Source organism: Psychrobacillus sp. OK032 (assembly GCF_900111345.1).
In the GTDB taxonomy this organism is placed as follows: Bacteria; Bacillota; Bacilli; order Bacillales_A; family Planococcaceae; genus Psychrobacillus.
This window is the reverse complement of sequence record NZ_FOGY01000001.1, coordinates 346,027-461,369: the sequence shown is the minus strand read 5'-3', so window position 1 is coordinate 461,369 and position 115,343 is coordinate 346,027. Positions and strand designations below refer to the sequence as shown.

104 protein-coding genes and 1 other annotated feature (2 of these 105 only partly in view) are annotated in these 115,343 nt (G+C 36.6%); of the genes, 80 read left to right on the top strand and 24 right to left on the bottom strand.

Going from position 1 to position 115,343, the window contains the following annotated elements; all coding sequences use genetic code 11:
* The 8 genes from cccB to BMZ04_RS02190 form a co-directional block, all read left to right on the top strand.
* Positions 1 to 58, top strand: the 3' end of a protein-coding gene (gene cccB, locus BMZ04_RS02225; RefSeq protein WP_093264649.1) for a cytochrome c551. 296 nt of this gene lie to the left of the window's left edge; 58 of the gene's 354 nt are visible here — the last part of the coding sequence; the start codon falls outside the window, past its left edge; the stop codon is at positions 56 to 58.
* A gap of 1,202 nt (positions 59 to 1,260) precedes the next feature.
* Positions 1,261 to 1,947, top strand: coding sequence for a cell division ATP-binding protein FtsE (ftsE, locus tag BMZ04_RS02220; protein WP_093264646.1), 687 nt, complete (start codon positions 1,261 to 1,263; stop codon positions 1,945 to 1,947).
* Complete coding sequence (gene ftsX / locus BMZ04_RS02215; protein WP_093264643.1) at positions 1,937 to 2,824, top strand: permease-like cell division protein FtsX; 888 nt, start codon at positions 1,937 to 1,939, stop codon at positions 2,822 to 2,824. The genes ftsE and ftsX overlap by 11 nt, the downstream gene beginning before the upstream one ends.
* A 39-nt stretch (positions 2,825 to 2,863) precedes the next feature.
* The gene (locus BMZ04_RS02210; protein ID WP_093264641.1) at positions 2,864 to 4,171 is read left to right on the top strand and encodes a murein hydrolase activator EnvC family protein; all 1,308 of its coding nucleotides are present in this window, start codon (positions 2,864 to 2,866) and stop codon (positions 4,169 to 4,171) included.
* A gap of 132 nt (positions 4,172 to 4,303) precedes the next feature.
* Positions 4,304 to 4,882 carry a redoxin domain-containing protein gene (locus BMZ04_RS02205; RefSeq protein ID WP_093264638.1) on the top strand — a complete coding sequence of 193 codons (579 nt, stop codon included), beginning with the start codon at positions 4,304 to 4,306 and terminating at the stop codon, positions 4,880 to 4,882.
* Positions 4,883 to 4,958: 76 nt separating this feature from the next.
* Complete coding sequence (locus BMZ04_RS02200; RefSeq protein ID WP_093264634.1) at positions 4,959 to 6,377, top strand: S41 family peptidase; 1,419 nt, start codon at positions 4,959 to 4,961, stop codon at positions 6,375 to 6,377.
* Positions 6,378 to 6,459: 82 nt separating this feature from the next.
* Positions 6,460 to 7,629 (top strand): PDZ domain-containing protein, encoded by a 1,170-nt coding sequence (locus BMZ04_RS02195; RefSeq protein WP_093264630.1) that lies wholly within the window; start codon positions 6,460 to 6,462, stop codon positions 7,627 to 7,629.
* A gap of 8 nt (positions 7,630 to 7,637) precedes the next feature.
* Positions 7,638 to 7,892: a CsbA family protein gene (locus BMZ04_RS02190; RefSeq protein ID WP_093264625.1), complete on the top strand. Its 255-nt coding sequence runs from the start codon at positions 7,638 to 7,640 to the stop codon at positions 7,890 to 7,892.
* A gap of 739 nt (positions 7,893 to 8,631) precedes the next feature.
* On the opposite strand, the gene BMZ04_RS02185 is transcribed toward BMZ04_RS02190, so the two are convergent.
* Together BMZ04_RS02185 and BMZ04_RS02180 are read right to left on the bottom strand one after the other, a co-directional pair.
* Entirely contained in the window at positions 8,632 to 8,940 is a 309-nt protein-coding gene (locus BMZ04_RS02185) for an AzlD domain-containing protein (protein WP_093264620.1), read from the bottom strand.
* 4 nt (positions 8,941 to 8,944) lie between these two features.
* A complete protein-coding gene (locus BMZ04_RS02180) occupies positions 8,945 to 9,667 on the bottom strand; it encodes an AzlC family ABC transporter permease (protein ID WP_255367756.1) in 723 nt (240 codons plus the stop codon).
* Between the two features lie 112 nt (positions 9,668 to 9,779).
* On the opposite strand from BMZ04_RS02180, the gene BMZ04_RS02175 reads away from it, so the two are divergent.
* The 11 genes from BMZ04_RS02175 (at position 9,780) to BMZ04_RS02130 (ending at position 25,029) form a co-directional block, all read left to right on the top strand.
* Positions 9,780 to 10,415 carry a TVP38/TMEM64 family protein gene (locus BMZ04_RS02175; protein WP_093264615.1) on the top strand — a complete coding sequence of 212 codons (636 nt, stop codon included), beginning with the start codon at positions 9,780 to 9,782 and terminating at the stop codon, positions 10,413 to 10,415.
* A 2-nt stretch (positions 10,416 to 10,417) separates the two neighbouring features.
* On the top strand, positions 10,418 to 10,969 hold the full coding sequence (gene lepB, locus BMZ04_RS02170) for a signal peptidase I (protein WP_093264610.1): 552 nt from the start codon (positions 10,418 to 10,420) through the stop codon (positions 10,967 to 10,969).
* A gap of 111 nt (positions 10,970 to 11,080) precedes the next feature.
* On the top strand, positions 11,081 to 14,575 hold the full coding sequence (gene addB, locus BMZ04_RS02165; RefSeq protein WP_093264606.1) for a helicase-exonuclease AddAB subunit AddB: 3,495 nt from the start codon (positions 11,081 to 11,083) through the stop codon (positions 14,573 to 14,575).
* Positions 14,562 to 18,269 carry a helicase-exonuclease AddAB subunit AddA gene (gene addA, locus BMZ04_RS02160; RefSeq protein ID WP_093264602.1) on the top strand — a complete coding sequence of 1,236 codons (3,708 nt, stop codon included), beginning with the start codon at positions 14,562 to 14,564 and terminating at the stop codon, positions 18,267 to 18,269. The genes addB and addA overlap by 14 nt, the downstream gene beginning before the upstream one ends.
* Before the next feature lie 12 nt (positions 18,270 to 18,281).
* On the top strand, positions 18,282 to 19,478 hold the full coding sequence (locus BMZ04_RS02155) for a DUF418 domain-containing protein (protein ID WP_093264597.1): 1,197 nt from the start codon (positions 18,282 to 18,284) through the stop codon (positions 19,476 to 19,478).
* 46 nt (positions 19,479 to 19,524) lie between these two features.
* A complete protein-coding gene (locus BMZ04_RS02150) occupies positions 19,525 to 20,421 on the top strand; it encodes a fumarylacetoacetate hydrolase family protein (RefSeq protein ID WP_093264593.1) in 897 nt (298 codons plus the stop codon).
* A gap of 55 nt (positions 20,422 to 20,476) precedes the next feature.
* Positions 20,477 to 20,839: a YisL family protein gene (locus BMZ04_RS02145; RefSeq protein WP_093264588.1), complete on the top strand. Its 363-nt coding sequence runs from the start codon at positions 20,477 to 20,479 to the stop codon at positions 20,837 to 20,839.
* A 7-nt stretch (positions 20,840 to 20,846) separates the two neighbouring features.
* The gene (locus tag BMZ04_RS22175; protein WP_177184283.1) at positions 20,847 to 21,002 is read left to right on the top strand and encodes a hypothetical protein; all 156 of its coding nucleotides are present in this window, start codon (positions 20,847 to 20,849) and stop codon (positions 21,000 to 21,002) included.
* A 1,063-nt stretch (positions 21,003 to 22,065) separates the two neighbouring features.
* The gene (locus BMZ04_RS02140) at positions 22,066 to 23,499 is read left to right on the top strand and encodes an alpha-amylase family glycosyl hydrolase (RefSeq protein ID WP_093264583.1); all 1,434 of its coding nucleotides are present in this window, start codon (positions 22,066 to 22,068) and stop codon (positions 23,497 to 23,499) included.
* A gap of 129 nt (positions 23,500 to 23,628) precedes the next feature.
* A complete protein-coding gene (locus BMZ04_RS02135; RefSeq protein WP_093264577.1) occupies positions 23,629 to 24,120 on the top strand; it encodes an RNA polymerase sigma factor in 492 nt (163 codons plus the stop codon).
* Positions 24,121 to 25,029, top strand: a complete 909-nt coding sequence (locus tag BMZ04_RS02130) for a sigma factor regulator N-terminal domain-containing protein (protein ID WP_093264573.1) — start codon at positions 24,121 to 24,123, stop codon at positions 25,027 to 25,029. It begins immediately after the preceding gene.
* A gap of 113 nt (positions 25,030 to 25,142) precedes the next feature.
* Here the strand turns inward: BMZ04_RS02130 and BMZ04_RS02125 are convergent, their stop codons facing one another.
* Together BMZ04_RS02125 and BMZ04_RS02120 are read right to left on the bottom strand one after the other, a co-directional pair.
* Positions 25,143 to 25,994: a DegV family protein gene (locus BMZ04_RS02125; RefSeq protein ID WP_093264569.1), complete on the bottom strand. Its 852-nt coding sequence runs from the start codon at positions 25,992 to 25,994 to the stop codon at positions 25,143 to 25,145.
* Between the two features lie 11 nt (positions 25,995 to 26,005).
* Positions 26,006 to 26,827 carry a Cof-type HAD-IIB family hydrolase gene (locus BMZ04_RS02120; RefSeq protein ID WP_093264564.1) on the bottom strand — a complete coding sequence of 274 codons (822 nt, stop codon included), beginning with the start codon at positions 26,825 to 26,827 and terminating at the stop codon, positions 26,006 to 26,008.
* Positions 26,828 to 26,964: 137 nt separating this feature from the next.
* Between BMZ04_RS02120 and BMZ04_RS02115 the strand changes: the two genes are divergently transcribed.
* Positions 26,965 to 27,723, top strand: a complete 759-nt coding sequence (locus BMZ04_RS02115) for a prolyl oligopeptidase family serine peptidase (RefSeq protein WP_093264560.1) — start codon at positions 26,965 to 26,967, stop codon at positions 27,721 to 27,723.
* A gap of 48 nt (positions 27,724 to 27,771) precedes the next feature.
* Positions 27,772 to 28,080, top strand: coding sequence for a metal-sulfur cluster assembly factor (locus tag BMZ04_RS02110; protein ID WP_093264556.1), 309 nt, complete (start codon positions 27,772 to 27,774; stop codon positions 28,078 to 28,080).
* A gap of 124 nt (positions 28,081 to 28,204) precedes the next feature.
* On the opposite strand, the gene BMZ04_RS02105 is transcribed toward BMZ04_RS02110, so the two are convergent.
* On the bottom strand, positions 28,205 to 28,900 hold the full coding sequence (locus tag BMZ04_RS02105; RefSeq protein ID WP_093264553.1) for a Crp/Fnr family transcriptional regulator: 696 nt from the start codon (positions 28,898 to 28,900) through the stop codon (positions 28,205 to 28,207).
* 154 nt (positions 28,901 to 29,054) lie between these two features.
* Between BMZ04_RS02105 and BMZ04_RS02100 the strand changes: the two genes are divergently transcribed.
* On the top strand, positions 29,055 to 31,181 hold the full coding sequence (locus tag BMZ04_RS02100) for an ATP-dependent Clp protease ATP-binding subunit (protein ID WP_093264550.1): 2,127 nt from the start codon (positions 29,055 to 29,057) through the stop codon (positions 31,179 to 31,181).
* 351 nt (positions 31,182 to 31,532) lie between these two features.
* Here the strand turns inward: BMZ04_RS02100 and BMZ04_RS02095 are convergent, their stop codons facing one another.
* Entirely contained in the window at positions 31,533 to 31,721 is a 189-nt protein-coding gene (locus BMZ04_RS02095) for a YjzD family protein (protein ID WP_093264544.1), read from the bottom strand.
* A 166-nt stretch (positions 31,722 to 31,887) separates the two neighbouring features.
* Here BMZ04_RS02095 and BMZ04_RS02090 point away from each other — a divergent pair, with 166 nt between their 5' ends.
* The 7 genes from BMZ04_RS02090 (at position 31,888) to BMZ04_RS02060 (ending at position 40,277) form a co-directional block, all read left to right on the top strand.
* Positions 31,888 to 32,823, top strand: a complete 936-nt coding sequence (locus BMZ04_RS02090) for a beta-ketoacyl-ACP synthase III (RefSeq protein ID WP_093264539.1) — start codon at positions 31,888 to 31,890, stop codon at positions 32,821 to 32,823.
* 30 nt (positions 32,824 to 32,853) lie between these two features.
* Complete coding sequence (gene fabF, locus BMZ04_RS02085; protein WP_093264534.1) at positions 32,854 to 34,089, top strand: beta-ketoacyl-ACP synthase II; 1,236 nt, start codon at positions 32,854 to 32,856, stop codon at positions 34,087 to 34,089.
* 402 nt (positions 34,090 to 34,491) lie between these two features.
* Entirely contained in the window at positions 34,492 to 35,505 is a 1,014-nt protein-coding gene (locus BMZ04_RS02080) for an ABC transporter ATP-binding protein (protein ID WP_093264528.1), read from the top strand.
* Positions 35,502 to 36,449: an ABC transporter ATP-binding protein gene (locus BMZ04_RS02075; protein ID WP_093264525.1), complete on the top strand. Its 948-nt coding sequence runs from the start codon at positions 35,502 to 35,504 to the stop codon at positions 36,447 to 36,449. The genes BMZ04_RS02080 and BMZ04_RS02075 overlap by 4 nt, the downstream gene beginning before the upstream one ends.
* Before the next feature lies 1 nt (position 36,450).
* Positions 36,451 to 37,413, top strand: coding sequence for an oligopeptide ABC transporter permease (gene opp4B, locus BMZ04_RS02070; protein WP_093264521.1), 963 nt, complete (start codon positions 36,451 to 36,453; stop codon positions 37,411 to 37,413).
* A gap of 32 nt (positions 37,414 to 37,445) precedes the next feature.
* The gene (locus BMZ04_RS02065) at positions 37,446 to 38,351 is read left to right on the top strand and encodes an ABC transporter permease (RefSeq protein WP_093264516.1); all 906 of its coding nucleotides are present in this window, start codon (positions 37,446 to 37,448) and stop codon (positions 38,349 to 38,351) included.
* A 69-nt stretch (positions 38,352 to 38,420) separates the two neighbouring features.
* Positions 38,421 to 40,277: an oligopeptide ABC transporter substrate-binding protein gene (locus BMZ04_RS02060; RefSeq protein ID WP_093264511.1), complete on the top strand. Its 1,857-nt coding sequence runs from the start codon at positions 38,421 to 38,423 to the stop codon at positions 40,275 to 40,277.
* 245 nt (positions 40,278 to 40,522) lie between these two features.
* Here the strand turns inward: BMZ04_RS02060 and trpS are convergent, their stop codons facing one another.
* The gene (gene trpS / locus BMZ04_RS02055) at positions 40,523 to 41,509 is read right to left on the bottom strand and encodes a tryptophan--tRNA ligase (protein ID WP_093264506.1); all 987 of its coding nucleotides are present in this window, start codon (positions 41,507 to 41,509) and stop codon (positions 40,523 to 40,525) included.
* 160 nt (positions 41,510 to 41,669) lie between these two features.
* Positions 41,670 to 41,884, bottom strand: a binding site (T-box leader).
* A gap of 40 nt (positions 41,885 to 41,924) precedes the next feature.
* On the bottom strand, positions 41,925 to 42,269 hold the full coding sequence (locus BMZ04_RS02050; RefSeq protein WP_093264502.1) for a DUF3899 domain-containing protein: 345 nt from the start codon (positions 42,267 to 42,269) through the stop codon (positions 41,925 to 41,927).
* Between the two features lie 236 nt (positions 42,270 to 42,505).
* Between BMZ04_RS02050 and BMZ04_RS02045 the strand changes: the two genes are divergently transcribed.
* From BMZ04_RS02045 to pepF, 10 genes are all read left to right on the top strand, one after another.
* Positions 42,506 to 44,212, top strand: a complete 1,707-nt coding sequence (locus BMZ04_RS02045; protein WP_093264499.1) for a peptide ABC transporter substrate-binding protein — start codon at positions 42,506 to 42,508, stop codon at positions 44,210 to 44,212.
* A 198-nt stretch (positions 44,213 to 44,410) separates the two neighbouring features.
* Complete coding sequence (gene opp3b / locus BMZ04_RS02040; RefSeq protein WP_093264495.1) at positions 44,411 to 45,343, top strand: oligopeptide ABC transporter permease; 933 nt, start codon at positions 44,411 to 44,413, stop codon at positions 45,341 to 45,343.
* Positions 45,343 to 46,362: an oligopeptide ABC transporter permease gene (gene opp3C, locus BMZ04_RS02035; protein ID WP_093264490.1), complete on the top strand. Its 1,020-nt coding sequence runs from the start codon at positions 45,343 to 45,345 to the stop codon at positions 46,360 to 46,362. The genes opp3b and opp3C overlap by 1 nt, the downstream gene beginning before the upstream one ends.
* A gap of 14 nt (positions 46,363 to 46,376) precedes the next feature.
* Complete coding sequence (locus BMZ04_RS02030) at positions 46,377 to 47,441, top strand: ABC transporter ATP-binding protein (RefSeq protein ID WP_093264485.1); 1,065 nt, start codon at positions 46,377 to 46,379, stop codon at positions 47,439 to 47,441.
* Positions 47,441 to 48,379, top strand: coding sequence for an ABC transporter ATP-binding protein (locus BMZ04_RS02025; protein ID WP_093264480.1), 939 nt, complete (start codon positions 47,441 to 47,443; stop codon positions 48,377 to 48,379). Before BMZ04_RS02030 ends, BMZ04_RS02025 begins: the two co-directional genes overlap by 1 nt.
* Before the next feature lie 925 nt (positions 48,380 to 49,304).
* The gene (locus BMZ04_RS02020) at positions 49,305 to 50,513 is read left to right on the top strand and encodes a putative glycoside hydrolase (RefSeq protein ID WP_093264477.1); all 1,209 of its coding nucleotides are present in this window, start codon (positions 49,305 to 49,307) and stop codon (positions 50,511 to 50,513) included.
* A 385-nt stretch (positions 50,514 to 50,898) separates the two neighbouring features.
* Positions 50,899 to 51,294: a transcriptional regulator SpxA gene (gene spxA, locus BMZ04_RS02015; protein WP_170206452.1), complete on the top strand. Its 396-nt coding sequence runs from the start codon at positions 50,899 to 50,901 to the stop codon at positions 51,292 to 51,294.
* Positions 51,295 to 51,512: 218 nt separating this feature from the next.
* Positions 51,513 to 52,178, top strand: coding sequence for an adaptor protein MecA (mecA, locus tag BMZ04_RS02010; protein WP_093264467.1), 666 nt, complete (start codon positions 51,513 to 51,515; stop codon positions 52,176 to 52,178).
* A gap of 67 nt (positions 52,179 to 52,245) precedes the next feature.
* Positions 52,246 to 53,415, top strand: coding sequence for a competence protein CoiA (locus BMZ04_RS02005; RefSeq protein ID WP_093264462.1), 1,170 nt, complete (start codon positions 52,246 to 52,248; stop codon positions 53,413 to 53,415).
* Between the two features lie 49 nt (positions 53,416 to 53,464).
* Positions 53,465 to 55,285, top strand: a complete 1,821-nt coding sequence (gene pepF, locus BMZ04_RS02000; RefSeq protein ID WP_255367755.1) for an oligoendopeptidase F — start codon at positions 53,465 to 53,467, stop codon at positions 55,283 to 55,285.
* A 405-nt stretch (positions 55,286 to 55,690) separates the two neighbouring features.
* On the opposite strand, the gene BMZ04_RS01995 is transcribed toward pepF, so the two are convergent.
* The 4 genes from BMZ04_RS01995 to BMZ04_RS01980 form a co-directional block, all read right to left on the bottom strand.
* A complete protein-coding gene (locus BMZ04_RS01995; protein WP_255367754.1) occupies positions 55,691 to 56,512 on the bottom strand; it encodes a ClpXP adapter SpxH family protein in 822 nt (273 codons plus the stop codon).
* On the bottom strand, positions 56,512 to 56,907 hold the full coding sequence (locus BMZ04_RS01990) for a globin domain-containing protein (protein ID WP_093264458.1): 396 nt from the start codon (positions 56,905 to 56,907) through the stop codon (positions 56,512 to 56,514). The genes BMZ04_RS01995 and BMZ04_RS01990 overlap by 1 nt, the downstream gene beginning before the upstream one ends.
* Before the next feature lie 112 nt (positions 56,908 to 57,019).
* The gene (locus BMZ04_RS01985; RefSeq protein ID WP_093264455.1) at positions 57,020 to 57,670 is read right to left on the bottom strand and encodes a lytic transglycosylase domain-containing protein; all 651 of its coding nucleotides are present in this window, start codon (positions 57,668 to 57,670) and stop codon (positions 57,020 to 57,022) included.
* Positions 57,671 to 57,682: 12 nt separating this feature from the next.
* Positions 57,683 to 58,258 carry a CYTH domain-containing protein gene (locus BMZ04_RS01980; protein WP_177184282.1) on the bottom strand — a complete coding sequence of 192 codons (576 nt, stop codon included), beginning with the start codon at positions 58,256 to 58,258 and terminating at the stop codon, positions 57,683 to 57,685.
* A 99-nt stretch (positions 58,259 to 58,357) separates the two neighbouring features.
* On the opposite strand from BMZ04_RS01980, the gene BMZ04_RS01975 reads away from it, so the two are divergent.
* From BMZ04_RS01975 to BMZ04_RS01950, 6 genes are all read left to right on the top strand, one after another.
* A complete protein-coding gene (locus BMZ04_RS01975; protein WP_093264447.1) occupies positions 58,358 to 58,741 on the top strand; it encodes a UPF0738 family protein in 384 nt (127 codons plus the stop codon).
* 19 nt (positions 58,742 to 58,760) lie between these two features.
* The gene (locus BMZ04_RS01970; RefSeq protein ID WP_093264443.1) at positions 58,761 to 59,441 is read left to right on the top strand and encodes a GTP diphosphokinase; all 681 of its coding nucleotides are present in this window, start codon (positions 58,761 to 58,763) and stop codon (positions 59,439 to 59,441) included.
* Entirely contained in the window at positions 59,438 to 60,244 is an 807-nt protein-coding gene (locus BMZ04_RS01965; protein WP_093264439.1) for an NAD kinase, read from the top strand. The genes BMZ04_RS01970 and BMZ04_RS01965 overlap by 4 nt, the downstream gene beginning before the upstream one ends.
* Complete coding sequence (locus BMZ04_RS01960; RefSeq protein ID WP_093264434.1) at positions 60,241 to 61,155, top strand: RluA family pseudouridine synthase; 915 nt, start codon at positions 60,241 to 60,243, stop codon at positions 61,153 to 61,155. Before BMZ04_RS01965 ends, BMZ04_RS01960 begins: the two co-directional genes overlap by 4 nt.
* A 317-nt stretch (positions 61,156 to 61,472) precedes the next feature.
* Positions 61,473 to 62,825, top strand: coding sequence for a magnesium transporter (mgtE, locus tag BMZ04_RS01955; RefSeq protein ID WP_093265450.1), 1,353 nt, complete (start codon positions 61,473 to 61,475; stop codon positions 62,823 to 62,825).
* Between the two features lie 56 nt (positions 62,826 to 62,881).
* Complete coding sequence (locus BMZ04_RS01950) at positions 62,882 to 63,301, top strand: hypothetical protein (RefSeq protein WP_093264429.1); 420 nt, start codon at positions 62,882 to 62,884, stop codon at positions 63,299 to 63,301.
* 469 nt (positions 63,302 to 63,770) lie between these two features.
* Here the strand turns inward: BMZ04_RS01950 and BMZ04_RS01945 are convergent, their stop codons facing one another.
* Positions 63,771 to 64,292 (bottom strand): CotY/CotZ family spore coat protein, encoded by a 522-nt coding sequence (locus BMZ04_RS01945; protein ID WP_093264425.1) that lies wholly within the window; start codon positions 64,290 to 64,292, stop codon positions 63,771 to 63,773.
* Positions 64,293 to 64,424: 132 nt separating this feature from the next.
* Between BMZ04_RS01945 and BMZ04_RS01940 the strand changes: the two genes are divergently transcribed.
* The 11 genes from BMZ04_RS01940 to BMZ04_RS01890 all read left to right on the top strand — a co-directional run bounded on the left by BMZ04_RS01940 (position 64,425) and on the right by BMZ04_RS01890 (position 72,273).
* On the top strand, positions 64,425 to 64,817 hold the full coding sequence (locus tag BMZ04_RS01940) for a YhcN/YlaJ family sporulation lipoprotein (RefSeq protein WP_093264421.1): 393 nt from the start codon (positions 64,425 to 64,427) through the stop codon (positions 64,815 to 64,817).
* Positions 64,817 to 65,272 carry a stage V sporulation protein AC gene (gene spoVAC, locus BMZ04_RS01935; protein ID WP_093264411.1) on the top strand — a complete coding sequence of 152 codons (456 nt, stop codon included), beginning with the start codon at positions 64,817 to 64,819 and terminating at the stop codon, positions 65,270 to 65,272. Before BMZ04_RS01940 ends, spoVAC begins: the two co-directional genes overlap by 1 nt.
* Entirely contained in the window at positions 65,266 to 66,273 is a 1,008-nt protein-coding gene (locus BMZ04_RS01930; RefSeq protein WP_093264405.1) for a beta-ketoacyl-[acyl-carrier-protein] synthase family protein, read from the top strand. Before spoVAC ends, BMZ04_RS01930 begins: the two co-directional genes overlap by 7 nt.
* Position 66,274: 1 nt before the next feature.
* The gene (spoVAE, locus tag BMZ04_RS01925; protein ID WP_093264398.1) at positions 66,275 to 66,640 is read left to right on the top strand and encodes a stage V sporulation protein AE; all 366 of its coding nucleotides are present in this window, start codon (positions 66,275 to 66,277) and stop codon (positions 66,638 to 66,640) included.
* Positions 66,641 to 66,707: 67 nt separating this feature from the next.
* Positions 66,708 to 66,848 carry a YjcZ family sporulation protein gene (locus BMZ04_RS01920; protein ID WP_093264393.1) on the top strand — a complete coding sequence of 47 codons (141 nt, stop codon included), beginning with the start codon at positions 66,708 to 66,710 and terminating at the stop codon, positions 66,846 to 66,848.
* A gap of 36 nt (positions 66,849 to 66,884) precedes the next feature.
* Entirely contained in the window at positions 66,885 to 67,130 is a 246-nt protein-coding gene (locus BMZ04_RS01915) for a stage VI sporulation protein F (RefSeq protein WP_093264390.1), read from the top strand.
* 155 nt (positions 67,131 to 67,285) lie between these two features.
* Positions 67,286 to 67,597 (top strand): hypothetical protein, encoded by a 312-nt coding sequence (locus BMZ04_RS01910; RefSeq protein ID WP_093264384.1) that lies wholly within the window; start codon positions 67,286 to 67,288, stop codon positions 67,595 to 67,597.
* A 189-nt stretch (positions 67,598 to 67,786) separates the two neighbouring features.
* Positions 67,787 to 68,308: a hypothetical protein gene (locus BMZ04_RS01905; protein WP_177184281.1), complete on the top strand. Its 522-nt coding sequence runs from the start codon at positions 67,787 to 67,789 to the stop codon at positions 68,306 to 68,308.
* 69 nt (positions 68,309 to 68,377) lie between these two features.
* On the top strand, positions 68,378 to 69,994 hold the full coding sequence (locus tag BMZ04_RS01900; protein WP_093264381.1) for a ring-infected erythrocyte surface antigen domain-containing protein: 1,617 nt from the start codon (positions 68,378 to 68,380) through the stop codon (positions 69,992 to 69,994).
* Positions 69,995 to 70,056: 62 nt separating this feature from the next.
* Positions 70,057 to 70,734 (top strand): hypothetical protein, encoded by a 678-nt coding sequence (locus BMZ04_RS01895; protein WP_093264377.1) that lies wholly within the window; start codon positions 70,057 to 70,059, stop codon positions 70,732 to 70,734.
* 180 nt (positions 70,735 to 70,914) lie between these two features.
* Complete coding sequence (locus tag BMZ04_RS01890; protein ID WP_093264373.1) at positions 70,915 to 72,273, top strand: arsenic transporter; 1,359 nt, start codon at positions 70,915 to 70,917, stop codon at positions 72,271 to 72,273.
* Positions 72,274 to 73,171: 898 nt separating this feature from the next.
* On the opposite strand, the gene BMZ04_RS01885 is transcribed toward BMZ04_RS01890, so the two are convergent.
* Genes BMZ04_RS01885 through BMZ04_RS01875 form a run of 3 tightly spaced genes read right to left on the bottom strand, consistent with a single transcriptional unit; the run spans position 73,172 to position 74,900 of the window.
* On the bottom strand, positions 73,172 to 73,600 hold the full coding sequence (locus BMZ04_RS01885) for a GNAT family N-acetyltransferase (protein WP_093264368.1): 429 nt from the start codon (positions 73,598 to 73,600) through the stop codon (positions 73,172 to 73,174).
* Positions 73,601 to 73,603: 3 nt separating this feature from the next.
* On the bottom strand, positions 73,604 to 74,119 hold the full coding sequence (locus tag BMZ04_RS01880; protein WP_093264364.1) for a YjcG family protein: 516 nt from the start codon (positions 74,117 to 74,119) through the stop codon (positions 73,604 to 73,606).
* A 58-nt stretch (positions 74,120 to 74,177) separates the two neighbouring features.
* Entirely contained in the window at positions 74,178 to 74,900 is a 723-nt protein-coding gene (locus BMZ04_RS01875; protein WP_093264360.1) for an alpha/beta hydrolase, read from the bottom strand.
* A 159-nt stretch (positions 74,901 to 75,059) separates the two neighbouring features.
* On the opposite strand from BMZ04_RS01875, the gene BMZ04_RS01870 reads away from it, so the two are divergent.
* Positions 75,060 to 75,644 (top strand): phosphatidylglycerophosphatase A family protein, encoded by a 585-nt coding sequence (locus BMZ04_RS01870; RefSeq protein ID WP_093264356.1) that lies wholly within the window; start codon positions 75,060 to 75,062, stop codon positions 75,642 to 75,644.
* Positions 75,645 to 75,746: 102 nt separating this feature from the next.
* On the opposite strand, the gene BMZ04_RS01865 is transcribed toward BMZ04_RS01870, so the two are convergent.
* Together BMZ04_RS01865 and BMZ04_RS22170 are read right to left on the bottom strand one after the other, a co-directional pair.
* On the bottom strand, positions 75,747 to 76,457 hold the full coding sequence (locus tag BMZ04_RS01865; RefSeq protein ID WP_093264352.1) for a thermonuclease family protein: 711 nt from the start codon (positions 76,455 to 76,457) through the stop codon (positions 75,747 to 75,749).
* Positions 76,458 to 76,562: 105 nt separating this feature from the next.
* Complete coding sequence (locus BMZ04_RS22170; protein ID WP_177184280.1) at positions 76,563 to 76,706, bottom strand: hypothetical protein; 144 nt, start codon at positions 76,704 to 76,706, stop codon at positions 76,563 to 76,565.
* A gap of 309 nt (positions 76,707 to 77,015) precedes the next feature.
* Here BMZ04_RS22170 and BMZ04_RS01860 point away from each other — a divergent pair, with 309 nt between their 5' ends.
* The 6 genes from BMZ04_RS01860 (at position 77,016) to BMZ04_RS01835 (ending at position 88,558) form a co-directional block, all read left to right on the top strand.
* The gene (locus BMZ04_RS01860; RefSeq protein WP_093264349.1) at positions 77,016 to 78,404 is read left to right on the top strand and encodes an aldehyde dehydrogenase; all 1,389 of its coding nucleotides are present in this window, start codon (positions 77,016 to 77,018) and stop codon (positions 78,402 to 78,404) included.
* A 114-nt stretch (positions 78,405 to 78,518) separates the two neighbouring features.
* Positions 78,519 to 79,568: a M42 family metallopeptidase gene (locus tag BMZ04_RS01855; RefSeq protein WP_093264344.1), complete on the top strand. Its 1,050-nt coding sequence runs from the start codon at positions 78,519 to 78,521 to the stop codon at positions 79,566 to 79,568.
* A 595-nt stretch (positions 79,569 to 80,163) separates the two neighbouring features.
* Complete coding sequence (locus BMZ04_RS01850) at positions 80,164 to 81,738, top strand: peptide chain release factor 3 (protein WP_093264334.1); 1,575 nt, start codon at positions 80,164 to 80,166, stop codon at positions 81,736 to 81,738.
* A 1,293-nt stretch (positions 81,739 to 83,031) separates the two neighbouring features.
* On the top strand, positions 83,032 to 86,097 hold the full coding sequence (locus BMZ04_RS01845) for an efflux RND transporter permease subunit (protein ID WP_093264328.1): 3,066 nt from the start codon (positions 83,032 to 83,034) through the stop codon (positions 86,095 to 86,097).
* 224 nt (positions 86,098 to 86,321) lie between these two features.
* Positions 86,322 to 87,113 (top strand): TerC family protein, encoded by a 792-nt coding sequence (locus BMZ04_RS01840; protein WP_093264323.1) that lies wholly within the window; start codon positions 86,322 to 86,324, stop codon positions 87,111 to 87,113.
* A 92-nt stretch (positions 87,114 to 87,205) separates the two neighbouring features.
* The gene (locus BMZ04_RS01835) at positions 87,206 to 88,558 is read left to right on the top strand and encodes a TrkH family potassium uptake protein (protein ID WP_093264319.1); all 1,353 of its coding nucleotides are present in this window, start codon (positions 87,206 to 87,208) and stop codon (positions 88,556 to 88,558) included.
* A gap of 247 nt (positions 88,559 to 88,805) precedes the next feature.
* Here the strand turns inward: BMZ04_RS01835 and BMZ04_RS01830 are convergent, their stop codons facing one another.
* Complete coding sequence (locus BMZ04_RS01830; RefSeq protein ID WP_093264314.1) at positions 88,806 to 90,557, bottom strand: B12-binding domain-containing radical SAM protein; 1,752 nt, start codon at positions 90,555 to 90,557, stop codon at positions 88,806 to 88,808.
* Positions 90,558 to 90,757: 200 nt separating this feature from the next.
* Between BMZ04_RS01830 and BMZ04_RS01825 the strand changes: the two genes are divergently transcribed.
* On the top strand, positions 90,758 to 91,807 hold the full coding sequence (locus BMZ04_RS01825; RefSeq protein ID WP_177184279.1) for an ATP-binding protein: 1,050 nt from the start codon (positions 90,758 to 90,760) through the stop codon (positions 91,805 to 91,807).
* 76 nt (positions 91,808 to 91,883) lie between these two features.
* Positions 91,884 to 92,327 carry a MarR family winged helix-turn-helix transcriptional regulator gene (locus BMZ04_RS01820; RefSeq protein WP_093264305.1) on the top strand — a complete coding sequence of 148 codons (444 nt, stop codon included), beginning with the start codon at positions 91,884 to 91,886 and terminating at the stop codon, positions 92,325 to 92,327.
* A 35-nt stretch (positions 92,328 to 92,362) separates the two neighbouring features.
* Here BMZ04_RS01820 and BMZ04_RS01815 read toward each other — a convergent pair whose 3' ends face one another.
* From BMZ04_RS01815 to BMZ04_RS01805, 3 genes are all read right to left on the bottom strand, one after another.
* Positions 92,363 to 93,004 carry a hypothetical protein gene (locus tag BMZ04_RS01815; RefSeq protein WP_093264301.1) on the bottom strand — a complete coding sequence of 214 codons (642 nt, stop codon included), beginning with the start codon at positions 93,002 to 93,004 and terminating at the stop codon, positions 92,363 to 92,365.
* A gap of 54 nt (positions 93,005 to 93,058) precedes the next feature.
* Positions 93,059 to 93,670, bottom strand: a complete 612-nt coding sequence (locus BMZ04_RS01810; protein ID WP_255367753.1) for a CPBP family intramembrane glutamic endopeptidase — start codon at positions 93,668 to 93,670, stop codon at positions 93,059 to 93,061.
* Positions 93,671 to 93,738: 68 nt separating this feature from the next.
* Positions 93,739 to 93,927, bottom strand: coding sequence for a YkvS family protein (locus BMZ04_RS01805; protein WP_093264291.1), 189 nt, complete (start codon positions 93,925 to 93,927; stop codon positions 93,739 to 93,741).
* Positions 93,928 to 94,023: 96 nt separating this feature from the next.
* On the opposite strand from BMZ04_RS01805, the gene BMZ04_RS01800 reads away from it, so the two are divergent.
* The 4 genes from BMZ04_RS01800 to BMZ04_RS01785 all read left to right on the top strand — a co-directional run bounded on the left by BMZ04_RS01800 (position 94,024) and on the right by BMZ04_RS01785 (position 96,651).
* Entirely contained in the window at positions 94,024 to 94,242 is a 219-nt protein-coding gene (locus BMZ04_RS01800) for a hypothetical protein (protein ID WP_369802612.1), read from the top strand.
* 67 nt (positions 94,243 to 94,309) lie between these two features.
* Positions 94,310 to 94,465: an aspartyl-phosphate phosphatase Spo0E family protein gene (locus BMZ04_RS01795; RefSeq protein ID WP_093264281.1), complete on the top strand. Its 156-nt coding sequence runs from the start codon at positions 94,310 to 94,312 to the stop codon at positions 94,463 to 94,465.
* A gap of 241 nt (positions 94,466 to 94,706) precedes the next feature.
* The gene (locus tag BMZ04_RS01790) at positions 94,707 to 95,576 is read left to right on the top strand and encodes an NAD(P)-dependent oxidoreductase (protein WP_093264278.1); all 870 of its coding nucleotides are present in this window, start codon (positions 94,707 to 94,709) and stop codon (positions 95,574 to 95,576) included.
* 169 nt (positions 95,577 to 95,745) lie between these two features.
* Positions 95,746 to 96,651, top strand: a complete 906-nt coding sequence (locus BMZ04_RS01785; RefSeq protein WP_093264273.1) for a chemotaxis protein — start codon at positions 95,746 to 95,748, stop codon at positions 96,649 to 96,651.
* A gap of 84 nt (positions 96,652 to 96,735) precedes the next feature.
* Here the strand turns inward: BMZ04_RS01785 and BMZ04_RS01780 are convergent, their stop codons facing one another.
* A complete protein-coding gene (locus tag BMZ04_RS01780; RefSeq protein ID WP_093264269.1) occupies positions 96,736 to 97,203 on the bottom strand; it encodes a YkyB family protein in 468 nt (155 codons plus the stop codon).
* 457 nt (positions 97,204 to 97,660) lie between these two features.
* Between BMZ04_RS01780 and BMZ04_RS01775 the strand changes: the two genes are divergently transcribed.
* The 11 genes from BMZ04_RS01775 (at position 97,661) to BMZ04_RS01720 (ending at position 114,391) form a co-directional block, all read left to right on the top strand.
* A complete protein-coding gene (locus BMZ04_RS01775; protein ID WP_093264266.1) occupies positions 97,661 to 99,715 on the top strand; it encodes a GGDEF domain-containing phosphodiesterase in 2,055 nt (684 codons plus the stop codon).
* A 1,369-nt stretch (positions 99,716 to 101,084) separates the two neighbouring features.
* Positions 101,085 to 101,537 carry a cyclic-di-AMP-binding protein CbpB gene (gene cbpB, locus BMZ04_RS01770; RefSeq protein ID WP_093264262.1) on the top strand — a complete coding sequence of 151 codons (453 nt, stop codon included), beginning with the start codon at positions 101,085 to 101,087 and terminating at the stop codon, positions 101,535 to 101,537.
* Positions 101,538 to 101,637: 100 nt separating this feature from the next.
* Complete coding sequence (locus BMZ04_RS01765; RefSeq protein WP_093264258.1) at positions 101,638 to 102,513, top strand: LysR family transcriptional regulator; 876 nt, start codon at positions 101,638 to 101,640, stop codon at positions 102,511 to 102,513.
* A gap of 49 nt (positions 102,514 to 102,562) precedes the next feature.
* Positions 102,563 to 104,968 carry a hypothetical protein gene (locus tag BMZ04_RS01760; RefSeq protein ID WP_093264254.1) on the top strand — a complete coding sequence of 802 codons (2,406 nt, stop codon included), beginning with the start codon at positions 102,563 to 102,565 and terminating at the stop codon, positions 104,966 to 104,968.
* Entirely contained in the window at positions 104,965 to 105,894 is a 930-nt protein-coding gene (locus tag BMZ04_RS01755; protein WP_093264250.1) for an ABC transporter ATP-binding protein, read from the top strand. The genes BMZ04_RS01760 and BMZ04_RS01755 overlap by 4 nt, the downstream gene beginning before the upstream one ends.
* Position 105,895: 1 nt before the next feature.
* Complete coding sequence (locus BMZ04_RS01750; RefSeq protein WP_093264246.1) at positions 105,896 to 106,738, top strand: ABC transporter permease; 843 nt, start codon at positions 105,896 to 105,898, stop codon at positions 106,736 to 106,738.
* Between the two features lie 13 nt (positions 106,739 to 106,751).
* A complete protein-coding gene (locus BMZ04_RS21915; protein WP_143128255.1) occupies positions 106,752 to 108,161 on the top strand; it encodes a DUF4175 domain-containing protein in 1,410 nt (469 codons plus the stop codon).
* A gap of 12 nt (positions 108,162 to 108,173) precedes the next feature.
* Positions 108,174 to 109,166, top strand: coding sequence for an AAA family ATPase (locus BMZ04_RS01735; RefSeq protein WP_093264234.1), 993 nt, complete (start codon positions 108,174 to 108,176; stop codon positions 109,164 to 109,166).
* Positions 109,163 to 110,038, top strand: a complete 876-nt coding sequence (locus BMZ04_RS01730; RefSeq protein WP_093264231.1) for a DUF58 domain-containing protein — start codon at positions 109,163 to 109,165, stop codon at positions 110,036 to 110,038. Before BMZ04_RS01735 ends, BMZ04_RS01730 begins: the two co-directional genes overlap by 4 nt.
* Positions 110,039 to 110,049: 11 nt before the next feature.
* The gene (locus BMZ04_RS01725; protein ID WP_093264226.1) at positions 110,050 to 111,807 is read left to right on the top strand and encodes a vWA domain-containing protein; all 1,758 of its coding nucleotides are present in this window, start codon (positions 110,050 to 110,052) and stop codon (positions 111,805 to 111,807) included.
* Positions 111,791 to 114,391, top strand: a complete 2,601-nt coding sequence (locus BMZ04_RS01720) for a VWA domain-containing protein (RefSeq protein WP_093264222.1) — start codon at positions 111,791 to 111,793, stop codon at positions 114,389 to 114,391. Before BMZ04_RS01725 ends, BMZ04_RS01720 begins: the two co-directional genes overlap by 17 nt.
* Positions 114,392 to 114,642: 251 nt before the next feature.
* On the opposite strand, the gene BMZ04_RS01715 is transcribed toward BMZ04_RS01720, so the two are convergent.
* Positions 114,643 to 115,343 carry the 3' portion of an MFS transporter gene (locus BMZ04_RS01715; RefSeq protein WP_093264218.1) on the bottom strand. The gene runs 487 nt beyond the window's last position, so only the last 701 of its 1,188 coding nucleotides appear in the window; its start codon lies beyond the right edge, outside the window; it ends in the stop codon at positions 114,643 to 114,645.

Below are 115,343 nucleotides of genomic sequence, written 5' to 3'. Positions count from 1 at the left end.
ACTTGTATCAGGCGAAGAAGCCCAAGAAGTAGCTGCATGGTTAGCTGCTAAAAAATAATAAATAATAAAAATCAGTTGCTCAGATAGGGCAGCTGATTTTTTTATGTTATAGAAAAAAATTATGAAGTATGTGTAACTTTTTTCAAACAACATAAAGCCGTTGTTTTTATAAAAAAACAGAGTATAGGGATAATGCGCACTAATGGAGATCTATTAAGAGACCGCTAGATTTCCGCTGCAGGCGGACGCGTTCCGCGGGCATGGCTTCAATCTCCTCGTCGCTATGCTCCTGCGGGGCTTTCAGCTCATGCACCTGCCGCTTCGCTTTCGGTGCAGAAAACATTTGCTATTCCCGCTGGAGTCGCCGCCTTCCACTTCAATCAATAGGAATCTCTTGCTAATTTAGTGTCTGCTGATATCAAAAATGTAAGGTACACTATGCGAAAGTTTATTAATCCTATTTAGAAAATGTAGCCTCTAAATAAGTTGATTGCTCATAACCATTTACTGGGTAGTTACACCTCTAAATACTACACCGTATAAGTATAAAACCCATCACAGACTCTGTTGGATTGGTTTAGTCGAGTTTACACCATGTTATGTCTCGTTCAACCATTTATTGGATTTTATTTTTAGGAAATACTACATAAGTTTTAATTTATAACAGTGACGCTGATTAGTTAGCGATTTTCATGAATTGGAGCGGAAGGGCGGGGACTCCTGCCGGATGAGTGAGACAGATGAAACATCGCAGGCGAACGCGCAGCGTCGGCGATGGTTCATCGCTCACCCGGCGGAAAGCGTCCGCCCTGCAGCGGAAATCCCAGCGGTAACTTCTTTACGATGCAGTATTCCTATCCATTTACAATGGTTTTACGTTTGTCCATTCCTAGGATATTTTCTTCCAAAATTAATTCAAATCCAAAACTTTATGTAATTCTTCCAAAGCAAGTAAAAGTAACATCTTTCTCCAAAATAATCCACAAAAATCTCCGAGTTAATTTTAAAAAACTTTTCAATAAAAAAAGAATATTTTAATAGAAAAGAAGGATTTCGAGAGAACAATGTAGAAAATAATGACGATAGGTCGTTTGTACGAAGGTATTTTTCCTCATTTAAAATGAATATCAAATCGAATTATCGAATTTTTCCCAAATATTTGTAATAAAATGAAATGTAATTGTAACAAACTAAGAAGCGTCTAATGTTATAATAGGCATGTTACATTTTATTAAACGAAATAAATTAGGTGGTTTATAAATGATTGAGATGAAAAATGTCTACAAAAAGTATCCAAACGGGATTGTTGCCGCAAATGGAATTGATGTAGAAATTAAGCAAGGTGAATTCGTATATGTAGTCGGACCAAGTGGTGCAGGAAAATCGACATTTATCAAAATGATGTATCGGGAAGAACGTCCAACATCAGGTGATATATTCATCAACGGTACTAATTTATCGACACTAAAAAACAGTAAAGTACCTTATTTGAGAAGACAAATAGGCGTAGTGTTTCAAGACTTTAAATTACTACCACGTCTAAATGTGTATGAAAATGTCGCATTTGCATTAGAAGTAATTGAAGAAACACCAACAATAATACGGAAAAAAGTGATGGAAGTATTAGAACTTGTTGGACTTAAACATAAAGCAAGAATGTTTCCTACGGAGCTCTCAGGTGGCGAACAACAACGTGTTTCAATTGCCCGGTCTATTGTCAACACACCACAGCTTGTTATTGCGGACGAGCCGACAGGAAACCTTGACCCAGACACTTCATGGGACATTATGAATATATTCGAAGAAATTAATGCCCGAGGAACTACAATTATAATGGCAACGCATAATAGAGAAATTGTAAATACCATTAGACACCGTGTTATCGCTGTTGAGGGTGGATTAATCACTCGAGACGAAGACAAAGGGGAATACGGTTATGAAAACTAGAACAGCAGGTAGGCACTTCAGAGATAGCTTGAGAAGTATCAGTCGAAATGGTTGGATGACGTTTGCTTCGGTTAGTGCAGTAACTGTTACGCTACTGCTAGTCGGTGTGTTCGTCATGATTATGATGAATTTAAACAAAGTAGCAGATGATCTTGAAAAAGATGTAGAAATTAAAGTAATTGTCGAATTGACGGCGGATGAAGCTGCTATCGCTGCATTACAAGAAGAAATAAAAAATACAACAGGTGTTGCAGAAGTGCAGTATTCACCAAAAGAAGATGAGCTAAATAAGTTAGTGTTAGATTTTGGGGAAGATTTGCGTTTGTTTGAACAGCAAAACCCTTTACATAATGTATTTTATGCAAAAGCAGTAAATCCGCAAGAAACAGAAAAGGTAGCAAAAAAGATCGATAGTTTAGATAACACATTCGAAGTGAAGTATGGGGAAGGAAAAATAGAAAAACTATTTTCTTTCTTGAACACTAGTAGAAATGTAGGGTTAGTACTAATACTAGCGTTATTGTTCACGGCGATGTTCCTAATATCTAATACGATTCGAATTACGATTGTTGCAAGAAGAAGAGATATAGAAATTATGAAACTTGTTGGAGCGACAAACTGGTTTATACGTATTCCTTTCATATTAGAAGGAATGTGGTTAGGAATTCTCGGTGCAATTATTCCAATCACGCTCGTAACAACACTCTACTACAATATTCATAAAGTACTATCACCGAAACTTGCACAAGGAAACCTATTTGAACTGCTCGATTTCTCACCATTTATCTATCAAGTAAATGCGTTGATTTTATTGATGGGGGTACTAATAGGCGTCTGGGGAAGTTTCATGTCAGTAAGGAAGTTTTTACGAGTCTAAAAAAGAACTATGAAGGTAATTTGAAAGGAGCAAGAAGTTTTGAGAAAACAGTCTAAATGGGTACTACGCGTTTTTGCGTTAGCTACTACTTGCGCGCTTTTGTTCACAGGACCAAGTGCCCTTGCTAATTCATTGAACGATTTAAAAACTCAACAAAAAGAACTTGAACAAAAGAAAAATTCAATAAACTCAAACATTAAAGAAACAGAAGGTAAGATAAACTCAAACATGTCTAAAATCGAACAAATTATGGCTCAAATTCAAGCTTTAGACACAGAAATTATTACGACAGAAGATAAAATTTCAAAAGTATTAAAAGAAATAGAGTTAACAACGACTGAAATTGAGAATTTACATGCCTCTATTGCAGAATTAGAGCGCAAAATTAAAGAACGTGATGAGCTTTTAAAAGAACGAATCCGTGCTGTACAAGTTAGTGGCGGATCTGTTAGTTATTTAGATGTGTTACTTGGAGCAAATAGTTTTATCGATTTTATCGACCGCTTCTCCGCAGTAAATACATTAATGGAAGCAGATCGCACGATTTTGAAAGAACAAGCAGATGATAAAAAGCAGCTAGAAGAACAAAAAGCAACTTTAGAGGGAAAATTACAGCAACAAGAAGCAAGTAAAAACGAGCTACTCGCTTTAAAGGCTTCTCTGGATGAGCAAAAAGCAGCTAAAGGAAACTTAGTAGATCAACTAGAAGCAGAACAACAAAAACTAGAAGCAGATAAAGAAGTAATGGAAACGGAGTACGATGAAGTATTAAATTTAAGTGAAGAAGTAACAAATAAAATTGTAGCAGAACAAAAACGCCAAGCAGAAGTAGCACGAAAACTGGCAGAAGAGAAAAAACGTAAACAAGCGGAAGAAAGAAAACGTCAACAAGCAGCAAGTGGATCATCTACAGCAATTCCAGCAGTATCATCAGGTGATTGGACAAAACCAGTATCAGGACGTCTTACTTCCGGTTATGGGTATCGAATGCACCCGATTTATGGAAAAGGAAAAATGCACTACGGAGTGGACTTTGCAAATTCGATTGGAACTCCAGTAGTTTCAGCGGCAGACGGTGTAGTCTCTTATGCTTCTCCACTTAGTACATATGGTAATGTGATCATGGTAACTCACTCAATCGATGGTCAATCATTTACTTCTTTATATGCACATTTAAGTAGTATTAAAGTAAGCGTGGGACAAGCTGTTTCAAAAGGGCAAACTATTGGTGGACTTGGAAATACAGGGAATTCTACAGGACCACATTTACATTTTGAAATTCATACAGGCACATGGAGTGGTATGACGAGTAACTCCGTGAATCCATTGAGATATATTTCTTTATAATATTATATTAAGACGCCATCCAATCTTTGGACGGCGTCTTTTTTGTCAGAATCAATATATTAGTATACAAGTGCACTTTCAGTTTATAATAAGAGCGATAACGTATTGATGACGTATTAATGGAGGTAAGCTGTGAAGAAAAAGATTATTGGCTTATTAATTGTTGGTTGTTTAGTTGCGATTGCAACAATATCCTTTGTAAAAGATAATATAGACGAAACAGAAGCATTTGCCGGAGAACAAATGGGAACCGACATGGCAGCAAATCCTGCAAATGAAGGAATTGGTCAAGGGGACCGTGCTCCAAACTTTACACTTACTACGCTTGATGGAAAAGAAGTGACGCTTTCTGATTACCAAGGAAAAAAAGTAGTGCTAAACTTTTGGGCAACTTGGTGTCCTCCTTGTAAGGCAGAAATGCCACATATGCAAAACTACTATGAAGATATGGCAGAACAAGAAAATGTGGAAATTTTAGCTGTTAACTTAACGAACTCAGATGTTGGCATCGATAAAGTAGAGCTCTTTAAAGAAGATTATGGATTAAGCTTTCCAATTCCTTTAGATGAAGAAGGAACGGTTGAAAAAACGTACCAAGCAATTACGATTCCAACAACTTATATGATTGATACAACCGGAACGATTCAAAACAAAATTGTTGGACCTATGGATGAACAAATGCTTACAGACTTTGTAAGTAATTTAAAATAAATAAATATCCGATTTTTGGGCAAGTATTAAACTTCGCTTTCCACACATATATTAGTGGAAAAGTAGGAGGTTGAACTTGCGCAAAAGTCGGATTTTTTTATATGTCTTGTTATTTATTGTTATGCTTGGGATTGTGTATTTATTGTTCGGGAAATCAACTAAGTCCGTAGAATCTGGGGTTAGTACTAGTCAAGTAATTGATGAAGCATTTCAATTGATTAAAAAAGAAGCAGTGTTTTCTAAAAATGAAAAGCTATTAGTAGAAGGTGCGATTCGGGGAATGACTGAAGCGTTAGAAGATCCGCATAGTACGTATTTGACGAAGGAGGAAGCGGCTAACCAAGAAGCATCACTTGCTGAGGAACGCGTTGGAATTGGTGTAGAAATTATGCAATCTGCTGGGAAATTTATCGTTGTCGCACCACTTAAAGACTCCCCAGCCTATAAGGCAGGATTGAAATCACAAGATGAAATTGTTCGAGTGAATGAGGAAAGAGTAGATGGGAAGACGATGGCTGAGCTTGTTCAATTATTAAGTGGTGAGAAGGGAACGTCATTGAAAATGACGATCTATCGTGCAAGTGAAAATCGCCATGTAGAGTTACATATGAAACGGGATACTATCGCAATGCACACAGTTTCAAGTGAAGTATATGAAGTGGATGACCATGCCATTGGGATTGTTACGATTTCATTATTTGGAGAAAAAACAGGAGAAGAATGGGAAAAGCAAACGAAATCATTAGTAGAGCGTGGAATTGACGGACTAGTTATTGACGTGAGAGGAAATCCTGGTGGTTACTTATTTAGCGTTTCATCAGTCATTGGTACATTAATGAAAAATGGAACGACTTTTGCATATATGCAAAATGCAAAAGGGGTTTTAGAAATGTTAAACACAGAAAGCAAAGAGGCACCTTATTTAAATAAAGTACCTACTGTTTTATTGCAAAACGGGGGTAGTGCTTCTGCAAGTGAAGTGCTCGCTGGAGCTCTCCGCGATAACAATCGAGCGCTAATTGTAGGTGAAACTAGCTTTGGAAAAGGAACGGTACAAGAGACACATCCATTAACAAATGGTGGTAAGTTAAAAATTTCTACACATAAATGGCTTACACCAAAACAAGAATGGATTCATCACAAAGGGATAGAAGCGGATTTAAAAGTAGAACAAGAAGAATTGTTTGCAATGGATCAAAAATACTTGAGTGGAGAATTCCGAATGGGCGATTACGGCGAAGAGATCAAATACGTCCAACAAGTGTTAAGTGCGCTTGGCTATAATATCGGCCGGGAAGATGGTTATTTTGACGAAGGAACAGAAGATGCAATCGAAAATTATCGACAAGAAAGAAGCTTAGGTGAGGGGAGCGAAATAAACAGCGTTTTATTTCAATCTTTAACGGAGACGGTAGCTGCATATAAAACAAAAAAAGAAAATGATAAGCAATTACAAATGGGTATCGGTTATCTAATCCATGATTTAAGTAAATAAGATTATACGAAAATACTATACGCAAAAGGCTCCTCGTTTGTTACAATAATAGGAAGGAAATGTGCGAGCGAGGAGGATGCGTATGATACAGGAATTATTAATCGAATTGGGTAAAGGAATCGGACGGTTTTTCCTTCATCCAGCAGTTTATATTACGATCCTTTTCTCTGTTTTAATCGGCTATTATCGGGTGAAGCGAGAAAGAAGACAATTGCGAACAAGAATTTTGTGGGGATGGACAGAAGCAAAGAGACTTATGCTAGATGGATACATATGGGCAATCATGTTATCAGTCATTAGTGTCGCAGTTGGACTAGTCCTGCCAATTTCTTGGTTATACATATTTAGTGCATGGATGATTTTATTGGTATTGTTATTTATGTATCAAGCTGGTTCTCCCATTTATGCGATTGCTTTAGGTGTTGCTACGTTGTATATGATGGATGTATATAACTGGTCTTTGGATATATTTTCATGGGAATTGAATGGATTAAATATTACGAATGAAGCAATTGTCCCAATTGCAATTTTAGCAGGATTGTTACTAATTGCAGAAGGAGCGCTCATTCAAAAGCACGGTTCAAGTCATGCTTCACCACGGTTAGTAACTACCGCACGTGGGATAGAAGCGATGGAATATATAACAAAACGATTATGGTTATTACCGATTTTACTTGTTGTTCCAGGTGATGTAATTGGCTCATATATTCCATATTGGCCACAATTTACGCTAGGAGAATCTACGTTTTCACTTGTGCTATTTCCTTTCGTTATAGGATTTCAGCAAAAAAGTAGACACTCATTACCTATTCAATTTTTCCCAAGGTATGGGAAAAAGGTTTGGCAGCTTGGTATTATCGTCACAATCATTGGTGCTGTAGGATTTGTAATGCCACTAATAAGTGCAATTGCCATTGCTCTAGGTGTATTAGTTAGATTCCTCATTACCTATATAGAATATAAAAAAGAGACATCTGGAACGTTTGCAGTGTCTCCACAGTCAGATGGTGTTATGATAGCAGGAGTGCTTTCCGATTCCCCCGCAGAAAAAATGGGGCTTCTCATCGGAGAACGTATTGTGAAAGTGAACGGACAAAAAGTGACAAACGAGCAAGAATTATACGAAGCTGTACAAATAAATGCAGCGCACTGTCGTTTAGAAGTATTGGATTACAGCGGAGAGCTTCGCTTACGTCAACATATTCTGTTTAGACATGATCATTATCGATTAGGGCTGATCCTAGTAAGGTAGGAGAACTTATGGAAACATTATCTTTATCAACGCAAATAATACTAGCCATTTTTGCACCTGCATTACTCGTTATTCTTTTTACACGTATTACGTTTAATCGTTATGTAGCGCTTATACTGACAGTTGCATTATTTGCAGCATCGGTACAAGCGGGGTATACGCACAGATGGTGGATCTATATATTAGATGCAGCATCATTAACTGTGGGATTCTGGTATTCTAGTAAAAGTAAAAAAACAAAGAAAAAATCCGCTCATCAATGAGGCGGATTTTTTTGTGTGGAAAAGAAGTGGTGCTAATCAAAGTGGCTATATTCAGTGACCACTAGGATTTCTGCTCCAGGCGGACGCTTTCCGCGGGCATGGCTTCAATCTCCTCGTCGCTACGCTCCTGCGGGGCTTTCAGCTCATGCTATTCCCGCTGGAGTCGCCGCCTTCCGCTTCAATCAACCATATATGCTAGCTAATTAGCGTTTAGCTAAACAAACCAATAAGAAATATTAGAACCGCTGCACGAAGGCAAAAGTGCCAGCTATCATATTAAACAGTGAACATGAGCTTCACTATGTTACTAATTACTAGATAATGTATATTTTAAAGTATTTAATGGTCATCTCCTATTAAGTAAACTCTTTGATATGGTAAATGATTGCTTACGACTTAAATTGGTTGCTCTCGTGCTAATTTGGTTGACCAGTTGGTTGCTCTTATCCATTTACCGGATCAATTTTACGAGATACTTACTAATAATGGATTTTCCTCTTCAATTCTAATAAAACTTTTGGTTTATAAAGCGAGAAACTAATTAGTCAGCAGGCTCCTTTGATTTTCGTGGAAGGGCGGCGACTCCGGCGGGATGAGTGAGACAGATGAGACATCACAACGTACGCGTAGCGTCGGTGATGGCTCATCGCTCACCCCGCGGAAAGTGTCCGCCCTGTAGCGGAAATCCCAGCGGAAACTAATTTTGTTACGCATTATCTCTATATTATGTAACCAACAATCAAAATACCAAACTATAAATAGCTAAAACCCCAATTGTCCCTAACACTATAACCATCAAATTAGAAAAAAGAATAGCTAAAGTAAACGCAACAATTGCTCCGATCAATCCAAACAAAAGATTCCCTTCTTGAACATACAAGATAGCTGGGAATATTAACGCGCCTAAAACAGCGTATGGAATATTACGCAAAACACCAGAAACAACTGGTGGTAACTCTTTTCCTTCTAAAAAAGTCAGAGGAACAGCCCTTGGAATATACGTAACTATTGCCATGCCAATCAACGTCCACCAATACCATGCTCCCATATATTTAAGCTCCTTTCAGCTGTCCGGCAATACGCTTACGTTTTTCATGAATAGCATAAATAATTTCCACAAAAATAGCGGATGCTAATGTAGCAACTAAAATAGACCATCCAGTTGATAAGATTCCTGTCCAATAAAAAAATCCATTAATAACAGCTGCAATCAGTGCAAGCATGACGACTTTGCGATTGCCACGCATGGACGGTACTAGAAGTCCAACGAACATCGCGTATAAGGCAATCGACATCGCAGCTTGTAAAAACTGTGGAAGATTGGCGCCGATAACATGTCCAACAGCAGTGAAAATAACCCAGCTACTATACGCAATAAAAGCAACACCAAATGCAAAGGAAGTTCCTATTTTGTCCTCTTTTCTAGTTGCGAGGACCGAAAAAGACTCATCTGTAATTCCGAAAGCATAAATTCCTTTAATCCATCTTTTTTCGCTCTGCATCTTTTCGTTCAGTGCAGCCGTCATTAAGAAGTGACGTATATTAAGGACAAATGTATTTAAAACGATTAAAATAGGGTCAACCCCTTTTGAAATTAGCGTTAAAGACATGTATTGTGCTGCTCCCGCATAAACGAAAATACTCATCGCAGTAGCTTCCCAAATGGACAGTCCGGATGTTTTGGCAAGTAAGCCAAATGTTAAAGCGACTGGAAAATAGCCGATTGCAATACTCAACCCTGCTTTTAATCCAAGTACAAATGAATTATTATTCAATTTTCTGTCACCACCTAAAAAACATAATAGACAAATTATACTATAACCGAATAGTTTTATGAATATGAAACATGGGAATAGTATAAACATACATATTTTGGAGGAGAGCAACATGTTTGATTGGTTTTCATGGGATACATTAACAACCTTAACACAGGATTATCGTGCGTTAGGTCCGATAATTGGTATCCTCTTGCCTTTTTTAGAAGCATTTTTGCCATTTTTACCGCTCATCGTGTTTATCGTAGCGAATGTAACAGCTTATGGATTGCTCTTTGGATTTTTGCTTTCGTGGGCAGGTTCGGTAATAGGAGCGTATACAGTCTTTTTAGTAATTCGTAAATATGGACGAGCACGTGTGCTTGGTATTATAACAAGACATGAAAAGATTCAAAAATTAATATTATGGGTAGAGAAGAATGGATTTGGTCCGCTTTTTTTACTTATTTGTTTTCCATTTACTCCCTCCGCACTTGTGAATATTGTTGCTGGACTTTCCAATATGAAAAAGAACACCTATTTATGGACAGTTACATTGGGAAAGCTAATAATGATTTTTATCGTTAGTTTTATTGGTTCAGATATAAAAGCATTGATCACCCAACCAGTTCGTACGGCTATCGTTGTCATCATTATTGTTATTCTTTGGTTTGTTGGAAAAAGAGTAGAGAAACGAATTGATAAAAAGGTAGAAGCAGATTTGCATAATTTTAGAAGCGACAGAAAAATAGGGAAAGAAAGGAGATAAATTTGAGTAAAACGAAAAAGGAAATAATAGAATGGCTTACGTCTTTGGTCATTGGAATTGTAGTCGTTCTCTTTGTTCGATCATTTTTAGCGACAAATTATGAAATCGTTGGAGAGTCAATGATGCCAACACTTCATGATCATAATCATGTCCTCATTAGCAAAGTATCTAAGATTAAACGAATGGATGTAATTATTTTTCATAGTGATGAAAAAGAGGATTATGTGAAACGAGTCATTGGCTTGCCTGGCGATACGATTACTTATGAAAATGATCAATTGTTTATTAACAATAATAAAGTGGATGAACCATTTTTGAGTTCGTATGAAGCCTATATAAATACTGAAACAAATTTCACAGGGGATTTTAATTTACTGGAGCTGACCGGTAGTAAAACCGTCCCGCCTGGAAAATTATTCGTTTTAGGGGATAACCGGATTTCCAGTTTAGATAGTCGTTACTTTCATTTTATTGATCAAAAAGAAGTCATTGGCGAGTTAAAACTAATTTATTGGCCAATTTCCGATTTTAAGGTGAATTTTCGTTCCGAATAATTTCCTTCCCTATTGGATGTTTTGTACAATAGAGTAAAGGGGTTATTCGGATTTTTTATAAAAATTGACAGCTTGTAAAAGCGCACTTAAAGGGAAAGGAGTTCGGTTACAGTGTCATTACGGATTATTAGTGGTCGTTCTGGAACAGGGAAGACTACATTTATGCAACATGAAATAGTACATACATTACAACAAAACCCACTTGGGGATCCGTTATTTTATATTGTGCCTGACCAAATGTCATTCTCCAGTGAATACGATCTCGCGGCAGGAGCTGGTCTAGATGGGTTAATACGTGCACAAGTGACGACATTTAAACGGTTAGCTTGGCGCGTATTACAAGAAACTGGTGGAATTGCGAAAGAAGAAATAAGTGGATTCGGATACCGAATGCTTATCCGGAGTTTACTAGAAGACAATAAAGAATCATTTACTCTATTTAATAGAGCCGCAACAAAACGAGGTTTTACCGATCAAATCGAAGTCCTTATGAAAGAATTCAGTCGTTATTGTTTAGACCATGCTACGATGGCAAACGCATTAAATCAATTAGAAGCAGTCCAAGCACCTAAAACACTACTCGATAAATCAGCGGATCTTATGCTAATGCTCGATCTGATGGAGCAAAAACTAGGGACAAGCTATATTGACGGAGAAGGGTACTTAACCTTGCTTGCCTTGAAAATAAAAGACTCGCATTTGCTTGAAAAAACAGAACTATACATCGATGGATTTACATCATTTACAACAAGAGAATTAGAAATCATACAAGCATTAATGAAACAAGTAAAGCGCATAACAATCGCTCTTCCGATGGAGACACTTGCCGATGCACAAGATGAACAGTCATTATTTTATCAACCTGCAAATACATGCCTTAGATTGATAGAAATGGCTCAAGCAGAACAAGTGGAAATAGAAGAATTTGTACACCAAGTAGAGCAAAAAAGATTTGTATCGAAAGAGCTTTTCCATATCGAAGCAAACTTTGACCAGCTACCACCGGCGGAGATAAAGACAGAAGGTAAGTTACGGATAACAGAAGCGGCGAATAAACGTGCAGAAATTCATGTGGTAGCAAGACAAATACGAGAAATGATGCAACAAAAAGAGATACGTTATAAAGAAATGGCGATATTGCATCGGGATGCGGAAAGCTATGAAGGACTAATTGAAACCATTTTCCCACAATATGAAATTCCAGTGTTTATTAGTCAAAAAAAATCAATGTTGCATCATCCGTTAATCGAGTTAAGTAGAACTGTATTAGAAATAATTCGAACTGGTTGGAAGTATGAACCAATGTTTCGAGCGATTAAAACCGATTTATTTTTCCCTTTGAATGCATCAAAAAGTAAGTGGAGAGAACGGGCCGATCGTTTAGAGAATTTTGTCCTGTCATTTGGTATTTACGGAGATAGATGGTTAGATAATCGACGATGGGTGTATAAAAAATATCGTGGGTTAGAATTTTACTCGAAAGTGCAAACAGACGAGGAGTTAAGTATCCAAGCAGATTTGCATGCAGCTCGCGATATAGTTGTTCAACCTTTGAAAATACTTGCTGACACGCTTGCACAAAGTAAAACAGGGTTAGATTTGGCTACTGCAATATTTACATTTATGGAGTCGCTACAAGTATACGAGAAACTGCAAGTTCTGAAAAAAGCCGAAGAAGAAAGTGGCCAATTGCTACTTGCTTCTGAACATGAACAAGCTTGGAATGAGTGGGTGAATGTACTTGATCAATTTGTCTTAATGTTTGGTGAGAAAGAAATGACTGTAGAGGATGCGGCGAAAATATTAGATGAAGGGTACGACCAGCTAGCATTTTCACGCATCCCACCAACGATTGATCAAATTACCGTTGCAAATGTCGATATTGCACGTTTAACAAATATAAAAGCTGTGTTTGTTATTGGAGTGAATGATGGTGTATTCCCAAAACGAATGGACCATGAAGGTTTACTGTCAGATACAGAGCGAGAATGGTTTACGCAAGTAGGATTCGAGTTAGCACCAACATCGAAAATGCGTTTACTGGATGAAAATTATTTAATATATAAAGCATTCGTCACCGCTTCCGATTATTTAGCGGTTTCCTATCCAATTGCAGATAGCGAGGGAAAAGCGCTACTACCATCGATGTATATTAAAAAACTTCAACAAATGGTAACGGATGTCCCGCTAGAACTAGCTGTAATGGATCCAACTGATCACGCGGATACTGCATTTGAGCTCCAATCGATTAGTCATGCAAGAACAACATTACCATATGTTGTGATGCAAATACGAAAAGCACTGGAAACGGGAGAATTACCAGAAGTATGGCAATCTGTTTACCATTATTATTTGGAAGATCCATATTGGTCTAACATTCTAAAACGTGTTATTAAACCATTAATTCATGGCAATAAAACAGAAAGACTTCCGCAAGAGATAACATCCGCTTTATATGGAGAAACGATGACTTCAAGTGTTTCCCGTATAGAACGATATTATAGCTGTCCTTTTGCCCATTATGCAGCATATGGATTGAAGCTGGAAGAACGAACGGAATATCGTCTGGAAGCACCGGCGATAGGGGATCTATTCCATGCTGCCCTGAAATGGATTGCAGATGAAACTGCAAGACTTGGCTTAACGTGGGCAGAGTTATCGAGAGAGCAATGCGCAGGACTTGCAAAACAGGCTGTCAATCAAATCGTGCCGGTATTTGTGCATCAACTACTATTAAGTACGAATCGTTACCGGTATATTCAGCGGAAATTAGAGCAAATTGTAGCATCTACGTTATACGCACTGAGTAAACATTCCAAAGTATCGACATTTGTGCCAATCGCAATTGAGGCCGGATTTGGTCCAGGAGAAGATTTACCTGCACTGGAAATACCGTTAAAGCAAGGGCGGAAAATGCAATTACGCGGTCGAATTGACCGAGTAGATGCGTCCAATGTAAATGGTAATCTATTTGTTCGGATTGTCGATTATAAATCTTCTCGTAAAGGCATTGATTTGAACGAAGTGTATTATGGGCTGTCGCTTCAAATGTTAACGTATTTAGACGTGGCGATTGAAAATGCGGATATTTGGCTACAGGAGAGCGCAGAGCCAGCAGGTGTATTATATGTGCATATGCATAATCCTTTTATTAAAACGCAAAAGGAAATGAATGATGCGGAATTACAAGAAGAGATTTATAAGTCGTATAAGATGAATGGATTACTACTAGATAATCCAGAAGTAGTCATGGAAATGGATGAACAAATTGAAGGGTTTTCCAAAATTATTCCGGTCCGTATGAACAAAGACGGAAACTTGTCGAAATCGGCCTCTAAAGTAGTAGAGCCTGAACAGATGAAACTTCTTCAATCATTTGTACGTAAAAGACATGAACAAGCTGGTAATGGGATGAATGCAGGAGATACTCGTGTTTATCCGTATCGTATAAAAGATAAGATGCCTTGTACTTATTGTGCATACCGAAGTGTTTGTCAATTTGACCCTCAAGACGCAAGCCAACCTGTACGAAATTTAAAAGTAGAGCAACCAGATATCGTTACTGAAAAAATTCGAAAGGAGATGAGTACGGATGAACATTCCTGATATGCCAGCGGAGTTAACATGGACACCTGCCCAGTGGAAAGCGATATGGGCAACCGGTGCAGACGTTCTCGTATCTGCTGCAGCGGGCTCCGGGAAAACGGCTGTACTTATCGACCGACTCATCCAAAAAGTAATCGCGAAAGAAAATCCGATTAACGTCGATGAGTTGTTAGTCGTAACATTTACGAATGCTTCTGCTGCGGAAATGCGCCACCGAATGGGAGAAGCACTTGAAAAAGCTATCGCGCTGGATCCAACGTCGACTCATTTGCGTAAGCAGTTAAGCCTTTTAAGTAAATCGCAAATATCAACACTCCATTCTTTTTGCTTAAATATTGTTAAACAATATTCGTATATGCTAACGATCGATCCTGGATTCCGCATTGCAAATGAAGCAGAAGCAGCACTTATACGGGACGATATTTTAGCGGAAGTGTTAGAAGAGGCATACCAAGTAGAAAACCCGGAAGCGATGTATAGATTATCCGACAGTTTTACATCGGACAGAGACGACCAATCGATTGAGACGATGATTGAAAAATTATATACATATGCACGAGTGCATCCAGAGCCAAAAAAATGGTTACTTGCCATACCTAAAGCATATACATTACCTGAAGATATAACGATAGATGAACTTACCTTTATCGAGCCTTTGAAACTTGCAATTATTCATCATTTAGAAGAAGCAATTGCCGTAGCGGAAGAAATTCGCAGTCTAGCGAATATGCCGAATGGGCCCGCTCCACTTGCGGAAACTGCATTGAAGGATCAAGAGATGATCATGGAAGCTATTCGCCTGATGAAAATGGGTACTTGGCAAGATGCATTTCATTATTTTAGTAGCATTTCGTGGGTGAAAGCAGCATCGATTAAAAAAGATTCCTGTGACGAAGCATTGAAAAAACAGGCTACAGCTAAACGAACTAAAGTAAAGAAAATCGTAAATGATTTAAAAGACAATTATTTCACTAGAACACCTGCACGTTTACTAGAGGAAATGCGACTGATGGCACCGCAATTACAAACATTAGTCGACCTTGCCATTACGTATGGAGAACGATATACAGCTGCTAAAAATGATAAAGGATTAGTCGATTTTTCCGATTTGGAGCATTATGCGTTAGAAATATTAACGGAACACGATGAAAATGGGCAACTCGTACCGTCCGAAATCGCAAAAGAATATCAGGCACGTTTTAAAGAAGTGTTGACGGATGAGTACCAAGATGTGAATTTACTACAAGAAACGATTTTGCAATTAGTGAAAAGCGGAGATGAACAAACTGGAAATATGTTCATGGTAGGCGATGTGAAACAATCCATTTATCGTTTCCGCCTAGCAGAACCGATGCTATTTCTAGGGAAGTATCTTGCTTTTAACGATATTCATTCAGGCTCCGGTGTGAAAATTGACCTAAATGCAAACTTCCGAAGTCGAAAAGAAGTACTGCACGCGACGAACTATATTTTCCAGCAAATTATGGGGGAAAAAGTAGGGGAAATAAATTATGATGATGACGCTTCTTTAAAACCACAAGCACCATACGATGAAGCAATTGCAGCAGTCGAGTTAGCACTTTTATATGAAGTGGAAGATGGCAGCATTGAACCATTAGAAGAAGATGACATGGTAAATGCTGAAGAAGAGTTAAAAAAATCACAAGCTGAAGCCCGTTATATAATTTCCAAAATAAAAGAAATGATCGAATCAGGAGCAACTGTATATGACCCTTGGAAAAAAACAAGTCGCCCTGTCGAATATAGCGACATCGTTATATTAATGCGTTCGATGACGTGGTCGCAAGAAGTGACGGACCAGTTTAAAGAAGCAGGTATCCCGTTATATGCGGAGCTTTCGAAAGGTTATTTTGAAGCGATTGAAGTACTCATCATGTTACATACACTTCGAACAATTGATAATCCGTACCAAGATGTATCGCTTGCATCGGTTCTTCGCTCTCCATTTGTTGGACTGACAGAATCCGAACTTGCTACGATTCGTCTTGCTGCACCGAAAGAATCTTTTTACGAAGCGCTGAAAGTATTTGTAGCTAATGGAGGTGCTGGCATTTCAGTAGAAACCGCAGAAAAGCTACAACGATTTTTACTGCAATTTGAAGACTGGCGGAACATGAGTAGAAGAGGATCGCTTGCAGATTTGATTTGGCGAATTTATTTGGATACGCATTATTACGAAATGGTTGGTTCTATGCCAAATGGCATGCAAAAGCAAGCGAATTTACGTATTTTACATGATCGTGCAGTGGAATATGAAAAAACTTCTTTCCGTGGGTTATTTCGCTTTTTACGTTTTATCGAGCGTATGCGAAGACGGGGAGATGACTTAGGAGCGGCACGTGCGATGAGTGAGAAAGAAAATGTCGTACGGCTCATGACGATACATGCTTCAAAGGGATTGGAATTTCCAGTTGTTTTTTTAGCGGGAATGGGCAGACCGTTTAACCAAATGGACTTTAATGAACCATATTTATTTGACCAATCATTTGGACTTGCGGTAAAAGCCATTGATCCAGAAAAGCGTATTTCGTATACATCGTTGCCGTTTTTATCGATGAAAGAGAAGAAACAAATGGAATTGAAAGCAGAAGAAATGCGCGTATTGTATGTAGCGATGACAAGGGCGAAAGAGTATTTATATCTCACAGCTTCTATTAAGGATTTGCAAAAGACGCTTGCTAATTGGGAAGATGCACAAGTTCTGTTGCCGGATGAAATGCTTCCAGAGTATATTCGAGCAAAAGCAAAAGGCTATTTAGACTGGATAGGACCCGCAATTGCAAGACACGCGGATTATGAGCAGCTTTCAGACGTAATCGAAGCAAATATTGTAAAAAGCGACTCGAAATGGCGTATAGTTGCAAAATGCGTAGATGAATTAAAACAGCCCGCAGAAACAGAAGTGAAAGAAAAGCATACAATCGACCAACTGATCAACGCGGAAAAAATAACTGCATTGCCACTAGTGAAAGCACGCTTTGATACAGCATATCCATTTGAACTTTCCACACAAAAGCGGTCAAAACAATCCGTTAGTGAAATGAAAAAAATACAGCAGCTCATGGCAAGAGAAGACGATGCTTATTTTGAGCCGACAACGACTTCGAACAGTCTAACCAAAGTTGCGAAGCGTCCATTCTTTTTACAACAAGAAGCTAAACTAACAGGAGCGGAAGTCGGAACAGCCGTCCATGCGTTTATGCAAAACGTCGATTTGAAGGAAGCAAAAACAACGGAACAAGTACTGGCATTTGCAAGTGAGCTTTATGATAGAGAAATCTTAACAAAAGCAGAACAAGCAGCGATTAATCCAGAGAAAATGGTACCCTTCTTCCATTCGAACATCGCAGAAAGATTACGTGCTGCAAAAGAAGTTATGCGAGAATTTCCATTTACGTATGCGATGGAAGATGATGAGGGCGATAAACAAATTATCCAAGGGGTCGTCGATTGTCTATTTTTAGAGGAAGACGGCCGCTTTGTTTTACTAGATTATAAAACGGATCGCGTACAACATTTAGTAAACAATGAAACATTATTACAACAAGAAATGAATAATCGTTATGCCATCCAATTATCTATTTATGCACAAGCGATTGAATCCATTATGCAAGTGGAGATTAAAGAAAAGATGCTTTACTTATTTGATATAAACAAAACGGTTTTAATATAGGAGGAAAATAGGTTGTTAATTCGTCCAGTGGGGGAGAAAGAAAGAGTTATTTCAATTGACGTAATGAGAGGATTTGCGCTTCTTGGCATTTTTGTCGTCAATATGCTGTTTTTTCATAGTCCATACATTTATATAAATCCATACACTTGGTTCCAAGTTCCAGGAGATTATGAAACGCATAAGTGGATTGACATTTTCGTGCAAGGTAGCGTATATCCGCTGTTTTCAATGCTTTTTGGTTATGGACTTTCGATGCAGTTTATGAAGTCCCAAGAAAAAGGGACATCTTTTAGCAAGTTAGCAGTTCGAAGATTGTCCATTTTACTACTGATCGGCTGTGTTCATGCATTCCTTATATGGTCAGGGGATATATTAATTACGTATGCAATAGCAGGATTCGTTTTAATATTAATGATTCGTTTAAAGCCAGTTTGGTTAGTATTAATAAGTGCGCTTTTATTTTTAATACCTAACGGGTTGTTAAATGGATTATTGTATTTCCTTGGAAAATTGGAGCCAGAAAGTTTAATTATTTATACTGCTATCCAAAAGATTGAGGCATCCATTCTTGCGTATTCGCTAGGTTCTTGGGGAGATATTTTCTCGCAACGACTAGATGACTGGATCTATATGAGCGGCTATGGATTAATAGTTCTGATGATTTTAGTAACCATTGTGCCGTTTTTAATGCTTGGAGCAGCAGCAGCAAAGCTAAAGTTAATCGAACGAGCACGAAGTTTGAAAGTCTTTTGGATCATCGCTATTATTTTGGGGCTTGGGGCTGGAACGGCTATTAAGTGGCTACCTTATCTTATAGAGCCAAATATGCTTACGATGTCGGTACAAGATACATTTGGAGGGCCACTTCAAGCAATCGCTTATGCAGGTATACTAGCGCTTGTTTGTACGATCCCGTTCATGCAAAAACTACTATCCCCTGTGGCTAAAGCTGGACGTATGTCTATGACCATCTATTTGATGCAGTCGATTATTGCGACTACTATTTTTTATTCGTATGGATTTGGCTTGTACGGTAAAGTCGATATTACTACAGGAACATGGATGGCAGTAGGAATTTATGTGCTACAGCTAGTATTTGCTGAGGCTTGGTTTATGAAATTTAAACAAGGGCCTGTGGAGGCACTGTGGAGAAAACTGACTTATGGAAACAAATTGTCGGAAAAAGATGAAAACAAAGTCAATTTGTAATAGACTAGGAGTAAGCTATTAAACTACTTGAAGGGGTGTCGAAACGATGAAACTATTATCATATCGATTAAATGATAAGATTTACTTCGGACCAAAAGTGAAAAAAGAAGAGGCTGTATGGGATGTATTAAGCATTCAAGAGACGCTCCAAGTGCTACCTGATTTTCCTACTACCATTATAGAAGGTGTCGGATTAGGAATGGATTTTATCGAACAAATCCGTAAACTCGTAGAAGCTGCCCAGAAAGATGAAAATGCAAATGATTTCAAAAAACAATTTACAGAAATCGAATGGTTATCTCCAATACCCCGTACACCAAAAAATATTATGGCTATTGGAAAAAACTACGCGGAACATGCAAAAGAAATGGGTGGAGTAGCGAATGATTTTGTCGTTTTTACGAAGTCACCAACTTCCATAGCAGCTAATGAACAAACACTTTCCATTCATGCAGATAAAACAGATGCTTATGACTATGAAGGGGAAATAGCGATTGTGATTAGTAAAAGGGGAAAAGACATTCCCTCTAAACTTGCATTTGATTACGTGTTCGGATACACGATTGCGAACGATTTAACTGCAAGAGATTTGCAAACAAAACATCAGCAATATTTCTTAGGTAAAAGTTTAGAAGGATCTTGTCCTATGGGACCATATGTTGTAACAAAGGATGAATTACCTAATCCACAAGAACTTTCTGTCGTAACAAAAGTAAACGATGAGATCCGCCAAGATGGCCAAACTTCAGACATGGTTTATTCCGTAGAACAAATAATCGCGGAAATTTCTAAATCCGTTACTTTAGAACCGGGAGATGTCATCCTTACTGGAACTCCTGCAGGTGTTGGAAAAGGATTTAATCCTCCTAAGTTTTTAAAATCAGGCGATATTGTGAAAGTTTCCATTGAAGGAATCGGTACTTTGGTCAACAAATTCGAGTAAAACATTTCATTTAATGGTAGAATAAAGATGATAATATACTCTCGAGGTGAAACAAATGGACTTTTTAGCATCAACACATTTACACATTACAACTTGGGTAATTGCAATCATCTTGTTTTTAGTAGCATTAGCAATTAAAAATCCAAAAGTGGTTCACATGATTTTACGCTTATTTTATATTTTAATCATTATTACTGGTATTGCGTTATTTATGAAAGGCATGGATTACGGTCAAGGCATGCTGTACGGATTGAAATTTATAGCAGGAATATTAGTCATTGGAATGATGGAAATGTCTTTAGTGAAAAAGAAAAAAGGAAAACCATTTACAACTTTTGTCGTGTTATTTTTCATCTTCCTTTTCATTACTCTTTTCCTAGGATTCAAATTACCAATGGGCATCAACTTTTTAGCGTAAGCAAACGATGGGAATATCGTTATTAATTTTTGTCGTTGTATTGATGATTATTTTTATTGTTACTTCCTTCATGATGTCCCGTATACAAGCGGACGAAGAGGAATCATTGGACAAAGAAGCATTACATCATCATATTCTCCATAACACAAAACCACCAAAATGATTGGTGGTTTTTGTTATTATTTAGGGAATTATGAGATTAATGTTTTGTTAATAACTTACCTCCAACAATATAAGGTAAGCCACTTTTTTATTTTAAGCGCAGTAAAGGGATAAAGCGCACTAAAAAGCTTGATGAAGCATCCGCTGATTTTCGCTACAGGCGGACGCTTTCCGCGGGGTGAGCGATGAGCCTTCACCGCCGCTTCGCGTACGATGTGAAGTCTCATCTGTCTCACTTGATCCCGCAGGAGTCGCCGCCTTCCGCTTCAATCAAGGAAATTGCTTACTTATCAGTAACGACTCACTAAAACCAAACATTAAATAACTTTTCAAATGTGTGAATCTAGAAAAGGGATTAGGGCAACGAGACGGTCATTAAAAGCAATCAATTATTTGGAAAGTAACTGACTCCGCACGAGAGCATGTGTAAGAATCCAGTAAATGGCTAAGTGCAATCAATCAATCAGTTAAAGCAACTAGTTCTATTCGGAGAGCAACTAAATATCTGTTGAAAGCACGAATTACTTACTTGGAGTGAGACGACGATGGATATAAGATGTTACTCCAATAATGCTTGTATGAAACGAACTTTATTCTAGTAAAGCTTCACTTATTTGTAGACAGCATTTTCTAATTAGGTTCAAAAAATATTGCGAATTGGATCTGATAAATTTAAATCTCTGATAACTGAGGACGCCAGATAAGCAAGAAATTATTATTGATTGAAGCGGAAGGGCGGCGACTCCAGCGGGAATAGCATGAGCGGAAGACCCCGCAGGAGCGAAGCGACGAGGAGGCTGAAGCCATGCCCGCGGAAAGCGTCCGCCCTGTAGCGGAAATCCTAGCGGAAACTTAATCGTGCTTTTTATTAAGCATTATTTCTATATTGCGCAAACTATCCTAAGAAGGGGTAATTTTTGGTATGTCACAGTTTGGACGAATTATCGGCTATTTTTAGGGCTTTCGTGGCGAAACGATAGCGATAACGAAAGAGCTTTGATAAAATAACTGTGATATGTTTTTATAAACAAATATGCTCTTTCCTAGATAGAGGAGGATTTACCTTGAAATTTTACAAATGGCTAATGACTGGATTAGTGTTGAGTGGACTGTGGATCACATCGACACAACCAACAAATGCCGAATCAGGCGCTGATATTCATAATGAAAGTATTTACGATTTATATGTAGATCGTTATTTCAATAAAGTGATTACCAATGACTATAATGTAAATGCAAAAGACCCTAATGCATTTGCTGGCGGCGACTTTTTAGGGATATTAGAAAAAATGGACCATATTAAAGATATGGGATTTACAACGATCTCCATTGGTCCTGTATTCGCAACAGAAACCTATGATGGAAAACGAGTATTAGATTTTAATACACTTGAAAAACACTTCGGTACACCGGAAGAAATTCAACAACTGATAAATGAAGCGCATAAAAATAATTTAAAGATTATGATAGAATTTCCGCTAAACAATTATAGCGTAAATCATGTGTGGAATGCAGAGAAAGACTGGGTCCTAAGCACGGAAAATGATGTATTAACATTAGATCTGGAAAATGCAGAAGTGCAAGAAGCACTCATTAATACATTGGTCCAATTTGCGAATACATATCAGATTGATGGTGTAAAACTGTCTGCATTAAATGGAGCAGAGACATCATTCCTCAACAATATGATTGCAAGTGTAAAAGAAGTGCGCGAACCAATGTATGTAATTGCACTAGAAGAATCGGATGCGAATTTTGATGTCGAGTATTCTGATGATTTACAGGTGAATTTTAGAGAAGCATTCAAAAATACTGATTTACCTACAGAAGGTATTGTGTCAACCGACTATAATGATTTACTACTATTCGATCATTTACTTACGGAGAGATTTACTTACTATAGTGCGTTGGAGAATATGTTTCCACCAACTCGCATAAAAACAGCACTTGGCGCAATGCTTACAATGCCAGGAGTACCATATATGACATATGGTACAGAAATTGCCATGAATGGACAAATTGAGCAAGAAAGTCACCAAGTCATGAATTTCCGCGTAGATGAAGAGTTAATCGAGTATATTAAAGACATTAACTCCATTCGCAATAAATCTGAAACAATGCGCACTGGAAAAATAGAACTATTAGAAAATGAAAATGGTTATATAGTTTTTAAACGTTATTCAGAGGACGAACAATTTATTGTCGTTATTAATAACACGAGCGAAACGAAGCGAATTGATTTATCAAGTGATGTAGTTGGAGAAAACAAAGAGCTACGGGGCCTATTCGAATCGGATATTGTACGAGCAGATGATAACGGAATGTATCGATTAGTACTTGATCGGGAAATTGTAGAAGTCTATCAAATAGCCGATCGTCAAGGGTTAAATAAGTCGTATATTTTTGCCATGGCATTATCCTATATATTATTCCTTGCCTTTTTAGTAATCGTTTGGAAAAAAGGAAAGCAACGAAGAAACGAACAAAATAATAAATAGCAAGAAATGTAATAACCTCCTACCTGTTATATTGGTAGGAGGTTATTGTTGTTTAAAATTATTTCACTCTTCTTTAGTGTATACATTATATATCACTTAATCGTTGTATAAGTATAGGGAGGACAAATGATGAAAAAAGAAAATATACTAGCCTCCTATCTTATCAATCTAGGGGAGGAAGTCTTCAATCTATTACTAGCGAAAGGAGCAAAAAAAGAAGATGCGGAAGATATAATTCAAAACACTTTCTACAAAGTATACACACTGTTGGATGATCTTACAGAGAGCAATATACGTCCATGGTTTTTTAGAGTGGCACTCAATGAATATATTGACTTCAAAAGAAAAAAGGAACAGCAGAATATCTTTTTAACCGAGGAGATTTATTCGAAGCTACAACATACAGACCGCCAATTTGATGCCATTTTAAATAAAGATGAGATTTTCTATTTATTAGAAGACATTAAAAAAGAGTACAAAGAAATTTTCTTTTTAAAGTATTACTATGATTTTTCATATGAAGAAATTGCAACTATTTTGGACATAAAAGTAAACAGTGTAAAGCAAAAATTATATCGTGCACGTCAATTTATTCATACAAAAATAGGAGGAAAACAATAAATGGACAATTCGTTAAAAGGTGCTTTAAAAAAAGCTAAACGAAAACAATTATTAATAGTAGTCATTACTTCAATTATCGTTGTACTTATTTTATTACCGATCCTTTATAAAACGGGCAATTACTTTGCAGCTAAAAGTTCTACAAAACTTCACGAACAGCTCTTTTTACATAATGAAATTGCCGCACCTAATATTCAAATCGATTCTCAAGTTACGAGTAATTCTTCCATGTTCGGTGGCAACATTGTGACGAATCGTTCCAAAAATATTAATGGATATCTAGTTCAATGGAGCACACAAACAAGTTCGTACGATTGGCTTCGCATCAAAATTGATCACAACGAGTTAATACCAGGATTTTATTGGTCGGATACGGAGTTCTATGAGTATGATAAACAAACTAAGAATAAAGTTGCGACATTTTATCATCCATCTATTCAAGGGTACTTTGATGTTCAAAATGAACTAGGGGAAATTTCACAAATAGAAAATCACGTTGCTGAAGTTGCGATTTCTTTTGATCAGCCTTATACATTACAAGAAATTCAAGCAAAAATTCCCGATAATTTAAACATCGTATGGTTGTATATGACATCACCAATTGGCGATGAAAGTAAAGGGCCCGCGGGTATACCGGTTTATGGATTTAATCCACATGATTCACCGAAAGAGGCATACGCAAGCTTTATTGAAGCACTCGAAAAATATGATACAGATGGTGGTAACGAAACTATTCAGGAGTTTTTAAAGTTAAATAAACGTAAACAGTTTGATAAAGTAAAAATATTAGGGGTAATGCTGACAGGTCAAACCCAAAATTTTAAAGCCCTAGAAAACCAAAAATTTATTCGTGGTGCATCTGTAGGGGCTACTGAACAAATCGTCCCTTATATTAAACCGGAGAAATAATAAGGAACACCAGAAGTGCATTTGATTAACATTATTAAATGTATGAAAAATGAAACTGCTGCCTAAGTCCATTTGCTTTGGACACAGGCAGCAGTTTTTATACAATCAATCTCTTAATTTAATTTATTTAAAAAGAATAAGGCCAATGTTCCGGGTCCTGTATGCGCAGCAATCGTAGACCCAATCAGATAAATCTCGATACTTTTGGGATTAAATTTTTCTTCAATCATTTGTTTTAAAGCAAGTGCTGTTTCTTCATCATCTCCGTGACTAATCGCAACTATTTGTTCATCTAAACGTTCACCGCGTTCTTCCATCACTTCAATCATACGCTTGATTACTTTTTTACGACCACGTATTTTTTCAATTGGGACTAGCTTACCATCTTCCACATGAAGGAGGGGCTTTATATTTAATAATCCCCCGATAAAAGCACTTGCTTTGGATACTCTACCACCTTGAGCTAAATAATCTAAATCTTCAACCGTGAAAAGATGTTCCATATGCTCGGCTTGAAATCTAATTTTTTCTTCGATTATTTTTAAATCAAGACCTTGTTCTTTTAAACGGACTGCCTCTTTTACTAGCAATCCATAACCAAGTGAGGCACATTTGGAATCAATTATCGTTAACTTTAAATCGGGATACGTTTCCATCACCTGTTCACGCATCATAACCGCGGTACTATACGTACCGGAAAGTGCAGAAGAAAAGGCAATATACAAACCTTCTTCTTCTGATTTCGCTAATTCCTCAAACACGCGCAAAAAGTTCTCTGGTGAGGCTTGCGATGTTTTCGGATGTGCGCCTTTTCGAATTTCTTCGTACACTTGTTTTGAATCTATTCCAATGATATCCTCGTATTCTTGCTCACCTATGTGAACTCGTAGTGGGAACAATTCCACATGATGTTCTGAATAAAAAGATTTAGGTAAGTCGCAAGCACTGTCTGCAAATAATTTCATCTTTTATCCCCCTAAAAAGCTTTTTGCTTTAATTTTAATCTCTCTATTAAGAAGTCAGCAATCCCATCTTCGTTGTTTGTTTTTGTTATTTCATTGGCTATATTTTGCAATGGTTTGATCGCATTTCCCATCGCAACTCCAACTCCAGCATACTCAATCATTTCCAAATCATTGTCTTCATCACCAAAGGCAATAATTCGTTCTTGCGGTATGTTCAAATAAGAAGAGACATGAGATAAGCCAACAGCTTTGTTTAACCCGTGGCGAACAATTTCAATTACATCCCACGGTGCACCCCATCTACGGTGATCAATTACTTCCGCGTGGACATCGCGTAAATGTTTTCGAACTAAATCGACCGAATCTTCCTCTGCATGAATAAGTAAACTCGTAGGATCTTTTTGTAAGAAAGTACGTAAATCGCCGGTCGTAATGTTAGGATTGCCTAATGCAAACGCAGACATCATTTGTTCATCATGATAGTGTAAGTAAACGTCATCTAGCACTTCTGCAAGCATGTTTTTAATGGAGTAGCTTTCTACAGCCTCAACTACTTCTTTTACGACATTCAATTCAATTGGTTTATGTACAGTTTGCCATGACTTATTCATAGGGTGGTGTACAAATGCTCCATTAAAGTTGACGATTGGTGTAGTTAAACCAAGCTCTTTATAATACATTTCACTGGATCTATATGGTCTTCCAGTTGCAATCATTACTTCATGGCCTTCTTCTTTCGCTTGAAGAAGTGTGTTTTTTGTTTTGTTCGAAATAACCTTTTCATCTGTCAATAAAGTTCCATCTAGATCTAATACGATTAAATGACGTTGCAATTGAAAAACTCCCTTCTATTCTTATATAAAGTGTATCGTGTTCCCATAAGAAGGTCAAAATGTATAGTCTATGCTTTTTGTAAATTTTGAATTGCTTTGTTAGAATAATAATATATACAAAAAGGTGGGTGAAGTAAATGATTGTACAACATGAATTATGGCGAGACATTCCTTTATTACATATTTATCATGAAGAAACGCAAAATAATGCACCAATCGTTCTTTTTCTCCATGGTTTTGAAAGCGCAAAGGAACATAATCTCCATTATGCCTATCAACTAGTGCACGAAGGATGTCGTGTCATTTTACCAGATGCTCATTTACACGGAAATCGAGATGAACAATTAGACCAAGTCGAGATAAGCCTACGTTTTTGGGAAACGGTATTAACTTCTATTGAAGAAGTGGGCATTTTACAAGAAGAGCTGCTAAAACGTGGCTATTTAACTAACCAGAAAATCGGGATTGCTGGTACCTCCATGGGTGGTATCACAACGCTTGGTTGCTTAACTACTTATCCTTGGATAGATGCTGCGGTTATCTTAATGGGAACTCCCGGTTATGTGGAGCTAGCGAAAGCACAGATGGAACAAGTGGAGCAAAAAGGCTTCCAAATACCATTAAACGCCGAAGAACGAAAAAATATGCTCGATACTTTAGCAACGTTCGATGCAACAAACCAAATGGAAAAACTAAAAGGTAAGCCGCTGTTTTTCTGGCATGGCGAAAAGGATCCAGTCGTACCTTTTGCACCTACTGCTCACTTTATAAAAGTATTTGAAGAAGAGTATGGCGATCAATCAATCGAATTCGTGAAAGAAAAATCAGCAGGACATGCTGTATCGCGCAAAGGAATGTTAGCAGCGACGAAATGGTTAGCAAACAGTTTGGCATAAATACACTTGTTTGTTATGATGAATGAAAGTAATAAAGGAGGATTTTAAATGGATCAAGATATGAAAGACAGCATGATGGCTGCACTCGAAAATGTTATTGACCCTGAGTTAGGCGTTGATATTGTCAATTTAGGTTTAGTATATGATGTAGATTTGACGGAAGAAGGTACGGCTAACGTTACAATGACATTAACTTCTATCGGATGCCCAATGGGACCGATGATTGTAGATCAAGTAAAAACAGCACTTGGTGAATTACCAGAAGTTAAAGAAACAGATGTAAACATCGTCTTCAATCCACCATGGTCAAGAGAAAATATGTCAAGATACGCAAAAATCGCTCTAGGTATTAGATAAATAGAAAAAGCGCAAGGCATCTTATAGATCGCCTTGCGCTTTTTTATGGGAAGAATCCAAAGAGCAACCAACCCCCAAATAAAAAAGCACTCTTCAAATGGCAAACGCATGGAAAGTGCCTTATTTAATCTATGCGACAAATATGTAATGGACAATTGTCGCATTCTACTTCAGTTCGTAAAAAATGTAGATCATGTATGGTAATAATCCCTTTAACAAAAGAAATGATACCAAGCTTTTTTAAATCATTTAGCATACGATTAACTACTTCTCGACTCGTTGCACAAAAATTTGCTAGTTCTTGATTTGTTAAGGCATAGTCGATTACTATGCTACCGTCCTTTTGTTCTACACCATATGTATTAGAAAGACGAATGAGCGTAGAATAGAGAGCACCTTTTTTGCCGTGCAACAATAAGTCTCTAAAGCGAGTTTCATTTTTTAAATTATGTGTTTGAATAACTTTCATCCATTCCATTATGAGTAACGAAGAGGAAGATATAAGTTTTTCGAGTTGATCTCGAGGTATTACTAGTAACTGAGTGGGTTCATTCGTGTGTGCCGAAACAGAATGATAAATAACTTCGCAAAAAACAGAAGTTTCCCCGATAAAAGTTTTTGGGCCAGCAATACGTATCGTTAACATTTGACCACTTTCTGTATCTTTCGTTATTCGGACAGAACCCGACTGAATAAGATAGACATCCTCCGAACGTTCTCCTTCTAGGAAAACAGGGCGATTTTTTTCTATTTTATGTTTGGAACCAAATTGCTCAAATAATGAATAAATACCTTGGGGTGTTGAAGTATGAACGTTCATATTAAATCACAACCTTCCCATCGATATGATAATAATAGCATATTCACTATATGTATCGAGTTAAAATCACTTTTCTTTACAAATTTCACAAAAGGATATTATAATTATATTAGTCAAAGAAGGTCAAACAATTTCAGGGAGGAGACGTTTGGTTATGCAAATGAAACAAACAGATGAAAAAAGCCCTTTAGAAACGTACGGACGTAATCTAGTTACTGCAGTGAAAGAAGGGAAAATGGATCCAGTTATTGGACGAGACCAAGAAATCCGAGACGTCATTCGAATATTATCTAGAAAAACGAAAAACAATCCAGTGCTGATCGGTGAACCAGGTGTTGGGAAAACGGCGATTGTGGAAGGATTAGCACAACGAATTGTTCGAAAAGACGTACCGGAAGGATTAAAAGAAAAAGAAATTTTCGAGCTAGATATGAGCTCACTTATTGCTGGTGCGAAATATCGTGGTGAATTCGAAGAGCGTTTGCAAGCTGTCTTAAAACAGGTAAAAGAAAGCGAAGGGCAAATTATTTTATTCATCGACGAAATTCATACGATTGTCGGTGCTGGTAAAACAGATGGCGCAATGGATGCGGGCAATATGTTAAAACCGATGCTCGCTCGCGGTGAACTGCATTGTATCGGTGCTACGACATTAGATGAATATCGCATGTATATAGAAAAAGATCCTGCACTCGAAAGACGATTTCAACAAGTATTAGTTCGAGAACCTTCTGTTGAAGACACCGTTTCTATTTTGCGCGGGTTAAAAGAACGCTATGAGTTACATCACGGTGTCCGCATTCACGACCGTGCCATCGTTGCAGCGGCGGAACTTTCGAATCGATATATTACAGAACGATTTTTACCCGATAAAGCAATTGACCTTGTAGACGAAGCGTGCGCAATGATTCGAACAGAAATCGATTCGATGCCACAAGAGCTCGATGAAGTAACAAGAAAAATGATGCAATTGCAAATTGAAGAACAAGCTCTCATGAAAGAAAAGGATGCAGCAAGTCAAAAACGCTTAGAAATTTTACGTGAAGACTTAAAAGAACTGGAGCTATCTTCTAGTGAAATGCGCAACAAATGGACGGAAGAAAAAGAGTCTATTCAAGTAATTCAACAAAAACGAGAAGAATTAGACCGTTATCGTAGAGAATTAGAAGACGCGGAAAATAAATATGATTTAAACAAAGCAGCGGAACTACGCCACGGTAAGATTCCGACACTAGAAAAAGAACTACATGCTTATGAGAAACAAGTAAATGAAGACTCGAGCACTAGATTACTCCGTGAAGAAGTAACCGCAGAAGAAATTGCTTCAATCGTTTCTAGATGGACAGGAATTCCAGTGACGAAGCTTGTAGAAGGGGAACGTGAAAAACTGCTCCGTTTAAATGAGACGCTAGGAGAAAGAGTAGTAGGTCAGGACAAAGCGGTTCAATTAGTTACAGAAGCGGTTTGGCGTGCAAGAGCAGGCATTAAGGATCCACATAAACCAATTGGTTCTTTCTTATTTTTAGGACCTACTGGCGTAGGGAAAACGGAACTAGCGAAGTCGCTTGCTGCCAATTTATTTGATTCGGAAGAGCATTTTATTCGGATTGATATGTCCGAGTATATGGAAAAGCACAGTGTGTCTAGACTTGTAGGAGCTCCTCCTGGATATGTTGGCTATGAAGAAGGTGGCCAATTAACGGAAGCAGTACGAAGAAATCCATATTCGGTCGTATTACTGGATGAGATTGAAAAAGCCCATCCAGATGTTGCGAATATTTTATTGCAATTAATGGATGACGGAAGAATTACAGATAGCCAAGGTCGAATCGTAAACTTTACAAATACAATTGTTATTTTAACTTCCAATATCGGCTCCCAATATTTAGCGAGTACAACAGGTGTAGTTGGTGAAGAGGAAGAGGCACTAGTAATGACCGCTCTACGTGAACATTTCAAGCCCGAGTTATTAAATCGTATGGACGATATTATTATGTTCCACTCTCTAACTACGCATCATTTTGAAAAAATCGCAGCGAAATATGTGAAACAGCTACAAAATCGATTGCTTGAGCAAGAAATCACTCTGCAGGTCGAAGATTCGGTTATTAAATGGATTGTAGATGAAGGAACGGATGCCGCGTTTGGAGCAAGACCATTGAAACGATTTATCCAACGTCATTTGGAAACTGCCGTAGCAAAACTGTTGATCGGAGGTACCATCCTTCCAGGTGGAACAGTAGTTGCTTTAGTAGAAGATGGGGAATTATTTCTTAGATAAGAAAGTCGTTCAGTCTATCTGCTAAGTTGATTTCCGCTCCAATCAATAAAAATTGCTATTACTCATAGTATATAAGTGATAAATAAGACGATTAAACTTATGAAAATCTAGTTAAAGCAAAGGCATCCTCTCTCCAAGCACTAATAAATGCACAACAATTTAATGTTATTACACAAAATAAAGGCAAATCGCAAGTTAGACATCACGAACCGTAACTTCAACGTATAGAATCGCAAGATACACATTTCGAATCGCAAGAACCTTCTCACCCGCGGTTCTTTATTAAAATTAATAACATGTTATATTTTCAGCAAAAATAAAAACAGCTCCCTATGCAGGGAGCTGTTTTTTTTAGTGTTGTTCTTTTGGAAGTGGATCGTTTGGAATGATCGCTGTAATGATAAAGATCATAATAGCAACTGGTACTGACATGATAAGTCCATGATTAAATACAAATGGTACCGCTTGTACAGAACTTACTACATAATTAAGCATAGAAACTAAAATAGCTGACCAAACAAATGTCATAATATATTGCATGTAATTTCACCTCAGAAGCTAATTTTTACTATCTGTATCATACCATAACAAAAGACTTTTCAAAAGAATATTTGAATTATGAAAGTCTATTGTTGAAAATTGTACATAAATTAGTTATTATTATTACCAGGTACTAATAATAGATTATAAGAAAAGGGGAACTTTCATGAATGCAGGAATTATTGGGTTAGGAACATACTCACCTGAAAAAATATTGACAAATGAAGACCTTGAAAAAATGGTAGATACTTCTGATGAATGGATTCGAACAAGAACTGGTATAGAAGAAAGAAGAATAGCTGGAGATGATCAAAATACATCTCACTTAGCATTTGAAGCAGCAAAAGAAGCGATTAAGGATGCAGGAATTTCACCTGAACAAATTGGACTTATCCTAGTTGCAACTGTGACACCGGATACACCGTTTCCAAGTGTTTCCTCCATGCTACAAGATCAATTAGGTGCAACAAATGCTGCAGCGATGGATGTTTCGGCAGCTTGTGCAGGATTTATATACGGATTAGTTACTGCAAAACAATTTGTAGAATCTGATACTTACTCACATGTACTTGTTGTAGGAGTAGAAAAACTTTCTAAAATTACGGATTGGGAAGATCGTAATACTGCAGTATTATTCGGTGACGGAGCAGGAGCAGCGGTAGTTAGTAAAGTTTCAGAAGGTCGCGGTATTTTATCATTCGAGCTAGGAGCTGCAGGTAGCGGTGGAAAACATTTATACCAAGAGGGTCCACATTTAATGATGAATGGTAGAGAAGTGTTCAAATTTGCTGTAAGACAAATGGGTGAATCTGCCGTTAATGTGATAGAAAAAGCGGGTCTTTCCAAAGAAGATATCGATATGCTAATCCCTCATCAAGCGAATATCCGTATCATGGAAGCATCGAGAGAAAGATTAGGATTACCAGAAGAAAAGATGTCTAAAACAATTCATAAGTATGGGAATACCTCTTCTGCTTCCATTCCACTTTCATTAAAAGAAGAAGTGGTTAACGGGAAAGTAAAAGAGGATGATGTCCTCGTAATGGTTGGTTTTGGTGGCGGTTTAACTTGGGGCGCTATTACGTTAAAATGGGGAAGATAAATAAATAACTGCGAGAAAGGATGAATATTCATGACGAAACGTAGAGTTGTTGTAACAGGAATAGGCGCTGTTACACCGCTTGGTAACGATATAGAGACAACTTGGTCTGGTATTAAAGAAGGTAAGTCAGGCGTAGGTATGCTTACAAGACTAGATGCAAGTCAGTTCTCAGCAAAAGTTGCAGCGGAAGTGAAAGACTTTGATATAGAGAAATATATTGAAAGAAAAGAAGCGCGTAAAATGGATCGTTTCACGCATTATGCACTTGCTGCTTCTATCATGGCAGTGGAAGATGCTAATTTAACGATTACGGAAGAGGTAGGTCTTCGAACTGGTGTATGGATTGGTTCTGGTATTGGTGGAATGGAAACATATGAAAATCAGTTCCGTACATTTTTAGAAAAAGGAGCTCGTCGTGTTAGTCCGTTTTTTGTACCGATGATGATTCCAGATATGGCTGCTGGTCAAGTATCTATTCATTTTGGTGCAAAAGCGATAAATTCATGTTCGGTTACTGCATGTGCTTCCGGTACAAACTCGATTGGAGATGCATTTAAAGTAATTGAGCGCGGAGACGCGGATGTGATGATAACAGGTGGAGCAGAATCACCTATTACGCATATGTCCGTTGCAGGATTTTGTTCAAATACTGCACTTACATTGAACACTGATCCTAAAACGGCATCTAAGCCATTTGATGCGAACCGTGATGGATTTGTTATTGGAGAAGGTGCAGGAATTATCATTTTAGAAGAGTATGAGCATGCAGTTGCTCGTGGAGCAAAAATTTATGCAGAAATTATCGGCTATGGCTCTACAGGAGATGCACATCATATTACAGCTCCAGCACCAGGAGGAGAAGGTGCTGCGCGTGCGATGCAACAAGCAATTGATGATGCAGGTATAAACCCAGAGCAAGTTGATTATATCAATGCGCACGGAACAAGTACTCCATACAATGACCAGTTTGAAACAATGGCCGTGAAATCTGTTTTTACGGAACATGCATATAAACTTGCGATGAGTTCCACAAAATCAATGACTGGTCACTTGTTAGGAGCAGCTGGTGGAGTAGAAGCAATCTTTACGGTGCTCGCATTAAAAGAAGGTATTTTACCACCAACGATCAATTTAGAAACGCCGGATCCAGAATGCGATCTAGATTATGTACCGAACGTTGCAAGAACAGCAAATCTTGAATATGCCATGAGTAACTCCCTAGGATTTGGCGGACATAATGCAAGTATTTTATTTAAAAAACTATAAAAACATATCAAAAGCATTTCCAAGTTAAAATTTGGAAATGCTTTTTTGTTTACATTTTAATTTGTTGAGTTGAAGTACTAGTTTAGTAGAGTTTTAGCGTGTTAATGAATATTTTTTTGATATAATATGTCGAAAAATGATAGATCATTCATAAATTAAAATAAATTTTAAAATCATTTAGGACAAGCTAAAACCATTGAAAATACTAGATATTCGACCTATTTACAGTTTTCTGAAAAGAGTAAAAAAAGGGAATTAGCAAAAAATAATTATTGCGATTGTAAAGATATTGTAATAGACTTTGTAATTAAGGTAACAAAACTGAAAAGTGTAACAATTTAATAGTTAAGTAATTTTCAATGTTTAAGGGGAAATAATCGATTGCATGAAAGGAGAATTACTTTGAACAGCACAGAGCAACTTTTATCGATTAATAACTTACATACAGGTTTTCGGATAAAGGATACATATTTTGATGCAGTCGATGGTGTATCTATTTCACTTAAGAGAAATGAAATACTTGCCATTGTTGGTGAGTCAGGGTGTGGAAAGTCAACATTAGCCACATCTATAATTGGACTTCATGATCATAACAAGACGAGAGTAGAAGGAGAAATCATTTATAAAGGTATCAATCTTGCAAAATTGGATGAAGAGAAGTTTAACAAAGTCCGCGGCGAAGAAATCGGAATGATTTTCCAAGATCCACTTTCTGCATTGAATCCGTTAATGCGAATTGGCCATCAAATTGAAGAGGGATTAGCCTTTCATACAAAAATGACTAAAGAGCAACGAGATAAACGTGTTTTAGAATTGTTAACACAAGTTGGAATTTCCAATCCGGCGCGTATTGCGAAACAATTTCCACATCAATTGTCAGGTGGAATGCGACAACGGGTTATTATTGCAATTGCTATTTCCTGTAAGCCAAATATAATCATTGCAGATGAACCAACAACAGCTCTAGATGTTACGATTCAAGCACAAATTTTGGATTTGTTAAAAGATTTGCAAGCAGAAACTGGAGCAGGAATTGTTTTAATAACGCATGACTTAGGAGTTGTAGCAGAGGTTGCAGACCGAGTTGCCGTTATGTATGCTGGCCAAATTATAGAAGAGGCAACAGTTGAGGGATTATTTACAAATCCGTTGCATCCATATACACGTTCGCTGTTCAACTCGATCCCACAAATGAATAGCGAGAATGAAAAGCTGCAAGTAATTCAAGGAATTGTTCCATCTCTAATAAATTTACCAAGAACAGGATGTAGATTTTCCACGCGTATACCATGGATTTCAGAAGGGATGCACGAAGAAAATCCAACGATGCACGAAGTTTCTCCGGGTCATCTAGTTAGATGTACTTGCTGGCAGCACTTTCATTTCGAAAGTGAAGAAGGAGGAATCACACGATGAGTTTTATGCAGATTAATGACTTAAAAGTATATTATCCAATTCGTGGTGGATTTTTTAACACAGTAGTAGACCAAGTAACAGCGGTAGATGGTGTTACCTTAGAATTTGAAAAAGGAAAAGCGTATGGCTTAGTTGGTGAATCGGGATGTGGAAAATCTACGACTGGTAAATCGATTATTGGCTTAGAAAAAATTACGTCTGGCAGTATTATCTACGAAGGGCAAAATGTTACACATAATCGTAGAGGGCGTGGGTCTTCTTACAATCGGGATATACAGATGATTTTCCAAGATGCTAATTCTAGTTTGAATCCACGTAAAAGAGTGCAAGACATTATCGCAGAGCCAATTCGGAACTTTTTGAAACTTTCACCGGATGAGGAAAAGCGTAAAATCAATGAATTACTTGCAATTGTTGGGATGAATGAAGATGCAAAATTGAAGTATCCGCATGAGTTCTCTGGGGGGCAAAAGCAACGTATTGGAATTGCACGAGCAATAGCTTGTAATCCAAAACTCATTATTGCGGATGAACCGGTATCCGCACTAGATCTTTCCGTCCAAGCACAAGTATTAAATTTTATGAAAGATATTCAGCAAGAATTTGGACTGAGCTATTTATTTATTTCGCATGATCTAGGGGTAGTGAAGCATATGTGTGACCATATATCCATCATGTACAAAGGACGCTTTGTTGAATCTGGAAGTCGTAAAGACATTTATACAAATCCACAACATATTTATACGAAACGATTACTATCAGCAATACCGGATGTGAATCCAATAGGGCGAGAAGAGCGAAAAAAGGAACGAATCGAAGTAGAAGCAAATTATGCTGCAAATCATAAAAATTACTATGATGAAACCGGGAAAGTATATGATTTAAAAAAATTATCCACAACACATTTTGTAGCGATGAGTGCTCACGAGAAAGGGGGCATTTAACATGTGGAAAACAATTATTAGACGAATATTAATCATGATTCCCCAATTATTTGTTCTAAGTTTATTAATCTTTATCATGGCTAAGCAAATGCCAGGAGACCCTTTTACAGGTATGATTACTCCGGAAACAGATCCAGCACGTGTCGAAGAGCTTCGTGAAAAGGCCGGTTTAAATGATCCATGGTATGAGCAATATGTAAACTGGATTGTGAATGCAGCACAAGGGGATTTAGGGAAAAGTTACACATATAAAATACAAGTATCAACATTAATTGGAGAACGTGCGTTAAATACATTTTGGTTATCGTTAGTTAGTGTCATTTTGTTATATTTAATCGCCATTCCACTAGGTGTGTTAGCGGGACGATATCAAGAGACTTTTCTAGATAAGATCGTCGTCTTGTATAGCTTCGTCACATATGCAATTCCAACATTTGTTTTAGCGTTAATCTTTTTATTTTTATTTGGTTACCAACTTCACTGGTTCCCAACAGTAGGTAGTGTCGATATAAAATATGATCCAGGAACATTTGGTTACTTATGGAGTAAGCTTTACCACATGCTCCTACCAGCTATTACCACTGCGTTATTAGGAACAACAAGTGTTATTCAGTATTTACGTTCTGAAGTTATTGATGCAAAGTCACTTGATTATGTACGAACTGCTCGAAGCAAGGGGATTCCAGTTAGTAAAGTGTATTCTCGTCATATTTTTAGGAATTCATTACTTCCTATAGCAGCTTTCTTAGGATTTACGATTACTGGATTATTAGGTGGATCCATTTTCATCGAAACAATTTTTGGTTATCCGGGGATGGGACAGTTATTTATATCGTCTCTTTCATCACGTGACTACAGTGTGATTACCGCGCTTGTAATGTTGTATGGCTTCTTAGCGTTATTAGGTAGTCTACTGTCCGATATCATCATGAGTATTGTTGACCCAAGAATAAGGATAGAATAGGCGAACTAAATGTTAAGGAGAGGAGTATAAGTATGGTGAAAGAAGCGACGGTCAACGGTAAAAAAGTAGAAACAAACTCTCCTCCAACGGGTATGCAAGTTATTTTCAGAGAGTTTAGTAAAGATAAATTAGCCATGTTTTCACTGATCTCATTAGTAGTAGTAATTATAGGAGTCTTTATATGGGCATGGTTTATTGATCAAGAAACGTTAATGCGTGTAAGTTTACGAGATAAATATGCAGCACCTGGAGAAAAGTTCTTTCTAGGAGCGGACCAAGGTGGAAAAGATATTCTAGGGCAGTTAGTGATCGGTGCTAAAAATTCAATTAGGATTGCGATTGCAATCACTTTAATTACAGGTGTTTTTGGTATTATTGTCGGCTTAGTTTGTGGTTATTTTGGGGGCTGGATTGATAATATGTTTATGCGTATTATCGACTTTTTCATCACCATTCCGTCTTTAATGATCATTATCGTATTTGTTACCATCGTACCTAAATATACTGTAAATACTTTTATTTTGATCATGAGTTTATTTCTTTGGACCAGTACTGCGCGTCTTGTCCGGAGTAAAGCATTATCAGAGAGTAGACGGGATTATGTCAATGCTTCAAAAACGATGGGAACTCCGGGTATTTTGATCATATTTAAAGAAATTATGCCCAATTTAAGCTCAATATTAATTGTTGAGTTGACGTTAAACTTTGCAGGAAATGTTGGTATTGAAACGGGTCTCTCTTATCTTGGATTCGGCTTGCCACCTCAAACGCCGAGTTTAGGTACATTAATAAGCTATGCAAATAACCCACTCGTATTACAGGATAAATGGTGGGTTTGGTTACCTGCATCGATTTTCATCTTGTTAATGATGTTAGGAATAAACTACGTTGGGCAAGCGTTGCGCCGTTCGGCAGACGCGAAACAACGTTTAGGTTAACTAATTTTGGTATTAAACGCATGGACGTTTGATATATATGAAATTGAGAGTAAAAAGGAGGAAAAGAAAATGAGTAAAAAACTTTGGGGATTACTAGCATTGTTACTAGCATTTATGCTTATACTTGCTGCTTGTAACGATGGAGAAGAAACTACTGGTACAGATGACGGAACAAAAACAGAAGAGGCTACTCCTGAAGAAGGTACAGAGGAAGAAGCGGAAGAGCCAGCTGCAGAAGATTCGGATGCATTATTCCCATTAGCCGTTGATAACGATGGAACAGCTATTTCTGGTGGTACTTTAAATGTAGCTATGTCAAAAGATGAGCCTTTCCAAGGTATCTTCTCATATGTATTGTATGAAGATGCTTATGATGATGAGATTATGAAATATGCATCTAATTCATTATTCACAACAGATGGAGATTTCTTGATAACAGATGAAGGTATTGCGAGTATGGAAGTAGATCAAGATAATAATAAAGTATTAGTAAAAATTCGTGAAGGTGTAAAATGGTCTGACGGTGAACTACTGAAAATTGAAGACTTAATCCAACCTTATTTAATTATTGGACACAAAGATTACACAGGTGTTCGCTATGATGTAGATTTCCAAAACATTATCGGTGCCGTTGAGTACCATGAAGGTAAAGCAGACACAATCTCAGGACTAAAGAAAATTGACGAGACAACTTTAGAAATGTCATTTAATAAATTATCACCGGCAATCTTTAGCGGTGGAGACGGACTCTGGGGTTACGCAGAACCAAGTCACATTATTAAAGATATTCCAATTGCAGAGTTAGTTGAATCGGATGCAGTACGTAAAAACCCAGTAACATTAGGGGCATTCAAGTTTGATAAAATCGTACCAGGAGAATCTGTTCAATTAGTAGCGAATGAACACTACTGGCAAGGTAAACCAAAATTAGACAGCGTTATAATTAAGGTTGTACCTACAAGCTCTATTTCAGTAGCTTTACAACAAGGAGAGTATGATGTTGCTATTTCATTTAGTGCATCGAAAATGGAAGAAATTAAAGACTTTGATAATATCGAGGTATTAGGTCGTCAAGAACTTTACTATGCTTACCTAGGATTTAAATTAGGTAAATACGATTTTGAAAATAGCGTAGTTGTGACAGATGTGGAAGGTTCAAAAATGGGCGACGTTAAATTGCGTCAAGCAATGGGATATGCACTTGATGTAGAGCAAGTAGCAGAAGTTTTTTATAACAACTTACGTGAACGTGCGAACTCACTTATCCCACCAGTATTTGCATCTTTCTATGATGAATCTTTAGAAGGCTATACGTATGATCCAGATAAAGCAGCTGCATTATTAGATGAAGCAGGTTTCAAAGATGTAGATGGCGATGGCATCCGTGAAGACAAAGAAGGAAAGCCTTTTGAGATCAAATTTGCAACAATGTCCGGCGATGATATTGCAGAAGATATTACGCAATTCTATTTACAAAACTGGAAAGATGTTGGTTTAAATGTAACGTTAACTACAGGACGTACAATCGAATTCAACAGCTTCTATGATAAAGTACAAGCGGATGATCCAGAAATCGATATTTTCATGGCGGCATGGGGTACAGGTACAAACCCATCACCAGCAGGTTTATATTCTAAAACAGCAGAATATAATTTCAGTCGCTACTCTTCTGATTTCTTAGAGGAAACACTAACAAATATTGACTCACCAAAAGCATTTGACGCTGATTACCGTGCGGAACAATTCCGTGCATGGCAAGAATATATGGCTGAGCAGGCGCCAATTATTCCAACTATGTATCGTTATGAGTTAGTACCAGTAAACAAACGTGTGAAGAACTGGAGTATTGACTATACGAATGAATCTCATGACAATTTACAAGACGTTGAATTAGTTTCTGATACTGCAGTTAAATCTACAAAATAATAATAAAAAAAACCGTTCCTAGACGAAAGTTTAGGAACGGTTTTTCATATGGTTTAAGAAGGATGTGATACATATGCGAATTCTATTGTTCTTAATCAGTTATGGAATAGCAGTAATTAGCTGCTCCCACTTAGTACTATTCTTAAACTTTTTATCTTTAGGTTATTCATTGAGTTCTGTACTCGTGTACATGCTTCAAACGAAGGAATTTATTATGCTTTGTGCATCATTTGTAGCTTTAACTATTATCGTCTTCTTCCGAGGCCCATTGCGGCTTCCATCTTAGCTAATGTTGCATTTGCTAATGTATTTGCTTTTTCTGCTCCGTGATCTAAAATGTCGTCGAGCTCAGATGAGTTTAATAATTCTTCATATCTCGCTTGAATTGGAGCTAGGTGATCAATAATAACTTGAGCAACAGATGCTTTAAAATCTCCATAACCTTTTCCTTCGTATTTTTGTACAAGTGCTTCTACGGATACGTCAGTCAAAGCTGCTTCAATAGTAAGTAAATTCGAAACACCTGGTTTATTTTCAAGGTCAAATGCAACAATTCCTTCAGAATCCGTTACAGAACTTTTTATTTTCTTTTCGATTTCTTTTGGTGTGTCGAGTAAGCGGATCGTCGCTTTATTATTAGGATCTGATTTACTCATCTTCTTCAGTGGGTCTTGTAACGATTTAATACGTGCTCCGTTTTTCGGAAGTTGGATATCAGGAATTGTCAGTACTTCACCGTATTTCTTGTTAAATCTTTCCGCCAAATCACGTGTCAATTCCACATGTTGTTTTTGGTCGTCACCAACAGGTACGATATCCGATTGGTATAAAAGAATATCTGCGGCCATTAATGGTGGATACGTTAATAATGCTGCTGAAACTGCTTCTTTTCCGGTTGATTTGTCTTTGAATTGTGTCATTCTTTCTAACTCACCGATATAAGAAATACATTGCATAATCCATCCGGCTTGCGCATGTGCTGGAACCTCGGATTGGATAAATAATGTGGACTTATTTGGGTCAATTCCTACTGCAATATACAATGCTGCAAGGGAACGAATATGACTACGTAGTTCTTCGGGATCTTGCGGTACCGTGATCGCATGTTGATCCACAATGCAAAATACGCATTCATAATCGTCCTGCAAAGCGGTAAACTGTCTAAATGCTCCAATATAATTGCCTAACGTAATAATTCCTGTTGGCTGTACGCCTGAAAAAATTTTCTTCATGTTTCTTCCTCCTTAAATAAATGGCTAGGTTAAACAATACTGTTAATTTCCATTGCAGACGAACAATTTACACTACAATCAATTAAAAAGTAAAAATTAACAGTAAAATATAACACAGCTAATAAAATCTAAAACATTAAAAAAACATCATGCATCCCTAAAAAGGGACGAATGATGTAAAATCCGTGGTACCACCCAGCTTGCTAAAATAATTAGCCACTCTTCTTCTTAACGTGAAGGACACGGTCTATGCTACTACAAGTTCACATAAACTGCTCAGAAGCCCATTCCATTTACCATATGTTCTGTTTGCACCGACCACAGACTCTCTTGACATACCGTGTTAAATGTACTTTTCTTCCTCAAAGCTCAATTATTTAGTTTTGATAATTATATTATAGAAGAAACTCAAAAATCAAGCATAATAAACAACTAAAGCAATACCCATACATACTAAGCAAGATAAGCCGAAAGCAATAATTGGCTTATATGGAAACGATAAAACCTCTGATGGCACCCGCATTTCATTGGCTGTTTTCTTCATATGCTTAGGTGTGAACACTTTGCGCGTACTTGTCACAAAAATATCGAAAAAACCACCAGATACTACATATATCATTAGCCCGATAAATGTAATAGAACCTCCAATATAAAAGGAAATATTTATATAAGAAGTAAGCGTTAGAGAACCATATGCAATTAACATAAGGATCAAAATAATAAGTTGCATAACTAAAAAATAGATAATTTTTCTCTTCATAATTCACCTCAACGAAATAAATTATAGAAGATTCAATGAAAATAATCAAAAATTAGACAATTCGAAATGTCAGAAATGAACAAATTAATTACCAATGTTTCTCAAATGTTAGGACAATGTAATGATTTTGTAGCTATATTGTAAAAAATCAATCGAAAAACCTGTACAAGTTTCTCTGAAAATGTATAATGAATATTGTAATGAATTTTTCTGACTATTTAAAGGGGGTTATTCTTTTGAAGAATAGCAAGTTAGCTTGGCTTATAAGCCTATTGTTATTTGTTGCTCTTTTCTTAGCTGCATGTGGCGGCGACAAAGAAGAAAGCACAGATACAACTACAGACACAGAAGATACAGACGCAACAACAGAAGAAGTAGCAACTGACGAGGAACAAGTTCTTAACTTAATCATGAACGCTGAGATTCCAACAATGGACTCTGCTTTAGTAACTGATGCTGTTGGATTTGATCTATTAAACAACGTAAACGAAGGTTTATACCGTTTAAATCAAGATAACGTTGCTGAACCTGCAATTTCTGATGGTGAACCAACAATTTCTGAAGATGGATTAGTTTATACATTCACAATTCGTGATGCTAACTGGTCAGATGGTTCTCCAGTAACTGCAAATGATTTTGAATTTGCATGGAAACGTGCAATGAACCCAGATACTGCATCTGAATATGGTCCATATATGATGGATGGCGTTATTAAAAACGCTACTGAAATTATGGAAGGTTCTATGGAGTACACTGAACTAGGTGTTAAAGCTCTTGATGAAAAAACATTAGAAGTAACACTTGAAAAACCAACGCCTTACTTCTTATCACTTATGTCATTTGGAACATTCTTACCACAAAAAGAAGAATTCGTTACAGCGCAAGGTGCAAACTATGCGAAAAATTCTGAAGCAGTATTATACAACGGACCATTTACACTTGCTAATTGGGACGGAACGGGATTATCTTGGCAACTACTTAAAAATGAAGAGTACTGGGATAAAGATACTGTAAAATTAACTGAAATTAACTATGATGTTGTTAAAGAGCCAGGTACAGGTGTAAACTTGTATTCTGAAGGTCAAAAAGACAAAGCTCCACTTACTGGTGAGTTCGCAATGCAATATGCTGCTGATCCAGATCTAATTCATGAATCAGAAACATCTGTATTCTATTTCAAATACAATCAAGAACGTCTTGGAGAAAAAACTCCACTTGCTAACGTAAACATCCGTGAAGCAATTTCAAAAGCATTCAATAAACAAGATTTAGTTGATGTAGTTTTAGCTAATGGTTCTGTACCGGCAAACTACTTAATACCAAAAGACTTTACTTTTGATACGGACGGAAATGATTTCCGTGATGTTAACGGTGACATGGCTGAATTTAATGCAGATGAAGCAAAAGCTGCATTTGAAAAAGGTTTATCTGACCTAGGAGTTTCTGAGTTACAAATCGAACTTCTAAATGGTGATACTGAATCAGCTAAGAAAACTGGTGAATATCTAAAAAATCAATTAGAAACTAACCTACCAGGTTTAACAGTTAAATTAAAAGAAGTACCATTTAACGTGCGTTTAGATCTTGACACAAACCAAGATTACGATATGCAAATTGCTGGATGGGGACCTGACTATCAAGATCCTTATACATTCATGAACTTATGGTTAACTGGTGGCGGAAACAATAAAATGTCTTTCTCTAATGCAGATTATGACAAGTTAGTTTCTTCATCTGTTAATGAATTAGCTCTAGATCCAGAAGCTCGTTGGCAAGCACTTGCTGATGCTGAAAAACTTCTTATTGAAGAAGAATACGGAATCGGCCCAATTTACCAACGTGGATTAATGCACCTTCAAAAACCATATGTTAAAGGTATTGTTGCTCACCCATTCGGTGGAGACTATAGCTACAAATGGGCTTATATCGAAGGTAAAAACTAATTTAGTGAATTTCTAAAATCACATAGTTTGAGAGTATATGGTATCCTTTTTGGGCCATATACTCTCTTTTTAAATGAATCAGAATTCACCAAATATTTTATTATTTATTTTAGGTTTTGACAATAATAGAGTTTATCTGTTTATATATACAAGTAGAGTTTTAAAATTATAGGAAAAGATTATTTAGGAGGTGCAAAGATGACAAAATATATTATTCGACGAATTGTTTATATGTTTATTACCCTTTTCCTGATTGCGACAGCAACATTTTTCTTAATGAAGGCGCTTCCAGGATCCCCGATTAGCTCTGCATCCAAACTACCCCCCTCACAGCTCGCGGTGGTAGAAGCGAAATATGGATTAGACCAACCAATTCCCGTGCAGTACGCAAAATACATGCTTAACTTGGCTAAAGGTGATTTAGGTAACTCATTCCAGTTTAAAAATGCCAGTGTAACAGAACTAATTATGAATCGATTAGGAGTATCTGTTTTAATTGGATCACAAGGTTTGATACTTGGTGTAGCTTTAGGGATTTTGTTAGGTATGATTGCAGCGTTAAGGCAGAATACTATATGGGATTATGGTAGTACGTTAATCGCTATTATTGGTATTTCTATTCCATCTTTCGTTTTTGCAACATTGCTTCAATATTGGTTAGCGGTTGAATGGAGTATTTTCCCTGTAGGTTTATGGAAAGATGGTTGGATGTCGAGTATATTGCCTTCTATTGCATTGGCCATGGGACCACTCGCAACTGCTTCCCGTTTTATCCGTACAGAAATGATTGAAGTATTAAGTTCAGATTACATTACGTTAGCAAAGTCTAAAGGGGCAAACGGATTTGAAATTGCATTTAAGCACGCTTTCCGTAATGCGTTAATTCCTCTTATCACTGTTTTAGGACCACTTGCAGCAGGCTTACTTACAGGTTCTCTTGTAATTGAACAAATCTTTGCGATTCCGGGTATTGGTGAACAATTTGTTAAAGCGATTATGTCAAATGACTTTTCGATTATTATGGGAACTACATTATTTTTCTCTGTATTCCTAATTGTCATAATATTCGTGGTTGACGTTCTATATGGAATAATAGATCCTCGTATTCGTTTATCAGGAGGTAGTAAATAATGAGTTTAGATCTAAAAAAAATACCTGCTGAATCTTTTGAAAGAGTGCATATCGATAGTAGTCATGCGGAAAGAATTTCAAAGCCTAGTTTAAGTTTCTGGCAAGACGCTTGGCTTCGAATTCGTAAAAATAAGGCTGCTATTGCCAGTATATTTATATTAGCGTTTATTATAATAATGGCATTTGTTGGACCGATGGTTAGTCCACATGATGCAGAGACTCAAACAATTACACATGCTAACTTACCTCCAAAAGTTCCTGGACTTGAAAAGTTAGGAATATTCGATGGTGTCGGTACACTTGCAGGCAAAGAAGTAGATTTATATGAAATGAAAAAAGTAGATACGTATTATTGGTTTGGTACGGATGGCTTAGGGCGTGACATGTTCTCAAGAGCTTGGGAAGGTACCCAAATATCCTTATTAATCGCCTTTGTAGCAGCATTAATTGATATGGTTATTGGTGTTGCATATGGAGGAATTTCTGGTTACTACGGTGGCCGTGTCGATGATATGATGCAACGTGTTGTGGAAATCCTATATGGTATTCCTACATTAGTTATTGTTATCCTGATGCTGCTATTTATGGAACCAGGTGTAACTGCGATTATTATTGCGATTACGCTCACGGGTTGGATTGGTATGTCTCGAATTGTTCGAGGGCAGGTTTTGAAATTTAAGAACCAAGAATTTGTGCTTGCATCTCGAACTTTAGGCGCAAGTAATGGCCGTATTATATCCAAACATATTTTACCAAATATTTTAGGGGTAATCATTATTAATACAATGTTTACAATACCAACTGCAATTTTCTTTGAAGCGTTTCTAAGCTTTATAGGGTTGGGACTACAGGCACCTGATGCCTCTTTAGGTACACTTATTAACGATGGTTATAAAGTAATTCGATTCCAACCGCATATTTTATTGTACCCATCTATTATTTTGAGTTTATTAATGATTGCATTTAACTTACTTGGTGACGGTTTACGTGATGCACTTGATCCGAAGATGAAAGACTAAGGAGGAAAGCGAAAATGGAAAAAATATTAGAAGTAAAAGACCTAGAGCTTTCCTTCCACACTTTTGCAGGTGAAGTTAAAGCAATTCGTGGCGTTAACTTTGACTTATTTAAAGGAGAAACGCTTGCAATTGTGGGAGAGTCCGGTTCGGGTAAATCAGTAACGACTAAGTCAATTATGCGTTTATTGCCTGAACATAGCTCTGAATTTAAAAATGGTCATATTTTATTTAATGGAAAAGATTTAACAAAACTAACTGACAAAGAAATGCAAAAGATTCGTGGGAAAGACATTTCAATGATTTTCCAAGATCCAATGACATCTTTGAATCCTACAATGCCTATTGGAAAACAAATTATGGAACCTATTTTAAAGCACCGTAATGTAAGTAAATCAGTAGCTCATAAAGAAGCAGTAGATTTACTTCGTTTAGTAGGTATGCCTAAACCAGAAGCGCGTATGAAGCAATATCCACATCAGTTTTCTGGTGGGCAGCGTCAACGTATCGTAATTGCCATTGCACTAGCATGTAATCCTCAAATTCTAATTGCGGATGAACCGACTACTGCACTGGACGTAACGATACAAGCACAAATTTTAGAACTAATGAAAGATTTACAAAAAAAGATTAATACATCCATCATCTTTATTACACATGACCTCGGGGTAGTAGCTAATGTGGCAGATAGAGTTGCTGTTATGTACGGTGGGAAAATTGTAGAAATCGGAACAGTAGATGAAATTTTCTATAATCCACAACATCCATATACATGGGGATTACTAAGTTCAATGCCATCACTTGATACGGCAGAAGAGAAGCTATATGCAATTCCAGGAACACCACCGGATTTATTGTCTCCTCCAAAAGGAGATGCGTTTGCTCTTCGTAGTGATTATGCGATGAAAATCGATCTAGAGGAAATTCCACCATTTTTTAAAGTGAGTGATACGCATTATGCAGCAACTTGGTTATTACACCCTGATGCTCCGCAAGTAGACCCACCTGCAGCAATTATGGAACGTATGAAAAAATATCCAGGTAGTCGTTATTATGATGGAACGGAAGGAGGTACTTACTAATGGCTGAAAAATTACTCGAAATTAAAAATTTAAAGCAATATTTCAATCAAGGTAAGCCAAATGAAGTTCGTGCAGTAGATGACATAAGCTTTGACATTTACAAAGGGGAGACATTAGGACTTGTTGGCGAGTCAGGTTGTGGTAAATCGACAACGGGGCGCACAATTATCCGTCTCTATGATGCAACAGATGGTCAAGTAATCTACGATGGTGTAGACGTTCATGATAAAAAATCCAAAAAAGATTTAAAAGAATTTAATCGCAAAATGCAAATGATTTTCCAAGATCCATATGCTTCTCTAAATCCACGTATGAAAGTACTGGATATTATTGCGGAAGGGTTAGATATTCACGGTCTTGTGAAAAATCCAAAAGAACGTAAAGAACGTGTAGTGGAGCTTTTAGAAACAGTAGGTTTAAACCGTGAGCATGCGGATCGTTATGCACATGAATTCTCAGGTGGACAACGCCAGCGTCTTGGAATTGCAAGAGCACTTGCTGTGAATCCTGAATTTATCATTGCGGATGAGCCAATCTCTGCATTAGATGTATCGATTCAAGCACAGGTTGTAAACTTGTTAAAAGAGCTACAAGAAGAAAAAGGATTAACTTATTTATTTATCGCACATGATCTATCAATGGTAAAATACATCTCCGATCGTATCGGGGTAATGTATTTTGGTAAACTTGTCGAGTTAGCTACTGCAGAAGAATTATATGCTAATCCAATGCATCCATACACACAGTCTCTTTTATCAGCTATTCCACTTCCAGATCCAAACTATGAGCGCACTCGTGTACGTAAATCGTACAACCCTGAAAATCATAATTATCAAGATGGGGAAGAAGTTGCAATGCGAGAAGTAACGCCTGGACATTTTGTTTTCTGTTCTGAAAAAGAATCAGCATCATTAAAGGCTACTTCAAGCTCCAAATAATAATACCATCGGTCATTCCTAAGCGAATGACCGATTTTTTTATGGATTAAGAAATTATTGTACTTGGTGAGTTTATTACTAAATGGTGTGTCACTATTTAGAGATAATGCGTCTTAGCAAGTTGAATATAGTGTCCACAATGATTTTCGCTACAGGGCGGACGCTTTCCGTGGGGTGAGCGATGAACCTTCACCGACGCTACGCGTGCGCTGTGAAGTTTCATCTGTCTCACTCATCCCACTGGAGTCGCCGCCCTTCCGCGAAAATCAATGGGGCTTGCTGACTAATTATTTTCTCGCTTTATAAACCAAAAGTGATATTAAAAACGAAGAGGGAAATCATTAGTAAGTATTTTGTAAAAATAATCCAGTAAATAGGTAAAATCAACCGAATGGTCATTGTAGCAACTAAATTAGCACGAAAGCAACAATTTGTGTACGGAAGAATCATTTCCTAGATCAAGAGTTAAATTAATAGGAAGTAACCATTAATTTGTAAAATATAGATTATTAGTGACTTAGTGAAGCTCACATTCACTGTTTAATAAGCAACTTTTTTCATATAGTGGTAGCTGCTACTTTTGGATTTGTGCAACGGTTCTAATATTTCTTATTGGTTTGTTTAGCTAGACGCTAATTAGCTAGCATATTTCGTTGATTGAAGCGGAAGGGCGGCGACTCCTGCCGGATGAGTGAGACAGATAAGACATCGCAGGCGAACGCGTTAGCGTCGGCGATGGCTTATCGCTCACCCGGCGGAAAGCGTCCGCCCTGCAGCGGAAATCCTAGCGGTAACTTCTTTAAGACGCATTTTCCCTATACAGCACTACCTAGTTAGGCCACTCGCAACATTTTAAGCCTTATTTCTCTTTCATTCATTGTTTAGTATTGTTAGAATAAAGAAACAGAAAAGAAAGGAGAATTTTATGAAGAAGCCTATAAAGCTACTCGCCACATTAAGTTTGGCAGCAGCAGTACTTTTACCAACAACAGTTTTTGCTGAATCCAAATTATTCGCAGAAGAATTTTCAACAAAAGAGTATAACTTTAAACCGATTGACGGAAAAATCGTCTCTACATCCAAACTTTTCATATACGACTCCGGACTAACGTTCAACTATCCAGATGCTGTGAGGGGTATATATGTAACGGGACATTCAGCTGGGGGATCTAGATTTGCAAATCTACTAGATTTATTAGAATCGACCGAACTAAATGCAATGGTAATAGATATTAAAGACGACTTTGGAAACTTAACATATATCCCAAGTGAAGAATCATCACTATCGAAATACGATATCGGTAAACCATACATAAAAGATCCGCGGGCTATGCTTGCGACGATGGAAGAAAAAGAAGTATACCCAATTGCGCGGGTCGTCGTCTTTAAAGATACTGAGTTAGCCGAAAGAAAACCTGAATGGTCATTTGTCGAAGGCGATTCTGTTTGGAAAAACGGAAGAGGAGAAGCATTTGTTAATCCATTCATGCAAGAAGTTTGGGACTATAATCTGGAAATTGCTATAGAAGCGGCAAAGATGGGCTTTAAAGAAATTCAATTTGACTATGTGCGATTCCCTGAAGGATTTGAAAATAGAGAAGATACCTTAAAGTATTCAATGGGCAAATATGAAACATCTGAAGAAGACACAGTTCAACGAAGAGTTACAGCTGTAACGGATTTCGTTGCTTACGCAAAAGAAAAGCTTAAACCATACGGTGTACAAGTGTCTGTAGATATTTTTGGATATTCTGCTACATTACCTGAAGCACCTGGTATTGGACAAAACTTCTCCAAAATATCCGAAAATGTAGACGTAATCTCTTCCATGATTTATCCAAGTCATTGGACATCTTATTTTGGTATTGCAAAACCTGATTTGGAGCCTTATCGTTTAGTGCAAGAATATGCAAAAGTAGAAAATGCTAAATTAGCTGAATTAGAGAACCCACCTGTATCAAGGCCGTGGCTTCAAGATTTCACTGCTTCATACCTAGGTGCTGGCAATTATCAATCATATGGTAAAGAAGAAGTAGAGGCTCAAATCAAAGCATTAAACGAAGCTGGAATAATGGAATACCTACTCTGGAATGCAGGGAATAAGTATTCTCCTGGTGTAGACTATACACCATAAGAAGAAATGATAGGATCATAAAAAAATCCTATCTTTTTTTATTTTTATGAAACTTTAATTCATGAAAAACGTATTAATTAGTATAACAGTTATTTTCAATAGCATTCTTCTAAATGAGAATACAAAAAAGTTGAGTTTCAATGTTTAAAAAAGAAAAAAGACGGGTATAATTTAAAGGTATATAAAAGTTCTTTCAAAAATGTAAGTATAGCTTACATATTCAACGAATTTGTGACAGCTTCTTATATAGGTTAAATTTTTCTTATAAACATATTTTAAATGACTAAAATTTGGTGTATACTAAAAAAGTAAAGAATTACATTAAATTAATTATAAACTACTTCATATAACACAACTACCAATTGAAAGGAAGTGTTTTTAAATGATGGTTACGTTATTCACCTCACCAAGTTGTACTTCATGTAGAAAAGCAAAAGCATGGTTAGAAGAACATGATATTCCATATACGGAAAGAAATATTTTTTCTGAACCACTTACAATAAGCGAAATAAAAGAAATTTTACGAATGACAGAAGATGGGACGGACGAAATTATCTCTACTCGTTCGAAAATATTCCAGAAGCTAAATGTAGATGTGGAAAGCCTTCCTTTACAACGTCTATATGAGCTAATTCAAGAACATCCTGGACTTCTTCGCAGACCAATTATTTTAGATGAAAAACGTCTACAAGTTGGCTATAACGAAGACGAAATACGTAGATTCTTACCAAGAAAAGTTCGTGCATATCAGTTACTTGAAGCACAAAGGCTTGTGAACTAAAAGTTAATCAGCTGAGTATTTTCAAAGAACTTTTGAAAATACTCAGCTTTTTCTTTTGGAATGATGCTTGCATTAAAGTGCAAATTTTCATACAATGCAGTTGTGATTAATAATTTGAAAAGAAAAGTTGGAATCCTTTTCTTTTTTTCACAAACAACATACAATAGTAATAGACACTACATGAATGAGGCGGTAGGAAGCGAAAGGAGATGTGTTAAATGGATATCGAACGTATCAATGATAACACTTTCAAAGTATACATTTCATACATCGACATTGAAGAAAGAGGCTTCAGCCGAGATGAAATATGGTTTAACAAAGATAAGAGCGAGCAGCTTTTTTGGGAGATGATGGATGAAGTTCATGATGATGACCATTTTGAGGAATTAGATGGTCCATTATGGATACAAGTTCATGCGATGGAAAAAGGCTTGGAAGTGATAGTCACCAGAACGGAAATAGGGAAACATGATGAACGATCAGATGATTTTGAAATGGATGACCTATCAAATAAAATTTTTAAAAATGGTGTCTCCAGTTCTATAGGACCTCACGAATTTGATGATTTCTCGCATTACATGGATGATGGGGAAGATATACCTTCCGAGTACACATTTGTGTTTGAGAACTTTGATGACTTACTTGTTCTAGCAAAAAAATTAGATAAAGTAGATTTCGAAACATCATTGTATCATTATGAGGAGAAATATTATTTACATGTAATTTTTAATTCGGAAATAACTGAGTTGGATACTGTATTAAATACACTTAGCGTTATTTCTGAATTTGCACGTAGTACAAAAACTACCATCCATATGATTCAAGAATATGGAAAAGAAATTATTGTAAAAGATGTTTTCCAAGAGCTAAATAGGCATTTTTAACCTTCCGTAAAAAGAAGGTTTTTTTTCTTGATTTTTTCACTGAAAATTCGTACATTTATATGTAGAGGTGATAACCATACTAACGGCAATAACAAAACAAGGTGAAATTATCGTATCTGCCAACTATTCACGAGAGTTTTTATACGATTTAAAGCAAATAAGTACATTTAAGTGCCTTCAATGTAATGAAGAAGTAATATTGAGAAGCGGTCCAATTAAGATTCCCCATTTTGCACATAGGCGAAAATCTGAATGCATTCATTCTTTTTCGGAAGGTGAAAGCGAAGACCACCTTAATGGTAAACTACAATTGTACTCATTTTTCCTACAGCATAATAGCAAGCCTCGACTAGAGCCATTCATCCCAAAGATCAAGCAAAGACCAGATATTTTAGTTCACAACAATCATTCCCAAGTAGCTATTGAATATCAGTGCAGCCAAATTTTACCTGCTATTATTGAAAGTCGTAATATAGGCTATAAACAGCAACAAATAGATCCGCTTTGGATATTAAGGACACCAACTATTTCAGAGTTCCCACCTCAAGAAATAGGAATCATGCAATTATCTGCCTTTCGTCAGCAATTTTTCCTGAAAACCCCCACAAATGGGAAAATGATTATTTCCTACTGTCCACAAACAAAGTTCTTTCACTATATTTCCAACCCAATCCACATCCAATCAAATAAGTACATCGTGAAAATAAAAAAGCTTCCGATGGAGAAGCAATCTTGGCCATTTGCAGTCGTCAAACGTATATCCTATAAAGAGTACGAAACGTATATTCAAATGTATAGAAAGCAACGTTTTAAGCATATATATAACTTGTATTTCTATAATAGAAAAGGAGTCCAGAACCAGTTTTTACAAGTATGCTATAGGTGGAGACTGTCACCTAAAGAGATTCCTATATTTATAGGAATTCCTACGGCATATGCGGAATCATTTCATGTACATGCTGTTGAATGGCAAATACAATGGATTGACTATTTAAATCGAATAAAAGTCCCTATTGAGGAGGCAAATCGAGCGCATTGTGAAGCATTTCTACTAGATCATCCAATCGGTCGCAAACAGTCCTCCCTATTCAAATTGGAAGCTGTCCAAAGCTATTTGTCTATACTCCAGCAATGTCTCGTAAAATCAGACACAGTCATTTATAAATGTAAGTTTAATAGTTCAAAAATGTATGAGCTTCTATACAGTGATTTCCTTGCAAAGAGACCTGAAAATTGAGAAAATAATTAGTGATACGAATTTCGTAACAATGGAAGGGGAGTTCATCTTGACAACAGAAACAAACAACAAAGTATTAACACGTGAGGAAGTAGAGGAGCATCTAACTTGGAGATTAGAAGACATTTTTCCTTCGAATGAAGCTTGGGAAAAAGAGTTCCAGGATGTAGCAAAACTAGCTGAGAAAGCAGCAACATTTCAAGGGACGATTTCAAATGGTGCGAATGCTTTGTTAGAAGTACTAACTTATCGTGATGAACTTACAGGACGACTACGTAAGTTATATACGTATGCACATATGCGTTCTGACCAAAATACTGCAAATAGCACTTATCAAGCGATGGACAGCCGTATTAAATCATTGTATGTAACAGTTTCTACGGAACTATCATTTTTAGTACCGGAAATTTTATCACTAGATGAGTCCACTCTTTCTACCTATTTGTCTGAAAACAGTGATTTGCAATTGTACCGTCAACTTTTAGAGGAAGTTAATCTAGAGCGTCCACATGTACTTCCAAAAGAGCAAGAAGCATTACTTGCACAGTTTTCAGAAGTAGCAGGTTCGCCGTCTGATACTTTTGGCAAGTTAAACAATGCAGATTTAGAATTTCCAACCATCAAAGATGAGGATGGCAATGAAGTGCAACTCACACATGGACGATATACACGCTTCTTAGAAAGCGAAGATGGTCATGTACGAGAAGCTGCATTTAAAGCTATGTATGATACGTATGGCAAGTTCCGTAATACATTTGCATCGACTTTAGCTGGTAATGTAAAAGGGGATAATGTAAACGCTAAAATTAGAAAATACGCATCTGCTCGGGAAGCGGCTATGTCTGGAAATCATATTCCTGAAAGCGTCTATGATAATTTAGTTGGAACGGTCAATAAAAACGTTCATCTGCTCCATAAATATGTTAGCTTACGAAAAAAAGTACTTGGACTAGATGAGCTGCATATGTGGGATTTATACACGCCACTAGTAAAAGAATTGAAAATGGAATATACGTATGAAGAAGCTTGCGATGCAATGTTAAAAAGCTTTGCACCACTTGGAGAGGAATATGTATCCATCGTGAAGCAAGGATTAGAAAATCGCTGGGTAGATGTTGTAGAAACGAAAGGAAAGCGCTCTGGAGCGTACTCTTCTGGAACGTACGGTACAAACCCATACATTTTAATGAACTGGCAAAATAACGTGAATAACTTGTTTACATTAGCGCATGAATTTGGCCATAGTATTCATAGTTACTACACTCGCGCAAACCAGCCGTATGTTTATGGTGATTATTCCATTTTTGTTGCAGAAGTAGCATCTACTTGTAACGAGGCATTACTGAATGATTATTTATTAAAAACAATTGATGATCCTAAAAAACGCATTTACTTGCTGAATCATTGGTTAGAAGGATTCCGTGGAACTGTTTTCCGTCAAACAATGTTCGCAGAGTTTGAGCATATTATCCATAAGCTGGATCAAGACGGAGAAGCATTAACAGCAGATAAGTTAACGGAAGAATATTATAAACTAAATCAAAAATACTTTGGCGATGATATCGTCATCGACGAGCAAATTGGGTTAGAATGGGCGAGAATTCCTCATTTCTACTACAACTACTATGTATACCAATATGCAACTGGTTTAAGTGCTGCTACCGCATTAAGCAATCAAATTTTGACAGAAGGTAATCCAGCCGTTGACCGTTATATCAATGAATTCCTAAAAGCGGGTTGCTCGGATTACCCGATTGAAGTTTTGAAGAAAGCTGGCGTAGATATGAACACGGCTGCTCCAATTGAAGAAGCATGTCGCGTATTTGAAGAAAAACTAAATGAATTAGAACAATTGCTGCTAGCGGAATAGAATAAGTAGAAGAAGGCTAAACTGGAGTTTACTCAGTTTGGCTTTTTTTGTGCTAAATGAATTGATCATAAATCCACGGTGTACGCCGAAAATAAAGGTGCGATACGAGCATATAATGGCATCTATCCGCGAATAATCGCATATTTTAACCAAACAATAGAGGTAAGACGTCTAATGTATGACGAATTTGTGAAAGTAAGAGCTAATATATTGTATTTCTTTAAATGGCATGATAAAGTAAGAGTGTGAAATAAATCACAAGATAACATACACCCCTTTGTTTGAACGTGAACATTTCTCCCATCCCCTTTGTAAAACGAAAACACCCTTTCCTAACTGAGGAAAGGGTGTTTTCTATTAGCAAAAAAGAAAAGCTCCTCATCCACGACGGATGAGGAGCTTTTCTTAATTATTTTTCAATCGCCATATGATAACGTCTGGCAATACTAATCTCTCTACTTCTTGAAGTAAAAGAAGTTTTTTCAGTTCCCGTTCTGCTTGTTGTTCGGAAATATTATAATAGCTAGCAATTTCGTTTGTCGTAAGTGAATGGAATCGATCAAAAAGCTTTTCGAGAGCTGGCGGATGTTGTACTTCCGGTTTTTCATATAGCATTTCTTGTAATATTTGAACATAAATTTCATAAGGATAAATGCCTGAAACTTTTATTCCTTCATCTTCTATATTTTCATTAAAAAATACGATACTTGGGAATGTAGTGACATCCATTTCAGAAGTGATGGATAGATCACTTTGGAAAGAACGTGCACATTCTTTTGATTGGAAATCTTTTGTGAACTCTGCTACATCAATGTTAACCTTACTTGCTATTTCTTGCAAAACAGAGAGAGAAGTAACATTCTTTGTTTTAATGAAAAGGTATTCTTGTATTTTATTGAAAAAACGAAGAGCGGCCTTTTTCCCTTGAAACTCTGCAGCCTTTACTGCAATAGAAGGGAATACGGTGTGCTCTACATCCGGGAACTCGCATTGGATCTGCTTTTTTTCTTCCTTTGACGTTTTGCAAACAGTATTTAAATTATTCAACTGTGTACTAAGTACTGTTCTAATCGTAAAATACTGGCCATATTGAACTTGCAATTTCCGAATAATCGGTTGCATTTCCCAACAAGCTGAGCAAAGAGGGTCTAGAAATACGTACATTTCAAGTGGCTTGTTTAGTAAAGGAGATGTAATCGGTTCAGTCGGAATGAGTATTCTTGTCACTATTGTTCCTCCTCATGACTCATTTGATTGACCATGTGGTTGGCAGTAAGCTCAAGTCTTCTATAGAAAGTTTCACGCATTTTACCTTCAAGACCAACAGTATCCATTGCTGCTCTCATGCAAGAAAGCCAAGCTGCTGCTCTTTCAGGTGTTATTGGAAAAGGATTATGACGCATTTTCATCATTGGATGTCCATGCTCTTCTGTATATAAATTGGGACCACCAAGATATTGTGTTAGAAATTGTTTTTGTTTTCTAGCGGTCTCTGTTAAATCATCTGGAAAAATAGGCTTTAGCATTGGATGTTTTGCAACATTACTGTAAAACGTATCGACAAGCTGGGATAGTTTTTCTGCTCCGATCTCATCGTAAGGAAGTATTGGTTTCTGTGTCATTATTAGTTACTCCTTTGTTTTAGCACTAATATCATTCTATCAATCCCAAAGAATTATCTCAAATAATTAGACTGCCAGATAAAAAACGACCTAATAAAAGGTCGCCAGGATATTATGCTTGGTAATAGTTTAATACTTTTTGAACATAATTCTGTGTTTCTTTATATGGAGGGATTCCACCATGTTTTTTTACTGCTCCGGGTCCTGCATTGTAAGCAGCTAGTGCTATTTCTGTGTCATCATTAAACTGATCGAGCATTTGGCGTAAGTATTTTGCACCGCCCATTACATTTTGCTCGGGGTCGAAAATATTGACCACCCCCAAGTATTTTGCTGTTCCTGGCATCAATTGCATTAATCCCGATGCACCTGCAGAACTTCGTGCAGAAGGATTAAAATTGGATTCTTGTTTAATGACAGATGAAATAAGCTTTTCTGGCACATTATGTGTTTCTGCAGCACGTTTAATAATGTCATTAAAATCCGAGGTATTCAACTTGTCTAAAGGTGTATAATGGGCAATTGCATTCAGTAAATCTTCATTTTGATCTACAAGGTTTGAAGGCATAAAAACAGGGGAATTGCCATTATAGTACAATGAATTCCCATTATCCGAAGCTGCATTATTTTCACCGCTTTGTAGTACCTGTCCTAACATTTCAGAAAATAAGGAAGTAGGTGAATTGTTTAGCGAACTTTGTACACTACCAAGCGTCTGCATTGCATTTATTTCCATGAGTGTTTTTAGGGATTGAATATCCATTAGGTATCAACCTCAACCTTTCAACGAATTGTTATATTTCATAAGACGAGCAATTTTTTTGTCAGTAGTTCGGAGTGGAATATGGTTTTCTTCCAATAATTGAAGAAAAACTTTCTGCCCATTTTCGACGTCTCCACATTCATATTCTACCTCAAAATCTTCTATCCTACTATAAAAGGAGTGATCCAAAAAAAGGATTCCCTTATTGTACGCGATTTGTGCTCGATCTGTTTGCATACTGCCAATACATGTTAATGGACCTTTATCTTTAATTTGCTCCAAAAATGAGACTGAAGGGAAGCGTGTTTCGTTAATGATAGCATCTCGTTCTTCATTTGATAAAGTTACCGTTTTTTCTTCCATTACATGTTCTTGTACTGGTGTTTTTAAAGTTAATTCATTACGGTTTGGTAAAACGCGTAATCGAAACCCCATTTTCTTTTCTTTAAAATAGTTTTCTGGTGTGTCGAAATAATAATTTGTTTGTGTTTGGAAATCAGTAGATGTTAAGCCCAAAAAGGAAACTAATGAATGAAATTCTTCTTTTGTTAGTAAGTTTTTAAATTCGATTTCTCTCTCAGATTGCACAATTACACGACCTTTCTTATTATTTATATTATAGACGGTTTGCAATGAGTTTCAATATGTTAAAATAGTGAAAGAATGGACAGAAAGGAAAGATTAATTTTGCCTATTACTTATAACGTGCACAGTGGAGTGCAATTAGAAAATGATATTCGTTTTACATTAGAGGTAATACCGAACCAACCAACTATAAAAGCGGGAGAACGTATGATTACCGATTCCGATTCATTGTCTTTTGTGTATTTACTAGAAGATGAAGAAGGGTATCATTATGTAAAGTTCGGACAAGATGTATGGCCATTATTAGTTAATACGTTAAAAGCAGAAGATGAACCTACATTACAATATGGAAATATTGAGCTAACTTTACATAAGTTTAAAGAAGAACTGGAAATGCTTATTTTTAATATTGAAGGCAATGATAACTACGGTGTCGAATTTTCCAAAGCGGTAGAAGAAGCGTTTGAGGAAATATTAAAAGCATGAGTGAAGTGTAGGTGAGTTTATGGGTCAATGGGAACGTTTTTTAGAGCCTTACAAGCAAGCAGTTTCCGAGTTAAAAGTGAAGTTAAAAGGAATGCGCACACAATATGAAATTGAAAATACAAACTCGCCAATAGAATTTGTTACGGGACGTGTAAAGCCGCTTGCGAGTATTTATGACAAGTCGCTTATTAAAGGAATTTCATTCGAACCTTCTGAGACGTTAGCAAAGGAAATTCCCGATATTGCTGGCCTTCGTATGATGTGTCAATTTGTCGATGACATTGAACATGTGGTAGAACTTTTGCGCGCAAGAAAAGATATTAAAGTGGTAGAAGAACGGGATTATATCTCTAATAAAAAGCAAAGCGGATATAGGTCTTATCATGTAATTATTGATTATCCAGTTCAAACAATACATGGGGAAATTCATATTTTAGCGGAGATCCAAATTCGAACGTTGGCGATGAACTTTTGGGCGTCCATTGAACATTCGCTGAATTATAAGTATAAAGGGATTTTCCCAGAGGAGATTAAAAAACGGTTGCAGTATGCAGCGGAAGCAGCTTTTCGTTTAGATGAGGAAATGTCTTTAATACGCGGTGAAATACAAGATGCCCAGAAATATTTTAGTGAAAATAAAGAGCTATCTACGCCGAGAATTCATGAAAGCCATAAAGAAGAAAGGGGGCGCGCGCGATGAAATTTTTTATTCAATCACGAAATGATGATTTATCCAATCACTTAATGGAAAAGGCTAAAAAGTATTTAGTTGATTTTGGTTTATTATTAGATGAAGAAAACCCTGATATTGTTTTGTCGATAGGAGGAGATGGAACGTTATTACATGCTTTTCACAAATATAAGCATTTAACAAGTTCTGTTGCTTTCGTTGGTATTCATACGGGGCACCTAGGTTTTTATGCAGATTGGAAACCAGTGGAAATCGAAAAGCTTGTCATTAGCATTGCACAAAAAGAGTTCGAAGTCATTGAATATCCTCTTCTAGAAGTGACGATTAACTATCAGCATGAAGAGGATAGTTCAGTGTATCTTGCTGTCAATGAATCAACTGTAAAATCTCCAGATGTGACATTAGTGATGGATGTGGAGTTAAATGGCAAGCCTTTCGAAAGATTTAGAGGAGACGGACTATGCATGTCTACACCATCTGGAAGTACAGCCTACAATAAAGCACTAGGTGGGGCAATCGTACATCCTTCTTTGGAAGCGATGCAACTTGCGGAAATTGCTTCTATTAATAATCGAGTATTCCGAACAGTCGGCTCATCACTAGTTTTACCTAAGCATCATTCTTGTTTATTGAAGCCAGTAAAAGGACCAGATTTTATGGTAACCATTGATCATTTACAATTATTGCATAAAGACGTGCAATCGATTAAGTACCGAGTAGCCGATGAAAAAATTCGTTTTGCAAGGTTCAGATCGTTTCCATTTTGGCAACGGGTACACGACTCGTTCATTGATAGTGACCTACAAAAATGATCAATCATCAAATAACGTTGTCTTTTGAAATAAAAGAACATCAATTGTTACTTCGAGATGCTATTAAACAGTATGGTATTTCAAAAAAAGCATTGACTAGTATTAAATATGAAGGCGGCAAGATACTTGTTAACGGGGAAGAAAAAACGGTTAGACATATATTGACAGTTGGCGACAAAGTGACGATTATTTTTCCAGTAGAGAAGAAGAGTGAAGGATTAATTGCCGAAAAAGGTGAATTCCCAATTCTATTCGAAGATGAGCATATATTAATATTTTCGAAAGAAGCGGGACTTAGTACCATTCCTTCTCGCGAGCATCCAAATGGAACTATTGCGAATTTCGTTGCGGGCTATTTAGAGGAAAGCGGACTTTCTGCAACCGTTCATATTGTAACAAGATTAGATAAAGACACATCTGGTGTGATATGTGTGGCGAAACATCGACATGCCCATCACCTATTAAGCGAAATGCAAAAAGCCGGTACGATTTCAAGGAACTATGAAGCAATTGTTCATGGATTTGTAAAAGAAGATGTGTTTGTAATCGATGCTCCTATCGGTCGCAAAGACGGCAGTATTATTGAGCGTTTTATATCTCCTGAAGGAAAAACAGCTAAAACATCTGTACAAGTTTTAAATAGGTTTCATTTGCATGGAGAAGAACTTACCCATGTCCGGTTAAAGTTGCATACCGGACGAACGCATCAAATCCGCGTACATATGATGTCAATCGGCCATCCTTTAATAGGAGACGATTTATATGGTGGTAGTCTAAGATTCATAAGTAGACAAGCCTTACATGCAAGAGAGCTTTCATTGAAACATCCATTTTCAGGGGAAACATTTAAAATCGTATCTCCTTTTCCAAAAGATATGGAGGATATTATTCCAACAAAAACCACTAAATAAACCTGTGTATCAGGAGAATTTAGTGGTTTTGCCCTTTAGTATAGGAATAATCTTGATTAAGTGTCCACTATGATTTCCGCTACAGGCGGAAAGCGTCCGCCCTGCAGCGGAAATCCTAGTGGTCACCTAATAGAGCCACTTTAGTGCGCATTATTTCTATTGATGCAGTATATTGTTTTAGTTTTAGAATGATTTCCCGGGGAATAATACAAGGGGAGCCTTCACTGTTTTTTTAGGTAAAAGAGGTTGCTTATTGGTTTTTAAGCTCATACAATGAGAGAGGAACATTGGAAGGAGGGAAAAGTGTGAAAGAGGAAATGAATCAACTAGAATTAGAAGAGTCAAACTTAATTGATTTCTTAAGTAATGATTTAATGGATGAATTTAGAGAAGAATTTATGCAGCTACATCCTTACGATCAATCGCTATTTTTTGAAAAGGTGGAGCCAGAAATACGAAAGAAAATCTTTCACTACCTATCTCCTCAAGAAATGGCCGAGCTGTTTGAAGCGACGAAATTTGAAGAAGAACAATATGACTATTACTTAAATGAAATGGATAAAACTTATGCAGCAGACATGCTTTCTTATATGTACGCTGATAATGCTGTAGATGTATTAAATGAATTAGGAAAAGATCAAGTCGCTAGTTATTTAAGTATAATGGATGTAGAATCTGCCCAAGAAATTAAAGATCTTCTCCATTATGAGGAATATACAGCTGGATCAATTATGACAACGGAATATGTTGCCATTCCGGAAACTTCGACTTGTCGTTCTGCAATGACGATACTAAGAAACGAAGCACCAAAAGCTGAAACCATTTATTATTTATTTGTAGTAAGTGAGGATCATCAATTAACTGGAGTTATTTCCCTTCGTGATTTAATCATTGCAGATGAAGATACGCTTATTAAAGATATTATGAACGAACGCGTCGTTAGCGTATTAGTAAGTGCTGATCAGGAAGAAGTAGCACATATGATTAAAGACTATAATTTCTTAGCGGTACCGGTAGTTGATTTTGAACAACATCTACTAGGCATTGTCACGGTCGATGATATTATCGACGTATTAGATGAAGAGGCATCGGACGATTACTCCAAACTTGCCGGCGTTTCCGATATGGATACATTTGACAAAAATTCATTTCAAGCCGCCAAAAAAAGGTTGCCATGGCTTATTATTTTATTGTTTTTAGGAATGATGACAGCAAGTTTGATGAGTGTGTTTACGGAAACTTTAGAGAAAGTTGCATTGCTCGCAGTTTTCATACCATTAATATCTGGGACTGCTGGGAATAGTGGTACACAGGCATTGGCTGTTGCGATAAGAGGAATTGCGACAGGGGATATTGAGAAGCAAAGTAAAATGAAGCTGCTTGCTAGAGAGGCTGGGACTGGATTAACTACAGGACTATTATGCGGAATTCTTGTAGTAGGTATTGTCTTCTTTTGGAAGCATGATCTATTAATAGGGTTATTAGTTGGAGCAGCAATTTTTGTTTCTATTTTTGTTGCGACAATCTGTGGTTCATTTATTCCTTTATTGATACAGCGTATGAAAGTTGACCCTGCTGTTGCATCCGGTCCCTTTATCACAACAATTAATGATGTCATTAGTATACTAATATATCTTGGGCTTGCGACTGTATTTATCTCTTCTTTGTAGGCCACTTTCACATTATTTTAGCTAAATGCATAAAGTAAAGAAAAAAGGATGTGTCTGTGAACGCTTATAATGATCCTTTAATCTATATACAAGGTCCACCGGTTTTCCATCTTCCGCCTCGAGAAAAGGCGGATATTCAAATGGAAGAGCAAGTGATTGATCAAGAACAAGAACAAGAACAAGAACAAGAACAAGAGCAAGTGGAAGAGGAAAGTACTTCTATTTATGAGCCACGTACAAGTATGACGGATAAGACATTCGCTATTTTAGAAAAGTTGAAATTTTTAGCTAAACCGTTCCAGCGAAAAGTATATCGTCCATTAGTGTTTCATTTTGAAGATGGGTCTTTTCTTCAAGGTGAAGTGGAAAAAGTGGAGGATGAGCTAGTTACTTTTTTGGTTGGAGCAGGAGAACTGATGACGTATCGTGTCGATCAAGTAGATAGAATTATTTGGCGTGGAGTAGAAATGAAATAAATGAACAAACTATCCTTCAAAAGGGTAGTTTTTTTATGTTTTAGGATTTTTACATCAATGTTATATGGATTAGTAATGCACCATGCCGATTTAGTATCGGATTTATTTATATGAAGAGGATTATCCAATAAATGGTGCGCAACAGGAGAAGGTTTGTCGTGTTCAGTGGGGTGTTTGTCGCTTTCGAGATGGGCTTTGTCGTGTTCGAAGTTTAGTTTGTCACGTTCGCAGTGTATTTTGTCTCGTTCAACCATTTACTGGATATTGTACATGGATGCTAATTAGTCAGCAAGTTCCACTGATTGAAGCGAAAAAGAGTCCGCCATGTAGTGGAAATCCTAGCGGTAAATTCCTTACGCATTATTCCTAGCTTGTGGAATGCACTTAGTCATTGTTTTATGTATAAATTTAACCTACAAAACCGTCCGGGATTAGCCCGAACGGAATAGACACTACTATGATGAAACGATCAGTCACATACATTTAAAAATACATCTGCTACACATTCAATTGCACAGAAACAATTTAAATCTACTGTAATACAGCTACCTGTCAATCTAAAATTACGTACCTTACAAAGTTTTCTTAAGTCAATTTTTGTACCTTCTTCATTCAATAAATCAACTTCACGTCTTTGTGCATCAAGTGGTTCTAAAACGCGTAACGTTGCACAGCACCCGTCAAAAATATCTTCCACACGGAAGAAGACAGAAATGCAATCATTATCGCAGTTATCTGTGTCACGGAAAAATGCTTTAAAAGGATCGCCATCCTTCGTTAACAACATGAAAACTCGTGTGTCCGCGCGATGACGAGCAGCAGGACTAACAAGACCTCCAAGTGGTTCTAAAAAACAGTTTGTAGGACATTGCGGGCATTCATCATTCGTCGCTGCATCTTGAATGTCTTTAATTGCACGAACAACATCACAAACACAACCTCTATCATGTCTTGTAACATCAGTTACGTCTTCATTTCTTCCACAACCCATTGAGTTTCACCTCCTTTTTATCTCTCTCTAATCTATGTAGGTTCTTTCTAATGGGTAGGGCATATATCTCGCAAGCATTTGTATATTTCATTTTCGCGCGAGCATACTAACACGAAAAGGAGCAAGTATCTAATGAAAAAAATATTGTATATTTCCCTTGTGTTGCTGCTCTTAACAGCCTGTTCAAATGAAAGAGAAGAGGCTATTTATCCTGCAGAGGAAGCTCCACAACTGGAGGAAATACTAAACAAGCAAGATACGATAAATGGTTATAGAAGTGTATTGAATGACGAGGATATCCTCGTCGCTATCGATATCAAAAGAATGAAACGGTTTAACAAAGAAAAAATAGAAAAAAATCTTAAGAAACAATTAGAAGAAAAATTTCCCGATAAAGAAATATTAGTCACTGGTGATTTGAAAGTAAGATGGGAATTAGAAAAAGTAATGGACAATCAATTGAATACAGAAAAATTATCCGAAACAATTGAAGAAATAAAATCACTTTCAAAGGAAGAGACCTAATGGATCAAAAACAATTCGATAAAATTGTCGATAAACAAACGCCAAAGGCACCACTTTTTGTTAATATGTTAAAAGCATTTTTAGTCGGCGGGATTATATGTACGGTCGGGCAGCTCATCACCTTTTTTTATATCCGATTTTTTCCATTTACTGAACGTACTGCAGCTAATCCAACGGTAGCAACTATGGTGTTTATAGCTATGATATTAACTGGCACGGGCTTATATAAAAAGATATCCCAGTTTGGTGGGGCCGGTTCTGCAGTACCTGTAACAGGATTTGGGAATGCAGTTATTTCCGCATCTATTGAACATAAATCAGAAGGATATGTACTAGGTATTGGAGGTAATATGTTCAAACTTGCTGGTTCTGTCATTGTATTTGGAGTCCTTTCTGCTTTTTTTGTAGCTCTGATTAAAACAATTTTAGTGAAAATGGGAGTGGTCTCATGGTAAATGCGTTTGGGACAATTCAATTTAAGGAAATGCCAAGTATAGCAAGCACAGGGGTAGTTGTGGGCCCGGTAGAAAAAGAGAGCTTTTTTGCAGATTCATTTGATGAAATATTAGAACTTGAGAATGAAAAAGAAGAATCGTATGAGCAAGCAAACTCTCGTTTCATCGAGAAGGCTTGTACGATAGCAGTTCAACAAGGTCGTGAACAGATGGAGAACATCGATGTATTCATTGGTGGTGATTTGATCAATCAGTTATCTCCGACAAATTTTGCAGCAAGAAAATTAGCTATACCGTTTTTAGGGGTTTTTTCGGCCTGTGCAAGCTCGATGGAGTCGTTAATACTTGGTAGCCTTCTCTTAGAATCCGGAAATGCTAAATCGATTTTAGCTGGAGCCTCTAGTCATCATCCGGCAACGGAAAGACAGTTTAGATACCCAATTGAATACGGAGCCCAGAAACCTGGGAGTGCACAGTGGACAGTAACAGCAGCGGGCTTTGCTCTTCTCCAAAAGCATGCAAAAAATGCGCCAATTATTACACATGCGACGATTGGTAGAGTAGTGGATGGCGGGCAAAAAAATCCTTTACATATGGGAGCTGCAATGGCACCAGCAGCAAGAGATACAATAGAAAGACATTTAAAAAATACAAATAGTAGCATGGCGGATTATGACGTTATTATGACTGGTGATTTAGGAAAAATAGGGTTAAATATTTTAAAAGAGATGTTTCAAGATGAAGATAGTGGTGTCATTTTACAAGATGCTGGTGCTCAATTTTATGGAGAAAATTCTTTTTTTAACTCAGGAGCAAGCGGTGCTGGTTGTTCTGCTGCAGTATTTTTTAGCTATATGTATGACCAGTTAAAAAATGGTGTATTTAGCAGGGTGCTTCTCGTTGCAACTGGGGCATTGTTATCGCCATTAACTTTTCAACAAGGCGAAACTATTCCTTGTATTGCTCATGCCATTGAATGCCGTATGGAGAAGAGGGGATAACATGATTACATCATTAATTACTTCGTTTATAGTCGGTGGTCTAATTTGTGTAATTGGTCAAATATTAATGGATGGATTTAAATTGACTCCAGCACATACATTAAGCACATTAGTTGTTAGTGGTTCGATTTTAGATGGAATTGGGTTATACGAGCCATTAATCGATTTTGCTGGAGCGGGTGCTACCATACCTATTACATCGTTTGGAAACTCGTTAACCCATGGTGCACTAGCTGAAGCGGAAAAACACGGGCTAATCGGCGTATTAACTGGAATGTTCGAAGTAACAAGTTCAGGTATAAGTGCTGCAATATTATTTGGTGTGATTGGTGCATTTATTTTTCAAAAACGGAATACGACCTACTAGTTGAAGCGCCCTTTTCTTTGTACCCTCTTTGCATATAGTAAGTTGAAGAGGAGAGGAGGGAAAGGATATGTACGACTGCTGTGGTGGAGGATATCCCGGCTATTCTGGAGGATACGGCGGATATGGTGGACATAGAAGTTCTACATTTGTATTAATCGTTGTTTTATTCATCTTATTAATTATTGTCGGCGCTAGCTTTCTCCCTTAATTCTAGATAATCAAACTGTGAGGGGGAGAAGAAGAAGTGCAAAATTCATTTTTTAAAGCAATTGAAAATAAAACTGGAGTATCTATGGAAGATCTTTTTACGCTTGCCAATGCCATCTCATATGCTGATTTTACGGATGAAAAACAAGTGCGTAAAATAGTAAAAAAAGTTGGCAGGTTAGCAAATAAACCGGTATCTAAAGAACTAGAAGATGAACTAACGAAGTCCATATTGCAAAGTGGAAACTCGTTAAGTTTAAAGGATATAGAAAAGCTTTTATAGAACTCTATAAAAGCTGATTAGTTAAAGCCTCAGGAATATGAGCCATATTTCACCCGACTAGCTGGTGAAAATATAGGTTCAAATTCCTGGGGCAAAATTGTTTGAAGCATATTATTTTGGGGTATGCAATATACATAAAGATGGAGGTGGAGAAGATGGGCTATATTATTCCAATCAGTCCGATACAATCTCAGATTTATGCCAATCGGATGTTAATGGATAATTATAATTTTGCATATATTAATAATGTGGATAGCGTCAAGATGAAGTCAAGCTTTGAAGAGCATTTTGAAGAACATTTTGAAGAACAAATATTAGAAGACGATAAAGAAAAGCAAGTAATGGAACAAAAAGAACAAATGGATGTACCATTGTATAAAAGCTTCATTCAACCGAACCCCATTAATTTATCACCAATAATTGCAGAAATCAGTGGAAAAGGGAATAATATAAACCGTTACATTTGATGAAAATGCCGATATGTATGCAGGCATTTTCTTTTTTTTATTTTCGATCAATTCGTTCATTCAAATATAAAAAAGAAAAAATCTGTAGGAAGGCTTGAACTATAATTCAAAACTAGGCATTTGACCACTTCGAACTATCCCGGGATACATATAGATATTAGGATACTACAAAAGGAGGTTTGAAAATTTATGAATAAGAAGATGTTACTTTCACTTATCGATAAAGAAGTAAAAGTAGATAGAGGTGGACCAGAGTCCCGTGTAGGTAAGCTTCTTTCTGTACAAGAAGATCACTTTACGTTGCTTACTGCTGATGATGGAGTTATTTATTATAATACACAACATATTAAAAGCTTAACTATTAATACAAAGAATCAGGCGCAATTGGGAATTGAGATTCCGAGAAAATTTGAGTACATTACAGCAGATGACTTCAAAGGTGTTTTGGGAAAACTAGCGCTACGATGGGTAAAAATTAATCGTGGTGGACCAGAAACACTGGAAGGTGTAATGGACTATGTCGATGACGATTATATTACAATCGTGTCGAACGAAGAAATTGTTCGGATCTCATTGTTCCATATTCGAAACATTAGCTACGGAGTAAAACTTGAAGTACCAAAAGATGCAAATGCAAAGGCAAATGCTAATGCATCAGCAAACAATCAAGCAAAAGAAAAAAGTAGTAACAGTAAAAAAGATAGTGAATAAATAGCTGATGCATTCGTCGCTCCTGTTATTCAGAAGCGACGAATATTCTATGAAGGAGGCGCTCTCAAATTGCGAGAGAAAAATATGAAAACAGTATTAAGCTCCCTTATGAATATGAAAATTGGTTTATATCTAGAAAACAGCCAATTTATAGAAGGTGTTCTACTAAGTGTTAAACGTGATCACCTAGCCGTTGATGTAGACGGAAAAGTATGTTATTTCACACTAGAACATATTCAAGCTATATCGAATAATGCGAAAGAGTTTCGTATATTACCGAAACACAATAGACATCTAAATAGCTATGATTTAATAGGAGTCTTGAAGGATTTTAAATACAATTGGGTAACTATTAATAGTATGAGTGATCAGGAATTATTCGGAGTACTAAGCAATATTTTTGAAGACTTTATAATTGTAATTAATCATCAGGAGCTACACTATATAGCTAAATCACATATATCGAATATTCATAAGGGAACATTCGAGAAGGAGAAAAACATAACAGGAAGTAATAAAGAGTTAAATGTAGAAAAAGCAACGACAAATATGAATATAAATAAAAATACGGAGAAAACGACAGAAATCAGAAAAGAAAACACGACACAAGACGTTGTTTCTAGTTTGATCGAAGAAATAAACGAACTAGATGATTCAAAGGAAGAAGTAGAAAAGTATTTGCCCGAGGAACAAATTGTGTCAGTTCTTAAAGATAAAACAAATATTAATGAATCAGAAAAATCAAATGAAGACGCTAATTTGAATGTAATTAAACACCTTTTAGAACTTCTTAATTCAATTGGCCAATCTAAAATTATAGAGAACTCTACAGAAGTTAGTAAAGAAATAACGATACAAGAAGTTATTTCTAGTTTAATCAAAGAAATAAACGAAATGGATGACTCAAAGGAAGAAGTAGAGAAATATTCGCTCCAAATGGATCAAGAGAATTTACTGAGTGCGAATAACGAGTTCGAACAACTTATCGAAACAAATAGTGAGGAAACTATACAGGAAACAACAGCTCAAAAGATTAAACCGATTCACGCTACACTAGAAGAAACAATAGAAGTACGTGCACATGTGGACGAAGTAGTAGATTCGATTACTAATGAAATAAAAGTAGAGCAAAACATCCAAACAGAACCCCCAATAAGAAAAAACGAAAAAAGAATACTTCTAACACCCTGGAGTAAAATGAATTACGACCAAAATACAATTGCTATTCCTCCCAAAAAAACTAAAGAAAGTTCAAATAATATAAAACCACCATTAAAGAAAACTCAGCCATTGTTAGAGGAAGAGCAAAATTCTCCTGCAACAAACGAAGCCCCTGTAATAGAAGAAATAAATGTTTTAATGGAAACGCAAGAACCTACTGTACTAGTTAGCCCACAAACAACTGTAACAGTACTAGACCCCCGGGAGAGAAAAGCGATACTACAGAAGCAATACTATGCACTGATGCGACATGCAGAACAAAATTCTACCAATTTCGAACACCAACTTGCAACAAATAAATCCTTTCATCTTTCCCCTTTAGAGAATGAAACAAACAATGATGAGGAATTTAATAAAACCCGCATGCAAGAACGAAAAAAAGGTGAAAAAGCGATGTTAGAGAAACAATTCAATTCTTTAATGAGGCATGCAGCGAAGATGTATCGTCAATTGCGGGACTATTAAAAAATGAAAAAGGCCTTTTTCCATTATTAAATTAGTGATAAAAATTGCAAGGAGAGGTGCACTTGAATAAAACTATTCAAAGTCTTATCAAGGAACTTGTTAAAATAGAAGTTTCAGGGAAAAAATTGATTAATGGAACGGTGATTGATTTAGGTAGCGATATGCTTGTACTTTTTAATGGCACAAATTATATGTACATCCCTTTCGAGCATATTCATAACTTCGAAGTGGATCAAAACAATGAAGAGGAAATCCAGGGTCCTACGGAAGACCCAAGTATAAAAGCTTTAGGAAATCAACAAGAGTTATCGTTTAAAGAAACACTTGAAATTGCAATTGGAAAGTATTTAGAAATCTATGTGACAGACAATCAACCTCTGCATGGTCAAATAACAAGTGTTCAGGACGATTATTTCGTATTTTATTCCCCAATCTATAAAACGATGTATATTCCAATAGCTCATCTAAAATGGCTAATTCCATATGTTCAAAATGAAAGTCTTTATGGACTAAATGAAAAAAATAGAATAATACGATCTAATAGTGAATTACTGGCGAAAACCTTTAAAAAGCAAATTGAAAAGTTTATCCATAGAATCGTCGTATTAAATATTGGCGGTGTAAAAAGTCATAATGGAAAAATAAATAATTTAAATGAACAAGTATTGGAAATGCAAAAAGCAAGAGCAAATACTCAATACCTAAATATAGATCATATAAAAACCCTTCATTTAGTGTAACCAAAACGTAAAAATAGCAACTGCAAGAAGTGTGAAATAAGGCATACTTCTTGCAGTTGCTATTTATGTTCTTTCAAGAAATTCCAATGCCTTATGGACATACATCTCAATTCGAACAACTTCAGCAGAATATACATACATAGAATGGACAAATAAAAAAGGAGAGGAAATGGTACATGTATGAGTTTACAGATAGGAATCGCCAGTTTGGTGTTCCTCGCGACTATGTTAGTCATTTTTTGGAGGCCTAGAGGGCTGAATGAGGCATGGCCAGCATCAATTGGCGCAGTGATTATTTTACTTGCTGGAATTGTATCTCAAGCAGATATTATGGATATCATCAATAAAATCGGTGGTGCTTCCATAACAATTATGGCAACGATTGTAATGGCTGTGATATTAGAAAGTTTCGGTTTTTTCAACTGGGCAGCTGCAAGACTTGCGAATTTAGCGAAAGGTTCTGGTTACCGCCTATATTGGTATATTCAATTGCTTTGTTTTTTGATGACATTATTATTTAATAATGACGGAAGTATTTTAATAACAACTCCCATTTTAATCCTACTACTTCATAATCTCCGTCTAAAGCCGCATCAACAACTTCCGTATTTATTAAGCGGTGCACTTATTGCAACAGCTTCAAGTGCTCCTATTGGCGTAAGTAATATTGTTAACTTGATAGCTTTAAATATTGTGGAAATGTCTCTTTGGATGCACACTGCAATGATGTTTGTTCCCGCTACATTAGGATTGTTGTTTATGTCATACTTGATGTACATCGTTGTAAAGAAAAAACTACCAAAAACATTGCCAGATGCCGCAATAGATATTGAGGAACATTTTTTTACGAAAAATTTCCACCCTTTAAAAATGAAGACCTCAATAGAAACGAAACAGAAACGAACAAAATTTATGCTGAAGATATTGCTATTTGTTTTTACTATGCGTGTTCTACTTTTCGTAGCATCATATATCAACGTCCCTATTGAATTTGTAGCAGTATTTGGATCCTTTGTCCTGCTAATGTGGAGATGGTATCAATTAGGTACGAACCCATTGGATATATTGAAGAAGACACCTTGGCATATTCTAATATTTGCTTTCTCTATGTACGTGATTATATACGGTTTGCATAATGTCGGCTTAACCAACTTATTAGTACAATGGTTTGAACCTATCGTCAATCAAGGTCTGTTCCAAGCAAGTTTTATAATGGGCGGCTTAGTATCCGTACTTTCCAACTTGTTTAATAACCATCCGGCTTTAATGGTTGGAACGATTACATTAACGGAAATGGGATTAAATCCAATCACATTAAAAACAATTTATCTTGCAAACATTATTGGAAGTGATATGGGGTCATTATTGTTACCAATTGGAACGCTCGCTTCGCTAATTTGGATGTCTATCTTAAGGAACAATAAGATAAAAGTCACTTGGAAAGATTATTTAAGTGTATCAATCATTGTTATCCCAATTTCCACAATCGTAACATTGACACTGTTATTTTTCTGGGTACAGTTGGTTTTTGCCAATTAAGCTACAGTTTTTAGGAAATGTATTCACTATAGAGAATCGATCAAGTTGACCGCTATGATTCGCACAGGTGATGGATCAATTATTCACAAAGTTTGATCGATTCACCATTTCCGCTCCTAGTTATATACAACAGTATTCACTTGGGGTTATTTTCCTGAAATCCATCTATATTAAATAGGGCGTAGGAATATTTCCAACAAGAAACGTTCCTGCTCATCTATTAGTTGTTTAAATGTATAAAAGAATCCATCATCAAAAACGTCTTTTTCCGCTTATGAATTCAAAAAAGATAAGAGGATTTCAAGATGCAATTAATTATGGATCCTTTTAAATTTAGAGCTGTTTAATTTGCTTATATAAAACATAAATTCCCTAGTTTCAACATCTTGTGTTTTGTGTCAGTCCTAGTATGTATATGTTAAGCTCGAAAGAAATGATACAAAACTACTTGTACTTTTTCAGCAAAATAAAAAGTGGAATGATGCATCATTATTGCATTCCACTCAGACTGTAGACCAAACCCAATTTTGGGTGCATAGAGTTGTATATCAAATTCGGCAAGGTCAACCACTTCGCTTTCCGTGGGCTTGGCTTCAGCCTCCTCAGGCCAACACGATGTTGGTCACGAAGGCGTTGCCACACGATGTGGCGTTCTTAGCCTTTGTTCCTTTGTCCGTTCCTGCGGGGTCTTCTGCTCAAGCTGTTCCCACAGGAGTCTTCGTGGTGGTCCTTGCCTTATAAACACTTCCTTATAGATATCCACTATCTTTACTTTTAATAGTGTAAAGCAACTACTTTAGGAAGATTTATTAATTTAGATAACCGTTCTTAAAAATACTTTTTCATCTAAACAAGAAGTGGAATGCATGTTTATTGCATTCCACTTTTATCAGTCAAACTATAAACTTTTATCCATCGCACGATGCGGAATTCCTGCTTCTAAAAATTCAGGAGAAGTAATCGTATATTGTCTTTTTTCATAAAATGGAATAGCATAGCTTTGTGCATTTAACTTCAGCTTTTGAAAACCATTTGAAAAAGCATAATCTTCCATACATTGCATCATTAAATTGCCAAAACTTTTACCTCTGTACTCAGGTAAAATGCAAACACGTTCTACTTTACCGATAGATGGTTCAGTCAAACGAATACGACCTGCACCAACAGGAAATTCTCCATCATACGCTACAAAATGAACTGCATCTGCATCATATTCGTCTAATTCCAGATGGAGTGGTACATCTTGTTCTTCTACAAAGACTTTACGTCGAACGACTATTGCATCTTCGTATTCTTTTTCTGTTTCTACTTTCTTAGCGATAACCAATACTTATTCAGCTCCAGACAATCTAAATGTTTCGTAAACGGTCCAAGAACCATCTTCTAGTTGATATAATAAATGAATGCGATCGATTTGTTCTTCAAATTCTGCCCCAATCATTTTTAATTGTGGATAAATATCATCGTGCTCACTAGCATTCAATTTTTGTGCAATTGTAATATGTGGAACAAATGCATAGTTTTCTTCGGCATTAAATCCAATTGCATTTAAATCTTTGTGTAACGACATTAATTCCTCTGTTGGTTCTACCTTAAAGTAAATAGCATTTGTAACAGGAGCAAATGAACTTACTTTAGACGTTTTTAACGTAAACGGTTTATGTTCTTTTGCAATGAGGGTTATATTTTCTGCAATTTCCTTGATTTCGTTCTCGTTTGCTTCGAATACTCCTTTAACCGTCATATGCGGTGTGATTAGTGCATAATGAGGGTCATAACGCTTTCTATAAGAGTTTGCGAAGTCCTGTACTTTTTTGGATGGGAAAGCAACAATACCGTATTTCATTTTTCATTACCTCCTCGAAGTTTTAATATTTCACATAATCAGTATAACAAAAAATTATTTATAAGCCGAAATTGTTTTGAAGTGATCTTTTCATATCTGGCTGCCAGAGTTTCCAAGTATGGTCTCCATCTAATTCGTCATAAAACGTGGAAAATCCTTTTTTTATTATTAAATTATGCAACTTTCTATTTTGGGTGACGAAATCGGTTAATAAGCCGTCTCCTGTTTTAACAGCGATCTCATCTTTACCGAAGACGTGATAAAGAGAAAAGGCATGTACTTCTTTATGATTTTCGACTTGAGATAATACATACTCATTTACGAGCGGAGAGTGTAAAATAACTTTTCCGAATGTATTCGGGTATTGAAGCGCTGTTAGCAAAGATACAGTTGCAGCAAGAGAATCACCAATTAATGCACGTCCCATTCCAATTTGATAAGTAGGATAGTTTGCGTCTATGTACGGAATAAGTTCCTGTGCTAAAAATCGAATATATGCCTGGTGCTTTTCACCATCAGGATGATACTTTTCTCTTCGGTCTTTTACATTCTTGTAAGGAACACCAATAATAATTAGGTTTTCTATTTCTTTGTTCTCATATAATTCATCTGCTACTCGCGTAATACGCCCTAACTGAAAATAATCTTTCCCATCGTTTGCGATAAGTATAGAATATTTAAATAGTGGGGAATAATTGGGTGGTAAGTAAATAAGTAATTGCATATCTTCTTGCAATGCATCGCTAAAAAGCGTTACGTCTTGTACAACTCCTCTGTTCATATATATCCTCCTACAAGTAATCATGTTGTATAGAAATTGTAACATATACATGAACAGAGGTATAATAAACATCCATCACATGAAACGTTTAGTAAGACAATTTGCTTGCATAGTAGATGATAAAAAGTTCGAAAAAATTAACCAAAGGGGGCAGTTTAATTGGATAGACAGACGTCAAGAATACATTCAAGAGCAGTGGAAAAGGCTGCAAATGATGCATTATTACGAAGAGGTGTAACAATTGAAGAAATTGCCAAAATCGTTTATGAAATGCAAACACCTTACAATAAAGGGTTAACAATCGAACACTGTGTGGAATCGGTCAAAAGTGTTTTGAAAAAAAGAGAAATGCAACATGCTATTTTAGTGGGTGTCGAATTAGATGAGCTTGCAGAGAAAAAGATGTTATCCGCTCCATTACAACAAATAGTAGAAGCAGACGAAGGACTATTTGGTGTAGATGAAACAATTGCCCTAGGAGCGGTATTTACGTATGGAAGTATAGCCGTTACTACTTTTGGTCATTTAGATAAAAATAAAATAGGAATTATATCGAAGCTTGATACGAAAATAGGGATTGGAGTGCACACTTTTTTAGACGACCTAGTATGTAGTGTTGCTGCAAGTGCGGCTTCTCGTCTAGCACACCGAACGAGAGATTTAGAAGAAGCAAATGAAACATTTGAAGATATAAAACCAGAAGAAACTGCCCCTGAATCGAAAATAAAAGATGTCAGAACATAATTAAATTGCTGAAAAATCCCGAGTTGCCTCTTAAAGCGACTTGGGATTTTATATTTCCTGCCTAAGAAAGGGTTAATATAAATGATTTTGGGGATTATACAATTATTCTCCTGATTTTTTAAAGCCAGCTTTCATCGCTTCTCCTTCTGTACAAAACCAATCTTCCGGCTTCGTCTCCTCATAATATTTACCGCTCGGAATATGATAAATTTTCTTACCTTGTCGATTAATATTCCCTTTTATTAGACATTTTCCATTTTTTTCAGAGTCGACGTTTTGATTATTTAGGACAGCAGTGTCGAACCCTCTATCAGTTACATAGCCAGTTGTTTCCCAGACACCAATCTTTTTGTATTTCGCTAATTCTGCTGCTTGTTCAAATGCATCAATGTATTTTGTATTGGGAGGGAAGACGTACGCGACACGGGCTAACCCTTCTTCTAAAAGTGTTTCTTGGACACTGACGCCATCGACATAAATATAGGCTAGCATTCGATTATAATCATCCACCCGATCTCCCACATCAAATTCTATTGAGACATCTCCGCTATTTAGCAATTGTTTATTGCGGGATTTCGCTTCATCTCCGTATGGCTGTTTTCCAAGCGTTTGATGATACATTTCGGGTGTGTCTATTAGTAAATAACGGATAGTTTCAACATTTCCTTTATAATTTACTTTAATCGTATCGCCGTCTATGACATCTATCACTTCGACAGGAATTGTACCAGAAATTTGTGTATTCTCGTTTGAGGAAATTTCTTCACAACCGAATAACATACATAGACATATGAGTAAAATTATTTTTTTCATCCTAATCACCATGAATAAGTTTAGCATATACAATAGCAGAGAAAAATGATTAAAAAAACCAGCTTTTTCTTTGAAGAAAAAGCTGATTTTATGTAGAAAGTTTATTCAATTATTACTCTCCGTTTCGTCTAGGTCTTCCTTAAAATATAAAAATGCTTCCTCGTCTAATTCTGATAACCGTTCTTTGTTAATCCCCAACTCAAATGCACCAGTAAAAATAGGTTCCCACCATGTAGCTGTTTCTGTCATGTTCATTTCCTCCTTTAGTTTCCTTTTATCCATTTGATAAGTATATACCCTGATCAGTTTCACCGATAAACTAAATATCTGAAAGATGAATCAAATTTCACGCACCAAAAAGTAAGGCTTATTGACTAATGGAGTGGGATTTAAAAAAGAATTTCTCTCTACATTAAGAGTATTCCACATTATTTGTTTCTCATGTATCGTCAAAAAAAGAAGTTTAAATGCATAAATAAACATGTAATATTCTTTCCCATTCGAGAAACAAGTAGTATGATTCTCTAAAAGGAAGTTATACTTTTAGGAGATGTTTGCGTGTTTTTTACTGAACTACAATTAGATAAAATAATAAAAGAACATCAAGCTTTTTTTGATACTGGGATTACCAAATCAACTAAATTTAGAATTGAACAATTAATGATATTAAAAAAAACGATAAAAAAATATGAAAAAGATGTCATACAGGCACTTTACCGAGACCTTAGAAAAAGTGAGTTTGAAGCCTACACAACAGAAATTGGTTTAGTGTACGATAATATTGCATATATGGTAAAACATTTGGACAAGTGGATGGAGCCAAAACAAGTAAAAACTCCACTTGCACTAATGCCTTCCAAAAGTTTTATCATGCATGATCCATATGGAACGGTTTTAATTATTGCACCGTTTAATTATCCATTCCAATTAGTAATGGAGCCATTGCTCGGGGCAATAGCTGGAGGAAACTGTGCAGTGATAAAACCTTCTGAATTGACGCCACATACAACAAAAATAATACAAAAAATAATTTCAGAAACGTTTGACCCTCGCTATATTAGAGCAATGGAAGGAGAGAAAGAGGAGACTTCTCTGCTCATCCATGCTCCATTTGATTTTATCTTTTTTACTGGAAGTGTAAAAGTGGGGAAATTGGTCATGAAAGCCGCTGCTGAAAGACTCACGCCAATTGCACTCGAACTGGGTGGTAAAAGCCCAGTAATTGTCGATCACACAGCTAACTTAGAAGTAGCGGCAAAGAGAATTATTTGGGGGAAATTCGTAAATGCTGGTCAAACTTGTATTGCCCCTGATTATGTAGTAGTAGAAGAAACTGTGAAAGAAAAATTTATTGAGCTTTTAAAACAAACAATTGTACAGTTTTATGGGAAAATGATTCAAGATAGCCCGGACCTTGGTAGAATTGTCAATACAAATCATTTTGACCGTTTGAAAACGATTTTAGAACGAGAGAAAGATCAAATTATTTTTGGTGGAAAAACAGACAGTACGGATTTATATATAGAACCAACTTTACTTGCAGGAATAGATTTCTCAAGTCCTTCTATGGAGGATGAGATATTTGGTCCCATATTACCCATTATAAGTTATACTGATCTGCCTGCAATAATTCGTCGAATTCGTAAATTGCCAAAACCGCTTGCTGCATACATATTTAGTGAGAATGAACGCGCACAACAATATTTCTTGGAAGAATTTTCGTTCGGTGGAGGTTGTATAAATGATACGATTTCACATGCAGGAAGTGCATATTTACCGTTTGGAGGCGTAGGTAATTCTGGGGTTCAAGCATATCACGGTGAGGCCAGCTTTACTTTATTCACACATCAAAAGTCTATTATAAAAAAGAGTACAAAGTTACCTGTGAATATAGTGTTTCCTCCTTATAAAAATAAAGTGAAGTTAGTGCGCACTCTATTGAAATAATAAGAGAAACGTCCACAATGTCATAACTTTGTAGCTATATTAGGATCGAAGTTTCACTTTTACCAATTGATGACTTTTTGGTACCATAGAAGGATGAATAGGAGGAAATATGAAATGTCATTTACCTTTAATAAAGAACAAACCATTACATTATTGAAACAATTAGTGGAAATTCCAAGTCCATCTGGATATACGAAGGAAATTATGGAATTTATGGAGAATGTATTAAAAGACCTTCACGTTAGCTATACTCGGACAAATAAAGGAGCTTTAATTGCTACTATTAAGGGGGAAGACGATACTAAACATCGTCTACTAACAGCTCATACCGATACATTAGGTGCAATGGTAAAAGAAGTTAAATCAAGTGGTAGATTAAAACTATCCATGGTCGGTGGTTTCAATTGGAATGCAGTAGAAGGAGAATACTGCACCATTCACACAGCGAGTGGTAAAAAGATCCGTGGAACGATTCTAATGCATCAAACTACTGTGCATGTATATAAAAATGCAGGTGCTCTGCCAAGAGACGAGCAAAATATCGAAGTCCGAGTCGACGAAAAAGTAACAAATGCGGAAAGTACACGAAAACTTGGCATTGAAGTAGGTGATTTTGTAACATTTGATCCTCGTTTTGAAGAAACGGACACGGGATTTATCAAATCACGCCATTTAGATGATAAAGCTAGTACAGCATTACTACTTCAATTAATAAAATCATTACAAGATAATAAAGTGGTACTACCGAATACAACTCATTTTTATATTTCCAATAATGAAGAAATAGGGTACGGTGGGAATTCAAACATCCCTGAGCAAACGGTGGAATATATCGCTGTAGATATGGGGGCGATCGGAGACGGTCAAACATCCGATGAATATACTGTATCAATTTGTGCAAAAGACTCATCAGGGCCATATCATTACGAATTAACCCGTCAATTAGTTGAGCTTGCGCAACAAGGAAATATTGACTATAAATTAGACATTTATCCTAACTATGGTTCCGATGCATCCGCAGCTATTCGCGCTGGATTTGATGTAAAGCATGCATTATTTGGACCGGGGATTGAAGCTTCCCATGCATATGAACGTACACATATAGATTCCTTAAAAAACACAGCAGAACTTTTATTTGCATATGTAAACACAAAAATTTCTTAAGAATCGGGTCAAACCGATTCTTTTTTATGGTTTTGGAAATGATAAAATGAGTATTATGTGGATACCTACTCAAAAAATTTAGGCATGTCACTTTTTAGGAATAGTGCGTCTTAAAAAGCTCTATTAGGTTACCGCTATGATTTCCGTCGGGTGAGCGATGAGCCATCACAATCAAGTAAAGACTTTACTATGTGAAAGCTTTGTCGTGTTCGAAGGATAGTTTGCTGCATTCACAGTGGATTGTCTAGTTCAACCAGTTATTAAATCTTATTTTTAGGGCGACACTAATTAGCTAGCAAGCTCAGTGGATTGGAGCGGAAGGGCGGCGACTCCAGCGGGAATAGCAAATGTTTTTTGCACCAAAAGCGAAGCGTCAGGTGCATGAGCTGAAGACCCCGCAGGAGCGAAGCGACGAGGAGGCTGAAGCCATGCCCGCGGAAAGCGTCCGCCCAGCAGCGGAAATCCTAGCGGAAACTTATTAGTGCGCACTATTGCTACAACACGTGAAATATTCTTTATAAGGGTATTTTTTTACTTGTTTTTTTTGCCTTAAATCCATATGATAAATAAGTGAATAAGAAGGAGATATAACAGAATGGATATAAAAATACAAGATGAAATATTAAAAAGAAGAACTTTTGCAATTATTTCCCACCCGGATGCTGGTAAAACAACTATTACGGAGAAGCTCTTATATTTTGGTGGAGCTATTCGTGATGCAGGAACAGTAAAAGGGAAGAAGTCTGGGAAATTTGCAACGTCTGACTGGATGGAAATTGAGAAACAACGCGGAATTTCGGTTACATCATCCGTTATGCAGTTTGACTTCAATAATTGCCGGATTAATATATTAGATACACCTGGGCACCAAGATTTCAGTGAAGACACGTATCGTACATTAATGGCTGTAGATAGTGCAGTAATGATTGTCGATGCAGCTAAAGGGATTGAAGCACAAACATTAAAACTATTTAAAGTTTGTCGTATGCGTGGAATTCCGATTTTCACGTTTATCAATAAACTAGACCGCCAAGGGAAAGAGCCTTTAGAGCTAATGGAAGAATTAGAAGAGGTTCTAGGGATTCAGTCTTACGCGATGAACTGGCCAATCGGTATGGGTAAAGAGTTTTTAGGAATCTATGATCGCTATAACAATCGAATCGAGCAATTCCGAACAGAAGAAGAGGAAAGATACCTACCTTTAGATGAAGACGGGGAACTAGCGGTCGATCATTCGATGAAACAAACTTCATATTATACGCAAGCTATGGAAGATATAATGCTTTTAAATGAAGCTGGAAATGATTTTGATAAAGAAAAAGTACTTGCAGGGGATTTAACACCAGTGTTTTTTGGTAGTGCTTTAACTAATTTTGGGGTTCAAACATTTTTAGAAACATATCTACAATTCGCACCAACCCCACAACCTCGTAATACAGACAATGAAGAAGAGGTGAATCCTTTAAACGAAGAATTCTCTGGCTTCATTTTCAAAATTCAAGCGAATATGAACCCGGCACACCGAGATCGTATTGCATTCGTTCGAATTGTTTCCGGGAAATTTGAAAGAGGCATGACGATAACCCTTGCTCGGACTGGTAAAACCTTCAAAGTAACTCAATCTACCCAATTTTTAGCAGATGATCGTGAAACAGTTGAAACCGCTGTAGCAGGAGATATTATCGGGCTATATGATGTAGGTAACTACCAAATCGGGGATACGGTTGTTGGAGGGAAGAAGGCATTTAATTATGAGGCGCTTCCTCAATTTACACCTGAGTTATTCGTTAAAGTAACGGCGAAAAACGTATTAAAATCGAAACATTTCCATAAAGGAATCTTACAATTAGTACAAGAAGGTGCAATTCAATATTACAAAACGCTCCACACAGAAGAGGTTATTTTGGGAGCAGTTGGACAGCTTCAATTTGAAGTGTTCGAACATCGTATGAAAAATGAATATAATGTAGAAGTTCGTATGGAACCAATTGGATCGAAAGTAGCTCGTTGGATTGAAAATGAAGAAGATGTGAAAGAATCGATGACTGGTCCACGAAGTATGCTTGTAAAAGATCGCTACGATCAATATGTATTTTTGTTTGAAAATGAGTTTGCAACTCGCTGGTTCCAAGACAAATACGAGCATATTAAATTGTATAATTTACTTTAAGCAGCAAGAGGTCAACCTTATCATAGAGTTGACCTCTTTTTTGTTCTAGGAAATAATATGTTGTTTGTGAAATTTTTCTCTAAACAACATAAGTTATGCACCTTTTTATTAAAAGCAATATAGGAATAGTGCGCGTTAAAAGCTCGAATAGTGTCCACTATGACCTCCGCTGCAGGCGGACGCTTTCCGCGGGGTGAGCGATGAGCCATCACCGCCGCTTACGCGTACGTTGTGATGTCTCATCTTTCTCACTCATCCCGCTGGAGTCGCCGCCTTACGCTGCAATCAATGGAACTTGCTAATTAATTTGCATCTAACTTAACAGAAACTTAAATTTATCAGGAGCATCGTGCCAAATCCAATATTATGTAGTTTTATAATGTATAAATCCAGTATATGGCTTAGAGCAACAGGAAGGTCATTGAAAGTAAAGATACTATTCTGAATTTAATCAATTCAATCTTGAAACCAACCAATTCTTAAAGTAAAGGGTTATTTGGTGTGATACAAACAATAAATAATACTCTTGAGTATATTTATATGAGCTAATTTTCATTAGTAACAAAACGGATATTCTTTGCCATAGTGTGATGGTTACGTCAATCTTAAGTTTCACTATATAAATCAGTATTGAGCACGATTTCCAACATTGAACTAGTATATCCCTATACTAAGCGTTCCTTTCCATTTATATCTTTCAATAGGAACTATGATAAATCTAGTATCATGTAGTTTTTCAATGTGTGAATCTAGTAAATTACTAAGAGCAACAGACTATTCACATAATGTAACCAATACTATTCCGAAGGCAGTCATTTTTCATAGTAAGGCCTTGACTTGTCATGAAATGAAATTTTTCAATTAGCAATAATACGTTGCACAATTGGCACATAATATTCGATTTCAAAAGGTAATATTATGTAGAGAATGATTTTAACTAAGTCATCGGCTAGGAGGGGGTGTTAATTCTAGTGCTCTAGCCAATAATTGATTAGTCAGCAGCTTCCTTTGATTGAAGCGGAAGGCGGCGACTCCAGCGGGAATAGCATGAGCTGAAAGCCCCGCAGGAGCGTAGCGACGAGGAGATTGAAGCCATACCCGCGGAAAGCGTCCCGCCTGGAGCGAAAATCATAGCGGACACTTAATCGAGCTTTTAATTCGATTGCGGGCACTATCCAGTAATATTGGTAGCTTTTTAGTTTGTACTTAGAAGCATAAATTGTTATTTCACATTTGAACTCTTTCCCCCTAAAGCATATGATAGTATTACCAAATGAGAAGGTGGACCTAAAGATGAACATAAGTAATTTTTCTATAAAAAGGCCGGTATTTACAACTGTAATCATGTTTTTAATAATCATTTTAGGTGGAGTTTCTTTTTTCAAAATACCAATCACGCTCATACCCGACTTAAATCCTCCAGTAGCGGTGGTTGTATCGAGTTATCCTGGAGCAAGTCCAGTCGAGGTGAATGAAAAAATTACAAAACCACTAGAATCATCGTTAAGTACGATGCCTGGGATAAAATCCATAAAAAGCACCTCTCAAGAAGGTGCCAATTTTATATTACTAGAATTTGAATGGTCAACCAATATGGATGACGTTGAACTAGATGTAATGCAAAGACTGGATATGACGTTATTACCAGAAGAAGCGGGCAAACCACAGTTTTTAAAATTTGACCCTTCACAGTTTCCAGTAATCCAACTTGCGTTAAGTGGATCCAGTACAGGCGAAGATATTCGTTTAGTAGCCGAAAGGCTTGAAAAGAATCTTGTTAGTACGGAAGGTGTAGCAAGTGTTAATATGTCTGGTTCGATCATAGAAGAAGTGCAAATTCATCTGAACCAGCAAGCATTAGAAGAAAAAGGGCTTACTCAAACAGACATTGTACAGTTAATCCAAGCAAATAATATTTCACTTCCTGGAAATCCAATCGAAACGGCAGATAAAAAACACCTTACTACTCGAATTGTTAGTACACTTACCACAGTGGACGATATTAAAAATCTAGTTATAACTGTAAATCCGATTGACGGAAAAAAAATAACAGTTGCAGATGTTGCTACTGTAGAACTAACCGAACAAGCACAAAATTCGGAAACGCGATCGAATGATGAACCAGCCGTTTTATTATCCGTTTTTCAAGAATCGGGTGCAAATACGGCTAGTGTTTCAAAAGCATTTCAACAAGCTTTGGACGAGCAGCTTACAAAAGAAGCGTATAAGGACATAAAAGCAAATATACTTTTTGACCAAGGAGACTATGTAAAAGGAGCAATTGATAATATTGGGACAAGCCTTGTATCCGGTGCTATTTTAGCTATGCTTGTACTATTCGTCTTTTTAAGAGGAATAAAAAGCCCAATTATTATTGGTATTGCTATTCCGTATTCTGTCATTGTGACATTTGTTTTAATTTACTTTGCAGGATTCTCTTTAAACATTATGACGTTAGGAGCGTTAGCACTCGGTATTGGAATGTTAGTGGATAACTCCATCGTTGTAATCGAGAATATCGAAAGACATTTAGGTTTAGGAAAGACTTCAAGAGAAGCAGCATCGATCGGAACAAAAGAAGTTGCTGGTGCAATTATAGCTTCCACATTAACGACAGTAGCGGTTTTTATACCTGTGTTATTCTTATCCGGCTTAATTGGTCAAATTTTTACAGAGTTTGCTTTAACAATTTCGTTTAGTTTAGTTGCTTCACTAGTTGTTGCATTAACCGTAGTTCCAATGATGGCAAGTAGATTGTTAAAGAAATCGAAAGGAAATATAGAGGCCAAAAGACGCAGATCGAAGACATATAATAATTTTGAACGTTCGGTCAGATGGGCTCTATCACATCGTGCAATCGTTCTTTCGATTACAGTTGTATTATTAGTTATTTCTACATTCGGATTATTCCGCATAGGTACGGAATTCTTACCCGTAACCGACGAAGGTTTCGTGACGATCGCAGTAAGGCTAGAAAATGGCGCTGCCTTAGCAGCAACCGATGAAGTAGTAAAGAAAATAGAACAGCAATTACAAAAAGAAGAAGATGTGGAAGTGTACGTAAGTTTTGTCGGTGGCAATCAGGAGGGGCAGTCTAGAGGAACATCGATGTCCAATCGAGCAGAAATATACGTGAAGATGATTCCTTTAGAAAAAAGAGAGCGTTCTATTTTCACGTTTGTTGATGACGTACAACCAAAAATAAAGGAGATAGCTGGAGAAAATGTCGAAGTGAACTTTAATATGCAAACCGCTGCAGGTTCGACACCAAATTCAATCTCCTTTACCGTTTCTTCCATTGATAATGAACATCTTAATAATGCAGTTCATGCGATTATTAATGAAGTAGATAAAATGCCAAGTGTCACTAGTTTTAGAAATGATTTAACGGAGACTATTGAAGAAGTACAAATCACTGTAAAACGAGATGCTGCGATAGAATATGGGCTTGCACCAGTCCAAATAGCACAAACTGTCAATAACGTGACAAGGGGAGTATTTGCAACGCAAATAATTTCGGAGCAAGAAGATGTGTACGGGGTATATGTCCAGTATGATGATGCATTTCGAAACAGTGTCGACAAATTGAAACAATTAAAACTAAGAACTCCCTCAGGTCTTTACATAATGTTGCAAGATGTAGCGGATGTTGTAATTGCAGACGGACCATTAACGATACGAAGAGTGGATCAGGCAGGTGCGGTAACTTTTACGATTAAGTATGAGTCGACGTACTCGTTAGGGGCTATGTCTGATGCTGTCGATGAAGCAATTGACAAAGCTTCTTTAGAAGATGATGTAAGAGTCTCTTTTGGTGGGGATAGAGAATTGTTGGATAATACAAAAAATGATATGATTATGGCTGTTTTATTAGCAGTTGTGCTTGTGTATATAGTGATGGCCGCACAATTTGAATCTTATAAATACCCATTTGTTATTATGTTTACCGTACCACTTATTACAATCGGTATATTTATCGGTCTATTCACGACGGCTACTCCAATTAGTATTTCGGCAGTTATCGGTATTCTGATATTAGTAGGAATTGTCGTAAATAATGGGATTGTTTTAGTGGATTATATAAATCAGCGTAAAGCACAAGGTATGGGATCGTATGAAGCAATTACAACATCGGTAAAAGATAGAGTGCGTCCTATATTAATGACTGCACTGACAACAATTCTAGGACTAATACCACTCGCTTTAGGAATAGGAGAAGGTACGGAGATTAATCAACCGATGGGGATTACTGTGATCGGTGGTTTGATCAGTTCTACATTCTTAACATTATATGTCGTACCAGTAATTTACAGTTTGTTTGATAAAGAAACAAGAAAAAAAGCATCAACTTACAGTTAAGTAATATTTGTTTACAAATGGTAAAATGGACAGTATAATTAGTATCATAATCGAATAAACTTTTGACTTATGTCAAGGGGGAGTAGCTATAGGGAAACCTATTTCATAGTCGTCATTACATGGCTTTTGCCATCGGTTATGATAGCAATTATTAAATTTGCTTAGCAAGACCTTTGCCTTTTTTTTAGGCAAGGGTCTTTTTCTTTGCAAAAAGGAGGATATTGATGGATTTAGGAATATTGTTGGAGTATGGTTGGGTATTACTCGTATTAGTTGGATTAGAGGGTTTACTTGCTGCCGATAATGCGGTCGTAATGGCTGTTATGGTAAAACATTTACCAAAAGATCAGCAGAAAAAAGCATTATTTTACGGATTACTAGGTGCGTTTGTCTTTAGATTTGCAGCGTTATTTATGATTACTTTCTTAGTGAATATTTGGCAAGTCCAAGCAATTGGGGCTGCCTACTTACTATTCATCTCCATTAAACATCTTTTCGATCAGCGGAAGAGTAAAGACGACGATGAATCTGATGAATTGGTGGAAACTGGTCAAGGAAAAGAGAAAAAAGGTTCTGGTTTCTGGGTGACTGTGTTAAAAGTAGAGCTAGCAGATATTGCTTTTGCGATTGACTCTATGCTTGCAGCCGTTGCAATTGCTGTTACATTACCACATGTAGGTAATTTTGATATTGGTGGTATTAATGCGGGACAATTCTCAGTTATGTTCTTTGGTGGTGTAATTGGACTAATAATTATGCGTTTTGCTGCACATAAATTTGTTCGATTATTGGAGAAATATCCTACACTTGAAACAGCTGCATTTTTAATCGTTGGTTGGGTAGGGGTTAAACTTGCGGTATTAACACTTTCACATCCAGGCGTTGGAATACTAGATGAGCATTTCCCACATTCGACAATTTGGAGTATTATATTCTGGACTGTGTTATTTGTTATTGCTATTGGTGGTTATGTATTAGGAGTAGCAAAATATAAAAACGTCGAAGAAAACAAATAATATGTAAAGCATGAAAAGATAGATTTACTATCTTTTTATGCTTTTTTTTTCTACAATGAGTTAACAGGAATGTCTGAAAGGAACTAATATGTATGAAAAAATCGCAACTAAAACCGAAATCTAAATTTACTCCTGCACAAGCGATCGTGACCTATTATTTTATCGCCATTGCAGTTTCCGTCATTCTGCTCAGTTTGCCTGGTGTTCATAGACCGGGGGTAGAAGTAGATTTTATAGATAGTCTTTTTACAGCTGTAAGTGCGGTAAGTGTTACTGGACTAACAACGATTAATATTTCAGAAACATACAGTGTGTTCGGATATATCATGATTATACTCATCTTACAACTTGGCGGGATTGGGATTATGTCATTGGGGACATTTATATGGCTTATTTCAGGTAAGAAAATTGGTTTACGAGAAAGACAACTTATTATGGTCGATCACAATCAGTATACTATGTCGGGAGTAGTGCACTTAATAAGAGAAATCATAAAAATTCTGTTGTTAATTCAGTTGGTCGGTGCGATATTATTAACTTTATATTTTACACAGTATTACGATTCATTTAAGCAAGCCATGATGCAGGGAATTTTTACTTCTGTATCTGCAACTACTAATGCAGGATTTGACATTACAGGCCAATCATTAGTGCCTTATCATAATGATTACTTTATCCAAATTATTACTAGCTTTTTAATTGTGTTCGGCGCTATTGGATTTCCTGTTTTAATAGAAGTGAAAGCATTTTTAAAGAATAAAAATAAAAATTTTCGTTTTTCATTATTTACGAAACTTACTACGATTACTTATGGTATTCTCTTAATATTTGGAACGGTTATGATTTTTTTACTTGAAATGTTTAATTCCTTTAAAGAGATGTCATGGCATGAAAAGTTTTTTTCGGCTTTTTTTCACTCCGTTTCAACAAGGTCAGCGGGAATGACTACGATGGATATAACGTTATTTAATGAGGGTACGGACTTATTAATGAGTGTTCTGATGTTTATAGGAGCCTCTCCAAGTTCTGTCGGTGGGGGAATACGCACAACGACCTTTGCGGTTGCACTGTTATTTTTGATCAATTTTTCACGTGGAAAAGACAGTCTTCAAGTTTTTAACCGAGAGATACATTTAATTGATGTTTTTCGGGCTTTTGCGGTAATTATACTTGCATTAATAATGGTTTTTGTAGCAACCATTTTACTGTCTGTGACAGAACCTGAAATACCGGTTACAACACTAGTTTTTGAAATCACCTCGGCTTTTGGAACATGTGGTATGTCGCTTGGGATTACAAGTGAGTTGTCGGATATAGGAAAACTAACGATGATGATTCTAATGTTTATCGGTCGCGTAGGCATGCTTTCATTCTTATTTTCATTAGGAGGAAAGAGCAATAAAACCAAATATCATTATCCAAAAGAGCGGGTAATTATTGGGTAATAAAGAAACAACCGAGCAAACGGTCCTTAAATGGACTGAGTTGATCGGTTGTTTTTGTTTAAGAAAGCATATAATTTTCCGTTCCAGGCTGACGCTTTTTCCGAGGGGCGAGCGATGACCCATCAACTCCACTTACGATTACATTGTGATGTCTATCTTTCTCACGTATCCGTTGCGACACGACCAACCCAATGTTGTTTGAGTAAGCTTACCGCTTGAATCCTGCGGAAAACAAGGATGTGGAATCTTATACTATGATTACGCTTTTCTCAATCATTGAAAAATGAGGAGTTTCACCTTTACCGAAAGTAGTTAGTAAATATCCATCTTTTTCTTTAATCACTTCATCTTTATAAGCGTCTACGCAAATTGAGATTGGAGTAATAAATGTCTGCTTATATAACTCGCGCTCGTTTAATCCGAATGCAACAAACTCATCACCCGCAATCGATGGATTATCAACTAGCTGCTTGTATAACACAGATTGTTCTTCTTTATCGATATCATTTTCCCACCAAGGTTTACGCGGTTGGAATTTTTGTTTAGATAAATAATCGAGTTTCATAACACTTTGAATAGTAGGCAATGAAATATTTTCTAACCCCTGTAAAAAAGAAAATAAACGAGTATATAAATCTTCTAGCTGATGCCCAATTTTCGACCAGTTTCTTTCTTCCCAGAATGTCCCGAAATGCTGAAAAAAGTCAAATGGAGTCTCGAATATATGAGCGAATAAATATTCAAGTGTATTATCCATTCTGTGTGCATTCCAATATTTTTCAAGTACATCTTCTACTTGTTTAATGCGAAGAATTTCGTCGAATGTTAATACGTTATTGGAAAAAATTTCATAAGGGGCTTGATCGACATAAACATAGCCATATTTTTTCGCCTCTACACGTAAACCAGTTCCACGGAGTAATTTTAAAAATCCGAGCTGTAGTTCTTCTGGTCGCATGTCAAAAACTTCGTTAAATGTATTTCTAAACGAATGATAATCTTCTTCTGGTAAACCCGCGATTAAATCTAAATGTTGATCAATCTTCCCACCGCTTTTAACCATAGTTACCGTACGCTTAAGTTTTTCAAAGTTTTGTCTACGTTGTACTAATTCATTTGTTAAATCATTTGTAGATTGGACACCAATTTCAAAACGGAAAAGTCCTGCTGGGGCATTGTCATTTAAGAATTGAATAACTTCAGGGCGCATTATATCTGCAGTTATTTCAAATTGAAACACAACACCAGGTACATGTTCATCAATGAGAAATTGGAACATTTCCATCGCATAGCTTCGGCTAATATTAAACGTTCTATCTACAAACTTAATCGTTTTCGCACCATTTGCCATTAAGAAACGAATATCCTCTTTAACTTTATCTCGATTAAAATAGCGAACTCCTACTTCTATAGAAGATAAGCAGAATTGACATGAAAATGGACAACCACGGCTCGTCTCTATATATACAATTCGCTTAGATAAGTTTGGAATATCTTCTGTAAAGCGAAAAGGAGAAGAAGAGTCTCGTAAATCTAATTTTGGTGGTAGCGGATTTAGCATAAATTTGTCGTCTGCCACATATGCTACACCAGGAACATCATTCAGCGTTTGCTTACCATGTAAAAAGTTTAGCAACTCTTTAAACGCATGTTCCCCTTCGCCTACAATAATATAATCTATTTCTTTCACTTGACGTAGCCATACATTTGTATCGTATGAAACTTCGGGGCCGCCTAAAATGATTTGGATAGAGGGATCTACGGTTTTTAACATTTTAATTACTTTAATCGTCTCTTCGATGTTCCAGATGTAACAACTAAATCCAACTATATCAGGTTTTTTTTGATATAGATCTGCAACGATATTGAATGTCGGATCCTTAATTGTGTATTCGACTATAAGGGGGGAATAGTCAGGTTCTGCATAGGCTTTTAGACAGCGTAATGCTAGATTTGTGTGAATGAATTTTGCATTCAACGTTGTTAATATTATATTCATTGTCATAACTCCTTCTCTTGTATAACCATTGTATCAATGAAAATCGATGTCGACAATATAGGAAAAAAGTATCATATCAATATCATAAATGATGTGGAATAATCAAAATTAATAAACACTTTTTTAAGCTATTCATTACTTAGTATTAATCTTTTTGGATAAATTCATTCGCAATGAGAGGTTTGGTGAAGTTCGTGCCCGTGGAGTATGCATATAGACAAAAATTTGAACATATATTTCAGTTTTTTTCGAATGGTCTACTTTTTATTGATGAAGAAGGAATAGTGCTAGAAATGAATGCACAAATGGAAGAAATATTACAAATAGATAAGAATAAAGTGATCGGCTTTCACGCTGTAAAACTTTTGGATTTGTTTGTAAATTCATATAAAAGTAACAAAGCATTCATTGCTAAACTGATTGAATTTGGTGAAGCAGAGTTTGACACTGAAATTCGAACTTTTTCAGGAGAATTAAAATATCTTCACGTGAAAGTATCCAAACAAGAAGATGCAAATATATATTTAGCGGAGGTTCATGACGAATCTGAAAAGATGCTGATGAAAAAACGCTTAAATCATACCGAATCACTAAGTACAATTGGCCAATTAGCTGCGAGCATTGCGCATGAAATTCGTAATCCTATGACATCCTTAAAAGGATTTACTCAATTATTACAACAAACGACAAATGAGGACGGGAAAAGATATTTAGCCGTCATTAACGATGAAATAAAGCGTATGGAAGAAATTTTAACAGAGTTCTTAGAGGTATCCAAACCAACAACTAATAAATTTGACTATTTCGATGTAAAAGAACTTGTATTGGAAGTAGCCAATTTTATGGCGCCACAAGCTCTAATGAAAAATATAGAAATAATCATCTCACTAAAAGCTGAAAGTAAGTTCAAATTTTTAGGTGATCGAAATTTAATCAAACAAGTTTTTATGAATTCGATTAAGAATGCAATTGAAGCCATGCCAAAAGGCGGCAATATTCATATAAATATTTCTTATATCGAAATGAAGGCCATTTGTATCGAAATAAGAGATCAAGGCGAAGGAATAGAAGCAGACAAACTGGATAAAATATTTGATCCATTTTTTACTACAAAATCTGGTGGGACAGGGCTTGGGTTGTCTCATAGCAGTCAAGTAATCGAATCACATGGTGGAACAATTGAAGTAGTAAGCGAAGTTGAAGTTGGAACAAGTTTTAAATTTATACTTCCACTACAAAAAGAGATTTAAACCTATTTTGACAAGATTATAGGATAACCTATATAATGATAGCTAATGTCAATTTTATAGGTGAGGATGACTAAGAGTGACAAATGAACAACAGAACAATGCACTAAAGCTATTTGTAGTATTGTCTCGTGCCCATAAAGTAATCCATGAATGTACGAATCAATTTTTTCAAGAAAATGGACTAAATCCGACAGAATTCGCGGTTTTGGAGCTTCTATATCATAGAGGAAAGCAACCACTTCAACAAATTGGTAATAAGATTTTGTTAGCTAGTGGTTCGATTACTTATGTAGTGGACAAATTAGAAGGACGAGGGTATATTAACCGAGTCTCTAGTGCTACTGACCGACGTGTTACATTCGCGGAAATCACAGACGAGGGTACAGCATTTATGGACGAACTATTTCCAAGACATGAGCAACAATTGCAACAATTGATGGATGTTTTATCTGAAGAAGAAAAGGATCAAACGATAGAACTCCTAAAAAAACTAGGACTATCTATCAAAGACCTGTCTTAGCAAAAAACTTCGAGCCTAGTAAAGGCTCGAAGTTTTTATTTTGCTTGTATAGTAGCTGCCATTTTGACAAAGTCCTGAACCGCTTGTGCTTCTGTTGTATCAAACACAGTAAGTTTTACAAGTAATCCATCTCGTTCAAATGTGTAGCCAATGACTTTTCCATCAGGAGTATCTATTTGATAAGCATTCATATTTTCAATAGATTCGTTCGTTGGAATTTGGTTTTGATCGGTGATTTCTTCTAATGTTCCATTATCATTAGATGCTTCTAGTGTGTCAATTAAGTTTTTGGTAATACCATCAATCGTTGCATCGTCCTTACTAAATGTCTCAATTCGCATCGATTGTTGGTCATTTTCTTGATTGAATAGTAAATCTTTATTTGGTTCTTCAGCTGTCAGTTCAAAACCTTCTATCACAGTAATTTTGTAATTTTGTGTTTCACTTTCAGTTTGAGTCCCTTCAAGCTCTTCTATAGGTAGGGGTGAATTTTCTGTTTCCCCTTCAGCTTGAGTCGTTTCTTCGGGTTTTTCTGTTTCCTCTTCAGGTTGATTTGGTTCTTCAATGTTTTCAGTAGGTGTTTCCGGATCTGCACTCTCATTTACGTTGTCAGTTCCACAAGCTGCAAGTAAGATAGTTAGTAAAAGAATGGAAAGTAACGTATAGATTTTTTTCACGTTGATTCAGCTCCTTTTTTAAATAGACGCTTAAGTTGTAATAATGTTTCCTTTTCAAGTAAATGGTATTACGAGAAAAAGTAGTACTAGCATGATGATATGAGCTAAAATGATTAATGGCATACTTTTTTTCCATTCGTATAAAAAGCCGAAAATAAGACCGATAACAAAGGCAGCCAGTATGCCTAACCAAAAACCACTGAAAGCAAATGAAACACTAAATAATGCCGCACCTACTATAATAGCGACTATAGGAGGGAGATACTTTTTCAATTGTTGCTGTATATATCCTCTCCAAAAAATCTCTTCACCTGGTGCTATGATAAATAAAAGCAGCAAGTAATGCCATATGGATGATGGCCCAAATTTATTGACAAAAGAATTGATACTTTTGGTGGACATAAATGGAGTTAGGTCGATAAATTTAAAACCAATAAATAAAAAGGCATATGTGAGCGCTCCGAAAGCTATACTAAGAATAAAATAATGAAATGTCTTTAGTTCATCTTCTATTTTAACGGAATAATACGCGAGTGACATAAGAAATAAAGTAGTAAAGGTATAAAAATACCAAAATACTTTCTCATTTGAAAAGGTTAGCCAAGCAAAAGAATAAGCGAAAACAAGGGGAATAATTAATTGAATAATTGGTATTTGACGAAACATAAAAAGCACATCCTAACTTAAATTCAAAAACGCCGTTCTTCTTAATTATGAGAGGAACGGCATGACGTTTAATCTTCATTACTATATAATATTTTATAACGCTTGTGATTAATCACAGTTTTTTCTTCCATCTCTAGCTCATTAAAGTTCTCCATAAAAGTCAAATTGACTATAACAGAGTTCTCATTAACTTTCTCAACAATACCTTGTAAACCATCTTTAAACTCAACAACATTACCAACTTCAGCTATTTTCATAGATTGTTCCATCCCCTTTTAGAACTTAATACAATACAGTTTGCCCTAAAAAGAGGTGTACGTAAAGTATTTTAACCAAAAGTATTGAAAGTATACATGAATAGTAATAAGAAAGGAATGATTTGTATGCATTCATATGAGGAAAAATTGAATATGTTACAAAGCGGTGACATGAAAATGTTAGAAATATCCAAAGCGGAATTTTTATCATTCCGCGAAGTCTTGATAAAAAGGGAGGACTTTAAACATTTTTCCGGAGAAGCAAAGCAAGGCGGAGAAGTAATTTATACATATTTACCAGTCGCTAGGAGCTAAAGGTTTAGATTTCAAAAACAAAAGGTATATTGATAAAAGTATACGTTTTGTAAAGGGGCGCTTTAGTTTGGTAGAGAAAATTTTAAATAAAGTAGAGTTGACAAGAGAAAAAATGATTAAGGCCGCTTTGGAAAAAGGGGTTTCCCATAAAGAAACGATTGAACTCAGTGAAGAGCTTGATAGACTTCTAAATGAATATGAAATTGAGGAAAAACTAAAATAGCTCACTATGAAAAGTAAGTGGTAAAACAATAAGTTTCAAAAGAGCATCAAACACTTAAAAAGATTAAATAAAGAAAAATTTTAAAAAAGATGTTTAATAAATTGTAAAAGGGGCATAATAATAAAGAACACAGCAACATTCTCATTTCCCCCTTTTTAAAGGACCATCCAAAAGCTATTTGGATGGTCCTCTTTTTTTGGTACACTAGAGGTATGTAAAATACGAATTTGGGGGAAATGACATGGCAGAAAAGTTGAAAACTGGATTTATCGGTACGGGTGTAATGGGAAAAAGTTTAGTTAAGCATTTATTAAAAGCTGGTCATGAAGTGGTTATTTATACGAGAACAAAGGAAAAAGCAGATGAACTAATTTCACTTGGAGCTACTTGGGTAGAGCGTGCAAGTGACGTATCAAGTAATGTCCAACTCTTATTTACAATGGTAGGTTATCCGCATGATGTGGAAAAAATTTATTTTGGGGAGGACGGTATTTTTGCAGCTGACAATAAAGGTTTAGTTGTCATCGACTTGACTACATCGACACCAACACTTGCTCAAAAAATAGAAGTGGCAGCAAAAGAAAGAGGAATGTTTGCGCTAGATGCACCGGTTTCTGGAGGAGACATTGGGGCACAATTAGGAAAATTATCGATTATGTGCGGTGGTGCCAAAGAAACGTTTGAAAAAGTTTTGCCTATTCTAAATCTTTTTGGTGAGACGATTATTTATCAAGGTGCTGCCGGAGCTGGACAGCATACGAAAATGTGTAACCAAATAATAATTGCGACCGGAATGATAGGTGTTTGTGAAGCATTAGCTTACGGACAAAAAGCTGGACTCGATTTAGAACAGGTGTTACGTTCGATCTCAACTGGAGCAGCTGGTTCTTGGTCATTAAGTAATTTAGCTCCTCGCATGATTGCAGGTAATTTTGAACCAGGTTTCTATATTAAGCATTTTGTAAAAGATATGAAAATAGCTCTAGAAGAATCAGAAAAAATGAACTTAAAACTTCCGGGTCTACAACTAGCTAAATCAATGTATGACGAACTGGTTGCTATTGGTTATGAAGAAAACGGGACTCAAGCACTTATAAAATCGTACAAATGAAATAGGAACTATTAACTACTATGTGATACAATCTATTTAGCTTAATTGAACACAAGTTAATTAGAGGAACTCTGGCTAAGAACGCCGCGTACATGCGACAACGGCAAACTGACCTGCATTTGCAGGTTTTAGCGCAATTGATTTTGTGTTAATAGAGAGGACGATTTACATGAACGATCATAAAGGAATATTGCTAGAAAGTGGTACTAATGAGCTAGAAATAGTAGAATTTCAAGTTGGCTCCAGTAAATTCGGTATTAATGTTATTAAAGTAAAAGAAATAATACAACCAATCCCGGTTACATTTATTCCACATGCACATCCACATGTGGAAGGTATTGTACAATTACGAGGAGAAGTACTACCCGTAGTAAGTATGGCGAAGGTGCTTGGCCTTCCGGAAGTAAACAAAAAGAACCAAGAAAAATATATAGTAACTGAATTTAACAAACAACGAATAGTATTCCATGTAGATAACGTTACTCAAATTCATCGAATTTCGTGGGAGCAGATAGAGAAGCCGAGTGATATTTATCAAGGTGGTACTTCTCATGTCATCGGAGTCATTAAACGCGAAGATGAAATGGTTCTATTACTAGATTACGAGCGAATAATTGTAGATATAAGCCCGGAATCAGGGATAAATGTTGAATCTGTTAAAAAACTTGGCGAGCGAGAGCGTTCCCATAAAAAGATCGTCATTGCAGAGGATTCACCTTTACTTCGTAAGTTGCTACATGACACAATGCATGAAGCCGGCTATGTTAACCTAGAATTTTTTGAAAATGGGAAAGATGCATTAGGCTATTTAGAGGATTTAGAAAAAAATTCTTCTAATATCGCAGAACAAGTACAAATTGTTGTGACAGATATTGAAATGCCACAAATGGATGGACATGCTTTAACACGCAAGATAAAAGAAAATAGTAATTTAGCTAAACTTCCAGTGCTCATTTTCTCGAGTCTAATAACCGATGATCTTCGCCATAAAGGCGATCAAGTCGGAGCAGAAGATCAAATTAGTAAACCGGAAATAGCGGAATTGGTTTTAAAAATAGATCAATATATTTTGTAAATCTATATAAAAATAAGACACTCCTTGTTCGATTATAAACAGGAAGTGTCTTATTTTTGTTTAAATGTTGTTTAGGCAGGTAAATTATGAATCTAAATATGATTTCATTGTTTGTTTTCTTCGATTTGTTTGTCTTGCATATGATTGCGTATACAATGTAGATTGATCAGAGGGATTCTTCAAAGTATATTGAGGTCCAATGTAATCAGAGAGTACTTGTTTTGCCATTTTTAAATTCATTTTTCGGATAGGATTTCTATAAGTATCATCTAGATGACCAAGATGCGGTAATTGTTTAAAGTCCGCTTTCGTTGGGATCATATGGAAGTAGTAGTCTGCGCATTGAATTAATACGGAGGATTGCTGTTGACTATTCCTTGGATTTCGAACAAAATGTAGACCCATCTTTTGTGCGCGGCCTTCTTCTAACATCTTTTCAATAGCTAATTTTTTTAACTGGTATAATGGCTTTTTATCAATGGCAGTTTTGGCATGGCGATTGACTGTATAAATTGCTGTAGCTATTCGTTCATCTTCTGTGCTGGTTGTCATAAAATCCTCCCTCTATATGTTTTACCCCATTAAAGCCCGCTGTAGAACATAAACGAAAACACCACCACGCCGTGTGGCTTCATCTATGTGACTCACATCCTGTGAGCCTCGGTGCAACAGGAAATTGGTAACTTAGGCATTGCCACCCACAAGACGTGGGTCATGCAATCGTTTCCGCAGGATGCAGCGAACTTAGATTGCATTCCATTCGAAGCGGCGTTATTTGCCTAAATTCAATTTTCCAATCAGTAGGGGATGAAGAACTCCTCCACTGATTGAAGTTTCACTATATATTTAGTATATCATACCAATTTCTAACTAAATTGTATACACAAATCAAAAAAGTAATATTTGGTGCTTTACTAAAGATATACATAATAATGTCGATAATATAAGGTGAAGTAATTGTTAAAAGTTGTTTCATTTTAGTTATTTATGATTCAAATTGGAGGATTCCATGGACAATTCAGTAAAACCAAAACTTATTATGAATCATTATATAGGTGATCTAATGGATGAAAATCCACTACCTTTTATATTTTTAGAACGGGATAAGGAAAATATATTATCTGTAATTTATGTTAATCATGCTGCAGCGAGTTTTTTTGAAAATACAAGTCAGGAACCACAACATTTTTTTTCAACAGAAGTCTGGGACCAGTTGCACGTACTACTAAATAGTTTAGAAGTTGAAAAACATACTCTGCATAGCAGTTTACTCATTTCATTGCAAAATCAAGTATTTTCTATAGGTATTTCCGTTTTTATCTTACAAAGTAAAGCAAACATATTATATGGATTAACTATGCACAATACAAAAAATATAATAGTTGAAAATCATGCACTACTAGAAATAAAAGAAAAATATTTGTCCCTTCTAAATCATAATACCGATTCCGTTTTTTTAGTAGATGAAAGAGGAATGATTCAATATACAAATGTCGTTGCAGGGAAGATTTTAGGATATGACTTAGATAAACTCCTACATCAACCGATAGAACAGTTTATAGAGAGTAATTCGCTCGGTAATTTTCAGCTTATGACTAAGCAAACATTGAGTGGCTATCCCGCTGAATTGCAAAAATGTCTTTTCCAGCATGCGAACGGTCATTATATTTATGTATACTTGAAAGCAATTCCCATTAACGATCAAGGGAATGTGAAAGAATTTCATCTAGTACTAAGAGATCTGACAATAAGCGCGAATGATAAGGATCAATTATATTATTTAGCCTATCATGATCATTTAACTGGTTTATGGAATCGACGTGCCTTGAAAGAGCATTTACGTGATAATTTAATCGATGCAAACAATAGAAAAGGTCAAATAGCCATTATGCGAATTGACTTAGATCGTTTTAAACTAATAAACGAATCCCTTGGTTATAATTATGGCGATGATTTATTAAAAAAAATAGCAGACAGGCTAAGTCTTTTTATAAATAAATCTTCTAATCTGTATCGACAAAGCGGCGATGAATTTGTGTTTATTTTAAAAGACAAAACACGTGAAGAGACGAGCAGTTTTGCAGAAAATATATTAAGTGAGTTGTCTAAACCAATTTATCTAGATCATCAAGAATATTTTGTGACGGCTTCTATCGGTATTTCAATGTATCCGCTTGATGGGAAAAATCTAGATGAGTTGCTTATTAAAGCGGATCAAGCCTTATTTGTGGCAAAAGATAGAGGAAGAGCACATTTTCGCTATTTTCAAGAGCAGATGAATTTATCGTTTCCAAACGAAGCGTTAATGGAATCTCACTTAAGAAGAGCGATTGAAAAAGAAGAATTGTCAATACATTATCAGCCACAAGTAAATTTAGCTACTGGAGAGATTAACTCTTTTGAAGCTTTGTTGCGTTGGAATAATAGAAAGTTTGGATATGTGTCGCCGATGCAGTTTATCCCGCTTGCTGAAGAGTCAGGAATGATCATGCAAATTGGTGATTGGGTTTTAGAGGAAGTCTGTAAGCAATTAGAATATTGGCAAGAAAAAGGTTATCGTCCAGTGCGGATTGCCGTTAATATTTCGCCTAAACAATTTAAACAAGAAAATTTTGCGATTAAAATTCGTGAAAAAATAGATAAATACGCTATCACTCCAAATTCTTTAGAGGTAGAAATTACAGAAAGTGCTATGACAGATATGCAAGATACTTTTGCAATGCTAAAAGAATTGAAGGATATTGGAGTTGTTATTTCAATAGATGACTTTGGAACAGGTTATTCTTCTCTCAGCTATTTAAAAAAGTATCCTATCGATATTATTAAAATCGATCAATCATTTATAAAGGATATGGAGCTAGATGTGAAAAATGCAGCCATCGCAACGACGATTATCCAACTTGCACATAGCTTAGGGATGGAAGTTATTGCAGAAGGTGTAGAGAAAGACCAACAAGTCGAAATTTTGAAATCTGCCAATTGCCAAAAAGCACAAGGATACTTTTTTAGTCGCCCAGTACCGATAGACGACATTAATCAATCATATATGACTAATCAACCGTAAATTGTACTAAAAATTTACGGTTTTTTTCTTTGAAGAAATTATAAAATTGTTGTTGTGTGCTTAACTTTTTCTGAAGAACATAAGGTATGCTTTTTTATTATCCCAATATAGGAATAACGCGTCGTAAGGAACTTACCGCTTGGATTTCAGCTGCAGGGCGGACGCTTTCCACGGGGTGAGCGATGAGCCTTCACCGCCGCTAACGCGTACGTTGTGAAGTCTCATCTGTCTCAACAGAGGAACGAAGGCTAAGTGCGCCACATCGTGTGGCAACGCCTTCGTGACCAACATCCTGTTGGCCTCCGTCTGAGTCGCCGCCCTTCCGCTTCAATCACCGAAAATTGAAAGCTAATCAGAGTCAATGTTTTAAATTCAATCTTATTTAGTATTTCTAGAAAATAAAATCCAAAAAGTTAAACGAGACCATAATATACTGTGAACGCGACAAAATCCATCTCAAAAGCGCAAACTGGTCATTAAATCCTGTGGCGTGCTTTATCCCTCTACTGTCTATTATTTTGAAGTGTAATCACAGGCGGAGCTTTCAATGTGATTTTCTTGCTAATTTGGCGTCTGCAGCTGTCTGAGGTTTAAATTGATCAGCTCCACTATGCAAATATTTATTAAACCTTATTAGAAAATGCTGTCTTCAAATTAATAGAGCATTTACTAAAATAAAGATGGTTTCATTCATCCATTTATTGGAGTGGAACCTCGTATTCATCGTCGTCTCACTCCAAGTAAACCTGTTTTTTTAAGAAGTGGTTTCTTTCAATGACTGATTGATTTCTCTTACCAGTTTACTAGAAGTGGAAATTAATGAGAATTGCTAGCTAAATTAATATCTAAACCGAATAGAGCGTTAGCTTATCAAACCCAACTGCGCAATGTATATTATAGTTAATCATGACAAGTGAAGGCTTTACTAAAAGGGAATTGATTGCTTTCAATGAACAGACTGTTGCTCTAATCCATTTACTGGATTCATACATTTGAAAACTGTATAAACTTATTGTTTTTAGCGAGGCGATATTAATAGTAAGTAAATTATCCTGATTGTAGCGGAAGGTGGCGACTCCAGCCGGATGAGTGAGACAGATGAGACATCGCAGCGTCGGCGATGGCTCATCGCTCACCCGGCGGAAAGCGTCCACCTGCAGCGAAAATCATAGCGGAAACCTAATAGAGCTTTTTATTGCGCATTATCAAATGGAATAAAATAGCGGATTTTTAAAGGTCTAATCATTTCACATAAGAAAATAAAAAATAAATGTAAGCGATTCCATAGTTTTTTCAGCCTTGCATATGCTATCATAGTTTTATAGGGTATGTTTTCTTAAAACGAAAACAGACAAAGGAGTAGAATGCTATGATAGTTGCAAACAGTAGAGATTTTTTACAAATTCCAATAGGGGATTATATTATTTCAGCAGAAAAAGTAGCACATGTACAATTAGGGAATAACGCGGAACATGCATTATTAGTTCTTACTAAAACTGGGTATTCTTCTATTCCAGTATTAGATGTGAAATACAGACTACATGGATTAATAAGCTCGCAACAAATCACAGATGAAATTTTAGGGCTTGAACATATTGAATATGAACGATTACCTGGTCTAAAGGTAGACGATATGATGAAAACAGACGTACCGGTTATTCACATCAATGAAAAATTTCAAAAAGGATTAGACTTGTTAGTGAATAATCCTTATATATGTGTAATAGACGACGAGCGCACCTTTTTAGGAATCTTAACAAGAAGAGTTATCCTAAAACAAATGAAAAAGTATTTATACCAAACGCAAGAATCTCAAGTATAATTATATTAAAAGTAGTGAAGGCCTCTTATGATAAGGGCCTTCTTTTTTATATAAGGAGGATTTTTCCAAATACATTACCAAAAAGAAAGGACGATAAAAATTGACTTCCGATTTTCTCGTTATTAAAACATTAGCAGAAGAACGAAATATGCGAAAAGCAGCAGAGCGTTTATTTCTATCACAACCTGCACTTTCACAACGGCTTCAAACAATTGAGAAAGAGTGGAATGCTAAGCTTTTTTTACGTTCCCAAAAAGGATTGACCGCTACACCCGAAGGCGAATTGGTCATTGAGTTTGCGATAAATATGATTCAACAAAAAGAAGAATTATATGAAAGCATACAATCGCTCACATCTAAAGTACATGGGACATTGAAAATCGCTTGTGCTTCTATAGTTGGGCAAAATTGGTTGCCAAAAGTATTGAAGGATTTTGTTCAAACATATCCAGAGGCAAAGGTTTCTCTTCTAACTGGCTGGAGCTCAGAAATTGTAAAAGCTATATATGATGGAGAGGCGCAGATTGGTATTGTCAGAGGGCAAACAGATTGGAAAGGGAATAAAATACACCTGTTTCGCGATACACTCTATTTAGTAGATAAAGAAATGACTTCTATAGATGATGTCCTAACTACGGATAAGCCATTTATTCAATTCAAAAGTGATTCGAACTATTATCAAGAAATTCAGCAATGGTGGCAAAAACATTTCTCAAGCAATCCTAAAAGGCAAATAATTGTAGATCAAATTGAGACATGTAAGCAAATGGCTCTAAATGGTATAGGCTATGCCATTCTGCCATCCATTACATTAACTGGACAGGAAGATGTCAATAAAATTCCTTTAACTAATAACGAGGAGCAGTTTGAGCTAACTAGAGATACGTGGCTTATTGGCTATGATGCAGCGTTCGAACTCCCCCAAGTGGATGCTTTCGTTAGTATTGTAAAAAAACATGCACAAATATTTCAATAAGGAACTTTCCTCACTTAATGGCGTACTAAGAAGTAAAGGGGGAAAAATGATGCATATTCGCAAGTTAACGCTATTTATTTCAGCACTATTTATCTATTTTACATTATTACCAACAGTTAGTGTCCTTGCAGCGCCTAACTTAAATGTTAAGGTGACAACTGGATTTAATGGAAAAGCAAAATACGGGGAAGGTTTACCGATTACCTTGACTGTTGAAAATAAAGGAGATGCATTTTCCGGAGATCTCGTGTTAGATGCAGTGGAATCATACAACCTAGGAAATGCACTTGCTATCCCATTCGAAATTGGAGCAGGGGAAACGAAAACGGTTCAAGTTGCAGTAAGTGGCTTGGGAGAAGACTATATGTACCAAGGCTCAAATGTTCAACTAATTCACTTTTTTGAAGGTGGATGGGAAAAAGGGAAGTCTATCGATTTCAAGGGAACCAAAAATTTACGAACAAATTTTTATGATCCTACAACTATTTTTTATCTCACGTTGACAAACAGTGCTGATCGATTAAAGGCTCTGAATCAAATCAAACAACCAAACCAACTAAACGATGAAGTAATCAATGTTGCCCAGCTAAGTAACTTTTCTTTACCGACCGATGCGGTAGCATGGGAGATGGCAGACTATATTATTTTAGATGAATTTGTACTAGCAGATTTAGCTAATACACAGCAACAAGCACTTATTGATTATGTTAAAACTGGTGGGAATATCGTAATAGGCGCTTCTGATAATTTAATAGCGGAAGTAGGAGAGCTTGGAGATTACTTGCCGTTAGCATTAGAAACAACAACTAAAATCTTAACAGCTGATAAGATGCGTGCATTTACGGCAAATAATATATTATCCAATGATTTACTTGTATATAATTCCAACTTAAACGAAGGAGCTGTGCCATTATTTAAACTGGATGGAACGATATTAGCGGGGAAGAAACAAATAGGAAGTGGTTCAATTATCCAAACGACTTTTTCTCTAGGTGACGAACCATTAGCTAAAGATCCAGTTTATAGTGACTTAATGTCTACTATATTACAGTCTGTTAATGTACAAAATACACCAAATATGTATGGCCATAATAGTAAAGACCAACTAGTTTATGAGTTAGGAGACACGAATTCATTATTTAGTTCTTTTAAAGTTTCTACCCCGTTAATGATCGGAATCGTAGTCGTTTATATGATTATTATTGTGCCACTACTATATATCATATTGAAAAGAAAAGATAAAAGAGAGTATGCATGGGGGATTATCCCACTCACAGCAATCATTGCTTCGGCTGCAATTTTTGGTTACGGAGCTAGAGACCGCATTGCTCGTCCGCAAGTACAACAATCTTCTTTTTTACATGTAAATGAAGATAAAAGTTTGCAAGGATATTATGCAGAATCACTTTTAAGTAACAAAAGTGGTGATTTTACATTTGAGGCACCTACGACTACAACGATGGTTGCAAAAAGAAATTTCAATTCATTTACAGGACAAACACCAAATGTGTATGAAAATGCGATTATGGAAAAACATGCAACAAGTAGTGAGTTGACGTTTCGAGATGTAGGCTACTGGTCTGTTTCCTCACTGTTCGGTGAAACACAAATACCGGAAGTAGGAAATTTTGATGTAAACCTTCGAGTGGATGCAAGCCAACTTACTGGTACAGTCCAAAACAACTTTCCTTTTGTCGTAAAAGAAGTTTCCGTTTGGTCTGGAAGTAAATTAATCCCATTAGGTGATCTGGAACCAGGTGAGAAACTGGAAGTAAATCAAAAATTAAGCTCAGTTATGTTAATGCCGATTTCAAACCCGTATATCAATAGGAACTTTGGAATGAATTCTGGTACGTCTATTGATCTACTAGAACAACGAAAGCAATCGATGTATTCTGCAAGTTTTATGGGCGACCAATATGGTAAGAGCCCTGTAATTACTGGTTTTGCGGAGGATAACATTATCCCTATTACTTTAAAGGATAAAAAAGTCGAGATGTCGGCCCTACATTTACTATTACAGCCATTTACAGCGGAAACAAGCTTTGCCGGTGATTTTGTATTACCTGCGAATATGTTCACTGTAAATGTCAATACGAATGAATACGGCAAATATATGGAACCAGTTATGAACAACAGTTTAGAATGGTATTTAGATGATGGGGAGTATAATGTGTATTGGAAAATTCCTGATACAATCCCGCTTGATCAAGTAAATTGGACGCAATTACAAATTGCGAATACAGATAGAAATTCCCATTCAATTGAAATATGGAATATTGAAACGCAAAGCTTTGAAGAAATAAGTGAAAGCAGATTCACAACTGCAGAAAATATTCAACATTATATTAATGATGCAGGCGAGATATATTACAAGCTTCTTAAAAAATCGGTCGACGGTAATCAATATACAAGACTTCCAGAGGTACGATTGAAAGGGGAGGTTACGCAATGATTGAGATAAAAGGATTAACGAAAAAATATGGCTCTTTTTATGCATTGAATGATTTAAACCTTACATTAGAAGAAGGAACCGTATTCGGATTTGTAGGAGCGAACGGTGCCGGAAAATCCACTACTTTTTCGATTTTAGCTACACTTCTCCAACCGACTTCCGGCGATGCATTTGTGAATGGAAAAAGCGTGAAGACGGATGCCCATGAAGTCCGGAAGCAAATTGGCTATATGCCTGATTTTTTCGGTGTTTATGATCAGTTAAAAGCAAATGAGTATTTAGATTTTTATGGCGCAAGCTACGGTATTTCAGAAAAAGAAAGAGAAGTTTTAATACCTCAATTACTGGAGCTTGTAAATCTAAGTCATAAGCGCTATGACTATGTTGATTTGCTTTCTCGGGGGATGAAACAACGTTTATGTTTGGCTCGCTCACTTATTCACGATCCGAAAGTGTTAATCCTTGATGAACCAGCTTCTGGTCTAGATCCAAGAGCACGTGTTGAAATGAGAGATATATTAAGACAATTAAAAGGAATGGGCAAAACAATTCTTATTTCCTCTCATATATTACCGGAGCTAGCAGAAATGTGTGATGAAATAGGCGTAATCGATGGTGGAAAATTGATCGCACATGGTTCCGTTGCAGATATTCAAGCGCAGCTTGCCGGTGAAAAGCAAATAACCGTGAAGCTGCAAGGCTTATTAGAAAATGCCGTTCACTTTTTTGAAGAGGATCCTTTTGTTTCCAAAGTAGAGTTAGCTACGGAGAAAAATGCAATAACATTTACTTATAGAGGTACAGAAGAGGATCAAATCAATTTGTTGAAAAAGGCATTAGATCATTCTTTAAAAATTATTTCTTTTACAGAAACAGAGACGGACTTAGAAGATGTGTTCATGGAAATTACGAAAGGGGTGAAATAGGATGAAGCAATTACTTGCAAATCCAGTATTAGTAAAAGAAATAAAACTTCGCTTTCGCTCATTAAAAAGTTTCACTGGTATTCTCTTTTACTTAATAGCAATGTGTATATTTGTATTCGGCTTTATTATGTTGACTACTTCGTTTACTGGTACTGGTTATTTCCGACCGGAAGAAAGTTTCTTCATGTTTGCTATGCTAACGTATATTCAGCTAGGACTTATTCTTTTTATCACCCCTGGGTTAACTGCAGGTGCGATCAGTTCGGAGCGGGAGAAGCAAACGTTAAATATTTTACTGACAACTTCCCAAACTTCTTTTCAAATTATTTTCGGAAAGTTAACTTCGTCCATTGCTTTTCTTTTGTTATTAGTTGTAGCAAGCTTACCTATTTATAGTTTAGTTTTCCTTTTTGGTGGAGTATCACCAGGGCAACTTGGCATCATTTTCTTGTTTTTCTTTTTAACGATGCTTGCCATTGGCGGAATTGGTATTATGTACTCTACCATTATTCGTAAAACAATCGTAGCGATGATTGCGACTTATGGAACGATGATTTTCTTCACTGCAGTCACTGGATTTATTTACCTAGTCATAACTGGTATGAACAGCATGGCAGCAGGAACGCTAGCTTCATCGCCTATCGCTCATTTTTTTGCAAGTATTAACCCAGTTGTATTAATGCTTACGCTAATTTCCCCGGGTTCGGATAGCTTCATCACCGAAGCTACAAAAGTGGACCTGCCGATTTGGGTAGGATATACAATTTTTTATACTTGTATAACAGTTTTATCTATTATTATTGCTGTGAAAAAATTACGTGTGAATATGAAGCGTACGAGATGAGGAGGAAGTTAAGATGGGTAGCCCACATAAGTTAATTCGTTATATCGGAAAAGCTAAACGTCACCTTATGCTGGAACATTATATTAGAATGCTTCAAGCGGCCTTGTTTTATGGATTCACTTCTGCTGCGGCTATTCTACTCGTCTCCAGGTTATTTGTATTTCCATATTATATTCGACTTGCTGTGATAATTGGTAGCATCGTTTTTGTTGCCGTCTTTCTGTATGCATTTTGGAGAAGACCTTCTAGAGAAGTTGCTACGCGAAAACTGGATGCTTTCTTTCCAGATAATTTGTTGTTAACTGCGGTTTCTTTCTTGCAAGAGAAATCTCCACTCATTAAAGCGTTACTAGAAAAAGCGGAGAAGAGTAGCGAAACAGCATTTATACAATTTAAGCAGCGGGAGAAGCGCTTTGTTCAGCCTAAATGGATCATTGGATTTGTCATTGCTTTTGCTGTCGTTCTTGTTCTATATGCGTTTCCCGCAGCAACCCAGCTGGAAGCGAAGGATATTGAAAAAGAAGATAAAATTGTGAAGGAAATGAAAAAAGAAGTAGATAAACTAGAGAAAAAAGAATTGGTAAAGTCTGTAAAAAAAGAAATCAAAGAATTAAAAGAGAAGCTCAAGGAAGTAGAAACTGCAGAAGAAACGTTACGTGAAATGGTGAAAAAGCAAAAAGAACTGGCATTAAAAGAACAGAAATTAGAAAAAAAGAAGGAGCTTGCCGAAAAAGGGGACTCTACTGAATCATCTCTTACGGCAGAGGAACAAAAAGAACTTGCTTCTCTAGAAGACACAGTAAGCGCCTTATCGAAAAGTTCCGCTGCTTCTCAAACTGCTTTAAGCAAGATGGGAAAATCGTTTCCTTTTACTTCTAATCAAATAGCACAGAATAACTCAAGCACCAATACGCAGAAAAATTCTAACCAATCTAACCAAAGTCAGGGCCAAGGCCAGGGTCAAGGTCAGGGACAGGGCCAAGGCCAGGGTCAAGGACAAGGACAGGGTCAAGGACAAGGCCAAGGCCAGGGTCAAGGCCAAGGCCAGGGTCAGGGTCAAGGCCAAGGCCAAGGACAAGGCCAAGGTTCTGGTCAAGGCTCTGGAGCAGGTCAGGGAGGCAATGGGTCAGGTTCTGGTTCTGGAGCAGGTAAGGGTTCCGGTGGAAGAGATTTACTTTCCATTCCAACAAGAATCGGTGGAACTGGTAACTCTTCTATAGATGGAGGAGAGCTAGGTGAAGGAGAATCTGCTAGCGAGCAACCGGGAGAAGTACCAGTGACACGTGGTTCGGCAAAGCCATATGAGGAAGTCGTCAATGAGTATGCAGACTCATATATAAAAAGCTCTGAGCGCTTGCAACTACCATCGGACTTACAAAGAATCGTTCAAGATTATTTTTCAACCGTTGAAAATAGTGAATAATGGAGGATAATGATGACTTTTACAACAGAGGATTATACAAATATTAGTAAACGTTTAGAGGAAGTGCGAGCGGAAATAGGTCACTTTATCGTAGGTCAAAAAGAAGCCGTGGAATTTTCCATTTATTGTGTTCTAGCTGATGGTCATGCTTTACTAGAAGGTCTACCAGGGTTAGGGAAGACAATGCTTATTCGAACCATTTCGGAAGTACTCGATTTATCTTTTTCACGAATTCAGTTCACACCAGACTTAATGCCATCGGATATAACGGGAACAAGTATGATTGAACGATTGGAAAATGGAAAACAGCAATTCACATTCCAAAAAGGACCTATTTTTAGTCAAATGGTTTTAGCAGATGAAATAAACCGCGCAACACCAAAAACACAAAGTGCGCTTTTAGAAGCAATGGGGGAAAAAACGGTAACGGTGCTTGGGGAAACGAAGCAAATGGATAAACCTTTCTTCGTTCTTGCTACGCAGAACCCAATTGAAATGGAAGGAACATACCCATTACCAGAAGCACAAATGGACCGTTTCTTATGTAAGATTCTCGTTTCATATCCTTCAAAAGAAGAACTCATGGAAATTACAAAGCGAACTACCGGTGGTCAGTCTATTCAATTGAATAAAATCATGAATGCGGAAGAAATTGTACACGCACAACAAATGGTAAAAGAAGTGCTAATAGCAGATGATATGCTGGAATATGCAGTCGATCTAGTAGCTGCAACACACCCAGAAGCAGCTATCATTCCTGAAATTGCACAATATGTGCAGTATGGAAGTGGACCTCGTGGTTTGCAAAGTCTTATTAAACTCGCAAAAGCACGTGCGTTAGTTGCTGGACGTTATCATGTATCGATTGCAGATATTAAATCTGTAGCTAAGCCAGTGCTGAGACATCGTTTATTGCTAAATTACGAAGGTGAAGCAGAAGGAAAAACAGCAGATGAGCTAGTAGACCTCGTGTTGCAAACGATTAAACAAGGACAAAACGTATGAGTACAGATTATTTAGTACCAAAAGATTGGGCGGGAAAACTAAGTAGGTTATCCATCTCTACTAAGTCCAAATTGCGTGGGCAGCATAAAGGTTCGCACCGTTCGCAACGCTTTGGGGCATCTTTAGATTTTTCCGATTTTAGAGAGTATAGTCCAGGTGATGATGTACGACAAATAGATTGGAATGTTTATGCGCGAACAGATAAGTATTTCATTAAACGATTTTTAGATGAACAAGAAATGCGCGTACATATTTTACTCGATTGTACAAGATCCATGAGTGATCCACTGAAATGGACTTTTGCAAAACAGCTTGCGGTATCTCTCGGTATACTCGTTTTACAACGGGATGATCGTTTGTCTTTTTCTGCGGTAAGTGATGACTTGAAACCGCCGTTTAGACGGAAAGGTGCTACTTATCGGAAAGCCTTTACGCAAACCATTTCTGATTTAAAAGAACCTGTCTTGACTACTTCATTTTCGGAAAATGCGATTCCTTTTTTACCGAAAGACAGCACGGTTTTATTCGTTATATCGGACTGCTTGGAAAGCTTGGAGTCTTGGGAAAGACTGCTTCAAAAGCTACCAAAGTTTGCAGGGGATATTCGTATTTTACAAGTAGTAACTAATGACGAACTAACCCCAACTTATACAGGGGACGTGCAAGTAGTAGATGTGGAAACTTCGGATCAATTAAATGTTTCTATTTCTTCACGAGTGCTCGAATCTTACGAGCAAGAGAGAAAATTACATCAACAAGGACTGGAATTATTAAGTAATAAATTCGGTGCAAGATTACTTCAAGTAAATGCAGATGATGGTATTTCGCATGTACTATTTCAACAACTATTACGTGCAAATTGGGTGCAATGAGGTGAGATTACTTGGGTTTTAATCAACTACAATTTTTATGGACAGCTATTTTTCCGATTGCTGTATTACTTTATTATTTCTTCCGAAAAAAATATACAAAGCAACCTGTTTCCTCTACACTTTTTTGGCAAGAAGTGATGAGAGAAACGAAAGCGTCACCTTATTTACAGCATTTGCAGCGAAATGCTTTATTTTATTTACAAATGATAGCAATGATTTTACTTGTTTTAGCTTTACTTCAACCTTTTTGGAAAACGAAGGCGTTAGCCGGGGAGCAGATTGTGTTTATCGTAGATACTTCTGCAACGATGGAAGTACAAACGAATGAAACAACCCTTTTTGACACACATAAAAAACAAATGCTACAACTTACAGAAAGCTTATCAGGCAAGCCGCTCACCATAATAACAACTGGCAATGAACCGACTGTAGTAGTCCGTGCGGAAACGAATATCGATCAAATAAAAAGTGAGATTGATAAACTGGAAGTCAGCTATGAAGAGGAAAATATGTCGAAATCATTAGATTTTGCCCAATCATTTTTTCAGCAAAAAGCAACTTCTGTTTATATTTTCACAGATGTATTAGATCGGCAGGAACTCCCCTTGCAATATGAAAATGTAACTTGGCATTTGGAAGGGCTAACCTCTGAAGTAGCAAACTTATCGATTAAACGATTTGGTGCCACCAAAACGAACACTGGCATTTCTGTATTAATTCAATTAGAAAATCAATCCAACAAAGAGCAAATAACAGCATTATCGTTAGCGAATGAACAAAAGAATCTTTTAAAAGAAGACGTTACGATACCTCCAAATGAGACGATTACCTTATCTTTTGATGAATTAACGGAATCTTCTTTTTTAAAGGCATCTTTAGATGCGAAAGACGGATATGTATTAGACAATACGATGACTGTATTTATGCAGGATCAATTATCGACGGTGTTTATCGATAGTGGGTTACATGCGCTAGTAAGGACTGCATTTCAATCAATGGATATTGATGTGAGCAGTGTACCGACCGAACAAATAGGATTACTAGCAGAAGAAGGTATTGTTGTTACGAATCAATTTGGACTTTTAGATCAACTAGACCGTCCTCACCTTTTCATTGGAAGAAACGATGTAAATGCGGTGGAGGTAAATGGTATTGTACAAACAACTGAACACGCGCTTTTTTCTTTCGCTAATTTATCGGATATTTATGTGAGTAGTGTTTATCCTGAAATTCAGGATTATACAACGATAGCAACGGTGGGGAATCATCCATTTATTCAAGTTTCTCCTCGTGGAGATATTGTCGTGTTAGCGGATATCCAAATGACCGATTGGCCACTTCATCCATCTTTTCCGTTATTTATGTGGAGCGTGAAGGAACAGCTATCTGCAGGAAATACGTATTTAGGTACATTTACTCCAAATGAAAGAAGTCCTCAATCGCTAGGAAGTACTACGAATGAATGGGAAATTTACACGATGGAGGATTCTTATCAATATTCAATCAGTAATGGTGGAGCATTTATCGCACCGAAGAAACCAGGATTATACGTACTTCGTTCCAATGATGTCGAAAAAAACTTTTCCGTTACTTTATCTCAAAAAGAGAAAGAAATAGGAAAAGGAAAGACGTACAAAGTAAGTGGCGAGCAAATAGAAATGAGCGAAAATTATTCCCAACATTCATTTGTTCCATATATATTACTAGTATTATTGATATTATTTGTCATAGAGTGGGAGGTGCAAAGACGACGTGGATTTACGAGTTGACCAACCACTTTGGCTATTGTTATTAGTTCCAATTGTTATGTATTTTATATGGACATGGAAAAAAGAGAAGAAAGGTTTTCGAAAAGAAGGAAAAGTTGTCTTTTTTCTTCGGTTACTTGCTATCTTTTGCTTAGCTTTGGGTTTGACCAATCCTTATCTTTTATTACCTATAAAAGAAGAACAAGTACTTTTCTTAGTCGATCGTTCCGCTTCTGTACAAGGAACGGACAATCAAGTGACTTCGTTTATCGAACAAAGCTTATCTTCGCGTAAAAATACACAGCTTGTAGGTGTATATACATTTGCGGAAGACTTTCAATCAGAAGTTGCTTTAACAGCCGGGGAAGTAAATTTACCCGTTTTTACACCGATGAAAGCTCCAGGTAACACGGATATAGCAAGAGCATTGCAACTTGCGACTGGGATTGTAGAACCATCGAAAGCGACAAGAATCGTCCTTTTCACGGATGGATTAGAAACGAGTGGATCGGTACAAGATGAGCTTTTGAAAATTGCTGGTGGAAACGTAACGATTGATGTCGTGCAACTCGAACGAGTGTCTTCGGAAGATGTTGCGATTACCTCGTTCGAAACACCCCCCATTGCATTTGACGGGGAGCAACAACAACTAAATGTTCAATTAGAAGCGACTACTAATACAACCGGTGAATTATTGCTTTATGAAAACGATCAATTATTATCTCGTGAGCAAATTACACTAGAACAAGGATCGAATAGTTTTACGTTTCGAAATGCATCCACTGGAGAAGGGCTATTAAAATATGAAGTCCAAGTTGTCGTAAGCGGGGATGGATTAATCGAGAACAACAAACTAACAAGTGTAACAAATGTTGAAAGTTCTCCTAATCTATTAGTCGTAACACATGATGGAAACCGCTCTAATATTCCAACCGTTATTGATCAAGCGGCTATTCAAACGGACGTTATGGATGCAAGTGCACTGCCGTTTGATTTATCGAATTATTTACGCTATGATGCGATCATTTTTGATAATGTTCCTGGTCATGTCGTAGGGGAACAAAAAATGACGGTCATTGAACAAGCGGTGAAAAACTTCGGTGTCGGTTTTATGATGGTCGGCGGAACAAATAGTTTTGGGTTAGGTGGATACTTTAAAACGCCTATCGAAAAATTATTACCTGTTGAGATGGAAATTAAAGGAAAACACCAGATGCCATCGCTCGGTTTAGTCATCGTGATGGATCGTTCGGGCAGTATGAGTGGTTCCAAATTCGAATATGCAAAAGAAGCAGCAGCTCGTTCAGTCGAATTGCTTCGAGAAGGGGATACACTTGGATTTATCGCATTTGACGACCGTCCGTGGGAAATAATGGAAACGGCTCCTCTTTCGGATAAACAAGAAGCAGTAGACACTATATTATCCGTTGGAGTAGGAGGTGGAACGGAAATCTACTCGAGTTTAGCATTAGCTTATGAAAACTTAGCTCCATTAAAGTTACAGCGTAAGCACGTCATTTTATTGACGGATGGACAATCTGCTTCCAGTGGCGATTACCAAACATTAATCGAAGAAGGGGCAAAAGATTTAATCACCGTTTCAACTGTAGCAGTCGGGCAAGATGCGGATAGAGCCCTATTAGAAAGTTTAGCTGAAATGGGCGGAGGAACATTTTACGATGTAGTTGATGAATCGACTATTCCAGCCATCATGTCTACAGAAACAGCGATGATTTCTCGAACCTATATTGAGGATAATCCATTCTATCCGACTATTTACGGAGATGCAACTTGGACGAGTTTGTTTACAGATGGGGTGCCGCAAATGAACGCCTATATTGCGACGACACCGAAACAAACTGCATCGATTATTGCCGAAAGTGAAAAAGAAGATCCAGTACTTGCAGAGTGGATGTATGGGCTAGGAAGAACAATGGCTTTCACTTCCGATTCTACAGGGGCGTGGAGCGGTGATTTTGCTAGATGGAACCATTGGGGAGACTTTTGGAACACAGCGGTCTCACGCCTATTACCAGCGTATAGCGAAGTCCCTTTTACTATTCAAAAAGCTAGTGATGGTAGTTATACAGTAACGGATCCATCAGGGAAATCCTCTTTCCTGGAAATAGCTGCGGTAAATGAAAAAGGGGAAGAACTCCCTGTTTCATCCGAACCACTTGCACCAGGCAAATCACGTGTAACAGTGGAAAGCGATCCAGGTCTTGTATTTTTCCGTGTTTCTAATGAGCAAGATGCAGTATATCAAGCAGGTATTTCCATTCCATATAGTGAAGAATATAAAGTACAAAAGCCAAATACAAATAAGTTAGAAATGATTGCGAACCGAGCAGGTGGTAAAATGCTTACGGACGCATCCGGAGTATTTCGTCCAATTGATTTAAAAAGCTCGGAAAGACAATCAATACAGCAAATGCTTATTTTCGCTGCGATAGTTTTATTTTTCATCGATATTACGATACGTAGATTTGGTTTTAATCAATTATTCGCACCTTTTAATAGAAATAGCAAGGAAAAGAAGAATGTAGAGACCACTGTTGGTACAAGTAATGTAGAAAAATTAGTTAAAGGAAAAAAGCAAAGGTAGTAAATAATAACACCCGAGGACAATGAATAACATTTCTTCGGGTGTTTTCTGTTATTGGAAGTAGGAAATGATTTAATGTTCGGATGGGGCGGGTTATTGCTCGTATGGCATTGGTTTATGCTGAGATAAGAACTTAATATGCTCGGATAATCTCTCCAATTGCTTACAAATATTTTAAGGAAAATAAATAAGCGAGGAGAAAAGTGAACTCTTCACTTTTCTTCTCGCTTGATTCATCTAATACATGAAATTTAAACAATAACTGGATTTTTCTTCTTAATCCACCCAATAGTGATGCCCCATGAGCATAATAAAATAACGGCTCCAATAACAAATGGAAAGTTAATATTAATATCAAAGAACATTCCTGCAAGCGCTGGACCAACCATATTTCCTAAACTCATATACGCATTATTCATACCGGCGGCAAATCCTTGTTCGTTGCCAGCTAGCTTTGAGACAACTGTATTAACAGCAGGGCGAATTAAAGTAGTTGCAGTAGAGAATAGAGTAGCTACTAACAATACTAGCGCGAAACTATCCACTAAGAAAAATGCTAATAAGGATAATGCTGCACCAACTAGGCTGAATAATATTACATTCAATTCACCGAACCGTTTAAATAGTCTATTGACAATTAAAGTTTGTACAATAACACCGGCAAACCCTCCAACCGTTAAAACAATGGCAATATCTTGCGGAGTGTAATTATACTTATGATCAACGTATAAAGAAAATGTTGTTTGAAAGTTTGCAATCCCGAACGAAAACACGAAAATAATAACGAGCATCATAAAATAGGGAGTTTTTATCGAGTTTCTCATTTGAATAAGTATATTTTCTCGTTTTTTTACTTCTAAAGGATTTTCAGAAATCGCATTTTTGACATCAGGTAAAATGATAAAAGAAATTATAGCAGAAAGAATTGCTGCAAGGGCAGCCATATAGAAAG

Excerpts from the sequence above, each read along its gene's own strand:
- ftsE (WP_093264646.1), top strand. The coding sequence starts at position 1,261 with ATGATTGAGATGAAAAATGTCTACAAAAAGTATCCAAACGGGATTGTT.
- ftsX (WP_093264643.1), top strand. The coding sequence starts at position 1,937 with ATGAAAACTAGAACAGCAGGTAGGCACTTCAGAGATAGCTTGAGAAGT.
- BMZ04_RS02195 (WP_093264630.1), top strand. The coding sequence starts at position 6,460 with ATGATACAGGAATTATTAATCGAATTGGGTAAAGGAATCGGACGGTTT.
- BMZ04_RS02190 (WP_093264625.1), top strand. The coding sequence starts at position 7,638 with ATGGAAACATTATCTTTATCAACGCAAATAATACTAGCCATTTTTGCA.
- BMZ04_RS02185 (WP_093264620.1), bottom strand. The coding sequence starts at position 8,940 with ATGGGAGCATGGTATTGGTGGACGTTGATTGGCATGGCAATAGTTACG.
- BMZ04_RS02175 (WP_093264615.1), top strand. The coding sequence starts at position 9,780 with ATGTTTGATTGGTTTTCATGGGATACATTAACAACCTTAACACAGGAT.
- addA (WP_093264602.1), top strand. The coding sequence starts at position 14,562 with ATGAACATTCCTGATATGCCAGCGGAGTTAACATGGACACCTGCCCAG.
- BMZ04_RS02150 (WP_093264593.1), top strand. The coding sequence starts at position 19,525 with ATGAAACTATTATCATATCGATTAAATGATAAGATTTACTTCGGACCA.
- BMZ04_RS02145 (WP_093264588.1), top strand. The coding sequence starts at position 20,477 with ATGGACTTTTTAGCATCAACACATTTACACATTACAACTTGGGTAATT.
- BMZ04_RS22175 (WP_177184283.1), top strand. The coding sequence starts at position 20,847 with ATGGGAATATCGTTATTAATTTTTGTCGTTGTATTGATGATTATTTTT.
- BMZ04_RS02135 (WP_093264577.1), top strand. The coding sequence starts at position 23,629 with ATGAAAAAAGAAAATATACTAGCCTCCTATCTTATCAATCTAGGGGAG.
- BMZ04_RS02130 (WP_093264573.1), top strand. The coding sequence starts at position 24,121 with ATGGACAATTCGTTAAAAGGTGCTTTAAAAAAAGCTAAACGAAAACAA.
- BMZ04_RS02125 (WP_093264569.1), bottom strand. The coding sequence starts at position 25,994 with ATGAAATTATTTGCAGACAGTGCTTGCGACTTACCTAAATCTTTTTAT.
- BMZ04_RS02115 (WP_093264560.1), top strand. The coding sequence starts at position 26,965 with ATGATTGTACAACATGAATTATGGCGAGACATTCCTTTATTACATATT.
- BMZ04_RS02110 (WP_093264556.1), top strand. The coding sequence starts at position 27,772 with ATGGATCAAGATATGAAAGACAGCATGATGGCTGCACTCGAAAATGTT.
- BMZ04_RS02105 (WP_093264553.1), bottom strand. The coding sequence starts at position 28,900 with ATGAACGTTCATACTTCAACACCCCAAGGTATTTATTCATTATTTGAG.
- BMZ04_RS02100 (WP_093264550.1), top strand. The coding sequence starts at position 29,055 with ATGCAAATGAAACAAACAGATGAAAAAAGCCCTTTAGAAACGTACGGA.
- BMZ04_RS02095 (WP_093264544.1), bottom strand. The coding sequence starts at position 31,721 with ATGCAATATATTATGACATTTGTTTGGTCAGCTATTTTAGTTTCTATG.
- BMZ04_RS02090 (WP_093264539.1), top strand. The coding sequence starts at position 31,888 with ATGAATGCAGGAATTATTGGGTTAGGAACATACTCACCTGAAAAAATA.
- fabF (WP_093264534.1), top strand. The coding sequence starts at position 32,854 with ATGACGAAACGTAGAGTTGTTGTAACAGGAATAGGCGCTGTTACACCG.
- BMZ04_RS02075 (WP_093264525.1), top strand. The coding sequence starts at position 35,502 with ATGAGTTTTATGCAGATTAATGACTTAAAAGTATATTATCCAATTCGT.
- opp4B (WP_093264521.1), top strand. The coding sequence starts at position 36,451 with ATGTGGAAAACAATTATTAGACGAATATTAATCATGATTCCCCAATTA.
- BMZ04_RS02065 (WP_093264516.1), top strand. The coding sequence starts at position 37,446 with ATGGTGAAAGAAGCGACGGTCAACGGTAAAAAAGTAGAAACAAACTCT.
- BMZ04_RS02060 (WP_093264511.1), top strand. The coding sequence starts at position 38,421 with ATGAGTAAAAAACTTTGGGGATTACTAGCATTGTTACTAGCATTTATG.
- trpS (WP_093264506.1), bottom strand. The coding sequence starts at position 41,509 with ATGAAGAAAATTTTTTCAGGCGTACAGCCAACAGGAATTATTACGTTA.
- BMZ04_RS02050 (WP_093264502.1), bottom strand. The coding sequence starts at position 42,269 with ATGAAGAGAAAAATTATCTATTTTTTAGTTATGCAACTTATTATTTTG.
- opp3b (WP_093264495.1), top strand. The coding sequence starts at position 44,411 with ATGACAAAATATATTATTCGACGAATTGTTTATATGTTTATTACCCTT.
- opp3C (WP_093264490.1), top strand. The coding sequence starts at position 45,343 with ATGAGTTTAGATCTAAAAAAAATACCTGCTGAATCTTTTGAAAGAGTG.
- BMZ04_RS02030 (WP_093264485.1), top strand. The coding sequence starts at position 46,377 with ATGGAAAAAATATTAGAAGTAAAAGACCTAGAGCTTTCCTTCCACACT.
- BMZ04_RS02025 (WP_093264480.1), top strand. The coding sequence starts at position 47,441 with ATGGCTGAAAAATTACTCGAAATTAAAAATTTAAAGCAATATTTCAAT.
- BMZ04_RS02020 (WP_093264477.1), top strand. The coding sequence starts at position 49,305 with ATGAAGAAGCCTATAAAGCTACTCGCCACATTAAGTTTGGCAGCAGCA.
- spxA (WP_170206452.1), top strand. The coding sequence starts at position 50,899 with ATGGTTACGTTATTCACCTCACCAAGTTGTACTTCATGTAGAAAAGCA.
- mecA (WP_093264467.1), top strand. The coding sequence starts at position 51,513 with ATGGATATCGAACGTATCAATGATAACACTTTCAAAGTATACATTTCA.
- BMZ04_RS01990 (WP_093264458.1), bottom strand. The coding sequence starts at position 56,907 with ATGACACAGAAACCAATACTTCCTTACGATGAGATCGGAGCAGAAAAA.
- BMZ04_RS01985 (WP_093264455.1), bottom strand. The coding sequence starts at position 57,670 with ATGGATATTCAATCCCTAAAAACACTCATGGAAATAAATGCAATGCAG.
- BMZ04_RS01970 (WP_093264443.1), top strand. The coding sequence starts at position 58,761 with ATGGGTCAATGGGAACGTTTTTTAGAGCCTTACAAGCAAGCAGTTTCC.
- BMZ04_RS01965 (WP_093264439.1), top strand. The coding sequence starts at position 59,438 with ATGAAATTTTTTATTCAATCACGAAATGATGATTTATCCAATCACTTA.
- BMZ04_RS01960 (WP_093264434.1), top strand. The coding sequence starts at position 60,241 with ATGATCAATCATCAAATAACGTTGTCTTTTGAAATAAAAGAACATCAA.
- mgtE (WP_093265450.1), top strand. The coding sequence starts at position 61,473 with ATGAATCAACTAGAATTAGAAGAGTCAAACTTAATTGATTTCTTAAGT.
- BMZ04_RS01945 (WP_093264425.1), bottom strand. The coding sequence starts at position 64,292 with ATGGGTTGTGGAAGAAATGAAGACGTAACTGATGTTACAAGACATGAT.
- BMZ04_RS01940 (WP_093264421.1), top strand. The coding sequence starts at position 64,425 with ATGAAAAAAATATTGTATATTTCCCTTGTGTTGCTGCTCTTAACAGCC.
- spoVAC (WP_093264411.1), top strand. The coding sequence starts at position 64,817 with ATGGATCAAAAACAATTCGATAAAATTGTCGATAAACAAACGCCAAAG.
- BMZ04_RS01930 (WP_093264405.1), top strand. The coding sequence starts at position 65,266 with ATGGTAAATGCGTTTGGGACAATTCAATTTAAGGAAATGCCAAGTATA.
- spoVAE (WP_093264398.1), top strand. The coding sequence starts at position 66,275 with ATGATTACATCATTAATTACTTCGTTTATAGTCGGTGGTCTAATTTGT.
- BMZ04_RS01920 (WP_093264393.1), top strand. The coding sequence starts at position 66,708 with ATGTACGACTGCTGTGGTGGAGGATATCCCGGCTATTCTGGAGGATAC.
- BMZ04_RS01910 (WP_093264384.1), top strand. The coding sequence starts at position 67,286 with ATGGGCTATATTATTCCAATCAGTCCGATACAATCTCAGATTTATGCC.
- BMZ04_RS01905 (WP_177184281.1), top strand. The coding sequence starts at position 67,787 with ATGAATAAGAAGATGTTACTTTCACTTATCGATAAAGAAGTAAAAGTA.
- BMZ04_RS01890 (WP_093264373.1), top strand. The coding sequence starts at position 70,915 with ATGAGTTTACAGATAGGAATCGCCAGTTTGGTGTTCCTCGCGACTATG.
- BMZ04_RS01880 (WP_093264364.1), bottom strand. The coding sequence starts at position 74,119 with ATGAAATACGGTATTGTTGCTTTCCCATCCAAAAAAGTACAGGACTTC.
- BMZ04_RS01875 (WP_093264360.1), bottom strand. The coding sequence starts at position 74,900 with ATGAACAGAGGAGTTGTACAAGACGTAACGCTTTTTAGCGATGCATTG.
- BMZ04_RS01865 (WP_093264352.1), bottom strand. The coding sequence starts at position 76,457 with ATGAAAAAAATAATTTTACTCATATGTCTATGTATGTTATTCGGTTGT.
- BMZ04_RS22170 (WP_177184280.1), bottom strand. The coding sequence starts at position 76,706 with ATGACAGAAACAGCTACATGGTGGGAACCTATTTTTACTGGTGCATTT.
- BMZ04_RS01855 (WP_093264344.1), top strand. The coding sequence starts at position 78,519 with ATGTCATTTACCTTTAATAAAGAACAAACCATTACATTATTGAAACAA.
- BMZ04_RS01850 (WP_093264334.1), top strand. The coding sequence starts at position 80,164 with ATGGATATAAAAATACAAGATGAAATATTAAAAAGAAGAACTTTTGCA.
- BMZ04_RS01845 (WP_093264328.1), top strand. The coding sequence starts at position 83,032 with ATGAACATAAGTAATTTTTCTATAAAAAGGCCGGTATTTACAACTGTA.
- BMZ04_RS01840 (WP_093264323.1), top strand. The coding sequence starts at position 86,322 with ATGGATTTAGGAATATTGTTGGAGTATGGTTGGGTATTACTCGTATTA.
- BMZ04_RS01835 (WP_093264319.1), top strand. The coding sequence starts at position 87,206 with ATGAAAAAATCGCAACTAAAACCGAAATCTAAATTTACTCCTGCACAA.
- BMZ04_RS01830 (WP_093264314.1), bottom strand. The coding sequence starts at position 90,557 with ATGAATATAATATTAACAACGTTGAATGCAAAATTCATTCACACAAAT.
- BMZ04_RS01810 (WP_255367753.1), bottom strand. The coding sequence starts at position 93,670 with ATGTTTCGTCAAATACCAATTATTCAATTAATTATTCCCCTTGTTTTC.
- BMZ04_RS01805 (WP_093264291.1), bottom strand. The coding sequence starts at position 93,927 with ATGAAAATAGCTGAAGTTGGTAATGTTGTTGAGTTTAAAGATGGTTTA.
- BMZ04_RS01800 (WP_369802612.1), top strand. The coding sequence starts at position 94,024 with ATGAATAGTAATAAGAAAGGAATGATTTGTATGCATTCATATGAGGAA.
- BMZ04_RS01790 (WP_093264278.1), top strand. The coding sequence starts at position 94,707 with ATGGCAGAAAAGTTGAAAACTGGATTTATCGGTACGGGTGTAATGGGA.
- BMZ04_RS01785 (WP_093264273.1), top strand. The coding sequence starts at position 95,746 with ATGAACGATCATAAAGGAATATTGCTAGAAAGTGGTACTAATGAGCTA.
- BMZ04_RS01780 (WP_093264269.1), bottom strand. The coding sequence starts at position 97,203 with ATGACAACCAGCACAGAAGATGAACGAATAGCTACAGCAATTTATACA.
- BMZ04_RS01775 (WP_093264266.1), top strand. The coding sequence starts at position 97,661 with ATGGACAATTCAGTAAAACCAAAACTTATTATGAATCATTATATAGGT.
- cbpB (WP_093264262.1), top strand. The coding sequence starts at position 101,085 with ATGATAGTTGCAAACAGTAGAGATTTTTTACAAATTCCAATAGGGGAT.
- BMZ04_RS01760 (WP_093264254.1), top strand. The coding sequence starts at position 102,563 with ATGCATATTCGCAAGTTAACGCTATTTATTTCAGCACTATTTATCTAT.
- BMZ04_RS01755 (WP_093264250.1), top strand. The coding sequence starts at position 104,965 with ATGATTGAGATAAAAGGATTAACGAAAAAATATGGCTCTTTTTATGCA.
- BMZ04_RS01750 (WP_093264246.1), top strand. The coding sequence starts at position 105,896 with ATGAAGCAATTACTTGCAAATCCAGTATTAGTAAAAGAAATAAAACTT.
- BMZ04_RS21915 (WP_143128255.1), top strand. The coding sequence starts at position 106,752 with ATGGGTAGCCCACATAAGTTAATTCGTTATATCGGAAAAGCTAAACGT.
- BMZ04_RS01735 (WP_093264234.1), top strand. The coding sequence starts at position 108,174 with ATGACTTTTACAACAGAGGATTATACAAATATTAGTAAACGTTTAGAG.
- BMZ04_RS01730 (WP_093264231.1), top strand. The coding sequence starts at position 109,163 with ATGAGTACAGATTATTTAGTACCAAAAGATTGGGCGGGAAAACTAAGT.